The following is a 115,025-nucleotide window of genomic DNA, read 5'->3' on the forward strand; positions in this document are numbered from 1 at the left end:
GGGATGCTTGCTGCCTTTGGCTATCACGAAGCCGGCCGAATTGACCGAGGTTGCGCGGCCCGCCGGTCCTTTCGGCATCGGCGCGATATCCCATTTGAAAGCAAGCGGACTATAGTCCGGCACCGTCCAGTGACCGGAAACCCCCATCGCCGCGATCCCCGCATAGAAGCCGTCGGTTCCGTATTGCTGCAGTTGCAACTGCGTCGGCAGCGACTTGTCGGTCAGCCACATGTCGGAGAGGAACTGGAAGGCGGCCGTCGCTTCGGGAGACGAAATCAGCGTCTTGCCGGCCGACGGATCGACGGCATCGCCGCCGAAGGCCCAGACCAGCGCGCCCCAGAGCGGCTCCATGTCGTAGGCTTCTGCCCAGAAACCCCACTGGTCGGTCTTGCCGTCACCGTTCTTGTCGAGCGTCAGCTTGGCGGCGTTGGCTCGCAGGTCGTCCCAGGTCCAGCTGTCGATGGGATAAGCGACGCCGGCCGCGTCGAACATGTCCTTGTTGTAGTAGAGCACGATCGTCTGGAAGTCGCGCGGCAGCCCGAAATACCCCTCGGGCGTTTCATAGGCCTTCAGCGTGATCGGATAGACGCCGTCGAGAATGCCTTTTTCCTTGTCGAGATAGGGCTGCAGGTTGAGCAGAACGCCGCGCGATTGCCAGTCCTTGTAGAGCGGCGCATCCATGGCGAAGACATCCGGCGGCGTGCCGCCCGCCATCTTGACCTTAAGCTTTTCCCAATAGCTGTCCCAGTCGGACGCCTCGACATTGACCTTGATTCCGGGGTGTTCGGCCTCGAAGGAGCGGGCGACGGCGTTCCATGCCTCGACCTCCTGCGGGCTGCCCCAGAACTGATAGGTGATCTCTGTATCGGCCCAGCTGACTGGCGCCGACAACAGCAGGGAAAGAACGGTGCCATACAATAATTTCATTGCGTTACCCTCTTCTTTGTCCCGCGCGACGGCCCTTTTCCTCTGGGCGATGCCGGGATGTTTATCGTTCCTGTGTTCTGCCGGTTCGCCTGTTCTTGTGACTTGAACCCGCAATCTCGTGTCAGCCGATGCGGTTGCCGCTTTCCGCCTCGAACAGATGCTGCTTGTCCGCACGCGGCTTGAGGTGAATGACATCGCCCCGGACGAGGCTTGGCCGGTCCGTGAACAGCGCCGTCATGGCGATCCCGTCGCTCTCGCCCATCACGAAGGTCGCGTGACCAGTGCTTTCGACGGCGGTCACCCGAAGGTTGATGGCACCCGAAGCTTCTGCAGGAACGAGATCGAGATGTTCCGGACGCACGCCCCAGATGACCGGACCTGTGGCCGCGACCGGCGAGGACACCGAGAGGTTCGGCGACAGCCGGATCGACCCATTGGCTGCTTCCCCCTTTATCAGGTTCATTGCCGGTGAGCCGATGAAGCCAGCAACAAAGGCATTAGCGGGCCTGTCATAGAGTTCCAGCGGCGCGCCGGCCTGCTCCAGCCGTCCGAACCGCAACACGACGATCCGGTCGGCCATGGTCATGGCTTCCACCTGGTCATGCGTGACGAAAATCGAGGTCGAGCCGAGGCGGTCATGCAAAGCGCGAATTTCGGCCCGCATCTGCACCCGCAACGAGGCATCGAGGTTGGATAGCGGCTCATCGAAGAGGAAGACCGCGGGCTGGCGCACGATCGCCCGGCCCATGGCGACGCGCTGGCGCTGGCCGCCAGACAGCTGCTTCGGCATCCGGTCGAGATAATCGACAAGGCCGAGAATGCCGGCCGCCTCGCGAACGCGCGTCTCGATCTCCGCCTTCGGCGCGTTGCGCAGCTTCAGCGAGAAGCCCATATTGTCGCGCACCGTCATATGCGGATAGAGCGCGTAATTCTGGAACACCATCGCCAGATCGCGCTCCTTCGGCTCGACGTCGTTGACGACGCGGCCGGAGATGGAGATCGTACCGCCAGAGATTTCCTCCAGCCCCGCGATCATTCGCAGGAGGGTCGACTTGCCGCAGCCGGACGGACCGACCAGCGCGACGAACTCGCCGTCGGCGACATCGAAGCTGATGCCGTGCATCACTTGCACGTTGGCATAAGCCTTGACCAGATTGTCGAGTGATACCTGAGCCATGGGTTTTCCTTAGTGATAGGCCGGCAAGTAATTGCCGTGGGCGGCGATCAGCTTGTCGCAGAGGGCGCGGATTTCATCGAGCGAGAGTTCAGCGCCGGTATGCGGATCGAGGGCTGCGGCGTGATAGATGTGATCGCGACGGCCGGTGAGCGCCGCCTGCACGGTCAGTTCCTGGACGTTGAGCGACATGCGCATGATGCCGGCAAGCTGCGGCGGCACCGAACCGACGCGAACCGGCTGGATGCCGTTGCGATCGACATGGCAGGGCACCTCGACCGCCGCATTGGCCGGCAGGTTGTCGATCAGGCCGTCGTTCCGAACATTGCCGTAGATCAGGTAGTTCGTGCCGGTCACCATGCCGTGGATGATGGCGGAAGCATATTCGTTGGAGCGGCAGACCTCGAGCGGCTTGCCGGCATCCTCCAGATCCTTGCGCAGGATATGCCAGTCAGCAATCTGCTCCTCGCAGCGTGTGATGTATTCGTCGAGCGGCAGCTGGTATTTCGCCAGCAGATCCGCGCGACCACGCTTGATGAACCAGGGCGTATATTCGCTGAAATGAATCGAGCTTTCGGTGACGAAATGGCCGAAATGCTTCATCGTCTCCCAGCGCACCGCGTCGTCCCGGTCATAATCGCCGCTCTCCGCCTTGGCGCGCAGCCGGGGACAGAGATCCTCGCGGCGCCCGTCCTTGTGGCGCTTCTCGAACTTGGTGAAGAAGGCCACATGGTTGAGGCCGGCGCAGCGAAAATCGATATCGGCGATATCCTCACCGAGCGAGCGGGCGAGATAGTTCGACGTGTCCTGCACCGAATGGCAGAGGCCGACATAGCGGATATCCGGAAAGGCTTCCGCCATCGCCCAGGAATTCATCGCCATCGGGTTGACGTAGTTCATCATCAGCGCATCGGGGCAGAAGTCGCGCATGTCGCGGGCGATGTCGAATATCACCGGAATGGTGCGCAACGCCCGGAAGATGCCGCCGATGCCGAGCGTGTCGGCGATCGTCTGGCGCAGGCCGAATTCCTTCGGCACGTCGAAATCCGTCACCGTCGCCGGCTTGTAGCCTCCGACCTGCATCATCAGGATGACGAAATCGGAACCCTTCAGCGCCGCGCGGCGATCGGTGAAGGAGGCGATTTTCAAATCCTTCAATCCCAGCGTATCGCCGATTCGCCGCGCCATGATTTCCGAGGTCGACAGCCGCTCGGCGTCGATATCCATCAGGGCGATCTCGCTGTCGGCGAGATCGGGGTTCGACAGCACATCGGATAGGATGTTCTGGGCAAAAACGGTGCTGCCGGCACCAATCAGGCAGATCTTGGCCATTGCCAGTTCCTCTTACTGGAGAACGACGACTTTGTTCAGATGGCGCGGCTGGGCCGTGTCCATGTTCTTCTGGTTGGCGACGCGCTCGCCGATGATCTGCAGCGCGGGCAAAAGTTCGAGCGCGCGGGCCGGGCTGGTCTGCGACAGCGGGATCGACAGATCGCCGGGACCGCCGAGACCGATGACATGCGCGCCCAAGGCCTGCACTTCACGCGCGACCTTTGCCTCGTCCTCCAGCGTCTCCGGCGAATAGAGGATGACAACGACAGACTGGCTGTCGATCAGGCTGATCGGCCCATGGCGATATTCCAGCGGATGAAAAGCCTGGCTGAAGGTGATCGACATTTCCTGCAGCTTTAGGCAGCCCTCGGTCGCCATGCCGTAAAGCGGGCCAGCGCCGAGATAGACGTAATGGGTGCGATCCCTGATCAGCGGAACCGCGGCTTCGGCAGCAACAAGCGCTGCCTGTGCCTCGGCGACCGAGCCGAGCTTGACGCCGGCCATGCGCAGGCCGGCCAGCAGCATCAGCGAGGCCGATACCGTCATGACGATGCCTTCCTCGCCATGGGTCGGCAGGTAGACGGCGATATCGGCGGCCGTGAGAATGGTCGTGTCCGGTTCGCAGGAAATGGCGATGGTCTTCATGCCGGCCTTGCGGGATGCCGCGACCGCCTGGACGGTTTCCGTCGTTGTGCCGGAGCGGGAAATCCCGATGACGCAGACATCGGAGAGATCGACGACATAGTCACCCGGACGCACCGCCCATTCCGCACCCGGCACCGCGACGGCCGACTGGCCATTCTGGTTGAAGGCGACCGCGATCGTCTGGGCGAGATAGAAGGACGTGCCGCAGCCCGTCACGACGACGGTCTTGGCCGAGACTTCCGGCAGCGACTGGACGAGCGCCTTTTCCCAGAAGGGGAATTGTTCCTTGATGACTTTTTCGGTCAGATTCATGTCTGCAGTCCTTTATTTGCTCGCACCGGCCATCAGGCCCTGCACGAGGAAGCGATTGAGGAAGAGCACCAGCAGGGCGGGCGGTACGATCGCCACCATCCCGGCCGCGTTCATGAGGCCGTAATCCACATAGTTGCGGGTTACGAATTCGGGGATGAGCACCGTCAGCGGCTTGGTGCTCAGGGTTGGCGAGAAGACCAGCGGCACCATGAACTGGCCCCACGCCGAGAGAAATGTCAGGATCGCCGTCGCCATCAGGCCGGGGCCGGCAAGCGGCAGGACGATGTGCACCAGCGTGTAAAGCTTGGATGCCCCATCGAGCCAAGCCGCTTCTTCCAGCGACAGCGGCATGGCCTGATAGACACTGCGCATCAGCCACAGAGCCAGCGGGAGGAAGGCGGAGACATAGATGAGCGTCACGCCAAGATAGGTATCGACCAGCCCTGCCCCGATCATGATCCGGTAGAGCGGGATCATCACCGTATAGGCCGGCACGCCGAGCGTCGCGACGATCAGCACGAACATCGTGTCGCGACCGGGAAAGCGCAGGCGGACAAAGGCCCAGGCGCCGAAGGCGGCGATCACCACCGTCACCACCGTGGCCAGAAGCGAGGTCAGCACGCTGTTGAACAAAGCGCGCGAAAACTGCGGCCAGACCGACTGCACTTCATTGCCCTGGCTGGTCGATGTCGCGCCGAACAGCTTGCCGTAGTGCTCCAGCGTAATCTGCTGTGGCCAGAGATGCAGCTGATCGCTGACCAGCGCGTTCGGCGGCGTCAGCGACGTCACCAGCGACCAGTAGACCGGACCGAGCGACCAGAGGATCAGAAGAGTGCAACCGAGATAGAAACCAAGCCGCCGCATCAGTCGAACCTCGTCTCTTTGTAGACGCGCAGGACGTAGAGCGCCGAGACCGCCAGCGATGCGATCATCGCCAGGATCGACAGGGCCATGCCGAGCGAGAATTTCAGGTTCTGGAAGGCCATCATGTAGACCTGAACCATGATGCTGCGCGTATCCATCGAGCTGCCGTTGAGGATCCACGCTTCATCGAACAGATTGAAGGCGAAGACTGTGGACTGGCTGAGCGCGATGGCGAGACCGCTTGATATCAACGGCAGGGTAATCAGCGAGAACTGCCGCCAGGGTGTCGCCCCATCAAGCCTTGCGGCCTCATACAGCGTGGACGGAATGGATTGCAGCGCCGCAAGCAGAATGATCGCGGTGAGCGGCATCATGCGCCACGCATGCACGACCGAGACCAGTACAAGTCCTGTGAAGCGGTCGTTGAACCAGACCTGGTTTTCCGAGATCAGACCGACGGATTGCAACAGGCCGTTTAGCAGGCCGTAGCTTGGATTGTAGATCCACAACCAGATGATCGCGTTGACCACCGGCGGCAGGCACCAGGGTAAGATGACGATGGCGAGCAGCCAGCGGCGCGCGCTGCCGGAACGATTGAGCAGCAAGGCGGCAGCAAGACCGCCCAGCGTTTCGATGGTGACGGAAATCACCACATAGACCAGTGTGTTGGTCCAGCTCTGCAGTACGTTCGGATCGGTCATCAGGGCGATGTAGTTGCGAAGGCCGACGAACGGCGTTCCCATCTTCATCGGCTCGACGCGGAAGAAGCTGTCGATGATGGTGACGATCAGGGGCAAGATAACTAGCCCGCCCATGATCAGGATGATGGGGGCGGAAAGCCACAGCCCCAGCCGCGCCTCCCGTCCCAGGAAGGCGCGCTTCGATATGAAGCTGGATGTCATGTTACTGCTGCGCTTCTTCGGCCGCGGCAGCGATCGCCTTGACGGCGTCATCCACAGAGATCTGGCCCTTGGCCGCTGCGTTCAGATTGGTCGCGACGGCACCGGAAAATTCCGGATACCAGCCGGGCGTGCCGCCGGCAAACAGCGGCTCGACAACGCCGGCCTGCTCGATCAGCACGTCGCCCTGCTTGAGCTTGCCCTCGTCGTTCAGCTGCTTGAGAACCGACAGGCGCGTCGGTAGGTTGCCGAGCTTGGTGTAGTTGTCGATCATCGTGTCGGTATCGAGCATCCAGTTGATGAAGGCATGCGCCGTTTCCTTTTCGTCGGCCGAGACCGGAACACCGAGCGCGCCCGGCAGGCCGATGGTCCGCGACTTGCCGTTGACATTCGGAACGAGGGCTGCTGCCGCATCGGCAGAAACTTGCGACTTGGAGGCGTCCGTGTAGACAGCGAGGTTTCCGGCCCAGCCGGCAATATCGAAAGTGATCTTGCCCGACTTGAACAGTTCCTGGATTTCGACATCCTTGAGCGAGGTGGCGGCCGGATCGATCAGGCCGTCCTTGAGGGCGGCGACCTCGAAAGCCATCGCCTTGTAACCGGCGCTTTCGGGATCGACGAACAGCGGCTTCAGATCGGCATCGAACAGGTCACCGCCAAACGCCTTGGTCAGCAGGTACCAGGCGGTCGCCGACCCTTCGGTAGCCGAAAGCGGCAGGCCGATGGGATGCTCGACGACGCCCTTTTCCTTGATCGCATTGGCTGCAGCCAGCAGCTCATCCGGCGTGGTCGGTGCCGCCGCAATGCCGGCCTTGGCCAGATGGCCCTTGTTGTAGATCATCACGCGGAAATCGTTGTTGTAGGGAACGCCGATCAGCTTCCCGTCGAAGGTAAAGATCGAGGTGGTCGGCAGATCAGCCTTCATCTCGTCGGTCAGGATGCCCGAAAGATCGTCATACCAGCCGGCGCTGCCGAACTGGCCAACCCAGGACCAGTCCATTTCCGTCGCCGAGGCCGGCGCCTTGGCGGCCATCATCGAGGTGACGATCTTGGTGCGGATCTCGTCCCAGCCGAGCGTCTGGATATCGAGCGTGCCGCTAGTCTTGGCGGTGTATTTGTCGGTCATCTCCTTGGGGAGCGTGACCCATGGCGGCAGAAGCACGGGAAGCGCCTCGGCGGCAACGGCCATGACGGGGGTAAATGCGGTGGTGAGGCCGAGCGCAAGCGCGGCGGATAGCAAGGTGCGACGTTTCATTTCAGCTGTTCTCCTGTTTTTGCTTATTGATTTTCTAAGTATGCGGCGATGGATTGGATAAACCCGGCATCGACCGGCCAGTCCGCCAGTTCTGCGGCTCGCCAGAGCGCTCCCCCGACGGGTGGAAGTCTCGGCGCTACCGGTGGCCCGAGCCGTTGTTCCAGCTCCTGCCTGATCAGCCGCGAGCGAAAGACGCTGCCGGCATGGGACCAGGCGAGTGACGGCTGACCGAAGGTGCGACGGGCGGCAAATCCCAGATCCGCCAGAAAGCCGGCGGCCTCCTTGAGAATTTCGATGGCTTTTGCATCGCCCGCATCGGCCAGCGCATCGACCGCGCGCGCCAAATCGGCAAATCCGGCCCGTGCATTGTCCTGGTCATAGGCCCAGCCGATCAGCTGCGTTTCATCCACCCCGCAAGCAGCGAGAATCGCGCTCGCAAATTCGGGTGCCTCGCGACGGCAATCGAGCGCCTGCGTCGCCATGGACAGAGCCTGCCGGCCAATCCAGTAGGCCGACCCCTCGTCTCCGAAAACATCGCCCCAACCGCCGGACCGAAAACTTTTGCCGGCGACCTTGGCCCAGGCCATGCTGCCGGTACCAGCGAGTACGAGCACACCGTCTTCTCCAGCAAATGCGCCATCACAGGCAACCTCGACATCGTTCAGCACGAGCTGTGGGCAATTGAAGATCGACGCCGCCACGGCACGCTGCCGCTCGCTGATCGCGTCGACCTCGCCATGGAGAGGAAGCCCTAGAACAACCGCGGCAATCGACTGTCCTTCACCCAGAACATCCGCGACCGTTCGCAGATGGTCGACCCACTGGTCGCCGGCCATAGGATCGAAACCGGGGCCGCTCCATTGTCGCAACACACGACCGTCCCGATCCGCGATCGCGGCCAGCGTCTTGGTACCACCGGAATCGAGCCCGAGGACAACGCTCATCGCACGCCGCCTAGCTGTTCGGCCTGCCGCACCGACACACCCATCGTCTCGATCCGCTCGACCCATTCCGCCGACATCGCGTCATCGGTGACGACGGTGTGCAGGTCACTGAGCGGGGCGACACGGTAGGTCAGCCGCTGACCGAACTTGCCGCAATCGGCAAGCAGGATGCGCTGCTCGGAGCGTGCCAGCATCACCGAATTAAGCCGCGCCTCATTCTCATCAAGCGAACTGAGGTAACCATCCTCGGCAATGGCGCCCGCGCCGAGAAACAACTGACGAAACCACAGGCGCTGTAGCATTTCCTCGGCCAGCGGACCGACCATCGAGGAATTTTCCTTGCGCAACTGACCGCCGAGAACCGTCACCTTGACGCCCTCGACATCGATCAGCATCTGCGCCGCCGGTAGGCAATTGGTGAACACGTTCAACGGGATCGGATTAACACGGATGCGACGTGCAAGCTGCAGCACTGTCGTGCCGGAATCGAGGAAGATCGAGGAGCCGGGCTGCAGCATATCATAGGCGAGATCGCCGATCGCGCGCTTGGCAGCCAGCGACTGTGACTCGCGCTGCTCGAACGCCACTTCGACCTGAAATTCCTCCGCCAGCCGCGCGCCGCCATGGGTGCGCAGGATGACACCCTGCTCTTCCAGTTCAGCAAGATCGCGCCGCAAGGTCGGCACCGAAGCGCCGACTGCCTGGGCAATGTTGGCGATCGGCGAAGAGCCGTTCGAAAACAGGTATTGGCGAATGGCCTGGGCGCGATCGTTTTTCATGTCGTGCAATCTTTTCGTTCAACCTGTCACAAAGATTGCCAACAAAAGAATCATTGTCAATCATATTTTTGATCGTTATTGATCGTTTTCAGAAATCTATATCGGGAGAGCTTCATGTCCACGCAATTGCTTCGATCCCTGCCCGCGCTTCACCGAGAAGGTGCTTACGTCGGCATCACATCTGTATGTTCAGCCCATCCGGATGTGATCCGTGCGGCCCTGTCGCTGGCGCGCGCCATGGGACAGCCGGTGCTGATCGAAGCGACCTGCAATCAGGTCAATCAAGATGGCGGCTATACCGGCATGACGCCTTCCGGCTTCCGCACATTCGTTGAAACCATCGCCGACAAGACCGGCTTCGACCGATCCAATCTGATACTCGGCGGCGATCATCTCGGCCCCAACCCCTGGAAGAATCTTCCGGCCGAACAGGCCCTCGACAAGGCCCGCCAGATGGTCGCCGCCTATGCCGAAGCGGGTTTCGAGAAGATCCATCTCGATTGCTCTATGGGCTGCAAGGGTGAGCCGCTGGCACTGGACGACGAGGCCACCGCCGCCCGCGCCGCCGATCTCTGCAGCATCGCCGAAGCCCATAGTTCAACGGAACCGGTCTACATCATAGGCACGGAAGTCCCGGTCCCCGGCGGGGCGCTTGAGGAGGTGAAACACCTGCAGGTCACCTCGCCCGACGCGGCACTGACCACTGTCGACATCCACCGCCACGCCTTTGTCGCCCGCAACCTGCAGGCCGCCTTCGACCGCGTCGTCGGACTGGTCGTTCAGCCAGGCGTCGAATTCGGCAACCAGAACGTCGTCGGTTATGTGCCGGAAGGCGCCCAGGTACTGTCGGCAAGCCTCACCCGGATGCCGAACCTCGTCTTCGAAGCCCATTCCACCGACTATCAGACTTTGGAGGCACTCAGCGCTCTCGTGCGCGACGGCTTCTCCATCCTGAAAGTCGGGCCAGGACTGACCTTTGCGTTACGTGAAGCGTTCTACGGTCTGGACCTGATCGCAGCCGAACTCGACAATATGACCCAACAGTTGAAGCCGGCGATGGAAGCCCTGATGCAGGCGGAGCCGGGTTACTGGGCAAACTACTATCCGGGCTCACCGGACGAGCAGCGCATCCAGCGGCATTACAGCTATTCCGACCGCATCCGCTATTACTGGAGCCATCCAACCGCACAGAAAGCCGTGCGCGAACTCTTCGCCCGACTTGGCGACAGACCGCTACCGGAAACGCTGATCAGCCAGCATCTCGCCATCGCCTGGCCAGAAGTTATGGCAGGCCTGACGGAGCCTAATGCCTCGTCGCTTGTCTCATCATCGATATCCCGGACCCTGCGACGTTACGCGACCGCATGTGGCCGCATGGATCTGTAAATCAGGACAGCCGCAAGGCTTCCACGTTAAGTTTTATAGCTGACCTTGTCGGCGACGGTGGAATCCTTCGGATTTGAGACGAAGGATGCAGCCACCATGGCGTCGATCCACATGCCGCACTTGCCCTGCTGGAACAGCGCCAGGTTCTCGTTGAAGCCGTTGGACGAAGCGCCCTGCGGGCCGGCATCGTTCATGAGCTTGACATAGAAATCGAGCGTGTTCTTCCATTCAGGCTGATCGAACTGCGGCTTCCAGCACTCGTCGAACCAACGAGCGCAGAAAGAGTTGGACATGGCGGTCAGGAAGGCGGTGTTCTCGCCCCAGCCGGCCTTGCCGCGAAGGCAGATGCCGTTGATGTCGGCGCTACGGTCCGTCATCTTGCGGGCAGCGTCCGCGATGAAATCCCAGGTCGGGGAATCGGGCATTGTCAGCCCTGCCTTTTCCATGAGGTCCTTGCGATACATGACCATCGAGCTCTCTCCATAGAACGGAGCAGCAAAGAGCTTGCCATCCATGGAGAGACCGCCACGAATGGTGGGCAGAGGGTCGTCGACGTCGTAGTCGGCGCCGAGGTTTTCAAGCGGCACCAGCCAGCCCTGCTTAGCCCAGATCGGGACTTCATAGGTGCCGATCGTCATGACGTCGTACTGGCCGCCCTTGGTCGCGATGTCCGTAGTGACGCGTTCGCGCAGCACGTTCTCCTCGAGGGTGACCCATTCGAGCTGAATGTCAGGGTTTGCCTTGGTGAAATCGTCCGTCAGCGTCTGCATGCGGACCATGTCGCCATTGTTCACCGTGGCAATGGTGAGGGTTTCAGCCTGCGCAAAACCCGCGAGGACGACTGCCGAGCATGTGCCCAGCAAAAAAGTTTGAGGTTCATATATCTTCCTTCCAGAAGAGTTATGAGCATTTGCCTTGCTCGTGGGCAATTACTCTCAGATTTGCGTATAAAGTCAACGACATTCATCACAGCCACAGTGTCATTTGAGCGTGATCACAGAGCCTAAACGACCCCTGATTTAAAAAAAGCCGGAGCGAAGCGGTATTGCCTTGGAAGACCTCGTTTCTCTACCACCGAGCGAAACCGCCGTATCCTCGGCGGCGTGGCGTGTGAGAGTCTCACTTTAAGTGCCTGATACCGTCACAACCGACGAATTCTCACGATCAAGCCATAGGACAGCAACTCACCAGTGGCTCGATGAGCGTGGCGTTCCCGCGGCAGCACCAGGAGCCGTGCGCCAGAGGGCGACCGAACAACTGGACGGCCAACGCCGCGGCTGCGTTGCGCCTTACCCCTCAGCGATTTACCGCGGCGTAATTATCCTCCGAGAAACCTCTTCACTACAGGACGGGGCCCGCCATTAGGCGAATCCTGTCAGAATATAGCGCTCTGGCCAAAAAGCTGTCGGCTTACGTAAAAGCGTTCGTCTCGCTCTTACAGGAAGTATTCCGACACCCACACAATGGGATGTTGGTATCACTGATGCTTGAGTGCTGGACATACCGCTTAAGGAAAAAGCGAACAAGCGACACGCGTGTTGGCCGTGTGGCCGCAATGGCAAAGAAGGCGCAGCTGCAGGCGTACCGCGCGCGGTTGGAGAGACCGCTGAACTATAGCCGTAAACGTCGCCTCGAAAGCATGCACGTATTTGTCCTCCATTGTTCTTCGCGCATCGAGAAATCCACCTTACATCATAGCCTTCAAGATGTGCGGAGCCTGTGGCAACGTCTCTGTGTTTCCCGACCAGGATCCGATCAACCGCGAACGAGTTCACGTCTTCTGAGCCGGATATATCTCCTCAAAGACCGACCGAATTCACTTCCCTCTCTCTCGAGCGTCAGTGACTTGATGTTGCGAAGCTACGACTTTAGATCATGGTACGGCGACTGAGATTGCCAGTGCTAAAGAAAATCGTTCTGGAACTTGCACTTCCATGGGCCTCACCGGCTGGTATGCTTCAAACTCAGGTGCGGAAGACGCGTGGCCGATCTCAGCCAACTCCGTGGCATTGTGCGGCATTCCCTCCTTCGGACCAAATCTTTCACGGTTAGCTTGATGGGCTCGGGCGCCCAAACCGAACCTGGGAGATAGATCCACGTGGCGGTACCTGCAATTAGGCGCCGGGGTTTGCGGTGTTTTAATCGGTTTGCTGTAAATCGGTGCCTAACTACCTCATTGGTGCCGCAAGAAATGAATTTTAGCTCCTTTGTCAGATTGCTGTGCTCGTTGGTTTTTGTCCTGGGGATCGTTTTGACCCTATATGCAACGATCAGCTGGTCGGCCCACGGGTCCGACATCGCGATCGCCCGCCGTCAGACACAACTCGTAGAGCTCATTGTATCAAAGATGCAGATCAACGTTGCACATGAACAGGAAAGTGCGACAGTCTGGGACGATGCTGTCGAGGCGGTGCGCAACGGCGGTGACGAGGAGTGGCTGGACACAAACCTTGGACGTTGGATGAACACCTATTTCGGCCATGATGGCGCATTCGTCTTAAGTCCTGACGGCAAACTAATCTATGGCTTCTTGAGCAACCAAACAGATCCAGTTTCCGCTCACAAGCTTGTGGAACCTGTCGCGTTTCCTTTGGTCCTCAAGCTACAAGCACGTCTTGCGGCCGGGGATAGCTATGGGGTGACTGACAGAGTGTTGAGCATCGGTGAAAGCAAGCTGGCAGCGGTTGGTGGCAGGCCCGCCATTATAAGCGTAAAACCGATCATATCGGATACGGGCGACATTAAGCAGGATCCAGGCACAGAAGCTCTGCATGTTGCCGTCCGTTATCTGGACAGTGATTTTCTAGAGACCGTTGCGAAGGAATACTTGTTCAACCAGCTCCGGTTCTCATGGAGTGCGACAAATGGCGACGGCCGCCTCTATGCCCCGCTGACGACAGCATCCGGACAGTTCCACGGATATTTTTCTTGGATCCCCTTTCAGCCCGGCGCCGGCCTTGTGAAGACTACTACTCCCGTCCTTTGCGCTGCTGCGTTAGTTCTGCTCGCCGTCATTAGTGGCCTCGCGCAATTGATCGCGCGGCGCTCCTCAAGACTGAAGGAAACTCAGGTTCATCTTACTCATATGGCCCACCACGACGCCTTGACGGGCCTCCCTAACAGGTCATCTTTTAATGCCTGCCTCGAGGATGTACTCGGGAAAGCCGATACCGCCAAAAACACCGCTGTTCTTTACATGGATCTCGACCGGTTCAAGCAGGTGAACGATACTCTTGGGCATCCGATCGGGGACAAACTGCTGATCGCCGTTGCTGGTCGCCTTTTGGAGACTTGCGGCCCCGACACTCCGGTCACCAGACTTGGTGGCGACGAGTTTACCATCATTGTTCAAGACACCGCAATTGAAGAGGTCGAAAGACTTTCCAGTAAACTGATTGCGGCTGTCCGAAGGCCCTTTGAAATAGACGGCCAGCCGATCCTGATCGGATTGAGCATTGGCGTCGCGTCTGTGCAGGGATCAAAAGCTACGGGGTCTGAGCTGACCCGCATGGCTGATATCGCTCTTTATCATGCAAAATCGGCTGGACGAAATCGCTATGCGATCTTTGGCGCCCACATGGACGAGATGATGCAATCCAAACGCGAACTCGAAGCGGATCTTCGGCTGGCTGTTGGAAATTCCGAACTATCGGTGCACTACCAGCCCATTTACGCTGCCAAAGATGGCAGGATGACAGGCGTCGAGGCATTGCTTCGCTGGAAGCATTTGCAAAAAGGCTCGATATCACCCGATGTCTTCATTCCGCTTGCCGAAGATCTTGGACTCATCGAGCGTCTAGGCGTCTTTGTGCTGGAAGAGGCCTGCACAGCCGCCTTGGCATGGAAGCATCTTGAAGTGGCCGTCAATGCGTCGGCAGTCGAACTTCGAAGCGATGTCTATGCCTTGAGAGTCTTGCCGACTTTGAACCGTATCGGCTTTGATCCCCAGCGTCTTGAAATCGAGATTACAGAATCGGCACTGTTGGACGACAGCGGATGTTGCGAGCGCAACATCGAGCATCTTCGGTCTGCAGGTGTGCGCTTCGCCCTTGACGATTTTGGAACAGGATTCTCCTCGTTTGGAAGATTGCAGCGCCTCAACGTCGACAGGATCAAGATCGATCGCTGCTTCGTCAGCGGCTTTGGACATGCAAGTGGCAGCGAGGCCATTGTCAAAGCGATGATCGGTCTTGCACAAGCCAAAGGCCTGCAGACGACTGCAGAGGGTATCGAGACCATCGAGCAGAGCGACGAGCTTCGAAGGCTCGGATGTGATCAGCTGCAGGGCTATTTGATGTCAATACCGGTTTCGCTTGAACGACTGACGCAACTGATCGCTGAAGTAGGGCTGGCGCAAATTAAAAAGGCGCGAGTAACCAATTGCTGAAGGTGAGGGCACAGTATTGCTGCGGATCCGGTGGACCTCCGGCGCAGGATGGGAACCGGTGTCAGCGAATCATTGGTCCGGTGTGCGTCCTAGAGACCGCATGCAGGAGTTCCTCAATCTGGCTCGGGGTGCGTATTCCGCCAAGCCCGCTAGTGATTTCAATTCTATTTGGGGCAAAGTTTCGATTTGAAGTCGGCCTTTTGTGGAGCAATCCTGAGACTGAATGATGTTTGGATCGGGTTACGTTTTTAAGCGTCTGGTCGGGCTTGCAATTACCCACATTTGGGTATCGCTGGTATTTCGGCTCTAAGGCGAATGTCTGTCAGCCGGCCGAGGCTGCACCCGACAACTGTATTTCCCGGAGGTGGATACGATGTTCATTCAACGTAACCACCCCGCGAGCGCTTTGATGAGATAAGAATAGCGATCCCAGGTCGCCTGCCGGTTGCCCGTGATCCTCGTCGGGGTTTTCCGGTCACGCGATTGCTACTTATAGTTTCTGGACGGCCATCTTGTCCAAGCCCGATAGCGGAACGTCCAACCATCGGGCCAATGATTTCGTTACGATCCAATCACGCCGAAAGATTCGCGCTCCGCGCCATTTCGGCAAGCTTGACCTGCACCAGCAGCGACAGTTCGTCGTAGACGTTCCATTCGTCAACGATCTTGCCGTCCTTGTAATGGTAATGAGTCATGCCCATGACCTGCAGGCGGGCGCCGGTGGGATCGCCAAGTTCCTGCAGGATGCCGTAGCCGAGATGATGGCCTTCCATGATCCAGCGGACGGCGACCTTGACGCCACCTTCCTCGCATGGGTTGGAGCAAATGTGCTGCACCGAATAGGCGGCATCCGGGATCGAGCCGATCAGGCCGAGATGCTGGTGCGTCACGGCGGCAATGCCATAAAGCTCCTTCATCAAAGGACCGTGATACTGGCAGGTCGGCGCGTAAACGTCCTTGATCTTACCGAACATGCGGCCATTGAACATCTCGTGCAGCCAGCGCAGCGTATAGGCCTCGATGTCGCTGTGGGCGATCGAGACATCGGCTTCGGCTTCCGGCGGATACTGGCCGAGCAGGCGGCGGTTTTCGCCGATATCGAGCGACAGCAGGCCCTTGTCGAAGGATGCCTTAGCCAGCTTCTCGGCAAAGGCGTGCGGATCTAGCCCAAGCTGCTTGATGATCGCCATGACGTCGGCCACCACCCATTCGCGGTAGATCTTGTTACGATGGATCATGCAGTCGGCGATCGTGCGCGAGACGAAGGTACGGCCGGTGGGCTGACCGTAATGGCCGTACTGCGTATGGCGGCCGGTGCCGGTGACGAGATGCGAGGTGTAAAAGCCTTCGACATCGTTGCCGCGCCAGAGAACCTGGGTCGCCATGCCGCGTCGTTCGGGCATTGAAACGAGGCGCTGGATCGTGTCGCGCACGACGTCTTCGCGATTGTAGATCGTGCCGAGCGTACCGTAGAGAACGCAGTTGTGGGTATAGTGCGTGTAGATCAGGCCGATATCGCGCTCGTCCCAGATTTTGTGCGTGCAGCGCACGATATAGTCAACAATGTCGGTATAGACGGCATCGAAACCTTCCAGCGACTGGCCGCGCGGCCGGTTTGTCGGGGCGAGTTCCGGGTAATCGCGGCGCTCGACCTGCAGCACCTGCTCAACCTGTTCTTTTTTCTGTGCCACGGCCTTGCCTCCCTTGGCGTCATCTTCGCTCATGTCATATCCTTCCATTTGAATTCGAAAGCGGGTTTCAGGAAACTGTTCCCGAGCCATCTGTCAGCCAGCGTCCGAGGTGGAGCGCGACAGCGTCGGGATTTTCAAGCGGCGCAAAATGGCCGGCCTTCTCGATAAGGTGCAGAACCGCGCCTGGAATTCCGGCAGCGATCTCGTGCTGCGCATCGAGCGGACAGACCTGCTCATGGGCGCCGGCCAGCACCAGTGTAGGTTGGGTGATCGCGGAAAGGCGCGGCCGGCTGTCGGCACGATGAATTGCAACCTCCGACTGATCGGACAGCCGATCCAGGCCGCAATCGCGGGCCATGGCGACGATCGTGTCCCGCAACGCCTCATCCTCGACATTGACTGGCGCCACCAATCGCGGCCAGGCATCAAGAATATAGCTGTGCATCCCCCGTTCGCGCGCATCAGCGACGGCCTTGTGGCGCATGGCGGCATTGCCTGGTGGGTCAGGACGCGGCGTCGTGTCAATCAGGGCAAGCTTAACGATGCGATGCGGTTGCCGGGCGACCATTTCGAACGCGCAGATACCGCCGAGCGAAAAGCCGGCCAACAGAAAGACCGGCGGCGCAACCGCCAGGATCGCCTCCGCCAAATCTGGCATGGTCTGGGCGCCACCCATATCGCCACACACGATCGGATAATCGCCAAGCCGGTCGATCACAGGCGCAAAAACCCGGCGATCACAGGCGGTTCCCGGCAGAAGCAGGAGCGGCGGTCGTGGGTCGGCGGTCATTGGCGGAGCCATCATCTCAGATATTCCGAAAGATATTGCACGGCGCCATCATATCCCTCTTTGCCGGCCCAAAAGAGCGGCAAAAACAGATTGTGACGTCGCGTTGGAAAAAAGACTGGCAGATTTTGAATACGTATGCAATAGAATTTGTGCTCGATTATTCGAACGCCTCGAACACTGTTTGCCCGGCGAAACCGCGCGGTTTCGACGACGGAAAGCCGTGTCAGGCGGACTGGATCGAGACGAAACACAAGGCTAGTGGAGAGACAGGCCATGACCATCAAGGACACGCCGATGCAGGGCGTCCAATACGTGAAGGCACCCGAACGCGACCCCATCGGCGACAGCGCATCCGTTGAAGGACTGGTGGCGCAGATCATCGCGGATGTGCACAAACGCGGCGACGATGCCGTGCGCGAATATTCCGGCAAGTTCGACAAGGCCGAACTCGCAGCATTCGAAGTGACGCCGCAGGAACGCGAGGAAGCGCTCGCCGAACTCGATCCGCAGACCCGCGCCGACACCGAATTCGCTATCGGCAATGTCCGCAAATTCGCCGAAGCGCAGCTTTCCACCATCCTGCCGCTGGAAATCGAGCTGCGTCCCGGCCTCCACCTCGGCCACCGCGTCATCCCGATCGAGCGCGTCGGCTGCTACGTGCCCGGCGGACGCTATCCCCTGCTCTCGGCGCCGATCATGACGATCGTACCGGCCAAGGTCGCCGGTTGCGACGAAGTGATCGCCTGCCTGCCGCCGAACGCCCACAAGGCGATGATCGCCGGCTGCCATCTGTCGGGCGCGGACCGCATCTTCCGTATCGGCGGCGCCCAGGCGATCGCCGCCATGGCCTATGGCACAGAAACTGTTCCCGCCGTTCACAAGATCGTCGGCCCCGGCAATGCCTTTGTGAACGAAGCCAAGCGCCAGGTTTTCGGCCCGGTCGGCATCGACCAGTTGGCCGGCCCCTCGGAAATCTTTGTCGTTGCCGACAAAAGCGGCGATGCTGTGATGATCGCGACCGATCTGCTTGCACAGGCGGAGCACGACGTGCGCACCCGCGTCGGCCTGATCACCACCGATCGCAAGCTCGCCGAGGATACGCTGAAGGAAGTCGAGCGCCAGTTGCAGGACTTGTCGACCGCCGCGGTGGCCGGCCAGGCCTGGCGCGATTATGGCGAAATCACCGTCTGCGACGACGAGGAAGCGATGATCGCCTATTCCGATCATGTCGCCGCCGAACACCTGCAGGTCCACACGATCGATCCGCAGGCCATGGCGAAGAAGCTGCGCAATTACGGTTCGTTGTTCATCGGCGAGCTGGCCAGCGTCGTCTATTCCGACAAGTGCTGCGGCACCAACCACACGCTGCCGACCATGGGTGCCGGCCGTTACACCGGCGGTCTCTGGGTGGGCGCCTATGTCAAGATCGCCACGCATCAGTGGCTGGACGAGCGCGGTGTCGAGGCTGTTGCCCCACCGGCCGCCCGCCAGAGCGCCAGCGAAAGCCTCGAAGGCCATCGCCGCGCAGCGCAGCTCCGGCTCGACCGGCTGCAAAAGGCGCCGGTCTGACAAGACCGGCTGCCCGCTCAACGGGCAGCCATTTCCGTCCCAAGTGCCTGATCGGCAGATGGGTCGCGTTATAGACGCGGCGGTTTGACGGCGGCGAAATCGGTGGCCTGTTCATAGGCATGGCCGATCTGGCAAAGGGTTGCCTCGTCCCCTGCCTTGCATACAAGCTGCAGACCGAGCGGCAGGCCATCGGCAAAGCCGCAGGGAACCGAGAGGGCCGGATGGCCCGTCACATTGAAGGCGATGGTGCGCATCGGCGTCCAGCGCGCCGCTTCCCCGGTAAATTCGGCAAAGGGTATCGCTGGTGTCAACGTCGTTGCGGTCAGGATCGCGTCGAACCGCGAAAAGACGGTGCGATCGAGCAATGCCCGCAACCGGACAGCGGCCTCGCGCGCACGGCTGAGATCATCGGCTGTCAGGTAAAGGCCGGACAAGATATTCTGGAAGACCTTGCGGCTGTACTGGCTGCCCGAAGCCGCCAGCGAATGGCGATGCCCCTCGAAGGCTTCGGCGTGGATGATGACTGCGCCGACCGCCTCGAAATCCGCGGCTGCCGGTAGCGTCACTTCCTCGATCCCGGCGCCCAGAATCGACAGCGTGGACGCTGCGCCGTCGACAGCCTCCAGCAACGCCGGCAGAGTCTCTGGATCATCGGAAAACCAGTCGCGGGCATAGCCGATGCGCAGTCCAGCCAAGGGCACCCCCAGCCTGGAAGCGGCGAGCCCTCTTCCCTCCTGTCGATCAGCAACCACGTCGAACGTGACGGCGGCCTCTTCAACCGACGCGCTAACCAGCCCCACATGATCGAGGCTTGGCGACAGCGGAAAGGCACCGCGCGTGGCGATGCTGCCATAGGTGGGCTTCAGACCGACTGTGCCGCAATAGGCCGATGGGCTTCGCACCGAGCCACCGGTGTCCGAACCGATCGTCGTGCGCACCAGCCTGCCGGCCACGGCCGCCGCCGACCCGGACGAGGATCCGCCCGTAAAACGGTTGGTATCCCAAGGGTTTGCCGCAGGCGGAAACGAGCGGTCGAAGACTGGGCCAACCATGGCGAATTCATAAGTTTCAAGTTTGCCGATCAGGACGGCACCGGCCGCCTTGAGCCTTCGGACAACTTCCGCATCCTCTGTCGGCCCGTTGCCGGCATGGACGTCCGAACCATAGGTCGTCGGCATGTCCACTGTGTCGAAGAGATCCTTGATGCCGACGGGAATGCCGTGCAGCGGTCCGAGGTCCTCGCCACGTTTCAACGCCGCATCGGCGCGTGCGGCCTCTGCCAGCGCGCGTTCGGCATCGACATGCAGAAAGGCATGATAGGCGCCATCCCGCTCGGCGATACGGTCGAGATGCGCCTGCGTCAGCTCAACGGATGTCAGGGGTCCGTCACGGAGTCGTGCGCCCGCCTCGCGGATCGACAGGTCGACTGCATGTTCCATCATCGCTGGACCGGCTCCGGCCTAGCATCGTCAAGGATTGCGATCTTGTCGAGGCGCCTTGCCGCATCGTGCAGATACTGCGCGCCGGCAAGGATGGAAGCCTCGCGCTCAGCCGCAATCTCGATGCCGCATTCGGAAGCCCGCGCGCGGATCACCGTAAGCGTCGGCCCTTTGGTTTCACAGGAAGCCATTGCCTACTCCAGTCAGGTCCGGGCAGCCTCGAAGCGCGCCCAAGCTTCCTCGAACTGTGCAAGATCGAAGCCTTCCTGTCGAGCGGGCTCGAGGATCAACCTTTCGGTCGCCTGCAGCTTTTCGATCGAGGCCGCCAGTACAGGGATGATCTCCGGCGGTATGACGACGGCGCCATGCCGATCCGCATGCACGAGATCGCCCGGTGCAACCGTCATGCCAAACACCGTCACCGGCACGGCGATCGCCTCGACATGCACGAAGGCGTGGCTTGGGCCGATCGAACCGGCGATCATCGGGAAATTGGAGGGCACGTCGCCAAGGTCGCGCATGACGCCATTGGTCAGCACACCTGACAGGCCCAGCCCGCGATGTACCGTGGCGTTGATCTCGCCCCAAAAGGCACCGACGCAATGGGGGAAATCCAGATCCTCTATCACGGCGATAGATGGACCCTCACCACCCGCCATATGCCGGTAATAATCGCGGCGGCGGCTCTTGATAACGGCGGGGTCCTCGGTCGAGGCCGCTGCAGCGGCGATCTTGGCCGTGCGCGCATAACCAACAACCGACGGAGCCGTCGGCGCCGACGAAATCACCGTGCCGCGCGTGAAGGCGTTGAAGCCGCGCTTGCCCTGGGCCACCTCGATGGCGTTGCAGACGGTGGGTGTATCGACCTTGCGCAGCAAGGCCAGGAGAGCGTCGTCCAAGTCTAATCCTCCGATGCGTCAGGCTCCAGCCGAGAAATCCGGGTCGGAGCCTGTTGAAAGAATGAAAGAGCGGCGGCTTGATCGCCACCGCCTCAGGCATCTCAGCCGCGCCAGGTAAATCCGGCCTTGTCGCCGGTCGCGACGACACGGTAGAGGCTGGCCTCGCCAGTCATCGACGGCACGAGACTATGCTTCAAGCCCGGCGGCACCGCGCAGGTGTCGCCCGGCGCCAATACGGACTCGCCGCCATCCCAAGTGAGCTTCCAATGGCCGCGCATGACCATCAGCACCTCGTGGCGCTCATTGGTATATGCAGCTTCCGGGATCGATCCTCGGGTGAGCAGTTCGACCTCGAAGCCCGGCTTGTCACGCAGCAGCGCATTTTCGCCGATCACCTTAGCCGGCGCCTTGCCGGCCAGCGCCATCAGGTCCCAGTAGCGGGCGACATAGTCCCGCACGACGTCGGTCACCGGGGTTTCCGGGAAGGCCTTCAACTCCTCGTCGGTCAGGAGCGGCATCGGCTTGATGCCGTCCGGCAGGTTCTGGCCTTTCTTGCTATCATAGAGCTTGCCGTTCTCGCCGAGGATCAGGCCATGCGCCTTCGCATCCTCGATCACTTGCGGTGCCCAGATGACGCCACCACCGGCATCGTCGCCGCCAAGTATCGCCATGATTATCCCATAGTCCGTGCCGATATTCTCGAAGCCGCGGAAAATACCAGTCGGGATGTTGATGATATCGCCCTCTTCGAGCACGACCTCGCCGGCATTGCCCCAGCGGCCCCAGAAGAAGCGCCACCGACCCTTTTGGATGAAGAAGACCTCGGCTGTGCGATGCGAATGCAGCGAATTGCGGCATTTCGGCGGCTGCCCGGCCGCCCCAATGTTGAAGCCGGGTGTATCGGTTATGTGAACATGCTGGTCGGCGCTTTCGGAGACGCCGCCGCCGATGATGGTGAAGTTTTCCTTGCTATTCGAGCCCGGCGTATGGGCGTCGATGAAGGCAGTGCGGCATGGCTTCAATTCGCCGTAGCGAACGATGCGTTTTTCCAATTCCGTCTGGGAGATCTGCATTGTTCTTCCTTTCATACGTATGCAAAATTGTTACGGACAAGATTTGCCCTCGCTCCGTTACGTGCGTTCGCTATCGTGTCGCTTTTTCTTGAGTCCTCTGGGCAGTCGAGCCGCGTTGCACGAGTGCGCAGTCGAGGACAACGCGGCGCGCGGTCCCGTCGCCTTCCTTGATGCTTTGCATAAGCGACGCCACTGTTTCGACGACCATGTCGTCGACGTTCTGGCGGATAGTCGTCAGGTTATAGGCCGGCCATCGGGCTGGCGGCACGTCATCGAAGCCCACGACAGAGACATCATCCGGGATGCGCAAGCCCAACTCGAAGCGGAGCACATCCATTACAGCGAAGGCCATGTGGTCGTTGCAGACGAAGACAGCATCCGGCCGGTCTGGCCCGGAAAACATCCGCCGTGCTGCCGCCTGCGCCTCCTCATAGCGAAAATTGCCGACCTCGCGGGCGAATAGCGCGAGACCGGATGCCTGCAATCCTTCAAGAAAGCCACCCTCGCGGTCGCGCTGTGTCGAGGCTTCCTCGAAGCCGGCAATATAACCGCAGCGGGTATGGCCAAGAGACACTAACAGATCAGCCAGCGCCCGGCCACCACCACGGTTGTCGGAGGTAACGGCTGACAGGCGGATATCATCCTGCAACCGATTGAACAGCACGATCGGTACACCGGATGCGTGGCAACGCCCGGCAAGCTCTGACGACATGTTGGCGGATGCGAGCACGATACCGTCCACTTGGTAGTCGAGAATTTCCTGGGTGATCTGATCGACGTTTTCCGAGGCGATCGACGAAATGAAGACGAGCACATGATAGCCTTGGTCCTGTAGCGCCTTTGACAGGCGCTCCACCACTTCAGGATAGAAGTAGTTTTCCAGGTAAGCGACGACGAGGCCAATGATGCGGCTGCGGCCGGTGATCAGTGAGCGGGCCAGCACGTTCGGGCGGTAGCCGAGTTCGTCTGCCGCCACCTTGATCTTCTCTGCCGTCTTTTTGGAGACGGACGTGCCGGGGGTGAAATAGCGCGAGACCGCCGACTGGCTGACACCAGCCAGGCGCGCAACATCGTTCGAAGTGACCTTCTCGTTTGCCATCAGTCTGCTGTCCAACCCCCGTCGACCATCAGCGCGGTTCCCGTCACCATTGCTGCGGCATCGCCCGCAAGATAGGTGACGGCGGCCATAATGTCTTCCACATCACCGATGCGACCGAGTTTGATTTTCTCCTTTATCCACTGAACCCGTTCGGGTTTTGAGAAAGTTTGCTCGGTCAGCGGGGTGCGAATGAAGGTCGGGCAGATCGTATTGACCCGGATGCCCTTCGGACCCCATTCGATCGCCATCGATTTGGTGAAGCCCTCGACGGCATGTTTGGTGGCACTGTAGACAGCGCGATCGATGCCACCGACATGCGCCATCTGCGAGGAAATGTTGATCAGCGAGCCCCGTTGACCGGCCTCGATCAGCCCACGCGCCGCCGCGCGCGTGAGGAAATAGGCGCCACGCACGTTGAGGGAGAAGACGGCGTCGAAGTCATCCGGCGTCGTGTCGACAGCCGGGCCATGACGAGCCACGCCGGCGCTGTTGACCAGAACCTGGAACGGTCCGCCCGCCGCGACCGCAGCCTCGGTCGCCTCGACATCGGCGATATCGAGCACCAGTGCCTCAGCCGAAAAGCCTTCGGCTCGGATCGCTGCGACCGCTTCCTCAAGCTTGCCTGGCGAACGGGCAGACAGCACCACATGCGCGCCCGCTTCCGCCAAAGCAACCGCGCAGCCGAAGCCGATGCCGGAGGAAGCACCCGCCACCAGTGCGCGCTTGCCGTCGAGGCGGAAGGAGGGCGTGCGCGGGAGTTGCATTATGCAGCCGCCGCGCCATAGGGCACATTGCGGCCGCCATACCGGCGGACACGGACGTTCGCCTGTTCCGCGTGACCGACAAAGCCTTCCAGCAGGCAAAGCCGCGAGCAATAGGCGCCGATTTCGGCGGCAGCCTCATCCGTCAGGACCCTCTGATAGGAATGGGTCTTAAGGAACTTTCCGACCCACAGGCCGCCAGTATAACGCCCGGCCTTCTTCGTCGGCAGCGTATGGTTGGTGCCGATCACCTTGTCGCCATTGGCGACATTGGTGCGCGGTCCGAGGAAAAGCGCGCCGTAGGAATGCATGTTGTCCAGGAACCAGTCGTCGCGATCCGTCATCACCTGCACATGCTCGGAGGCGATATCATTGGCGACCTCCAACATTTCCTCGTAGGTATCGCAGACGATGATTTCACCATAGTCGCGCCAAGATGCGGTCGCCGTCTCCGTGGTCGGAATGATCGCAAGGATACGGTCGATCTCGGCCATGGTCTGCCGCGCCAGATTGTCCGAATTGGTCAGCAACACCGCTGGCGAATTGTAGCCGTGCTCCGCTTGGCCGATCAGGTCGGTCGCGCACATTTCGGCATCGACGGTCTCGTCGGCGATCACCATCGTTTCGGTCGGGCCAGCGAAGAGGTCGATGCCGACGCGTCCATAGAGCTGGCGCTTGGCTTCGGCGACGAACGCATTGCCGGGGCCGACCAGCATATCAACCGGCTTGATCGTCTCGGTCCCCAGCGCCATGGCGCCGACCGCCTGCATGCCGCCGAGAACATAGATTTCGTGCGCGCCGGCCTTGTGCATGGCGGCAACGATGGCCGGATGCGGCTCGCCCTTCTGCGGCGGAGCAGATGCCACGATGCGCGGCACACCGGCGACCGACGCCGTCAGCACAGACATATGGGCAGACGCCACCATCGGGAACTTGCCACCGGGAACGTAGCAGCCAACCGACTGGACCGGGATGTTTCGATGACCGAGAATGACACCGGGGAGCGTTTCGACTTCGATATCGGTCATAGAGGCGCGCTGTGCCTCCGCAAAGCGACGGATCTGCGTCTGGGCAAATTCGATATCGGCCATGTCGCGGGCAGAGACCTTTGAGACCGCGGCCTCGATTTCCGATGGGCTGAGCCGGAAGGACGGCGGGGAGAACTTGTCGAATTTTTCCGAGAGATCACGCACGGCCGCATCGCCGCGCGTCTCGATGTCCTTCAGTGTCGATTCCACGATCGCACGAACCTTTGCGTCGTCCTCGGATCGCTGTGCCTCGGGCTTGCCCCGCTTGAGATAGGTGACTGCCATGGTCTTTCTTCCCTTGGAAACTGCCGGTGCGCTGTCACGCACCGATCGTGATTTTTAGTTGGCCGGCGTCCGCGCGATCCGTACGCCAGTCTTGGCATCGAAGAGGTGGCAGATCGAAGCCGGGATCGACGCATGCACGACATCGCCGATCTGCGTCCGGTATTCCTTGCCGGACTTGATCGAGACGAGTTGATCGCCCATCCGGAAGCTCGCCATCGTCGCTTCGCCGAGCAGCTCCATCGAGTAGATGTCAGCTCCGAGTTCGCCGCCTTCCGAAACCAGCGAGGCATCCTCGGCGCGGAAGCCGAGCGTCACCGGCCCCTTTACATTGGTCTGCAGCCCCGAAATAGTAATACCAGGGCCACGGAACATGCCGTTCTGGATATCCCCGGCAACAAGGTTCATCGCCGGCGAGCCGATGAAAGAAGCGACAAAGGTGTTAGCGGGGTTATCGTAAATCTCTGTCGGTGTGCCGAGCTGCTGGATGACACCCTTGTTCATCACCACCACCCGGTCCGCCAGCGTCATCGCCTCGATCTGGTCGTGAGTGACATAGATCGTGGTGACCTTGAGGTTATGCTGCAGGTTCTTAATCTGGGCGCGCGTCGAGACACGCAATTTGGCATCGAGGTTGGACAATGGCTCGTCCATCAAAAACACGGAAGGCTGGCGGACGATGGCGCGACCGAGCGCTACGCGCTGGCGCTGGCCGCCCGAAAGCGCCGCCGGCCGGCGCTCCAGAAATTCCGTGAGCTCAACCATGCGGGCGGCTTCCATGACCTTCTCGTGATGCAATTCCTTCGCAACCTTGCGAACACGCAACGGGAACCGAATATTTTCGTAGACGGTCATGTTCGGATAAAGACCATAGCTTTGGAAGACCATCGAGATATCGCGGTCTTTCGGCTCCAGCTTGTTGACCATACGGTCGCCTAGCCAGATCTCGCCCTCGCTGATTTCCTCGAGGCCGGCGATCATGCGCATAGTCGTGGTCTTGCCGCAGCCGGAGGGGCCGAGTAGGACCAGAAATTCCTGATCAGCGATATCGAGGTTGAAATTGTCGACCCCGACGAAATTATGCCAGCGTCTCGTTACATTTTTCAGGCGGATTTCAGCCATTACGATTACCCCTTCACGGCGCCTGCGGTAAGACCGCTGACAATCTGACGTTGGAAGAACATGACCAGCACGAAGAGCGGCGCGGTCGCCGAGACAACGGCAGCGACAGCGAACATGACGTTGCCCTCCTGCTGGATCGTCCCGAGGAAGCTGGCGATCTTCGGAACCATCGTCTGGTTCGGCTGCGACAACAGCATCGCGGTCACGGCAAAGTCGTTGTATGCGAGCAGGAACGAGAACAGCCCCGTCGTAATCACTCCCGGCCACATGACGGGGATGACCACCAGGCGAAAGGCCTGGAACCGCGAGCAGCCATCGACCATCGCACTCTCGTCCAGATCCTTGGGGATCGACAGGAAGAAGGAGTGCAGCATCCACAGCGTGAACGGCTGGTTGATCGCGACCAGAACAATGATCGCGGTCGGCATATGGCCCCAGATGTTCAGTTGGAAGAACGGCAGCAGATAACCGGAAACCAGCGTGATATGCGGCATGGCACGGAACACTAGCGCCAGCATCAGCAGCCAAAAACTGTAGCGAAAGCCTGAGCGGGCCAGTGCATAGCCGCCGAGTGTACCAAATGTCAGCGAGACGACGACCACCGAAATAGTGACGATGCCCGTATTGATGACCGAGGAGAAGAAGTCGCGCAGCACCCAGGCGCCATAATAACCGTCGCCGGTAAAGGCGGAGCCGGTCTGGGCCATGGTGCGCGTGCCTTCGATGGCGAACCACCAGCTGTCGCGGGAGAAGAAGTCCTGCTCGACCTTGAAAGAGCCCCAGACCGTCCAGATGAATGGGAAGGCCGCCGTGAAGACCCACACCAGCACAAAGACTGTGGTGAGAATGGACAAGGACAAGGGCTGTTTGCGTTGTGTCACGTTCATCGCGGCGCCCTTATCGACGGTTGAATTCGCGCCAGGTGCGAACCAGCACTGGCGATAGGAGAATAATCACACCGACGATCGTCAGCATGGAGGTGGCCGCAGCGGAACCGAACAGCTGATCGACCTGACCGCGCAGGTCGTTGAAGATCGACCAGGACAGCGAGCTGGCATTGGCCTCCGCGCTGAAGCCGACGATCGGTTCGAAGACGCGGAAATTGTCCATCAGCTGAACCAGCGCCACGAAAGTGGCGAGCGGCATGAGATGCGGGATAATGACGAAACGGACACGCTCCCACCGGCTGGCGCCGTCGATCATGGCGGACTCGATCGTGTCGTGCGGCACAGTCTGCAGGCCGGCATAAAAGACGACGAAGGAGAACGGGGCGTTGTGCCAGATGCCGTAGGCGAGCAACGTGATCCAGGTTAGCATAGCAGAAGACTTCAAAGACAGGGTTGGGTCGTTGAAGATGTTTTGTAACGTAGCACCAAGAATGCCCTGCGAGGAGGCCATCCAGTACATGATCATCGCGCCCACCAGCGGCGTGACAATCATCGGCAGCAGTGAGAAGAAGATCACCGGCCCCTTGTAGAAAGGCGGGATGGCGTTAACCCCGAGCGCTATGCAGAAGCCGAGCAGCATGGCGAGCGGCGTGACCACGAACGTATAGGTCAGCGTGAAGGCGAGCGCACGGTAGAATGGCAGGTTATAGATGCGCGATAGGGCATCCTTGAACCCGGCATTGTCGGACACGATCGCGCCAATCTCGGCGACGGCCAGATGGTTGCGATCGACATATGTGCCAAAACCATTGAAGCGGCCGAGCGGCTCATCGTTGCGCAGCTTCTCGGTCGCTTCCGCATCGACGCGTGCTTCCTTTGTGCAGCCGGCAAACGGCGTACAGGTTTCCACAACGGTCACGACCCGTTCGTGCTGGACGTAGAGCGACTGTACCGCGACCGAGAAGATCGGCAGGGCGATAAAGAGCAGCATCGCGACAAGCGATGGCATGATGAAGGCAAAGAAAGCCTTGTGAGGCATGCACCCTTCTCCTTGCTCAAAATTTGATGTTGCGTTCGTCCCGCGCAAGGCCGGACATGTCGACTACAGAATCTGCAGGAGTGCTGGGCGAGCCGGCGCTCCGTTTGCAAATTACTTCAGGAAGCCGCCTTCCTTGGCAGCCGCCGTGTAGGACGCCTCGACATCCTTCAGTGCTTCCTCAGCGCTTTCGCGACCCTGCATGAACTCGGCGAGTTCCGAACCGAGCGCCGAATGCAGGAGGCCCATATAGGGCATCATCGGGTAGGGCTTGGCACCGCCATTGGCGGTCTCGAGCACGCCGACAGAGGCCGGGCCGGGCTGGTAACCCTTGGTCAGCCAAGTTGCGAGATTCGGGTTCTGTTGGCCGACTTCCGGGCGGATGCCATAGACCATGGCCCGGAAGGACGCCTCCGCATCTTCGTCGGAAATGTTCTTGGCGATAGTGAATCCGTCCCACCACAGAGCGCCGGCCGGGGTCGAGCCGCCGGCGACAACTGGTGCTGCTGACAGCACCGTGTTGTTGGCAATCTCGGCCGGCGTCTTCGCTGGATCGATCACGCCGCTTGCAAGCGAGCCCCAGCCGTTGATGATCGCGGCCTTGCCGGCGACATAGACCTTGATGATCTCGTCGGCATTATAGGTCATGTAGTCCGGGTTCATGTATTCGGTCATCGCCTTCATCGTGCCGAGCGTGGCGAGACCCTTCTCGTTGCTGATAGCCGGTGCCGCCGAGCCCGGGGCAAAGAGCTCGCCACCGTAGCCGAGATACATGTTGACGAATTCAGCCGCGAGATCCCAACCGGCCTTGTCGGAGGCTGCCAGCGGATATTCCATCAGGCCCTTTTCCTTGATCACCTTGGCAGCAGCCAGGATATCCTCATAGGACTTTGGCGGCTGCAGGCCGGCCTTTTCCAAGATGTCCTTGCGGAAGAAGAGATGCTGCGAGTTGCCCATGAACGCAATCGCCATGACCTTGCCGTCGAGCTTGATCAACTGCGTCGGCTGCAGGTCTTCGCCGTACTTGGCGACGAGTTCGTCGAGCGGACGAATAAGCCCTTCATTGAGCAGCGGTACGATCGAATTATTGGCGATGACCGCGACCGTATATTCAGCTGGATTGATCTTCAGCGCCGGAACCTGGAGATTTTTGTGCTCGGTCGTCTGGTTCGTGGTGACCTTGACGGTTGCCGAAGCGCATTTTGCGGCCTCGGCCGCGGCGAGGCGCAGAGCCTCGAAATCGTTAGAGAGAATGCGCACCGAGCCTTTCTCGATACCACAGTCCGCATTAGCAGGCAGAGCTGCCGCAAGGCTTGCGAGCGCGAGGGAAGCAGTCGATGCGAATAGAGCTGATCTTTTCATGTTCCCACTTTCTTTGTTACCGGCGCCCGCACACGGAGGCCGCTTTCTTGCTCCCGCCGTTTTTTCCCGGCTTATTTTCAAGCATCATAGTCGGACTGCATACGTATGCAAGTATTTTTGCAGGCGTATGCAAATTTATTTTGGATGGTCCCGCACCGTTGTGCAAAACGTGGATAGCGCATTGGTGCGGTATGTTTGAATGAAGGGCATTTTAACGCCATCTACGGCCGACCGGTTGAAACGACTGGCGTCTTGTGTGCTTGGGTCGATAAAGTTCAATTGTGAATCCTTCGATGGATGGGCATCCAAGGACTGTTGTCACCGCTCACCCGACCAGAAGATTATGAAATGTTTCGATTTGTTAAGACGGGCGGACTGGAGCAGATGATGACTGCGCGGGCTGTCATAGGCGCCTGTGAAGTTCCTGCCGGCCTGGGCGTAGGAAGCCGGTCACTGACGCGCAATCGGTGGGATTGTTTTGGAGTCGACTTGCTTTGAAGGAACTGGGCCTGTGCGCGCATTTTTGTAAAAGATGCGCAAAATATCATTGCTGATACGTACAGCCGTGGTGACGGTGCCAACCCATTACAAGCGGTGGCATATCCAGTCGCATGCGAGCTCCGTTTATATGACGTCGGCTGAAAACAATCCCGCCGGATGAGGGCGGGTCAATATGCATTGGCAGTGGTAATGAAGACGTTGAGGAAGCGCCTTTCCAGAGAAGGGATGCATAAGTTAGGAGTACCTGCGATTAGCGTGTAAATGAAGGCCAAATTACCCGTCCGGTACGGTCGGGAGAGAAATTTCCCGAAGCAAAAATTGGCATGCAAAAACAGAACGTCTTTTACGGATTTCAATCAAACTAAAATTCGTTTCTGCGTGCGCGAGCATTGCCATGATCCCTAAAAAAGGGATCCCGTTAACCGAAAATTTTACGTGGCACATCACTATCCACTGATACTGTTCCGCCGCTTCTGGCGTTCAAGCCGTGGAGGCATCTTTGAATACCCCTTGGCACGATCTTCTCGCCAATCTGGCCATTCTTGCTCTGCTGATTTCAGTCTGGAGCAATATTCCGTTCTCGCGCGTACAGTCGAAAATTGCCCGGGAACTGGGATTTGGCCTTCTGCTGGGAATGGGTGCCGTCACGGTGATGCTGCTACCTTTCCAGATCGAGAAGGGTATTTTTATTGACTTGCGTACCACGCTTATAGCGGTAGCCGGCTTTTTCGGCGGGCCAGTTCCGATGGTGGTCACAACGGCTCTAGCTGCAGCATTTAGAATCTATGCGGGTGGCGCGGGTACGATTGCCGGGCTGACGGGAATCACCATCGCCGCCACAGTTGGCATCATAGCTTACTTCCTGAGGAGGAAGCATCGTCCCTCAATACCCGGCATTATCGTATTTTCGGCGACCGTCGCCCTAAGTGGGTTATTAGGCTTTCTGGCCTTGCCGAGCGAAACTCTTGCGACCGTTTTATCGACAGTGCTCCTCCCTGTTACCATTGTCGTTTTCGCAGCGACCCTCATGGTTTCGCTCGCTATCGAAAACGAGATGCGCCGGCGGGAGGCGATCCTTAAAAACCACATCTACAAAGAAGTGATCGACAGTCTTCCCGATTGCTTGAACGTCAAGGATACGGACGGACGCTTCGTTCTCGCAAATCCGGCAACTGCTCAACTGATGAAGGCTGAGAATGTCGAGGCGTTGATCGGTAAGACAGACCTCGACTTCTATCCGCCTGAGATCGCTCAGAGCTTCAAGGAGGACGAGGACAAAGTCCTTAACGGTGGAACGTCTTGTGTCATTGAGCAGCATCTGACCCATCGCGACGGGTCAGAGGCATGGCTCTCGACCCTCAAGGCACCTCTCTTTAACAATGGACGGGTAACCGGCCTCATCACCCACAATCGTGACGTTACGGCAAAGAAACAGCTCGAAGAAGCGCTGGCGCTCAGTGAACACAAGTTCGCTGCTGCTCTCAAAAATATGGCCGATGGATTGGTGATGTTCGATAAGGATCTCAATCTGGTTTTCTGCAATGAGCAATACCGCGCGATGTTTCCACGAACAGCGGATCTGCGCGTCCCGGGCACGCCCGCGGCCTCTATCCTTTACGCCTCGATTGCCCGTGGCGAACTTGTCGGCATGGCGAGTGATAACGTGACGGAGTGGGTGAACGCGGCTGTCCTGAAACTGCGGCACGCCGGGACGGTACACTTTCCACTTTTCGATGGGCGGTGGATCGAATCTCGAACCCGCCCCGCGGCCGATGGTACATGTTTCGTGGTCTGTTCGGATATCACCAAGGCCAAGCAGAGTGAACGAGCTATGGGTGAGTTAAACTCTCGGCTCGCGGAACTGGCTGAAACAGACGGATTGACTGGACTTTTGAACAGGCGAGCATTCGATGCCGTCCTTGCAGAAGAGATTGAGCGTGTCGGGCGCGGCGAAGGGGCGTTGAGCCTCCTGATGCTCGATGTGGATCGCTTTAAAGCCTTCAACGATACATACGGTCACACGAATGGTGACGCCTGCCTGAGGTCCATCGCCGACTGCCTGCGTGCAACCGCTGGACGACCCACCGATCGTGTGGCGCGTTATGGCGGCGAGGAGATGGTTTTGATCCTCCCCAACACGCCGGAAGAAGGTGCGGTTACTTTGGCGCATAAGGTGCGCAACAGGATACGGGAACTCAACATCGCCCATACCGGCAGTGAGAAGGGCATCGTCACATCGAGTATCGGCGTCGCTACCCTTCCTAACAACACTTTTGGCCCAGATGCAGGTCGGCTTGTCATGCGCGCCGACGAGGCCCTTTATGTCGCCAAGGCTGCCGGCCGCGACCTCGTCCGGACATGGCAGCCCGCCAAGCCGACCCTTGTGACCGCCAAATTAAAGTAAGTTGACCGGTCGGGCCTCCCGCAGGTCAAGATAACACCAAATGCATGAATGCCCAACGTCCTTCGCCTCCGCCCCTCCGTGGAGCGGCTGCGACACCGCCATTCGCGCATTTTCCTGGCCCGTGGATCGGTGAAACATGGGAAGGCGGTCGCATGGATTTCGCTTTCAACAAGCGGGTTAAACCAGGACACCGCCCTTCTTTCGTCAATCCAGGCGCTGCGTAACGTCTAATCTTAGAATGCGCGCGCGCCGACGCCTAATCCTCACCTATAATGCCTCTGGCTCTTACCAGCTCTGCACGCGATACATGACGCGCCACCACGTAGCTTGAGTTTGTTTTGATAATGCAAATGAACAAATTCGGCCCAAGAGCGTTACTGAGCCATCAGTAATCTAAGTTGTCGTCTCCGCTATCTGGACATTTTATCCATATCTTATATCCCCGACTGCAATTGCTCTGATCCCCAAAAACTGGACCGTTCATAACTGGAGTTTTCCGCGGTATTTTCCCGGCTGGGAAAAGGAGCGGAAGTATGAAGGCATCGAAGTTTTCGGACGCCCAGAAGGCGTTTATTTTGAAGCAGGGCGATGACGGTGTGCCGGTGGCGGAGATCTGCCGGAAGGCGGGGATCAGCCAGGCGACGTATTTCAATTGGCGCAAGAAGTATGCGGGTCTGCTGCCCGACGAGATGCGTCGATTGAAGGCTCTGGAGGATGAGAATTCCAGACTGAAGAAGATCGTCGCGGACCTGACGTTGGACCGCGAGATGCTCCAGGACGTCATCCGGCGAAAGCTCTGAGGCCTGCCCGGCAGCGCAAGCTGATCGACGGGATGCTGGTGGATTGGGGCATATCGATCCGACGGGCCTGCAAGGTCCTGAGGTTCGACACCTCGACATACCACTACAAATCCCGCCGCACCGGACAGGCCCCGCTCGAACGACGCATCAAGGAGATTTGCGAGACACGCGTGCGGTATGGCTACCGCCGCGTTCATGTGCATTTGCGCCGAGATGGCTGGAAGATCAACATGAAGAAGACACGCAGGATTTACAGCGAGTTAGGCCTTCAGCTGCGCAACAAGCATCCGAAGCGCCGGGTCAAGGCAAAGCTTAGAGACGATCGCCAGGAGGCTGTCGGGCCGAACGATGTCTGGGCGATGGACTTCGTTCACGACCAGCTCGCGACCGGCAAGAAGCTGCGCATCCTGACCGTGGTCGACACCCACTCGCGTTACTGCCCGGCCGCCGATGCACGCTACACCTACAAAGGCGAGGATGTCGTCCAGACCCTGGAAGGCATCTGCCGGAAGACCGGCTATCCGAAGACGATCAGGGTGGACAATGGCAGCGAATTCATCTCCCGTGATCTCGACCTGTGGGCCTATGCCAACAACGTCACCCTGGACTTCTCACGACCTGGCAAACCGACTGACAACGGCTTCATCGAGGCCTTCAACAGCAAGCTCAGGTCCGAATGCCTGAACGCCCATTGGTTCCTGACCCTTGCGGATTCGCGCGAAAAGTTGGAGACTTGGCGCAGGTACTACAACGAGGAACGTCCTCACTCGGCGATCGGATATAACGTCCCGATCGCCCTGCATAATCCCGGTGGCGCAACCAGCCAGCCATCGTGATCAGAGCCGGAAAACTCCAGCTTCCGGCGGTCCAAAGTTTGGTCCCAGAGCAAGAAAACCGAAAACTCTCCCGAAAACTGGAGGGAAGATGGGTCTCAGGTCAAGAAGCAGCGCATCGAAACGTTAGTTTGTATGGCTGGTTGTCGCATAGCAGTCGTAGATGTACAGTGGACCGATCCCTGCAAGCGAGCACCCGATCTCGTCAAGCGTCACTTAGAACGCTTGACGATTTAGTGGCGACCGCATCTTTTAGTTTTAGCGCTACTTCACAGCCGAGTTTCCACCGTCGGCAAACAAAGCAGATCCCGCGACGAAACTAGACATTGAGCTGGCAAGGAACAGGGCAGCTTGGGCAATCTCTTCCGGTTGCGCTATTCGTTTCATAGCATGCAGACCTGCAGCCCATTCCTTCTGCGCTTCGTCGCCAGCCATCGCGGTATCAGAGCCGCCGGGCATAAGTGCGTTTGCCCTGAGGCCGCTGCTGGCATAGTCAGCGGTGATCCCCTTTACGAGCCCCATCAATCCGGCCTTGGACGCTGCGTAGACGCCCATGCCCGGAAGACCGACACTGGTGCCGACAAAACTTGACGTGAATATGATAGAGCCACCGCCTCTTTCCAGGAGAGCGGGGATTTGGCTGCGGCTTGCCACAAAGGCTGAGGTCAGGTTGGTCGCTAGTGTCTCCTGCCATTCTGAGAAAGTGACCTCTGCGAGTGGCTTTATTGGTCCGACTGTTGCTGCATTGTTGAAAGCAATATCCAAGCCACCGAAAACACGCACGGCGTCAGCAACCAGTTCATCGTGTGTGTCCGGTTGGCCCACATCGCCCACCACCAGGTGAACGCTCCCGCCCTGACCCCGGATAGCCTCAGCGACTTTTTCCAAGCCCCATTTACCACGAGCATTCAAGACCACGGCAGCACCTTCGGCGGCAAACAGCATCGCTGTGGCGCGGCCGATCCCTGATGATGCTCCAGTTATAATGGCGACTTTGTCTTGCAGCATTCCCATAATTCACTCCTTGTTGGGAGCTCAATCATAGGCAATGGACTAAACGCCCTGCCACCCGATTCCTGCTACACTGCCACGCTCCGCACCCCCACGGCACAAAACGCTTGCGGCTGGCGATGAAACTTTCGATCACGGTGTCTGCTTGAGTACAACGCTGCCTTAGCCGAGGCCGCCTCGTCAGTTTACTAGACCCGTGGTGCGAACCATTCCTTAGTTACTATCGCTATCACCCTAATTGGCAAGAAGGCCTTCGAGTTTCTAAAGGAAACGCTTATTGTGAACAGGGCCGTATGAAGGCTAGCGCGGAGTGTCGGCGCGGATCCTAGAATCGATCGCGATCAGGATAAAAGGCGATAGAACTGAACCTTCATAACTGTGTTGTTTGCAAAATATCCTGACGGTCTTGAAAGAAGATGAACTAACGACGCCTTGTCCGGATAAAATAGGCGCGCTGGCCAGAATCATGGTGCTCGCGATGCTTCCGGAGCTGCTTGCGGTAAGGGGGTGAAGAGCGCGATCAATCTCACGCGAAAGTGGCCGCCCGGTCAGAGCGGCCAGTGCCAGCGATCAAGCCGCAACCACGGTGCGGGCGTCATAGTCGGCAGTCCATTGCAGCGATGGCCGCTCGCCGCAACGCTCAATCCAGGCCTTAACCACGTCGCTGTCCGGCGTCGCTGCAGGGTACCAAGCAAAGGGCGAATGCAGCAGCAGATCGACAGCTGTGTATCGCTCTCCCATCAGATAGGGCCGATCCTTGAGCGCGGTTTCGAGGCGTGCCGCAAGTTCCGCCGGGCTGCGGAAGGTAAAATCCACAAAAGGATGGGAGATCTCGGCTGCCTGCATGATCAGCACAGGTTCGACCACGCCGGCATACCAGGCGAGCCAGCTGAGATACCGACCGCGCTGCGGATCGCCGGCAAGAGGCGCCATCTTTTTTTCCGGGAAGAGATCCGTCAGGTACTGAATGATCGCGATGCTCTCCCAGATGACGACGCCGTCGTGCTCGAGCAGCGGCACCTTGCCTTCCGGATGCGGGTTCTTCGGATCTTTGCGACCGCTGCCATCGCCGCGGGTGATGTCGACGATCTCGATCGCGACCTTGTCGATGGCGTGTAGTTCGCGAAGCAGGGTGACGATACGCGTCGAGCGCGAGCGGGGGGCGTGAAAGAGAGTCAGCATAGTCTGGATCCTCGGTTGCGTTCGGCAATGCGGATCTTGTACAGTCCGCCAACTGCCAGTTTCCGTCAGTAGGCTTCATCTATCCTCCAAAGTCATGGCTCGTAGTGATCGTCTGTTCCGCCTGCTCCAGGCGCTTCGCACTCTCCCCTCCCCGGTGACGGCCGCGCGCCTTGCCGAGGAGACCGGCGTGTCGTTGCGTTCGCTCTATAGGGACATCGAGAGCCTATGAATTCGCGCAAAAATGCCTTGCCCGCGTCTTCGCCTTGAAAGGATCCGAACCAGCGACACAAAGATGTTTGCAAAGGATAGCAACGACATATCTTTCTCAAACGCCAATGCCTTTGATACGGGTCTGATTTGCCCCAGGGTAAAGAACCAGACGTCCGCGCAGCAGACGGCTTGGCGCGAGGGGTTGCATCCTGAGGCCAACTCTCGTCGGAACCTAGAAATTGCTGTGCGGCATCTTTTCTTGCAGGAACCGTTCAACCATGGAGCCAATGTCGGGAAAAACAAACTTCAAACGAACTTTGCGCGAATTAACGTGGAGCGCTTTTGCCACTTGTGGGACTTGTCTTGCGCGGCGATCAGTTCTGCGCAACCGAAGGCTCGAATTGCAAACCCCATAGCCAAGACATGTTGCGGGTACCCATCGGCAACCTTGTGTGCAACCTGGACCAGCGACTTGAAATCCCACCCGATGGGGCGCATTTCTCGGGCACTCAGAATGCCATTCATCAATCCCGTGACAGCCCGATCATAACGGTCACTCCGGGGAGGCGTCACGCCTCGCTCGGAAAGCTCCGCCAAAAGCCGCTGCCAGTCTGCCTCACGCGAGACAGGTTCGGGCGTTTGCTGGTAGCGCGACATCCAGAATGCGATGATGCGCTTCCTCAGATCATCGTCTCGTCCGAGCGCTTGCTGAGCTTGGCCCTCAAGGAGCCTCGTCGCCTCACCATTGTAATCAAAGAACCAGGCAGTCTGTGTGTTGGGGTCGACCGTGAGATCCCGGAAGGCGACGATCTCCGACGCCCAGCGGTCCCTCAGCTCGCCAGCGACAAATTCCGGAATCCTGTAGTGGGCGCGAATCTGGAAGACACCACTCTGCTCGGAAAGTCTCGCCGTCTCCTCATCGACCACCAGAATGTTGGAGTTGTTGGAAAACAGCAGGTCATCGGTGGCCATCCTGCGATAGGTGGGTTCGAACCCGGCCATGACCCACACCAATAGTGCCCCTTCGTCGCGGTAGAAGGATCGCCTGCCGGTGACAACATCGAGAAATGTGGTGGACAGTTGGGCTTCGAAGGCAATCCGACCGAACGGTGTCACGGCCTGGACATCCGGTTGCCGGCGGCTTTCCCCATCGCGCGCCGAACGCCACTGGCGCTCGATTAGGATTTCACTATTTGCAGGATCGGATTGGAGGCTTCGAACAATGCGGTCTTTGATGCGCTGATGCGCCAGGCTCTCGCGCTGCCCGGCATATTTTAGCGCACGGATTTCGTCCCGCGACAATTCCGAGCGGGTGATCGACGGGCAGGACCCGTCCTCGCGCGAATGTCTAAAAAAGAATCGCTTCTGGTGTGATGCGACCAGATAGACTGGGATCGCACACAGACCGCAGCCGAACCTTGGCTTGCGGGAAAAGCTCTCGCGGATTGAGACACGTTCCGCGACCAGACGGTCATAGCGCCTCTCAGAAATAAACGTCGCAGCGTCCAGTAACTCGCCGCTCTCAAGATCGAGGATCTCGGCAATCGCTGGATTTTCCACCGCCACCGCGGGCGCAAGCGGATCAATCGTGACGTTACCGTGCATTGACGCTCCTCTTTTAAAGTCCTTTTCCAGACTACGCAGATTCGGTTGCTTTCCCGAACGCAAAATGCGCAACTCCTGAGCGTCAAAGTTACTTCAACAGGGGTGCAGATGAGCGCGTCCTTTTCCGAACGCCATGGATATCGGGAGCTGGAGCCAGAGATCACCATTCGCGAGGATGCACCCGACTTCCTGCGGTATCACATCGCGAAAACCGCACGTGACTGTCAGCTCAGCGCAACAGCAATCCGGACGATCGTCTGTGGTGTTCTGCTTGAAGCTCCCGATCCAAGTAACTGGAGTGAATATCCCAATATATGGGATGAAGTCCTCGGCCTCTTGCGCGAATGCGCGTGGTACAAGGTCTACGATGTGGCGGAGGCCCTCTGGCGCAGTTTCGAGACCCGGCCCGACAAACAGCAGCAATTCGAAGCCGAGCTCAATCGTGTCTTTCACGAAAAAGGTATAGGCTGGGAACTGAAGAACCCAGAAGGCATAGTGTTTCGAGGCGATGAGACCTTCGCAATTGCCACGCAGCAAGCCGTTGAGGCCTTTGCAGAGACTTTCTCCCACATCGGTCGGCCTTCGAACTGGATGTTCTCTGGGTGACCGTCTTTTCGGCAAAGAGCACGGGCTTCCATCGCGACCCCCGCCAGTTCCTGGAGGATAGCGATATCTCGGTGGCCGAATGATTTCGAACTACGATTGATCGCACAAACCGTGCCGATCGTATGGCAATCCTTCGTTGATTGCGGCGACAGCCCTGATCCAGGGGCTCGCAGTGGTCACCCGCAACGTCAAGGACTTCGAGGGGACCGGCGCAATTGTCATAGATCCCTGGCCGGGACGGATTAATCGAGCGTGCACTTCCGTTCCAAAAAATTTGGCCAAACCGCACAACCCGTCGATGCTGTTTTATGTCCGGTAACCTTCCATTACCGGACATATGATGATAGCGTCCCAAATCATGCAAAATCCCCCGGCAGACACGCCCAAAATCGACCATTTTGCCGAGCACGATCCTTCCGAGGGTGTCGATCTCGTCATCGAAAGCGGCGCTTCACCTCCTTCGGCGCGGCTGGAATCCCTCGTTGCGACCGCCACAGCCTACGCCAACGCCGCCAGTTCCGAGAATACCCGCAGCGCCTACGCCAAGGACTGGCGGCATTTCACTGCCTGGTGCCGCCAAGAAGGTTTTGACCCGCTGCCACCCTCAAGCCAGGTCATCGGCCTCTACATCGGCGCCTGCGCTTCAGGCGGTGTCTTTGACACCGCGGCCGGCAATAACAAGCGCGGGATCCCTCCCCTCTCCGTCGCGACAATCGAACGGCGTCTCTCCGGCCTGGCCTGGAGCTTTACCCAGCGTGGCCAGCCAATGGATCGTTCCGACCGGCATATTGCAACGGTCCTCGCCGGCATTCGCCGAAAGCACGGAAAGCCGCCGCGGCAGAAAGAGGCCGTGCTTGGCGACGACATCAAGGCGATGGTCGATACGCTCGGCCATGATCTGAGGGGGCTGCGCGACCGGGCTATCCTGCTGCTGGGCTTTTCCGGCGGTCTGCGGCGCTCCGAGCTCGTCGGCCTCGACATCGTTCGCGACGACAAGAGCGACGGCCAAGGCTGGATCGAGATTTTTCCCGACCAGGGCGTTCTGGTGACGCTGCGCGGCAAGACCGGATGGCGCGAGGTCGAGGTCGGTCGCGGCGCTTCCGACCAGACCTGCCCCGTTGCTGCCCTTGAAAGCTGGATTCGCTTCGGCCGAATCGCCAGAGGCGCCCTCTTCCGGCGCATCTTCAAGGACAACAAGACTGTCGACGTCGAACGGCTTTCCGACAAGCATGTCGCTCGCCTGGTCAAACAGACGGCACTCGCCGCCGGCGTCCGCTCCGATCTTCCAGAACGAGAACGGGCGCTGCTGTTTTCAGGTCATTCGCTGCGCGCCGGCCTTGCCTCATCGGCCGACATTGAGGAGCGCTACGTTCAGAAACAGTTGGGCCATGCGTCGGCCGAGATGACGCGCAAATATCAGCGGCGGCGCGATCGCTTCCGCACCAATCTTACCAAGGCGTCGGGGCTTTAAAGTCCCCTCCCCTGCCGCTGTGATGAAACCGTTAGGTCAAAAGTACGAGTTGGATTTTCAGCTTAGCGCTTCAATTGAAATCGGGAAGTAAAAGCCACAGGAGTGCCGAACAACGCGCGATGGCCGACCAAATGCGACAGATTTGTTGGCGCCGGTTTCAGGCCCTTTCCTCTTGAATGGGAAAGCGGGCTCTTTTGCAAATCGACGGCCAACTCAAGTGGATGACGATGATATGATGGGGTTTCCCGCGCGCCTAGGTTCCGAAAAGACGGCGATCCCAGTACACCGGCTGGTGCAGACTGGCGCTGATCATTGCGAACTCCGGATGGGCCGGATTGATCAATACATTATGATCGAGCCTGGCCACGACGCTCGGCACCAAGAGGATGGCGCTGCGCCGTTCGGAACACCACCGTTCACCAAATTCCTTGCTGACCGTCGCCGGCATGCTGTCCCATCCCGGTAGCGCCGGCGGAGAAAAGACCTCGTAGGACAAGCCGAGGGGAAGCGTTATCTCGACGTAGTGCTGGTTCGGTGGCAGTCGGCCGCTACCGTGCACCAGTTTCTCGAGCAACGCCGTGGAATAGTGATCACTGGTGTAGATTAAAGGACTGCCTGGCGTGTTCCACCGGCCCGGCGCTATCGTGGAGCCGGTTGCGTCAAAAATAGGATAGGCGCCACCGGGATCGCCAATCCTGAAGCTGGTCAATGTTCGGTCGAGAACCTGCGCTGTCACGCAGCACTGCCATATTTCAGACTTCCAAGAACGTCGAGAACAAGCTCCGCACCGATCTCACTCTGAATAACGACGTCGATGGGGCGTCTGTCCTCCAGCATAGGGTGGGAGCGAAACAGGAAATCCCGAGCCTCCTCTTCCGTTTGCCAGACATCCAACGCCAGGCTCCAGACGCGAGCTACCCGCGCAAGACGCGTGCCCTCGTCCGAAGACAGACGCAGCGCGGTCTTGCGCCTCTCATAGGTAGCCTTCGCAATTAATCGATATTTGAACTGCGCATCGCTCGGTGCGAGAAGGTGAGCAACTCGCTCGAGGGCGCCGATTGGCAATCCGTCCTCGATTCGGGACATCAATCCAAACGGGGAACGCGAAGCGATCTCCTTTGCCGGAAGGCCCAGCACATCGGCTACACCTGAGAATGCGAGCATCATCTCTTCCTTTTTCAGTTGAGGCGAAATATAGCCTCACATGAGGCAGATAGCAAGCAGAAATGAGCCCCCTCGGAAGACGTCTCGTTCGCAGGGACTTCGGCTGACCTTTTCCGGTTGGCACACTCTGATACGTTGGCGTGATCCCCTTCTCGCCGACGGTAAAAGAGTGGCCGGGATCGACCCGACGCCTTATCGCTATATCAAAATCGCAGGCGTTTCAGGCCTGCAAATTATCGGCCGACATCTTGCCGGACTTGCGGTCCTTCACCAATTCATAGGTGATCTTCTGTCCATCGTTCAATCCACGCATACCAGCCCGCTCCACCGCCGACACGTGGACAAACACATCAGTGCCGCCGTCGTCAGGCTGGATGAACCCAAAACCCTTCGTTGCGTTGAACCACTTTACCGTACCTGTAGCCATCTCGGCTTTCTCCCATTGTTCTCTTCAGATGAAGGGCCGCTGGCTCTTCGCAGCAAGCATAGGTAGCTAGGCCAAAAAAGCAAAGAAGCTTTCTGGCTTACATGAAATTCCCCAGGGCTCGGGTCCAAGTCGATGAGGCGCAGTTACGGATAACCCTCGCGGACGCAGAACTACAACGCGAGGCAGCACACACTAACTTCGCATGGTGAACGAAAGGTAAAAAATGTGAAGGATCGGCAGGTCGGTTGAAACTGGCGGATACGGAACCTTCTCCCCTTTTCTCCAATAGCCGGCCCCGGCATTGGTGTATTGTCTCACTGACTTCAGACAAGCGAGCCATTTCACGCAAACCGACTTTCAAATGGGGCATTGCAATAACCCGGAAGGCTCACATTCTGTGTATGCCACTGGAGCTGAGAAAGACCCATGAAACCCGTGACCGATTTCCTCATTGAGGGGCGACTGATGCACCCCTTACAATCCTGCTGGCGCATGGTGCCGGCGCCCCGATGGACTCAAAGTCCATGACTGCAGCCACGGCCGCGCTTGTTGCAATCGGCTTTCGCGTCGCCCGCTTCGAATTCGACTATATGGCGTCACGCAGAACATCCGTTTCGAGGAAGCCGCCGCCAAAGGCAGAAAAGCTGATCCCCGAGTATCGCTCTGCCATCGAGTCGCTTGACGTCCAAGGGCCACTTATCATCGGCGGTAAGTCGATGGGTGGCCGCGTGGCCAGCATGATCGCCGACGAGTTCCATGCCTCAGACAAAATCGTCGGCTTGCTTTGCCTCGGCTATCCATTCCATCCTCCTGGCTAGCCTTTGAGCCTTCGAACACAGCACCTCGAAACAATTCAGACACCCACGCTGATCTGCCAGGGCAAGAGGGACGAATTCGGAAATGGTAAGGAGATTTCAAACTACACCTTATCCGATCGGATCGACATCTTCTGGCTCGAAGACGGGGACCACGACCTCAAGCCGCGCAAAACTGTTTCGGGGTCCACGGTATCAGATCATCTCGCCTCGATGGCAACGGCGGTGAAGCGATGGACTGAGGCATTGGATGCCTGAGCGAGGTCCACAGCGCTACCCGCAGGCGGCGGACTCGCCGTGCACCGTAGGCCATGATCCTACCTAACCCGTCTGCCGTTCAGCGCTGCCATTGGCCCGAACCAGCGCCATCAGCATCGGACCGAGCGAGAACTCACGCTTCTCGGCTCGCCGTGACAGATCCCGTAAATATCCACCAGCCGAGTTGATGTGGCCTCCCCGCTCAAGGATGCAGGCGATCGCCGCCGCCGCCATTTCAGGACCCATGGTGTCGCAGGCATCCTGATACGCCGACGGGCTCACCCCCAGCATTGATCGGACCGTAATCGCCGCCGACATCAGTTCGCGCCAACTGCTGATCGTCCCGTTAGGCCCATACATAGTCACTTCCGGGCAGGCCCTCAGCACCAAGCCAAGTGGGAACGCCTTGATCGCCTCGTTCGACTGCCTGATGGCTTGACTGGATTTTCCGCCCTGCTCTTCTTCGGAGCTAGGTTCAGATTCATTGATGGATTCGGTATTTGAATTCTGTATGTGCTGACGCTCTACGTCATCATTGGTGTCGGATTTTTCTGAATTTAACTGATTTTCCAGAGCGTTGAGCGTCTCTTCGAGCAACATCGACAGTTCATCGAGAATGCCACTCAGAGCCTCAGCTGTTCGCGCTTTGGCGATTTGAGCCACAACTCCAACATAATGGGCTTCAATCTTCCCCCAGTCGCCTGATGCGCCCTCTTCCATTGCAGCGGTGAGTATCTTTCGAATATCGCGCCGGCAAAGCGAAATCTTCTCCTTGATGACTTTCAAGTGTTGCCGATCCGAAGCGGCCTGCTGAGCCAAGCGAGCGAGTTCCTCTGATCTGGCCAAGAGCGGCGCCAGGCTGAACCCAAAGGCATCTTGAAGGTCGCCTGAGCGATCCTTCCGGGCGTATCTCTTGCCGTTCGGGCTATCCTTGCGATGGATTATGCCGGCATTCACGAGAACCGCCAGGTTTTCGCGAAGCGTCGTCCCTGCTATCCCATTGGCGCGGGTGGAGAGCTGCGCATTCGATGGAAAAACCACAAGCTTGTTCCCATCGACAAGGTTCGTCTCCGGATAGAACGACAGCAGCGCGTTGAGGACTGACAAGGCACGGTCCCTCAGCCCCAGGAACGCACGTGCCTCACAGACGTCCCGATAGATCCTCCACTTATCAACTGATTTGCCTGGCTTGATGTCGGCCGATTCGATTTGGCCTTTTATCAAGGCAAGCGTCATTGGCCGCCGCCCAAAGGGCGTCGTCACACTTCCCGTCTGCATTTTTCTTCACCTTTCAGAAGGCAAAAGAAGTCCGCTCGCTCAAAAGACGCCAAAGACTCTTGACTGTGATTCGGGGAAATGCGATTCTCACGTTGCTACACGATGAGGAAGGCTTCCACGACGGCGACGTTTGGGGGCCTTTTTCTTTTGCGGTTCAGTCTCCTGTTCGCTGGGTTTCATTTCGTTGGAAGTCCTCGTAGAGATCTTCCAACCGTTCAGATAAAAAGGCACCGAAGCGCGACGCGTCCTTCGACTTGAGCGACAGCGTAAAAGCCCGGCCCGCATCCTTGGTCGAAACCACCACGGCCTTTTCCGCTAGACCCCAGGATTTCTCCAAAGGCTTGCTAGACTTTGATTGGGGTCTTTTGAATTGCTTCAAATGCGCAAGGAGCGCGTTGAAGCGTCCGTCAGCTGCAATCCCTTTGAAAGTATCGCTGGCGACATACTCGACCGCCCAATTGGCGCGGGCAGGATCCGTGACCAGTTTTTTGACATCTTCCCACCGATCACGACCGACGCCTTTTGCCGAGCCCACTGCGTCCAAAATGGCTTCGGGAATGGTGTCTGCGACGGACAACATGCGCGACAACAGGGTATCGTCGACCGTCAATGCAGTCTTGATGGTGTCTTTTTTCATGCCGCTATTGCCGAGCTTTCTGGCAAACAGTGATTTCTCAATAAACGAGAGATTGGCGCGGGCGGTATTTTCCTGTCCCTGCGCGATGACATGAGCAATGTCTTCAAGCGGTTTGACGACTGCGCGTACCTTGATGCCGAGCTCTTTCGCTGCACGAGCCCGTCGATGGCCGTACACGATCATGTATCGGTTCGGCTCATCCGGGTGAGGGCGAACCAGGATAGGTGATGACTGACCTGCCTGCTTGATCGCTTCCATCAGGCCCGCGAACTCTTCCTCGTTATCGCTTATCCTGTCGGCAAAGGCCGAGGCGTCGAGCATGTCGGGATCCAACTTGACGATCGTCTCTCCCTCGAGAACGCGCATCGAGTTCTCTGCCATCTCATCGAGAGATTGCATCATCGAACGCGAAGCACCGCGCCTTGCATAGTCGGCCCGTGCTTCCGAGGGGTTACCATCGATCGTTTTTTGGGTCGGCGAAGAGCTAACGCTCGTCAGCAAATGCTTCCTAGCCATTATCACCTCTCAACTTCCGCTCATCATCCTGATTTCTATGTGAAAATTGCCATTCTGCACGGCTGTCAAGAAAATCGATCATTTTCGGCCCCACGCTTTATGCACAAGAGCGGTGATTTCCTTGTTCACGCCGTTCAAACACTCCATCGCACGATCGTAGGTAGACCGGGTGAATTGGCTCCGTTCAACTTCGTAGAGGGTTTGCTTGGTGATGCCTGCGTCGGAAACCGCCGTCGACTTCACCATCTGGTTCTGAAGCATCCGCTTGTTGAACATGGCTTGCATGAATCCGACCATCTGGGCCTGCGGCCCATCGGTCGGCTCATAGCGGGTGACGAGGTAGCGGAACCACTTCAGCCGAACAATCGCTCCAGCGCTTTTGATGGATTGCAGAATCCCGCCGAGCATCAGCAGAAACTGGCTCATCGACATGATATCGAGCATCTGCGGATGGACAGTGATCAGTACCGAGGTCGATGCAGTCAGCGCGGTCAGGGTGAGATAGCCGAGCTGTGGTGGGCAGTCGATCACGACGATGTCGTAGCGGTCATCAACCTCCCTGAGAGCCATAGAGATGCGGGTGAAGAACATCCGGCCTTCAGGCGAACTCTTGTCCGAGGCAGCGAGCGGCGTCTCATATTCATATTCCTGGAGCTCAAGGTTCGCTGGAATAATGTCTAGGCCTGGGAAATTCGTGGGCTGAATAACCTCCTTGATTGACTTGCGCTGATCGTCATAGCGCAACGCCTCGAAGAGAGATGGGTTCTTGTCGAGCTCCGGCTGTATCCCATGCAAGGCTGTTAGTGACGCCTGGGGATCGAGGTCGATGGCTAGAACGCGATGTCCTGTCAGGGCAAGGTACTGCGCCAGGTGCGCCGCTGTGGTCGTCTTACCGCTTCCGCCCTTGAAGTTCACAACGGATATGACTTGCAGCGCTTCACCCGGCCGCCGGTGCGGAACGTATCGCTTGAAATCCGATCTCCCATGCTTGTCGAGAAACTGCCTCAGCTCAAGCATTTGCTCCGCGGTATACGAGCGGCGGCCTGACCCCGTCACCTCAGGCACAGGGCCTTTCCCTTCAAGGTGAAGCTTCTTGATGTGATTCTGTGATACACCGATATAGTCGGCAACTTCGACAGACGAGAACAGGCGCAGGCCCTTCTCCGCGTTGGGCGGATATTGCTCAAGGCGGAGCATGTTGAGCTTGTCGGAAATGAGCTCACCCTGCTCAAGGATCTCCTCGTCGAAGTCCTTGTCATCGCTGATGTTCAAGTTCGCCATCACGTCCAATTTCGCCGCCACCTTAAGAATAACGCTTTTCCGAGGCACTTCACCTCTAAAGCGTGATTACTATGGGCGATTCTCTCGACCCGGCAAGGGCTTTTTGGTTAATGGTTGGTTAACAGCTTCAAAGAATCAATGGCCGCGTGCCCACACCAATTCGCATATTATTCTGTCTTTTCAGGTAGATGAAGTGGGTGAACGCTTAACTTCCCACTGCAGTTTCACTCCCAAATTTGGGAGCCCTCTCCACATGAATCATCGTCGAGGCTCCCCGTCCGAGATGGGGAAACCGCTGGGAACCCCGAATCGTAGTCCTAAATTTGGGACTATTCCTCGTTCGCACCGGCATGCAGTTCTGCTTCACCTGACACCAGTGGAGTTGTCACATGAAGGTCATTGCACTTAGCAACCCTGCATCTTGCGAAGACGTTTTGCTGCTGAACGACATGCACAGGCTCCGGTCCGAGATTTTCGGATCCCGCCTTTCCTGGAATGTCACGGTGCGAGATGGTCGTGAATATGACGAGTTCGATAATCTTCAACCGACCTACATTCTGACTGTCGCCGGAAGCTCTCGCGTCGTTGGCTGCGCACGGCTGCTCCCGGCAATCGGGCCTACCATGCTGGAGCGTACCTTCCCCCAGCTTCTCGCGTCTGGAACCCTCAACGCTCATCCAGCAATGGTCGAGAGCTCTCGCTTCTGTGTCGACACGACGTTACGCGAGAGGAGAGGGGAGGGGTCACTTCACGACATTACCTTGATGATGTTCGCCGGCATCATCGAGTGGTGCTTACTCTACGGCTATCGCGAGATCGCGACAGCGACCGACGTCCGATTTGAGCGACTGCTCCTCCGTGCCGGATGGCCCATGTCCCGTCTTGGTGAGCCAAAAATGATCAACGAGACGAACAGCGTCGCCGGCCTCCTGGCGGCCGACCAGGCGAGTTTCGACCGCGTCAAGCCGCCGAGCTATCGCTCCGATTTCCACCTGTCCAAGGTAAGTGCAGCTTAGGAGAAGCCCATGCCCCATTTACTCTCACTTCCGCGGCTGGTTCGTAAACTCCAGGACGCCCTCGGGGAGAGGCTGTGCGTTGCGCTCGATGATCCAACGGTCGTTGAGATCATGCTCAATCCTGATGGCAGGCTCTACATCGAGCGACTGGGGCACGGTATGGCCCCCGCGGGCGAGATGAGCAGAGGTGCTGCCGAGATCGTCATTGGGAGCGTGGCGCATGTCCTCAATTCCGTGGTCGATGATGACAGGCCGATCGTTTCTGGAGAAATCCCGATTGGAGGGCACCGCTTCGAGGGGCTTCTTCCGCCTATCGTTTCCGCCCCATCCTTCACCATCCGACGCCGGGCGTCCCGGCTCATACCGCTCGATGACTACGTCAGCAAAAAGGTGATGACGCCCCATCAAGCCTCCGTCATTCGAAATGCGATCACCTCACGGCTCAATATCGTCGTGTCCGGCGGAACCGGTTCGGGAAAGACGACGCTTGCGAATGCGGTGATTGCCCAAATCGTGGAATCAGCCCCTGAAGACCGGCTTGTCATCCTCGAAGACACAGCCGAGATCCAATGCGCTGCAGATAACGCCGTGGCGCTGCGTACCAGCGATACCGTTGATATGGCCAAGCTGCTCAAGAGCACGATGCGGTTGAGACCGGATCGCATCATCGTTGGCGAGGTGCGGGATGGCGCGGCCTTGACCCTCCTGAAAGCGTGGAACACCGGCCATCCAGGTGGGGTGACCACCATTCATTCCAACTCCGCGCGATCAGCGTTGCAGCGCCTCGAGCAGCTGACGGCCGAAGTCAGCCAACAGCCGATGCAGGCCGTGATCGGCGACGCAGTGGATCTAATCATCTCGATCGAGCGAACGGGGAAGGGACGGCGGGTAACCGACATCCTTCATGTCGAGCGATTCAGTGCTGGCCAATACCAGATCCAATCCTACGCCCAGGAGGCAGAACAAAATGCAGCATAACACGGCACCCAAGATCGTTGGCATCGTGCTCCTGTGGATTGTGGCGTCGGTATCACCGGCATTGGCAAGTTCGGGGGGCGGCCTTCCGTGGGAGGGACCGCTCCAGCAGATCCAGGAGTCGATCACGGGACCGGTGGCTGGCTTCATCGCTCTGGCGGCCGTCGCGATCGCCGGCGGAATGTTGATCTTCGGCGGCGAGCTCAATGATTTCGCGCGACGTCTCATGTACGTCGTCCTCGTCGCCGGCATCCTGCTCGGTGCAACGCAGATCGTCGGCCTGTTCGGAGCAACGGGCGCGTCCATCGGATCTGTCACGGAACCCGCGCCAAATTTTTTCTCGGAGAGGGGAGGGGAGGGGAGGTAGAACATGGCTGACACAGTTCCCCGCCTGCAGCGCAATCGCATCCACCGGGCGCTGTCGCGACCCAACCTGTTGATGGGCGCAGATCGTGAACTGGTGCTGATCACCGGGCTTGCGGCCATCATCCTGATCTTCGTGGTGCTCACCGTCTCCTCGGCGCTGTTTGGCATTACCGTGTGGATCGTTGTCGTGGCTGCTTTGCGGATGATGGCCAAGGCCGACCCGATGTTGCGCCGGGTCTACATCCGGCACATCTCCTACAAGCCCACCTATCGGGCGACCTCCACCCCATGGCGCAGATATTGAGGAGACTTTGATGGTCGCACTTCGCGCCTTCAGGCAATCTGGGCCATCCTTTGCGGATCTGGTGCCCTATGCCGGGCTTGTTGACAATGGCATCATCCTTCTCAAGGATGGCTCGCTGATGGCCGGCTGGTACTTCGCCGGCCCTGACTCCGAAAGTTCGACCGATCTCGAACGCAACGAGGTTTCACGCCAGATCAACACCATCCTCTCCCGGTTGGGATCGGGATGGATGATCCAGGTCGAGGCGGTGCGGGTATCAACGGTCGATTATACGTCGGCCAGCGCATCGCATTTCCCAGATCCAGTGACCCGCGCCATCGATCTTGAGCGACGGACCCACTTCGAACGTGAGCAGGGCCACTTCGAAAGTCGCCATGCCATTATCCTGACCTACCGTCCGACCGAGCAACGCCGCTCCAGCCTCAGCAAATACATCTATTCCGATGAGACGAGCCGGACGCAGTCCTATGCGGATACGGTGCTGTTTGTCTTCAGGAACGCAATCCGGGAAGTCGAGCAATATCTCGCCAACACGATCTCCATCCGGCGCATGGCCACGCGAGAGACGCGAGAGCGGGGCGGCACGAGGGTTGCGCGCTATGATGAACTCATGCAGTTCATCCGCTTCTGCATCACCAGTGACAACCATCCAATCCGACTGCCGGATATTCCGATGTACCTTGACTGGGTCGCAACCGCCGAGCTGCAGCACGGCGTGACGCCGACGATCGATAACAAGTTCCTTGCCGTTGTCGCCATCGATGGCCTGCCGGCAGAAAGCTGGCCTGGCATTCTGGGCAGTCTCGATCTGATGCCGATGACCTACCGCTGGTCATCCCGGTTCATCTTCCTCGACGCCGAGGAAGCGAAGGCACGCCTCGAGCGCACGCGCAAGAAGTGGCAGCAGAAGGTCCGGCCGTTCTTCGATCAGCTCTTCCAGACGCAGAGCCGGTCGATCGACCAGGATGCCATGACGATGGTTGCCGAAACCGAGGACGCGATCGCAGAGGCGTCCTCTCAACTCGTCGCCTATGGCTACTACACACCGGTCGTGGTGCTGTTCGACGAGGACAGCGAACGTCTGAAAGAGAAGACCGAGGCAATCCGTCGTCTGATCCAGGCGGAAGGTTTCGGCGCACGCATCGAGACCCTCAATGCCACGGACGCCTATCTCGGTAGCCTGCCCGGCAATTGGTACTGCAATGTCCGTGAGCCATTGATCAACACCCGCAACCTGTCCGACCTCGTGCCGCTGAACTCGGTCTGGTCGGGAAGCCCAAACGCGCCATGTCCGTTCTATCCGCCGGCATCTCCGCCGCTGATGCAGGTCGCTTCCGGCTCCACACCCTTCAGGTTGAACCTGCATGTCGACGACGTCGGTCACACGCTGGTGTTCGGCCCGACGGGGTCCGGCAAGTCGACCCTGCTGGCGCTGATCGCGGCACAATTTCGCCGTTACGAAAACGCACAGATCTTTGCCTTCGACAAGGGACAGTCGATGCTGCCGCTGACACTTGCAGCCGGCGGCGATCACTATGACGTCGGCGCCGGGGACGGTGAGGGGAGGGACTTGGCATTCTGCCCGCTCTCGGAGCTCGCGACGGACGGAGACCGGGCCTGGGCATCGGAATGGATAGAGACCCTCGTGGCTTTACAGGGCGTCACCATCACCCCGGACCAACGCAATGCAATCTCCCGGCAAATCGGCCTGATGGCAAGCGCGCCCGGCCGCTCGATGTCCGATTTCGTCAGTGGCGTGCAGCTTCGCGAGATCAAGGACGCACTGCACCATTACACAATTGATGGACCGATGGGCCAATTGCTCGATGCAGAGACGGACGGGCTGTCGCTCGGGTTGTTCCAGACATTCGAGATCGAGCAACTGATGAACATGGGCGAGCGCAATCTCGTCCCCGTCCTCACCTATCTCTTCCGGAGGATCGAAAAACGGCTCACCGGCGCGCCGAGCCTGATCATCCTCGACGAGGCCTGGCTGATGCTTGGCCATCCAGTGTTTCGCGACAAGATCAGGGAATGGTTGAAAGTGCTGCGCAAGGCCAATTGCGCAGTGCTGTTGGCAACGCAGTCCATCTCCGACGCCGAGCGTTCCGGCATCATCGACGTGCTGAAGGAAAGCTGCCCGACGAGAATCTGCTTGCCGAATGGCGCCGCACGAGAGCCGGGCACGCGGGAATTCTATGAGCGGATCGGCTTCAACGAGCGCCAAATCGAGATCATCGCAACCGCCATCCCAAAGCGGGAATATTACGTCGCCTCGCCGGAAGGCCGGCGCCTGTTCGACATGGCACTCGGTCCGCTGACGCTCTCCTTCGTTGGAGCAACCGGCAAAGAGGATCTCAAGCGCATTCGCACCCTTCAATCCGAACACGGTCCTGAATGGCCCATCCATTGGCTCCAGACGAGAGGAATTGACGATGCCGCATCCCTTCTCACACAAGACTAAACTGGTCGCAGCGGCACTGCTGGCGGCCTTGCTCCCCGGCATATCCGTGGCAGGCAGCGCGACCGGCGAAGCGACGGAGTTCACACAGCTCGCCAACAATGCCGAGTTGATCAATCTCCTGGAAAAGTCCGGTGTTCAGGTCGAAAACCAGCTCACCCAGATCAGTCAACTGGCCGAGCAAATCCAGAACCAGCTGAAAATCTACGACAACATGCTGCAGAACACCGCGCAGCTTCCAAACCAAATCTGGGGTCAGGTTGAGGGTGATCTGAAGAAGCTGCAGAGCGTTGTGTCGCAAGGGGAGGGGATCGCCTTCTCCATGGGCAACGCCGACGACGTGTTGAATCAGCGCTTCCAGAGCTTTGCCGACCTGAAATCGAACCTGCCAAACGGCGAAACCTTCTCGTCAAGCTACCAGAGCTGGTCCGACACCAATCGCGATACTATTGCCGGAACATTGAGGGCGGCCAACCTCACCGCCGATCAGTTTTCAAGCGAGGAAGCCACCATGGGTTCGCTCCGATCGATGTCCGAGACATCCGACGGCCAGATGAAGGCGTTGCAGGTCGGCCATCAGATTGCCGCCCAGCAGGTCGCCCAGATGCAGAAGCTCCGCGGTCTCGTCTCCCAGCAAATGACAATGATGGGGACCTGGTACCAGTCAGAACAGACGGACAAGGATCTGGCGCAAGCGCGGCGTGAGAAGTTTTTCGCCGCTGACGTCAAAGCCATTCCCGAAGGCCAGAAGATGGAGCCGCGCTGGTGAGCCGCTTGACGACCATCATTCTGGTCATCGGCGCCATCAGCCTCACGTCCGCGGCGACCTATTGGTTTGTGACGCCCCCCAGCGACGCTGCCGCCGATGCTTTGAGGGAAGACCAGCGCCACCATCGGGAAAAGTTCTTCAAAGCCCCCGAGGAGAAACCGCTTGTGGGGCAGGAGATGCGGCCGCGATGGTAATCAACTTCCACCTCTTGTACCGCTCGACATTGCTAGCGGCGCTACTGATATTTGTCGCGTCGACGGCGCTTGCGCAGCAGGGGCAGGTCCTGACCGAACTGGAAAACCAGGTCGTCACCGCCGCGCGTGGTTGGGAAACGACCGTGATGGAAGCGGCACGATCGCTGTTTTGGATCCTGGCTGGGATTGAAATCGGCATCGCGGCCGTTTGGCTCGCAATTCAAGCTGCCTCTTTAGACAGCTGGTTTGCCGAATTGGTTCGCCGGATCATGTTCGTCGGCCTCTTTGCTTTCATCCTCGATCGCGGACCGGCCTTTGCAAAGGCGGTGGTGGACAGTCTTTTCCAGATTGGAGCTGGTGGTGGAACCGCGTCCCCTTCTGCTGTCTTCGATGCCGGTATTCGTGTGGCTGCCCAGATGTCGAAACAAGCCCAATTCGGATTGTTTGAAGACAATGCTTTAGCCATCGCGGCGGTCTTCGCAATGGTGGTAGTCGTCATCGCATTTTCTCTCGTCGCGGCGATTTTCGTTGCCGTCATGGTCGAGATGTATGTTGGGCTTCTGGCTGGTATGATCATGCTTGGTCTTGGCGGCTCATCTTTCACGAAGGACTTTGCCGTTCGATATCTCGTCTACGCGTTTTCGGTCGGCATGAAACTCATGGCGTTGGTGATGATCGCCCGGATCGGTTCGGACGTCCTTCTGGGACTGGCGACAGCTCCGACGGCAGATGAGGAACAGTTCATCACCTCACTCGCAATCGCTGGCATCTCCGTCGTGGTGTTCATTGTCGCCATGTATGTGCCAAACATTATGCAAGGTGTCGTCCAGGGCGCCTCCGTTAGCGGCGGCATGGAGGCAATCCGCCACGGCGGGCAGGCTGCCTCGTTTGCGGCCGGCGTAGGCTTCCTGGCTGCCGGTGGAGCGGCGGCAGGCATGGTCGCTGCCAGCACCGCGCGTGCGGCCGGCTCCTCGGCGGTTGGTTCCGCGTTGAAGGGTGTGACATCCGGCGGCTGGGCAACCGGTAAGGCAGCTGGATCTGCCGCCAAGGAAAAGGCGATCGGCTCTCCTGGCGCCTATGCGGGATCGATCATGGGCCTTGCGAACGCAAAGTTGGATCAGGCCTCCGGTGCCGGCTCAAGAAAAGCACCTTCGCCGCATCGCGACGACAACAAATGACATAGAGGGATTTGACGAATGGCAGTGCGACATCCGCCTGACAATCCGTACCTTGCCGCCCGGCAGGAATGGAACGAACGATACGGCTCCTATGTGAAGGCCGCGGCAGCCTGGCGGATCATGGGCATGACCAGCCTCATCATGGCGGTCATCGGTTTTTCCTACGCACTTTTTCAGAGCTCGCAAGTGAAGCTCGTCCCCTACATCGTCGAGGTCGACAAGCTGGGCACCTCGGTCAGTTCGGGTTTTCCTCAACAGATCGAGTATGCCGACCCGCGCGTCGTGCGTGCCACGCTTGGCAGTTTCGTGACGAGCTTCCGGTCTGTCAGCCCGGATGCCGTGGTGCAGAAGCAATATATCGATCGGACCTATGCGCTTTTGCGCACGTCGGATCCCTCGACCGAAAAGGTGAACGCCTGGTTCCGCGGAAACTCGCCGTTCGAGAAGGCAAAAAACGCGACGATCGCAATCGAGGTCAACAACATCGTCGCCCTGTCGAACCAGTCCTATCAGATCGACTGGACCGAGTTCGAACGTGACCGCAAAGGCAAAGAGACGGGTCTGCGGCGATTCCGCGGGATCGCGACTGTCACACTGACGGCACCGCAGGACGAAAGCGTCATCCGCCTCAATCCAATCGGTCTTTACCTTCGAGACTTTGACTGGACGGCACAGCTTTGAGGAGCCCGAAGCACCACATGAAGAATACATTTAATTTGGTTTGGGCAGGTGGTGGCCGCGCCCCATGCGCCCTACTCATCGCAGCCGCTTTATTGTCGAGCGGAACGGTTTTCGCGCAAAACATGACGTCCAACGAAGCCAAGGGCACTGGTATTTCCGGCAAATGGCGCGGCAGCGCCGGCCTTGTGACCAAAGGGGCGGACGGAAAAGTGATCTTTCTGTTTGGAGAAATCCAGCCATCGGTGGTGTGCTCGCCTTTGCAGGTCTGCGACATCGAGCTGCAGGGTGGCGAGGTTGTCCGCGACGTCCTTGTCGGCGACACGGTTCGATGGAAGGTGGAACCGGCCACATCGGGTGCCGCAGGCGGCCAGGCGATCCACCTGATCGTCAAGCCGTCCGAACCGGGTCTCGTCACGTCGATGGTCGTCACGACCTCCCGACGCACCTATCATATCCAGCTCAAGTCGCATCCCAGCCAGTATATGGCCCGCGTTGGCTTCGAGTATCCGGAGGATGTCTCGGCGAAGCTGGCCGACGTCAATGCCCGGCTGGAGGCAAGCACGATACCGGGTGCCGGCGTTCCGGCAGAGGGGTTGAATTTCTCGTATTCGGTCAGTGGTCGCGCATCGTGGCGGCCGACCCGGGTCTATTCCGACGGTCAAAAAACCTACATCCAATTTCCACGCTCGATTTCCGGACAGGATGCGCCGGTACTTTTCGTCGTCTCCGGGGGTCAGAACCGGGTCGTCAACTATCGCATGAAGAACAACATGATGGTGGTCGACTACAATGTGGACCGCGCGGTTCTTGTCTCCGGTGTCGGCTGGCGAAAAGAAAAAATCAGCATTCGCAGGGGAGGGTGATCATGCGAAGGCCGTTCATGATTGCCCTAATCGCGACGGCGCTGTCCGCTTGCCAGACTGGCGCTGACGGCCTGCCGGCGAGCGTCGCCCCACCCGAGCTCACAGCTGCTGCATCGAGCGCCATTGCCGGAGACATGGTCAGCCGGTTTACGGAACAGGTGGGACCCGGAACAGGCACAATTGTTCTGAAGGAAGACGCGTCACCATCAGGGCAGGCGCTGGCAGCAGCTCTCAAGGGCTGGGGTTATGCCGTTGCCACGGATCAAAAGACCGATGACAAAAAGTCGTCGATCGAGCTGGCCTACGTGGTCGACGACTTCGAGGGACAAACCCTCGCACGGCTTTCGACCGGGAAGGTCGAACTCGCGCGGGCTTATAGCACGACAGCGGCCGGCGCCGTGCCTGCCAGTCCACTGTCGGTCATGCAGCGCAACTAGGGGAGGGCGGACACCATGGTGCAATCCTTGCAGCTGGGCGGAACATCCTCCCAGGACGAGCAACAGCGGAGCATTCGGCGGATCAACCGCCTGCCGATCATCATCGTCATCATCCTCGTCGTCCTCTTCTTCGCGGTGATCATCTACGGGCTGTCGTCACGCGGCCTGTACTTCCGTGGCGACCCGGGCGTCGATGCCGCGTCGAACACGCCCGCCTCGACCTATGCCGACCAGCTGAAACGCGGCGTCTCCGACGCGATCATCGGGGAGCCTGCGCAAACGCAGGTCTTCCAGCCGGCACCTGTCGTGCAAACGCGCACGGATCGGGACGAGATCCAGCCGACTGTCGCAAGATCGGATCAACGTATCGAGAAAGAGAGCCGCCTTGAGCCGGAAGAAGAATGGCTGGCCCGCCTCGAGCGCGGGCAGAAGGAACAGTATCTGCGGGAGCAGCACCGTCAGCAGATGGCAAGATTGCAGGCGAGAAGCGCCGCATTGGATTCGCCTCTCACAGTCGACGTCCGAGATGCCGATGCCGGGAGCGCCGGTTCCGACACGCTAGCCACTGCCAATGCGGGGCAGGGACCGGCGTCTCGGAGTGCCGCCGATCTCTATTCTGCGGCAATGCAGGCTGGATTCGGGGGACAGAACATGGATCCCAATGGTCAGATAAAGAAAGCCGATTTTTTCAACAAGGACATCAAGGACCTGGGCTATCTTCCCAATAGCGTCGTCCCTCAAGTATCCCCTTTTGAGCTGAAGCGCGGTTCGGTCATCCCAGCTACCCTCATCACTGGGATCAATTCCGATCTACCCGGACGCATCACGGCCCAAGTGAGCCAGAATGTCTTCGACAGCGCCACCGGTCACAGGCTCCTCATCCCACAGGGAACGAAACTGTTCGGCCGCTACGACTCGGACGTTTCTTTCGGTCAGTCGCGTGTCCTTGTCGTCTGGACTGACATCATTTTCCCGAACGGGTCGACGCTGCAGATCGGTGGCATGGCCGGGACCGACGCACAAGGCTATGGGGGTTTCGCGGACAAGGTCAATCGGCATTATCTGCGAACCTTCGGTTCAGCGGCCCTTCTTGCCATCATCGGAACCGGCATCGATATGTCCGTTCCCGATAGCTCTACGCTGGCGATGCAGGATACAGCGTCTGATGCTGCGCGGCGCAATTTCGCCGAGACATTCGGGCGGGCGGTCGAACGCACGATCAACAGGAACCTCGACGTTCAGCCCACTCTGGAGATTCGCCCCGGATACAAATTCAATGTTCTTGTCGACCAGGACATCGTCTTCCCGCCTTACAAGGCAGGGTAAAAGGCGGCCCTGATGGCATGGCAAAGCCAGATCACAAAAAAGTTAGGTGGAAAAGGAGATGGCATATTAGAAGTTGCACTTTTTCGCAGATGTAGACTTCTCACGCAAAATCAAATTGATAGTTTTGAACGCCCATTCATTGGGGATTGATATCAATTACAGCTTCGAATGGTTCTAAATCATAGGGGGTTGCACGACAGATTTGTGACAGCTATCGATTGCTGCGCACAGCGATACATCTGACCGTCTCATTGTCTCTCCATCAAAGTCCAATGATCGTGAGATGACTTCTGAGGGAGATTTTCGCGAAAGCCTATCGCGGACGGAAACGGCATCGAAAGGAGCTCGGAATTGGATCGGTGGTTCGAAAAGCTGATTGACGCGTGTGTGATTGCGTCGAATGAACTCTCTCTCAAGGCCGCCCTTCAAACCCTCACCAATGAGCTCGGTTTCGACTGTTACGCCTATCTGAACCTTCGCCCTAATGAGACCTATGCGATTTCGAACTACCCGCCCGAATGGCAGGAGCGTTATCTGTCGCGACTTTATGCGACGGTCGATCCGGTGGTGACAACGGCAAAGCGAAAGATGCGGGCTTTCAGTTGGACGGAAAACCAAAGCCGGAACCTCTCGAAAGAGACCCGACAATTCTATTCTGAAGCCCGCGATTTTGGAATTCGGTCCGGGGTCTCGATCCCGGTTTTGTCCGGCTTTGGAAATGTCGCGATGTTGACCTTGGCCTCCAACAAACTGGAGCGCTATTCGGAAGAAGGCTTCGACCCTGTCCTCGCTGCCGCCTCCGTTGCCCAGGTCCACGCGAAATTCAGCCAGCAATCCGCAACACCGACGATTGGACACCGTCTCATCGTCTTGAAACCCGAGGAAAGGATTTGTCTGAAATGGTCGGCAGAGGGCAAGACCCTGGAAGACATCGCGGTCCTGGAGGGCATGAAATACAACAATGTGTGCTTTCACATCAAACAGGCTCGCAAGAAACTCGATGTCCTCAGCATTCAACAGGCGACAGCGGTTGCGACGAAACTGAACCTAATTTGAAAGCTGTCGAGTGGGAACCTCGGGAATGTAGCCGAGAACATCCAGCAAAGTGGAAAGTGCTGTCTGGTGGGCATGGACTGCAATCATCGCAGCAATATAGCCCCGTTCGGCGAAACTCACTTCCTGCGGCCGCGCCTGCGCGCTTTCGAGTTTCTGCAGCTCCAAAAACAACGCACACGCCTCGTCACGAAGGATCCGGTGCTTGAGGATCGCATCAATCGTGATCTCTTTGAGTTGAGACGGATCAAGGCCTTCCACGAGACCGATCACCGGCCGCAACATGATTTTACTGGAGCTCGTGCCGCCGGCTGCGTTCTTGTCAGTCATGGGTGCCCACGTGAGTGTCTATGGCCCGTTCCATGCAATATTTTCCGCGGAGGGTCAACAAAAGAGCGCTTGAAAGGGATTTCCTGGCATTGCCGGCGGCTGAAATCGCCGACGTCGGAAATAGTCCATCTGGCATCGTTTGCCGACATGAACGAGCCGAGAACGGTCCCTCTGCCAGGTTGATGGCAGCCGCATTGGAACCATCGCAGCAGGAATTTGTAAAAAATGCCCGTCGACCCCTGGAAAAATCTCGATCGTTTCATCGATGCTGTCAGCCTCGTCACGCAGGAAAAGCACTTCAAGCGTTCGTTACAAACCCTGACTCATAGTCTTGGGTACGACCTGTATGCCTATATTAACATCAGCTTCAAGAGCAGCTTCGCCCTGTCGAACTATCCAAAGGAATGGCAGGATCGGTACCTCCAGAAATCCTATCAAAGCGTCGACCCTGTCATCGAGATCGCCAGGCGAACAATGGCTCCATACACGTGGTCCCTGGAAGATCGGCAATTTCGCCTAAAGCAACGGCGCGGGCTTGCGCGCGAGGCCAATGAGTTCGGAATATGCTCGGGGACGACCATAGCCATTCCCGCAGGGTTCGGCCACGTGTCGTTCCTCACCTTCGCATCCAAAGACCCGAGCCTGGGGTCTCACGTGCGGTTGGATCATGTGTCGGCAATAACGGCCGCAACCTTCACCCACGCATTCGTAACGTTGCGACGACCGCGTTCCAGTGCTTCGAACATCGTCAGGCTGGCACCGCAAGAAGCCATCTGCCTTCGATGGGCTGCAGAAGGGAAGTCGATGCGCGACGCTGCGACGCTCCTTGGCATCAAATACAGTTCTGCACGCTCATATCTTGACAATGCGCGTGACAAACTGGGCGCCGTCAGCCTCATCCAGGCCGTTGCAATCGCAACGCGGCTTAATCTGATCTAGCCCTCGGTGACGAGAAGCGACCGGGGCTCCGACCGGACGAAAGACCGAACAGGTGTTACGTGGGGCCTTCAACATCCACCGCACAATTGCGATCCGCTTCGCCCCGCATCCGCTTGATCCCATGAGGACGCGTCCTATACCGTCGGGACTTGCCTAGGTTGCGCGGCGGCCTGAATAAAGATCATCGAAATTCAAGCCCGCGAAAACCCATCAGCATTTCGGTCGTAGCTGCGAGGACGACTATCGTGCGACCACTGATCCTTATCGGTTCGGCAGATTCGGACTACTTTCTGCTTCTGGAACATATCCTGGAGGCCGACGGGTTCGATACGGTTTTCGGCAAAGGCCTCGAGGAGATCGTCCACCTCGGTGCTGAATGCGACCCCTTTGCCATCCTGCTTGACGCCTGGAGCGGTTCGTTTTCGGCCGCATCGGCGTGTGCCCGGTTAAAGAACGATCCACGTACGGCGAGGATCTGCACGATTGCCTTGATAAGGCCAGAGGCTCAAAGCCAGTATGTCGATTTGCTGAAAGCCGGTATCGACGAGAGTTTCATCCGGCCGATCGCTCCGTCCAGGCTGCTTGAATTTCTGCGCACCCGCGCACGACGCAGCGGCCACTATTTCAAGACAATGAAAAGCGAAACATCGCTTTTCTTTGCCGGAATCGTGATGAATCTTGAGACGCACCGCGTCGACCGAAATGGCCTGGACATTCACCTCGGACCAATCGAATTCAAGCTTCTGCAGCACCTCATGCGCAATTGCGGGCAGGTATGCGGGCGAAGAGACCTGATCGCCAACGCCTGGCCGCGAAATATTCACGTGGAGCCGCGTACCGTCAATGTCCACATCGGGCGGCTGCGCAAGGCGTTGAGTTCGAACGGGTCTCCGGATCTGATCCGAACGGTGCGGTCAATTGGCTACGCCCTGGAGGACAATGTGCTTGCAGAGAATCTCGGAGATTCAAATGGGACCTCGACGTAACCGGTCGTCGAAACATAGCCAATCGGAGAGAACAATATGGACATCTTGCTTCAGGACGGTTGTGTCATCACAGGCGACGGAACGACGGTGTTTCCGCGAGCCGACGTGCTTGTGAGCGGCGGCGAGATACGGGACATCGACCTGTCTTGTCGTCTCCACCGGCGTCTGGACGGCGGCGCCGATTTCATCGACGCTTCGGGATGCACGATCATTCCGGGGATCATCAACGCCCACGCCCATGGCTGCATCTGTGGACCCTCCATGCCGAGCGGCTCTGCTGCATTGGATGACAGCGCGGTCGCCTACAATCGCAACCGGCACCTCCTCCAGGGCACCACCACCCTTCTCAATGTCTGTGGCCTCGCTTTCCCCGACGAGATCGACCATGAGGCTGCAGTGGCGCATCCGATGGACATTCACGTGTCCACGGCACACACAGAAAACAACATACAGGCAGCCCTTGCCGTTGATGGCGCCGGGCTGTCCTCACGCCACCTCCAGGCAACGACTGATCAATTGCTGTCGCAGGGGGCAAAGGCTCTCGGCGAAGTCGGCGGTGGCCAGACACTTGGCGGCGGCGCGCAGGAGTACAGGTTTATCCCCGAAGCGATCAAGCGCCAGACCGGCATCACAGTCCTTCCGGCCGTGGCGCGGCGATTGAAGAATGCGATCCTTGGCCGTTATCTCGAACCTGCAGACGGGGTATCGGACGAAGAACTCGAAGCCGAGTTGAACAACTGCGGCTTGGCAGGGATGGTGCAAGCGGAGGAGATCCGGGCCATCGTTTTCAACAGCGTGATGCCGTCTGTCTCGACAGCACTGGCTGGATTCGAGGAAATCGCCCGCGAGTCTGCCCGGGTCGGATATCCGGCGGTATTTCACAATGCCGCGCCGACGGCGCGCACTCTTATAGACTTGGCCGAAAGGTACCCCAATGCCCGGATCGTTGCCGGACACTCCAACCATCCAAGTTTCCTGCCGGGTGAGGCCGTCGAAGTCGCGGGGAAGCTCAGGGATCGGGGTGCCGTGATCGACGTTTCGACGCTTGATTGCATCACAACGCGGTGGCGAAACGATGTGACCAATTTCGATGCACTGATTGAATCGGGTCTCGTGGATACAATATCGACCGACTTCGCCGGCGGGCATTGGGATGGGATTTTAGAGGCCATTCACCGGATCGTTCGCAAGAAACAACTCAACGCGCCGGCGGCGGTCGCGCTTGCGACAGGAAATGTGGCGCGGATTTTCCCGCAACTGGCTGGGGATCGAGGGCTCATCGAGATAGGAAAGAGGGCCGACATCGTTGTCGCCGATAGTGCTAACCTGAGCAGGGTAAGGGACGTGTTTATTGCTGGCCGACCGGTCGTACTTAATGGGCGAATTCTGTGACGTCGTCTCCGGTGACGAGACATCAGAATAATCACTATGCCAGCGGCTGAGCCAACCTTGCCAGCAGCAGGGCGGGATCGCCATGCCTGAACTGCTCGAATCCGTCCAGCAGCATGCCTTGCCTCTTTTCCGATATTTTCGTCGCGGTGATTTCGAGGAACTTGTCGCGAATATCGGTCCAGTGCATCGGTCGTCCCACGTCCCCACGAGGCATGGTGACCGGAGACACAAAGCATTCGCCTGTTTTGCTGACCATGGTCACTCGCGCGAGCGTCTCGGCGGGAAACCGACGGTCAATCTCGCCATCGACCGACAAGCGTACCTTGCGGGCAAAATCGGCAAGATCCGGGCGATCCAGAAGGTTCACACTGATCGGGGCCAGCGCCTGGCTGCCCTCGATCGCTGCGATCGCCAGACAGTATGGCAGGCTGTATTGGATATCGGTTAGGTTTTCCGGATCGACGCGGTTGCCCAACTGGAGCGCCCAGGCAAATATCTCGACGTCGATCATCGCGATCTCGTGATGGGTCACGCGGTGGCGTGTTTTAAGATCGCAAAACGCATCGATTGCAGGATGGATGTAGCGGCAGCACGAATACGGCTTGAAATATGCTCCCTCTATTTTCCCCGGCTTGCCCAGGTCACCGACGATGCTCGACGTGTCGAAATGCGAAGCATGATCGAGGATGTCTTCAGGTCCGGTAAATCCGCATTCGGCAAGGTGGAGCGCCGTCAATCCCGTGGCGACACTCCACGGAATACCTTCCTTCACATCGTTGCCGGTGAGTTTCGAATAGCCTGAACTGCCATTTGCGTCCTGGTTCGGAGCAAGGACGCCTGCGATCGCCAATGCCTGTGAAAGGCGGACAGGCGTTGCACCGGAAAGCCGGCCGGCCGCGGCCGCAGCGCCATACCCGACCCACCGACCGGATTGCCGGCTCCTGATGACGTTCGGATTTTGAGCGGCAGCGATACGCACGCCGACTTCATATCCAAGAGCGATCGCCAGGATGATTTCGTCGCGCGAGCAGGCCATGTCGCCAGCGACCGCCAACGCGGAAGGAATGACTGCGGCGCCGGGATGTCCGCGCGCGGCGCGATGACCGTCGTCCAGATCAAGAGCAGAAGCGGCAGCCGCATTGCAGAGAGCGGCGCCCGTGCGGTTCAACGTTTGTCCAGAAAACCATACGGGCGACGGCCCGGCCCCGAACAGCTGTCCTGCAACACGGCGAACCGCCACAGCACTCGGTGTGTCATATCCGGCGACCGCCGCCGTCACGAGATCGAGCATGCAGCACAGCGTCTTTTCCTTGACGCTCCCCGTTAGATGTTCGGGGCCGCAGTCGCTAACGTAAGCTGCTAGAGTTCGGGTCGCATACATGTCTCGTCTCCACCGGCAACTGTGTGCCACGTTGAACTGACCCATGCGGTCTTACGCAAAGGACGGGTTGCGCCCATAGCGAAGCTAGACGTTCGGTTCGATCTTCAGAAAGGTTTCGTAGACATATTTGGCGACGTAGAGATCCAGCATCGGCAGTCCAACGCATGTGATGTGAAGCGGCTCATCTTCGCGCTTTTGAACGTCGTCGCCCAGGTCCGAAAAATTAGTAACGCCCAGAAGCGGGCCGAGCGTCTCCAGAGTGGATTGCCCTTTCGAAAAATATAGAGCCAGGCTCTGCGAGTTGCGGCGGGACACCATTGTGATGTCGTCACACACGAGCCGTCCTGTTTTCAGAACCCGCTGAATATATTGAGGGGGTGTTTCATCGCCGCCGAGGTGCAGAGTTACGGCGTGCGGGTTGGCTTGCGCGTCGTCGAAGACAGGCCTTTTGGCATTGGATGCGGTAATCACCAGATCGCAGCCACCAAGTTCATCATTGTCATCCACGACCACCAGGGGGAATGCGACGCGAGCCGTCAACTTCGCCGCAAGATGGACCGCCGAGTCCACCGAACGGCTTCGAATGAACACTTTCGAAAAGGCCTCATGAGCGAAGATGCCAAGGCCCAGGATAACCCGTTCAGCGATCGGTCCGGCGCCAAAGATAAACACCGATAGATCGTGGCGATCCGAGAGGAAGCGATCAACTATCGTCGTCGCGTAGGTCGCGGTTCTGGCGGCAGAAATCTCGGTTCCATCCAACAGGCAGATCGGTGCGAGCGTGACCTTGTCGAAGAGGGCGATCGTGGACATCGACCTGGGGCGTCCCAGATAACGATTGAGTGCGTTGGCACCGACGATCTTGACGGCTGCGTAGTCCGGCCCAACGCTCGAGAGCGTGGACAGCTTCCACCCGAGCCGCTCTCCTTCGAACCTTTTCCGGTAGTGGTCCAATTCCGGACGAGCCCAGAGTTCGCTTTCGAGCGGCAGCAGAACGGATTTCAATCCGTATGCGCGGCCCTCGCGAATATCAGCCCACGCCTCGTGGGCGACCGCATGCAGAGCGCGAGCCTCAAGCATGACGCCGCGCCGTTCCATGTCCTTCAGGGAGAAGAACCGCAGGCCTCCCTCCGGCCTTTCCTCCGTTACAGTCGCCATGTTCCACCCTCCGAATATCCACCTATGATGGTATTTTCTCGTGGGAGAAGCGGAAATGAAAGCCAATTTCAGATGAATATTCGGCGACGAAGTGACCGCTAAGGCTGTCATTTGAGGTTGGATGGGGCAAACGACAACGTTCAGATCAAAGCGCCAGCGCCCTTCTCAGATCATCGTGTTCGAAAGCGCTGGCCATGCGTGTGATCTCGGCGGAGCGGGCGCCGGCTTCCTTAGCGGTTTCGCGCCATGTCGCGGTAACACTTGCCACCTCCTTGATGATCGCGCGGGCCTGCTGCAGCGTGAGGGCGAAGAACCCCGAAGCCGCCTCAAGCAGGTCGAGCGAGCAGGTACCTTCATCGAGGTCGATGTTGGTCGTCAGCACACGCGCCTTGAGGTCGGTGGGCACGGGATTGAGATCATAGGCAGGAGAGAGCGACCATCCTGCCTTGCCGAGCCAAAGGAAGCCATGGTTGCGCAGGTGATCGTCGACATTGGAGATCAGCACGCTGAAGACGACGCGCCGATAAAGGCTATGGGCATCGGTCTTCCCTTGTGCTCCATGTTGCGCAAGGGTGTCGACCATCTCCGGGTAGCTGCCGCGCTCGCCGTCCCTGGCGCCCATCATCGCCATCGCAGACAGGAAGGGAATGCGGGTTGGGCCGGTACGATCAAAACGTCGCGACAGCATCACCGCCTTGCCGGCCACCTCAATCAGCTCATGATACGGAGTGACGATGCCGGCCTTCTCGGCCAGCCGCAGCGCGATCTCCTCCCAGGTCTCCATGCTGTAGTCATCGGTCTCCTTCGGGAATTTGGCGATGGAGAGATGTCCATGTTGATCGATGATCGACGCTTTCGGCCGCGCGCCGCCGAGGGAAGAGCCGGGGGCGAAGATGAGTTGAAGGTCCTCGTCCGTCTCCTCGTCCCGCAGAATCCGTTCGGTGATTTCGAGCAGCCGCCCCAATTCGATGAGGGCGGGAACGCCGGCGCGGATCGGTGCCTGGAACGTCTCTTCTCCCGCCCAGCGAAATCTGAGTGCGCCCAGGCGGGTCTCGTCGGCGACGCCAAGCAGATAATCGCTTTCCGCAAGGGTGCGAACGGCACGGCGTTCGCGTTCGGCAAGACGGCGCTCAGCACGCTGCATCAGACGACGGCCCCATGTGTCGGGCGCGGAGTCTCCGATCGAACCGAACGTCGCCAGTCCGGCGGGCGGGGCAAAGGTGCCGCGGGTCAGAGCAAGGGCAGGCTCCAGCGAGAACCGGTCCGGATCGACGAGCCACGCGCCATCGTACTCGAACAGTATGGTTTCCGTGCCTCGAACGCGATTGCTCCTCGCCATTCCAATGGCGCGCGTGCGGCCGTCCAGGTCGATATGCACCTCGAAGTCAGCCATCGCGTGACGATCCCGTTGTCCGCTTGAGGTGGACGTGCTTGGGCAGGTCGGCGCTGGCCAGTGCCTGCCCGACAGGGTCGTTGCCGATGTCGGCGATCTGGCTCAGACCGTCGAGCAAGCCGAGCGCCTGAAGGACGCCCGCATAGATGCCGATGCTGACATTGGTATCCCCGGCCTCTACCTTTTGGAGCGTCGAGCGGGAAGTGAAGGCGCGCTCCGCCACGACCGCCATCGGCAAGCGTCGACGCCGGCGTGCATCGTGGATGTCCGCGCCGAGTTTGCGAAGAGCGCGTCGCACAGCAGCAGGAGGATTGTGTGGGGTTGGCATTTGATACCTTCGCACTACCGATTTTGAGAATATGTAGCACGAAGCTTACAATTTTGATAGCCCTTTGTAAGGTTCCTGCAGGAAGTAGAACTGTGTGATTGGAAATAAAAGCGATTTTTGCTCGGGAGCACGGGATCGCGATGGCTCGACCGCGATCCCGCAAGGCTCATTCTATCGGCTGGCGCTCGACCGTAGGGCTGGAGACGGCCACGATATCGTCCCCCCATCGGCAAGATACGGGCAACCGTCGAGAAGCTCATCTGATCCAGCGGCCCTTCGCCTTTCCAGGGCTTGGACAGTCTTTCGGTGATGGCACTGACGCTGTTCATCGGCACGATGTCATCGCAGTCGTGCATCGCTTTGAAGACGAGACTGATCGGGATGATCCGCCCCTTAGTGACGATCGGTTCGGTAAGTTCCGTTTCCCATTCTCAGAAGGCATAGAGCGCTTCGCGGAACAATTCCTGAAGGGTGATCGGCGCATGTCCGTTGTGAAGTGGCGGCAAGGCATTCGTCATGTCTGTCTCCCTCTTGTGGATCAAGCCAGTTCCTCCTCATCGGACCGGGATCGAAGCAGAAAACGCGACTCAGGGTTTCCCTCCGGACCGAATACACGTTATTTGTTATAGTGTAACACTCCCGTGATAAAGCGATATAGGTCCGCCGGGTAGTTGCCCGTGCCCATATGCAGACAGCCATTGATTTCGCGAAGAAACACCAACCCTGGCCGCCGGATTGCAGGATTGTGGCGGTTCGACCCGATAATTCCCGCCGTCCTAATGCTAGACGATACTCGATCAGCAATGGCGCGTCGGACACCGGTTGAGGCACCTCCATCATTCGCCGTGATCGGATTTTCTACGGGGAGGGTCAGTCGCCCGTGAAATCGGCGGTCCGGCCCCGAACGGTTGCTGCCCTTGATCCTCATCGCCACTCTGCAAGAGGCGACAGCGATGGACGGGTTTGACGCAAGGCGGCATTGGCATTGCAGATTGGAAGCAATCGATTTCGTGACAAAAGTGAAGGCTAGGACGCGATCGAATTCCAGACAACCCAAACCGACCCCAGGAGCATCGCGATAATGAGTGTACGGGCTGCCCATTTTGCCGCCGCAATCCTGCGCGAGCGGGCACCCTCCCAATCGTACGACATCGACCCATTCCTTTCGTCGGCGGCAACCGCTATCGAACTGCCTTGTGAAACTGCAGCCGATCTACCGTTGAATCCTTTTGCGCAGACTTTGGATTTATACCCTTTGAGACGTTCGCCTTCAGCGGAGAACCGCGGGTGATGGCGGGCTCAACTGCCTTGACGCGACGCGATACGCGCTTGCGGATACCGCAGGCAGTAGCAGTACCGCAGGGTGGACGCTGCTGCGACACAAACCACCCTGCACCCGCATGGTTACCAAAAGGTTAATTGCGTATTCGTTCCGAAAGAGGAAGTTCGATGGGGATCGCCTAACGAAGGGCCGTCGTTCCCCCGCGCCGGCACTCGATCATTGCCAATGGCACCAAGTTTCCGTTGCTCTTGCCGAAAGCCATTTGGCCGCATTTTCTACCGAATGGCGGGAAAGATTTCGCACGACCATTCGCCAACTCCGGCTGGATTCAGAATTTCCGGCACGCCTCGGCGAACAAGGGTTCGAGATTGGCCGTGTTGCCTATGCTCGAAATAGTCTTCAACAGGGCGAGTGAACGATCGTGTCCGAGCCTTCTCCTAGCCAGCTTGATAAACTTCTCTTCCAAAAAAGATCTGGGCAGCGGATTTGCGGCTTCGCCGAGGGCGATCTTGACTTCGGCATGGAAAATACGACCGTCCTTCAGGGACAATTGGGCACGTGCGACGTGATGAGAGTCGGCCGGCTTTCCCATGTCGGGCCGCAATTCGATCCGCGCCATAAGGCGCATAGCCGCGTCACCACGGACTTGCTCCTCCGAAAACCAATCCGGACCGGGCTCAATGCCAAGCAACGCCATTGCGACAGCGTAGGGAGCACTAAATTGGGCGGGCCAAATATCCGCCGGCGCGGGATTGTTGAACGGTGGCTCGCAGACAATCGGTGGGGCGGTGATCACCAGCCGTTCGTGGGCATGATCCTTTGGATCGACGCCGGCAGTCGCGAACGCCTTTAGCGACGCCTGAATGCTGCTCTGCAGGATCCGGCAGCAGCTGTACGGCTTAAAGCCGACTTCGCGAATTTCGTAGACCCGGCCAAGACCCGCCGTCAGCCATTCGACATCGCAGGCATCGGCGCCGGCCATGCGCCAGAATCCAGTATCCCCTTCGAAGATGTCCAGCGGACCTTCAAAGCCGTTTTTCGCGAGAAGTGCTGCGTTGACGCCGGTCTGCGCCGCAGAACCGAAATTATTCTTCGCCATGGTCGGTTCGGTCCCGTAGACCGTCTTCATGACGGAGGCAACGGGCGCATTGGCAGCGGCTATCGCAAGCGCATGGCCCGATTGTCGGGCATCGAGCTTCAGGAGCTTTCCGGCAGCGGCGGCCGCACCAAAGACCTGCCATGTTCCGTGCCCATGCACCGTCTTGCGCGGATGCGTGTGCGACAAGGACATCGCGACCCGGCCGGCCACTTCATAGCCGACCACCATCGCTTCCAGGATGTCCGTCCCACAACTCTTGACATGCGCGGCGACACTCAACGCGGCCGCGACCACCGTCGCGCCGGGATGACCCTTGCGATAGATGTCGTCGAAGTCGAGAGCGTTGATCAGGCAAGCCTGGACGAAGGCGGCGGTTCCCGGATCGGTCGTGCGATTGGTGCCGATGATCGGGACGTCTCCACGAGACCCAACATCGCCGAGAAAGCCATCCAAGGCGCCGGCGATCGGCAGGGAATAGCCACCAAGCAGGCAGCCAAGCGAATCCAGAAGGCAATCGTTTGCTATCCCGATAACGTCTGGTGGCAGATCGGAAAAAGTTTCGCGGGCGATGTAGTTTCCCAGGACCGTTGTTGCAGGTTTTTGCATGGGGTTCTCGTTTTGCGTTGCATTTGAAACAGGTGGCGCCGTGGATTGCCCATTGCCACAGCTCCGGCGGCCTTTGCCGCTCCTCGGGATCCGCCCGGGGACGAAGAGATGCGGCCTTAGAAAGCGCCCCGACTAAGGGCCGACCGTCAGGACATTGATGTCGCCGAACTCCACCCGATGCGCATCCATAGGGATAAGATTGCGAACCGCCCTGACACGGTCAATGTCCAGATGTGCGGTGAAAAATCCGACCGTATCGGAAGCCCGACTGATGACCTGACCCCAGGGATCGCAGACAAGCGAGTTGCCATAGGTCTGCCGGACTTCGCCTCCGGCCGCCGGGTAGGGACCCCATTGGCCACACGCAACGAAATACACCTGGAACTCGATAGCGCGCGCCCGGCAGAGAACGTCCCAGTGGTCCTTGCCCGTCTGAAGCGTGAAGGCCGCCGGCAGGATGATGACATCGACGCCGGCGGTCGCCAGGCGGTCGAACAGACGCGAAAAGCGGAGGTCGTAACAGATGGCACAGCCGATCCGCAGGCCATTGATTTCGTAGACCAGCAATTCGTTGCCGGGCTCGACCGTCTCGGACTCGCGGTAGGCTTTGCCGTCCGGTGCGACGATATCGAAGAGGTGTATTTTGCGGTACCGCCCGACTTCGATCCCATCGCGGTCGAACACGACCGAGGTATTGTGGATGCGGGTGCTTCCATCAATCCGTTCCAGAATACTGCCGGCATGCAGCCAGACCCGATGTGAGGCTGCGAAGTTCTGCAGCACGTCATAGGCCCTCCCGCCTGGAATGGTGTCGGCCGCCGCCTGTTTCTGCTGCGCGGTCCCGCCTGACCAGTCGAAGTGCTCCGGCAGGACGATTAAATCCGGACTATCCCTGTCGACCGCATCCTGCATCAGGCGAAGCGCCTGACGAAGATTGTGGTCACGATCCGGTTGCGAGTTCATCTGGATAAGCGAGATCTTCATGATTCCTCCGCTGGGTGATAGTCAAAGATCGATTTGCCGGCCTCCAGATGGGGCCGCAGATGCCGCGAGCGCCTTTGCCGCTCGAGCGCCACGGCCCCGAGACGTCGCATATGATCCGGATCAGTAACGAAGACGCCATCATCGTCGGCGAGAACCGCGTATCCTGGCAGGACCGCCGCACCGCCGCAGGCAATCGGCACGTTGATCGATCCGCCGATCCGGTAGGCGCGATTGGTGGTTTTCGACGAGACGCCGCGGCACCAGACGGGGACACCGCTTTGCGCGATCTCCAGCGCGTCGGTGCAGGGGCCATCGACGATGATACCGACAGCACCCCGGGCCTTGGCGGCGGCGACAACGCCGCCGCCGACGCAGGCGATATCGTCATGGTCGACACGAGAAATCACCAGGATGTCACCGGGGATAAGCAGATCGATCGCCTTGTAGATGACCACACCGTCGCGGCCGGGTGCCGCGACGGTGACTGCGTTGCCGATCGCCTTTGAGGGAAAGACCGGACGGATCTGGGATCCGAGAAAGCCCAGATGTTCAAAATGACCGATCGTGGCGGTTTCCACGTCAACCAGAAGGTCGCGCAGATCGTCAGCCCAGGCAGGAGGCCTGGCGTCTATTCGGTATTCTACTGTCATGAATTTCACCTCAAGGCAGGGCGCGGGCGATATCAGACCGGCCGTTCGCCGGCAGTTGTCGTGCGATGCATGATGCGGATCAGGGACGGGTCGAAGCCATCGCGCCGGTGCATGGTGCAGCGGTTGTCCCACATCATGATGTCGCCTTCATCCCACTTTTGGACGAACACTTCCTGCTTCCCGGTCGTATGGTCCCAAAGATCCGCAAGCAGGGCTGCGCTTTCGTCGAGCGGCAGGCCGACGATCCAGGCGCCTTCGGTCGTGCCGCCGAGATAAAGCGCCTTGCGGCCAGTCTCGCCATGGATGCGAACCAGCGGGTGAACCACACCGGTCCACTCGCGGAAATCCTGGCTGCCGGGCTCGCTCTTGCCAAGACGCAATTTGCCGGTCTTGTCATAGACGTTCTGGAAGAAGATCTGTCGGCCGTCTGTTCCCTTTCTTAATGCGTCCGGCAGGGTCTCGAAGGCGCTGTAGGTCGACAAGAAATAGGTGTCACCTCCTGAAGCAGGCACGGTTACGCCACGCAGGATGGCACCAGCTGGCGGCCGCTCGTAGAACCAGGTGTCGGTGTGCCAGGTCGCCTCGCTATTGCCCATCGCACCGCTTGGTTTGCCATCCTTCATGGCATTGCTGATGACGAGGATCTCCGGATGGGTCGGATGGCCGCCTTCCTGCTTCTGTTTGGGATGGATGACGAACTCCCCGAAATGGCGGGAAAATTCCACCTGCTGCGCATCGGTGATACCGGTCTTCTTGAAGCGTAGCACACCATATTGCAGCCAGAAGCGGCGCAGTTCCTCGATGTCATGGGCGTCGTAGGCGTTGAAATCGAACCCCTCGATATCGGCGCAGACATTGCTGTCGTTTTGCACCGCACGCAGTCTTTGTTTCGTCAGCATTTTCATCTCCTTTTGCGGGCCTTCCTCTTAAGGCCACCACCATCCTAGAAGGGGGCGTGACGGGCGTTCCAATACCGATCGTCACGCATTGATAGGGGCAGGCTATGGATTGCGGGTCAGTCCGAAAGCACCTGAACGTCCTGCGGATTGATGCCGAGCGTGACGGTGCTTGCCAGCGCGGGAACCAGGGACGACCGGCTTGAGGGAACAAGAACCGTTAGACTTAGACCGTTGGCGACCTCGACCAGAAGTTCGACATGGGCGCCGAGATTGACGATCCTGCGCACCACACCGTCGAGACGGTTTTGCGGTCCGGTTCCAGCATCGGAACCGTTTAAGAGGGCAATGCTCTCCGGGCGAATACAGCAGGATTGCACAACACCATTTCCAGTGCAGTCCGAGCGCAGCACGATCGGAGTTCCGTCGATGCACAATTCGAGATACGCTGGTCCAGAAATACTCCTCCTGACGGACAGGATATTGGATCGCCCCACGAAGTCGGCGACGAAGCGTGTCGCAGGATTTCGATAGATCGAACCCGGCTCGCCCTGCTGCGCGATGGCGCCTTGCCACATGACGACGATCCGGTCGGACATCGCCATCGCCTCTTCCTGATCGTGGGTGACGTAGACGAACGTCATATCCAACTGTTCCTGAATTTCCTTGAGCTCGATCCGCATGGCCTCGCGCAGCTTCAGATCGAGATTGGACAGAGGCTCATCGAGAAGCAGCACCGAGGGACGGGGCGCAATGGCGCGCGCCAGCGCCACCCTCTGCTGCTGGCCCCCCGAAAGGGCCTTTGGATAGCGCGAGCCGAAACCCTCGAGGCGGACGCTGCGCAGGGCGGCATCGACGGCCTTTCCGATCTCCGCCTTCGGCGTGCCGCGCATGCGAAGGCCGAAGCCGACATTTTCAGCAACGGTCATGTGCGGGAACAGCGCATAATTCTGAAACACCAGCCCGAGATTGCGCCGCTCCGGCGGGATGCGGTTCTGACTTTTGCCGCGGACCCGGACATCGCCGGCACTCGGTGTATTGAAACCGGCGATCATGTTCAGCGTCGTCGTCTTGCCGCAGCCAGAGGGTCCAAGAATGCTGACGAACTCGCCGCGTGGGATCTGAAGGTTCAGGTCCTGGACCACCGGAATGCCGGCAAAGGACTTGCTGACCGAGACGAGTTCAATGTCGAAAGTGTTCATTTGCTACCACCATGAAGTTGGGCCGAGAAACCACCGATTTTCTCGAACAGGAAAATGACCGCCAGAATGAAGACCATCGATGCGACGTTGACGGCCGCCATCACCGGATCGAGGCTGTATTCCAGGTAGTTGATCACCGCGATCGGCAGCGTCGTGTCGCCGGGGCGAACAAGAAAGACGGACAAGGGGATGTTGTTGAAGGAGATAATGAAGGCGAAGGTGACGCCCGACAGCACACCCGGCTTGATCATCGGCAGCACAATGTGCTGCAACCTTTGGCGCTTGGTGGCGCCCAGGCTCTGGGCCGCGCGATCCAGATTGCCGTCGAAGTTGGCAAGGGAGGTCGCAGCCATCCGGGTGACGAAAGGCAGGGCAAGCACCACATGGGCGGCAATCAAAGCCGGCGTGCCGAGGACGCCCTGCAGGCCGATGATCGACAGGAACAGCACGATCGCCACCCCCTTGACGATCTGCGGCACCGACAGTGGCGACAGCAGACCCGCCATGATGGCCGTGCTGCCGGGGATGCGCTCATAAACGACAGCGTAGGCCGCGAGAACACCAAGCACGCCACTGATACCAGCGACAACGGTGGCGATCTTCACGCTCAGCAAAAATGGCTGCAGCCACCGATCGGCCAACAGATCGCCGTACCAGACAGTCGTCCACTCCCACGGCAGAAACGTAACCGCCGATGACGGGCTGAGCGAGGCTGCAACCACCACCGCCAGCGGCAGGGTGATGAAGGTCAGCACCAGCGCAATCGCCAGCCAGAAAGCACATGTCAGGGCGCGGTTCATGACGCACCTCCTTCCCGGTTGCTTCTTCGGGAGCTTCGGCATGCCTCGTAGCGAATGCCAAGGAACGAGATCATGAGCATCATGATCAGCAGCGCAATGGCCATGACGGCGGCGAAACCCCAGTCGATATAGAAGAGCACTTGCTCGTAGATCATCGTGGCGAGCACCTTGAAACGTGCGCCGCCTAATAGCGCTGGCGTGGCGTAGGCACTGGCAGCCATCGTGAACGAGATCAGCAACGAACTGACGATTCCCGGAACAGACAGCGGCAGGATGATGTGGCGGACGACCGAGAGCCGGGAGGCGCCGAGCATCTGGGCTGCCCGTTCCAGGTTGGGATCGATCCCTTGGATGCTCGTTGTCAGAGACAAAATACCGAACGGCAGAACGACGTGAGTTAGGCCGACGACGACGGCAAACAGGTTCTTCGACAAGGGGAGGGGCGAGGCGATGACACCGAGATGCATCAGCATGTCGTTGATGAAGCCACGGTCCTCCAGAATAATGAGCCAGCCATAGGTCCGCAGCACGACACCGGCCAGTTCGGGTGCCAGTGCCAATGCGAAGACCAGCGCTCGCCAGCGCGAACGCGAGCGCGCCAGATAGTAGGCAACGGGATAGCCAAGAACCGTCACGCAGATCGCAACGAGGAGGGACATCAGCGCTGTCCGATAAAGACCGGCAAGCGACAGCCCGTCGGTGAAGAAGCGCTGATAGTGGAAGAGGGTTGGCGAATGGGTCTGCGCGTCCAGAAAACTCATCCCGATCATCGTACCCATGGGTAACGCAAAAAAGATGACCAGCACCAGACAGGAGGGTGCGAGCACAAGATATCCGGACGTGCGCGCGGGCACGCCCGGCGTGAACGCCGGCGCGGCGATTGCGATGGTCGACATGAAGCTGTTCCCCTCAATTCGCCTGGGAAACGACGTCGCGTTCCCAGCGTTCGCCCCATTCGCCGAGCTTGTCGGCGATGCGCGAGAGGTCGGGAAGTTTCAGGCTGTTCAAATCGGCCTGCGTGGTGATCTGACGCTTGGCGATATCCTCGGGGATATCGATATCGGTCCGTGCGCTGCCGACCTTGTATCCGGTCACCCATGCTTCCTGGCTGGACTTCTCCAGAAAGAAGTCGATGAAGGCTTTGGCCGCTTGCTTGTTCTCTGCTCCGACTGGGATGCTCAGAGTCGCGATTAGCGGGATCGTGCCTTCCTTCGGACGGACATAATCGACGGGAACACCCTGGTCGACAAGTAGCTGAGCCCGTCCATTCCAGAACGGCATCGCCCAGACGGTGCCGTCCTTGATGTAACTTTCCAGAATTGCCGAGGACTGCTCGAAGCCGACGGACTGGCGCGCAAGCTCGGCCATCGCCGCAAATCCCGGATCGACATTGTCGATCATATCGCCGCCGCGGGAGACGGACATGATTTCCATCAGGAAGGCGGCCATGATGTTCTGGAACGTCGGCAGGATGATCTTGCCCTTGAGTTCCGGATCAAGCAGCGAGGACCAGGAGGTCGGCGGCAAAGCCAGCTTGTCGGTGCGGTAAAGCAGCGACATATACTGCACCTCGTGGACGGCACCGCAGGGGCCAGCGACCGCAGCAAGGCTGGGCACTAGTTTTCCAAGGTTTGGAACCGCCGCGGCATCGAGTTTCTCTAGAAGGCCGTCTTTACAGCCCTGAAGAGACTGCGAGGCGGTCATGACCACGACGTCGAAGCCGGGCTGGCCCCGGGTGGCCTTGATTTTCGCGTAGTCTTGAGAGGCCGAACCGACAGCGTCATAAACGACATCGATACCGGTTTTCTCCTCGAACGGCTTGATGATCCGTTCTTCGATGATCGCCTCGTAAGGCCCGCCATAGCTGTTGACGACGAGGGTTTCGGCAAAGGCCAAGCCGGGCGCGCCACCAAGCATCAGCGTCAGGCAGAGAGGAAGGTATCGGTTTGCATTCACGGCAGGGTCTCCCGGTTTGTTGTTCCCGGGAGGATGGTGATGGGCGCGGGGAGCCGGGTCTAATAGGGATTGGCGGCCATTGTTAAAGTTGGCCTATCAATGCGCCCGGTGAGAAATCATTTCGACTTCTTGAGTAGGTCGGCAGCCTCCACACCAAGAACCGTCGAAAGCCGGTCAACTACGTCTATGCTCGGGCTATATATCGAACGCTCAAGAGAGCTTATGTAGGTGCGGTCAAGGTCAGCGCGATGAGCAAGCTCTTCTTGCGACAGCCCTTTCGATTGGCGAAGGCGCCTCAAATTTTTTGCAAATGTTTCGCGTATTTCCATACACGCCAGAGAAAGGGGTTGTAGAGTATTCAACCACGGAGTATTCTCTACATTCGCCATCCGAGCATCGGTATCGGCGTCTATGGACCCCACGGAATTTCATTCTAGACAGGCGGATCACAGCCGTATGGAACTTCGCCAACTCCACTATTTCGTAGCAGTTGCCGAAGAACTTCACTTCGCTCGCGCAGCGTCGAGAGTTCACATCGCACAACCAGCGCTGAGTACGCAGATTCAGTCTCTGGAGCGCGAGCTTGGTGTCCAACTGCTGGTTCGCACGACACGTCGGGTTGAACTGACGAGGGCAGGCGCCACTTTCTACGAGCGGTGTGTACGCATCCTCAGCGACATCGATCTGAGCACCGAGATAACGCGGTCAGTCGCGGGCAAGACGGTGACGAGAATCCGAATCGGAACCATATATCCGGCTACTGTGGGCGTGCTGCCGGCATTCCTCGCCCGCATCGCCAGAAAATATCCGGAAATCCAGCTGCATATTTCAAGCGGCACGACCGACGAAATCATCCGCGGTCTTGAGAGCGGTCAGATCAATCTCGGCTTTATCCGACCGGTGGAGAATATTGGCTCTTTACGTTTTCACTCCATAGCTCATGAGCGCTATTTGCTGGCGGTCGAGAAGAGCAGCGCGCTTGCCACCCGAGACGATATTGGGATCGATGATCTGCGCGACCAGAAGATCATTTCCTTCTCGCGGCAAAACCTTTCCTACACGGAGAGATATTTCGCCGAAAAGTTCGCCGAGCATGATCTGACACGGAACATCGCTTACACCTGCGACGACACTTTTTCCTTGGTTTCGCTGGTCTCCGCCGGGCTTGGGATCGGCTTTGCTCCGGAATGGACTGGCGATCTTCCAAACCGCAACCTTGCACTCCGTAAGGTGAGGGGCGTTGACTTCCGGATTGGGCTGGGTATTGCTTGGAACGCTGAGGATCCTACGACGTCACGCAATGACATTGTCGATATTGCGCGATCACTCGCCCGGCAGGTGCGCTAGACCCAATGATTTGGCAACTATAAGCCATTGATAAACCTATATTATTGGACGTTTTATGTCGACGACAGGCCGTGCGGTTTCGGTCGACGCGCGCCCTCCGCTCCAACTCCCCCGCCTGGTCATCCCGCCTGCCTGGCTGGGCGCTGCCCCGGGGTCGCGACAGAGCGCGGTTCGATGACGACTTCGTCCGTCGCGCCTTTGGCCAGCAACAGATCAAGCGCCGCCCAGACGGTGACCTCGATCTGATATTCGTAGCCGGCATAGCCAGAATTACCGGAACTGACCTCGATCGCGCCGGAACACCTCCGCCAGTAGCCGTGCGACGCTTGCGGCGCGGGCTGGCCTTGCCGTTCTTCGGTCTGTTCGTCTTCTTATCCGCCACGGCCGGTCCCCTTTAGAACCATCCGCACGAACCCAAACATGCGGATGAATAGGTAGTCAACTTGGTCTGGAGAGTTCAGGGCCTCCTGCGTGATTTCTGAATGGCGGATCCGGAAGCTATTACCAATATTCGTCAGTTCGAGCGCTTCGCGCGCCAGCATTTGACGGAACGCCGAGTTAGGCGCAGCGACCCTGTCTAACAGCGCGTCTGCCTGGACGCGTTTGTTCGCCCCCGGCTCCAAGGTCTTCAGCCGTTCAAACGCGTCCCAGAGTTTCTCGAGAGAATCCTGCCGATCTTCCGCCTTTGGTGACAAGATCTGTCGCCGTGCGGCCTCGAGCAGGCGATCCGTTTCGCCGTCCCCTGTATGAAAAAGCGCCCATCCAATCGCCTCCGTTAGCGGCGCCGGTAGCCGACGCTGAGCCTGCCCTGCGGGCGTAAGTTCAAACGCGACCGCATTGCGGCTGAACAGCATGTTCACATCTGCAACGAACAACTCAAGCCCGGCTGCGCGATCCCAATTGAGGTGGTAGTGCCCAAAGTACGAGTGGAAGGACTTTTGGATGGGTTTGCCTACAGCGCCAGCACAGAATTCTAGGAGGTCGAGGATGACGGGGGTGGCCGGGACTTCGCTTGGTGAAAGGCGTCCTTCTGGCCAGGGTACTTCGGCTGCGAGAACTCTGCGGAAAGATTGCTCATCGCAACCGAATGGGCCATTCCCATCCGAGCATTGCTCGGGAAAACGCAACCCGAACGAGCCGTCCCCGGTCCGGGTTTCAATCAAGCTGTAAAGCCCGGCCCACAGACGCTCGTCGATGACATCGATCATCGGTGGCCGTGCTCCGTATTCCCGGTCGGTAAAATAATCAAACATCGCGTGCTTGCCTCGCAAATCTCTTGGCCTCAAGTCAATCAACTTAGTCAGAGCCAAAAATTTCGCAACACATAGAATGAATCTTGTCAGCATCTATTGAAATCTCCGAGATTTATGTTAGTTCAATGGAGATACCCAGATTGGCGAAAGAGATTAATGTGATTGCAGAAGATGACAACGGTGCCAAAGAACGCGAAGTCCGTGATTATTTTGCCCGGCACTTGGGCCGAGCGCGTCCGCAGGAGCATCTAGCAAAGAAAGAGCAGGGATATGTTCTCTCACGTCTGAGAGCCGACATGCGGACGATTGACCTCCACGACACGATCCGCGAGTGGGAATTCAAACTTCACGCAGACTATCGCGCCATCGGCCAGATTCTCACTTACGTCGCCCTTGCCCGAAGGGAACTTGGCTTTCGGGCCGTCCGTGGTGTCGTCGCTGCATTTTCTTTTGCTGATGAAGTCTCGTTGGCAAACGAGGTGATGAACCTGAACCTTGAACTCGTCACGCTTCCCGATTGGATGCGCGGCGCCGGCAACGTCACAGGACGGCCAACCATATTAATGCTTCCTAAAATACCGAATATTCAAACCAAAGCGAGGAACGACAATGAAAATTCCTAATCTCACACCCCAGGTCATTCACACGGATTCTATTCCCAAGGATCCAGCCTACGGCGGCTTGAGGATCCTCAGGGTTCAGGACGATCCGCAGGCGCTGCAGGCCATGCAGACTGGCGCTTACGAATTCCAGTCGCCAGCGGCGGGATACAGCAACGTCAATGGTATCCTTTCAAGGAAAGGATTTATTGCAAAAGCCGGTCAGTCACGGGTAGCGGTAACACTGAACATTTCGCTTCAGACGTTTGTCGATCTCGTCAAGTACGACCCGTCGAACCCGCCGCCACAGGATTACAATGCGCTTGGCATGAAAGACATGCACGATCGCACCCAGAGCGACTTCAAGGGCCAGAAGGCTGCGAACAAGAACGATTTCAAGGACTATCTGCTTGAGGGCATCCGCGGCGACCGCACGTTGTTCTTGCCGACCATATCTGGATGGCAGTCGTCGAAGGTGTTTGATAGAACGGTATTCGTCGTTCTGGACGAAACCAATCCGCATGGGCTCTACGGGATGGCCTATCTTCCCAAAGCACCAATCATGCAGGCAGACGGACAGACACAGACTGCGGCACTTTTTGCCGTGGCAAATTCCAAGGATGCGATCGATGCCGGCGCCCTGGACGACATGATCATTACGCTGGAAGTCGAACTCAACGTCGACGAACGCAAGGCCGGCCAGAGTTTCGCTGATCGCAACGGCAGGGGATCGAAGAAAAACAAGAATCTGGTCATCAGCCTGGATACCTCGTCTGCCCTGAGCGAACTGCGCTTTGCCGCTCAGCAAGGCACGGTTTTCGAGGAAAGGCTTGCGACGGGTCGCAACACCAGCACGAGCGAAACCGCCACGAAATATATCGTCGATCTCAGCACCATGGAGCAGATGCTGCTGAACGTTATAAGCCAGGGACGCATCAAGCCGGAACATTTCAAGCGGTTCCACGTGCCCTATTTTGAACCCTTCGCCAGCGATTTTCTCACGATGCTTGGTGAGCAATTCTCGGCTCAGTGGCTGGAAAACACCCCGGCAAGCAGTGATCCATTCCGTCGCATCTACGTCCATGGCTGGCCCTTCGCCTTGAAGGCAATCGCATTGGCGTATCACCGGGCTCGTATTGACGAGATTGGTCCACTGGCTGCGGCAATCGGTGTTCCGGACGCCAGCAAAACCGTTGATGAAGCATTCAAGGCGGAAGTCGAAAAGCAAAAGAGCAACTGGGAGCAAAAGCCCGTCATATCGCTCGAAGAGTTGCGCGATCGTCTCACAAAAATTCGGTGGGAACGATATCGCAAGCACTGGACCGATCTGACCGGAACAAAGATCAAAGATGGCAAGATACGTCGCCTTCCCCTGAAAAGCACTGGTGGTAAAGATATGGCCGTAGGGCAGGCACAGAACACGGCATATATTATCAACGCTGTTGTCGATAAGATCCTGTCTGACAAGTGGGCGGACCTGACCCAGACCATTGATGCCTAGTCGAACAGTTGACTGAAAAAAATAGGCGCGATTTCGCGCCTATTTTGCGTTTTCACGCGCGTTGAGTATCCATGCTCGAACGTCGTCGAGCGAGTATAATCCGACCTGGCTTTTCCCCGTTTGCCGATCGGCGATATCCCAGTAGGTGTGAAAAGGACCCCTGGTATAACTGCGGCCAGGTTTTCGCGCGATCTGGAACCGGCCATCGTCAGCCTGGTAGCCGTCGGTTGTACGTTTCAGAGTGACGTTCGGTGTTGTTCTGCTCATCTTAGGTACCCATCATATCGTGTACATGATATGATGGGTGTATCATGTACACGATATATCGTCAATAACATGTACATGATTTAAGGCGATCTTGACTCGAAATATTTCGCATGCGATCCCCGCAAGCCATGGGCCGTAAAAAGAAATTTTCGGAGAACATCAACCTTACTTTGCCGGACGGTGCGAAGGCACGCATGGACGCGCATCTCAAGCAGGGGGAAGATCGGCTGGCCTTTATTAGGGCGGCGATTGACGCCGAGATCTCCCGCAGAGAGAGTGATACTCCAGACGACGTCAAGCCGTCGATATAGGGCAAAATGGCCCCTCTTCAGGCGCTGGCGAGGACAGTGTTTGCTGCAGTTTCGAACGTAGCCGCTTTATGGGAAATTGAAGCGTCGGAGCCAATTTCCCATATCGGTCTAAATTTGCCCTCGACGTGGATCGCCTTAATGCCGGCTGCTGTAGCGGGGATAATATCGCGGGTGACCTGATCGCCGATCATGAATACCTGTACCGCAGGACCGAAAAGCCGTTTCAGGCGGACAAACAACTCTTTGCGCTTCGGAGCATCGATGACGCGATCGATGTACCCCTCAATATTGTTTGCCCGAAGCACATTTTGGATTCGCTGCCGTCCGCCCTCGGTGACGATAACAAGTGTCGCTCCGGCACGGTGCATCTTTTCCAGCCCCTCGAGGACACCGGGCAAAAGCTTAGGCGTGCTGCGAAGATTTGAAAAGTACCGGCTTTCGATCACTTCAACGGCACCATCCGACAGCGGTATCGCGGTCGGATCACTCCATGCTGTTCGCGCGGCTGTGGCTGGGTCGCTTCCGTCGAGCCTGTGGCATAAGGCAGCGATCAGGAGACGAGGTGGGTAACGAAGGCCGAGATGATGACGGGATGCCAGTTCCTGGTCCACATCTCGCACATAAGCGAGCTGGTTAGCTGCGCCGACTTTTTTCTGCAGTGCCTTGGCGATACCCGTGAGCAATTGAAGTTGAGCAACTGCGAAGACCCCGTCCGTATCCCAAAGGGTATTGTCCGCGTCCAGACATACCACCGGCGTCGATACAGTGCCCTCTCTTCTATTGGCAGTTGCGACTAGCATTGAGTGCGGCATCTTTTTGGCTTGTGGCACAGTCGTTGGTGACCGCGCTTCGAATCACAGCATTAGAATCCTTTTGTGGCGGGCTTACAAAGACAAACGTTGCACTGAACGCGATTAGCCAAAAAAGCAGGGCTTTGATCGCCCATGATTGCAGCTGTTGGGCGGGCTCCAGGTATCTTAACTTGTCGGCTACTTTCGTTGCCACCAGATAGGCCTCAGTAATGTAGTTTTTAAGGTATGCGAGCTGCAAGTCGCCCTTAAGCTTACTGGGGTCTTCGGACAGGAAGGCCTTGCTCCAGTCTTCCGGCGAGACCTCGGCGATCGGCTTGAAGAACACATAGGATTTTGGTTTTCCGTTCTCGCTGGCGACCTTGGGATAGCGGAACCTGGCGCGGATCGCATGGAACGTGACCAGAGCGCCGGATACCGCCAGTAGCCCAAATACAATGAAGAGAAGGTAGGACAAAGGCACAAGCGCATCGCGGTAGGTCGCAGAGTTGCCGATGGAAAGACCGTCCAAGAAGGTCCGTAAAGGGTAGGTGTCGGCAAACCGGCCGAACAGCACGCCCGAAAAGGCGCTCAGAAATGTGATGATAGTCAGCAACCGCGTCGCCTTGCCGTCCTGATAGTCGGTCAACGCTTTGACTTCGTCCAATGACTGCCGGGCGAGCTTCAAGGGGGCTTCGAGACTTCCATCAGAGGGGAGCGTCAAGTGTGCGAGCTCGCGGCTGGCGCGCTCAAGCACCAGGTTGGTCTTGAGATGTTTGACCTCACCGTCTTGAGCCACCTGTGGATAGTGTTCGAAGCGGTGGCCCCACAACGCGTGCCAAATCGCTTGAAACGGGCCGACGGGCTCTTCTGCATTGGTAAGGTTTTTGGTCATGCCGGGTAGAGCCCCAATTTGCGATCGCGATTGCGAAGCAGGAGCAGGAACGGAAGGCTCGCTGCGACCATGATGGCCTTTCCAAGAACCTGACCTGCGAGAAAATCAAACGATCCGAAAGCCAGCCACAGAAACATGGCACTGTCGACGATCAACCCGACGACGCTGCTGCTGAGGGCAGCAACGACTAAGCCGCGACGCTGCAAGGGCGTGAAGACGAAAAGATCGGCAATTTCGGAGGCCAAAAAGGCCGAAGCCGAGGCAAGGGCAAGGGACGGGGCGGTGAACGTGGTTGACAAGATCGCGCCGACCACGATCGCCGCCACCGACCAAAGCAGTCCGAGGCGCCTTTGAACCAGGTCACGAAGCACAAGCGCCAGACCAACAAGCAAGACGCCGCTCGGCGCCGTCAGACCAAAACCCACCGGGATCAGACATGGCCCATTGGGGACACAAACCGTTCCAACGTGACCAATCATATAATTGGCTGCCGGCACGCAAGCGGCGAAGGCAAGTAGAAATACAATGCCCTCGACGCGACGAATACGATCTGCTTCAACCATGAACCGTCTCCACCGTGTGGGTTTCCTCCGCAACAAACTTGTTGTAACCCTTGGCACGCAGGTCGCATGCCGGGCACACTCCACATCCAAAGCCCCAGTTATGCCGGTTGCCGCGATCACCGAGATAGCAGGTGTGGGTATCCTCGACGATAACATCTATCAGTCGGCTTCCGCCCAGGCTGCTCGCAAGCTCCCATGTCGCCGCTTTGTCGATCCACATGAGCGGTGTATCGAGCACGAATCGTTTTTCCATCCCCAGATTGAGGGCGACCTGGAGCGCCTTGATCGTGTCATCCCTGCAGTCCGGATAACCTGAATAATCGGTTTCGCACATGCCGCCGACCACATGCTTCAGACCGCGGCGGTAGGCAAGTGCTGCGGCAAACGTCAAGAAAATCAGATTACGGCCCGGTACAAAAGTATTGGGGAGCCCAGTGCTCTCCATTTCGATCCCGATGTCTTGAGTCAGCGCCGTTTCGGAAATCTCGCCCAGCGCAGAGAGCGAGATCGTGTGATCCTCGCCAAGGCGGTCAGCCCACGTCGGATTGATTGCGGAGAGTTCGTGGCGCAGTTTTGAGCGGCAATCCAACTCCACCCTGTGCCGCTGACCATAGTCAAACCCTACCGTCTCCACGCGTGGGAAACGATCGAGCGCCCAGGCAAGGCAAGTGGTGGAATCCTGCCCACCGGAGAAAAGCACTAGCGCACCTTGGATTTCAGTCGCCATCATATTCCGCCCAGCAAAAAGGAGTTTCGAAGACCTTGACCGACGACAACTGATCAAGGCGTGGTTTGGCTCTTTCCCAGATCCAGACGGCGATATTTTCCGCAGTCGGATTGGAGAGACCTTCAAGATCGTTCAACGTGTGATGGTCCAACTGCTCCAGTAATGGCTTGAACGCGCTTTCGACATCAAAGAAATCGATCACGAAGCCAGTATAGGGATCGACCGTGCCAGACAACTGCACTTCAACGCGGTAGGAATGCCCGTGCATCCGGTGGCATTTGTGGGTGCTGGGGACATTCGGCAGGCGATGGGCCGCCTCAAAGGTAAAGGCTTGCGTGATCTTCATGGGATACCAATCAACTTGTGCGTCTGGAGGCTCAGCCGCCATGGTGGGTGTTCGAGACAATAGGCGGCAATTGCAGCGGTATTCTCAAGGCGTCGGGGGCCGTCCATCGGCTGAAGCCAATGGTGATCAAACGACAAATCCGCGAATCGATCGGGACCGGCGTCGACCTGAGGGTAGACAAGCTTCAGTTCGTTTCCCTGCACCTGTTTTAATTCAGAGCCCGCTTTCGGACTGACACAAATCCAGTCTATCCCGGCCGGCGCTTCAATTGTTCCGTTGGTTTCGACGGCGATCAGAAAGCCGGCAGCATGGACGGCTTCGATCAAAGGCGTGTCCAGTTGCAACAGCGGTTCGCCCCCGGTGAAGACCACGAAACGGCCTCGACTTCCCGATCCCCACGTCGACGCGATAGCCTGGGCGAGAACCGCGGCATTTGCAAACTTGCCGCCGCCAATACCATTCGTCCCAACAAAATCGGTGTCGCAGAACTGGCAGATCGATTTCTCACGATCTTCTTCCCGTCCTGACCAAAGATTACATCCTGTAAATCGGCAAAAAACTGCAGCGCGGCCCGCCTGCGCGCCCTCGCCCTGAAGTGTTTTGAACAATTCTTTGACGGCGTAGGTCATGAGTCCTCCGGCAAACCGCTTGGCGGTTCAATGAGGGCCGCCCGGCGGGCTTTTGCGTCGGCTCGCACGATTGTAATCAGATATTGCGCAAGGCTGACAATGTCACGATTGACGTTTTGCACCGATTTCCAATGGCGCTGGTCATCAGACGCGAATTCCCAATGGCCCGAGGTCCACGCTGTTTTGCCAACGAGTGATGAAAGGCCCTTTGAGAAATCCTGCCATGTGCGTGCGCCGTCCAGTAACGCGAGCACTTCCATGACATAGCCAAGTGCCATTATACCTGCGCCGTGGACGAGTCGGGACGTCTTTGGCGTATGATCCTTCCAGTCGTCCTTGAACACGTATTTGACGGCGGCATAGAACTGATTGATCACCTCGAAGCAGAGCTCCTCACCATTAGGTTCGCGGATCATTTCCCGCATGACACCGTCTGTCGCTGAATTCATCACTACCCGCTGGATGGCGGTATCGCGGATGATGCCGGCAGGGTTGGTGTGCTGATGGATCATTCCCTTGAGCGACGACTTGGCATCAAAATTGAGCCGGGCCGCGAGTTCAGCGGCAAATGCGCGATCGCCGAGACGTCTTGGTAGTCCTCCGACTGTCGGCAGCAGTTCATAGATCAGCGACTTCGGCAATGGTCGTGTGTTGTTGATGAGGACGAACTGGCGGCGAAGTTCGGCTTCGTCTTCACAGACGACGCCCGATATAAACACCTGGAAATCTTTGTCAGGTAGTTGTGAGAGTGCGGTAAACCGCTGTTGTCCATCAACGACGAAGCCGACAGGACCATCATCAGACGTTATCTTGACCACGCAGCGTCCGAGGTCATCAAGATCTTCGATCTCCATGCCCGATGTGAATGCCACAACGATCGGATTGGGCAGGATCGCCTCCGACTTTTCCAGATAATCCCGGATTTCGCGAATATGGCCAGCGATCTGCGGCCGCTGAAAACCACTGAGCTTGCCGCTACTGTCGCGCGCGACGCGCTCGATAAAAGCAAACTGCTGCAGTTCAGAGGCAAGGGCTGCAAACGAGACTACTATGTGCTGATCGCTCTGCCGCGCCTTGATTGCCGGGAATTTGAATGTCGTCATTTACTTCACTTCTGCATGGTAGCTTGCGGACGAGGGCCTCATAGACCCCGAGATTATGAATGCCGCGTCGTTTGTTTCGATTGCTGGCTCGGAAAATCACGACTTCAATGGAGAGTGATTTGCAGATCGGGCATCCGCACATCTTCCACGGCCTGTCAGTGAGCGTGCGCTTATAACGGCTTCGCAATTCGTCTATTGCCTTCACCCCGGGGAGATCGCCAATAGGCGCGCCCATCAGCGCCGGCGCCGCGTAGGCGATCACGGCTTCAAGGGTATCTTCCAGGCCCAGATCGCCACGGTCATAGCAGCGAAGCGCGTTTAACGCATCGGCTTCCATTAAGACTAGCTTCTCTTGGTTCAGGGCGCCCTGCTTAGCCAAGCGTTGGAGCTTTGGATTTTCGAGCGCCTGGGGCACGCGTATGGCGGTGTAGTAAGCCAGAGCGCCGCTTGGCGTCGGTAGATAATAGTTCGCTTTTGCATCCTTAAACGCACGTATCAGCGGCGAGGTAGTATCAAAGCTAGTTATGTTGAAAGACTGAAAGGTTTCGATTTCATCAGCTTTTGCAAATCCTAATATATGGAGGCGGACGTTCTGTGGGATGACATCACGAATCGCGCGCAAGCAAGCTTTGATTTGAGGCGCTTTCAATGGCACAGTGCCGCCGAGGGCGAGATATGTATAGCCCATCGCCACAAGCCTGCGAGCCGCTTCTGCCATGCTTCCCGGTGACCATCCCTGGATAACGCCGAGGGGAATGAAGCGACCGGACATGTGTGATGTCGCCCTGAGGAACTCTGCCGCGTTTTCCAATGTGATGTCGAAGCGCCTGCGGGCATCTGCCGTACCGCCATCGAAGCCGGTCAGGCTTTCATCAAAGTCGAAGATGATATGATCGACCGAACAGCCATGCGTGAAGCGACCGTCGTCATAGAATTCGGCGGTATCCTCCGGCGTATAAGGAGGCCGCTCGTCCTTGTGATAAGTAAAGGCGCCGCAGTCACCAAAAATCGGAAGCCTATCGAACGGCGGCTTATCAAGCCTCAAAAACTCTCTCGCGCCAACGCGCCGAAAGCGCATTGCTTGAGCCTCAGTGTATTTGCCTCCGACCGCCGCGCCTCCAACAATGCCACGCGATACGAGCATGCCGTCGTAAGGAGCATATCCCATGATTTCGTGCGGATAGGCATCATTCCAGTAAGGAACTCGCCCCTCCGCATATCGATCGCGGAGAAAATCATACCCGGGGTCCACGTGATCGAGACTATCGGCGAAAATGAACTTCATCGGCTTGGCCTCGACAGCCTGCGATCCAGTTGCATCAGATGGTCGGCTAGTTTGGTGATATGTTGCGGCGTGCCCTGAATTTCGTTCCAAGCCCAGCCGAGGTCGGCCCAGACTCCCTCCGTCCAAGCGCAATGAGGTACTAGTCGCCGAAGCGCTTCACGGATTTCCAAGTCTGGATTCTCCGAACTATCTGCTCGAAGCATAATCTGATCCATCAGTGCGCCCATCGCCTTGATACCGGCCGAATGCATCAGACGGCTTTCTGTGGGAGCCAAGCCCCAGGCAGTTGGGAACGTATCGCGCACCGCTGACCAATAGAGTGACAGCGTCTCAAACATGGCGTCCGGGTTTGCCGTTTCCGGGGAATGCTTATACTGGCTAAGTGCCCCGAGCGGCGGGCGCAGATTCTGTTTGATCGCTGCTATCAAAGCGGTATCGCTGATGATACTGGCGTCGTCAGGATTGTCCGAGGCACGTTTGATCAGTTTATAAAACGGAGACTTCGGCTGTCTGTTGAGGAGATTGCAGAGTTCGCTCGGCAGTCGGTTGACCGCCAAATCTCTTGGAAGAAGGGTTCCCACCTCTGGCAACAACTCATTGATAAGCCGCACATCCAGAGCTTTGACCTTGTTCACGAGGATAAATTGTTCCCGATGAACCGCGAGATCCCGTGACACGAACCCAATAACGGGCACGGGAAATCTGCTGTTTTTCGCTTTGGCAAGAGCAAGTGAACGCTGCTGCCCATCGACGATCCAGGCAGCCCGGTCGCCCGCCGTGCGAAAGGGGATGGTGAGGGTGCCGGAAACACCGACCTCGGCCAGACCATTGGGTTTTGGCCCGCGCGACGGCTCAAAGTGGATTTCTGGTGAAAACGCCAGCGTTATCGCATTCGGAAAAAGAACAGGACCACTGTCGAGGAACTCGACGATTGAATTTACGTGACTGCGGATTTCCTTTCTTTGGAAACCCTTCAGGTCCTTTTCATCCCTGTGGATGCGGCTGATATCGGCAACGCGCGTCAGATCGGATCCATAAAGGAAAAACGCATAGACATCGATCGCGTCGCCCTGCTGCGTCCTGACCGCCCGTACAACGAGGCTTTCAGTCTCGGAGTTCATGCAAGACTCCCTTCACTTCGTACTTCCCCAGCTAACCGGGAAAATCGCTTTTGCTCACAGGCAACGGCAAGTTCATCGCGCAGCACCCGTAGAAGCCTTCCGGTCGATCCGCCGGTTCGATCCCAGTGTTGGCGAAGCAGAGTTTTGATATCCGCGTCAGATCGGCGAACGCCCGATGAAACGCTTGGGCGGCTCCAGGCCATCAAAATACTCTCGACCTGTTTGGCGTGACTGGCGACGCTGCCGTGCGGTTGTTCGGTCACAACCGTCGTTGCGAAATGGTGAAGCGCCCTGGAAGCAAAATCGATCATTGTCCCGCGGATGGGACTTTGCGGACCATCTAGCCTCGCGTCGTATGGTAGAATTTGACCCGCGAGACGTCCAGAAAGCGTCGAGGTTGCGGATCCCGCGAATATTCTAAGGCGCTCGACCGTTTCGTCCGGGAGACCCAGCAGAACCGGCTCAAGCATTTTGAGATAGGCTGCGCCGACGGCGATAAGGATCAGGCCGCCAGTGGATCGCAGAGTTGCGCGTAATTCGTCCGGATCTATGAGCGTTTGCCACCATTCTGCCGCTGACGCACTTGGCTTAATGTGATTGAGGACACAGTCTACGGAGCCTGCGGACACTGTGAGATCGTAGGCCGGGACCGACTGCTCCGACGTTAGAAAGCCCAGCCCGGCTGAAACAATATAAAGTTTGGCTTTGGCGCAGGCAGCCGCAGAGACAGCCAAGGAAAAGGAGCGACCACCGTACAAATCCCGCGCAACAGAAACGTCTGGGGCAACGGAAAGGCGGCTCTTCCACTCGGCGCTCACATCAGAGAGGCTACCGTAGGGCAGGTTGCGTCCGGTTGTGCCGAAATCGGCGTTGTGGTGCTTACGATTGGCACAAGCTGTGATGATTGCATGCATATCAATTCCAGCCGACATCACGGCGCAATTAGAGCGTGGTAAATCCTTAACCGGAGATAACTGCGGTATGGTTACTAGGTCAACCCAGAAACTGCGACCAGATTTTTTGATCCCCGAAAAACTGCGGACACGTGTCATGCCGGCCACGTCATACTGTATGATAGTTGCAAAAACCGGTAGCTTTTTTAAGTGCTGGGTTGTAGCCTCGGATGCATCTGCACCGCATATTGATGGCTCATGATCGAATTCATTGACGACTCCGAACCTTGGCGCCCAACCACCTCGGGCGAACGCCTGCTGTTTCTGCTCCTCAAGAACCATAAGGAAGCTCGCTACCTGTCCGACGCTCTCACCGAATCTGGACTTCGGTTTGCGAGGCGATATGGAGACTGGTCGAATTTCCTGATTGGCGCTTCGCTGCTGCATCTCCAGCAGCGTTTGATAAAACTTGGCAACGACGTCAGAGAGAGTGCGGCAAATCGCCTTGATCAAATTCGCGAATTGAGAGCGCGCACGTGCGATATCGTGCAGTTGACGCCGATAGAATATGGAGCAGATTTCGGCGAACTGATCCAGGAGGTGCTCGTCAGCGCCGAGCAGATGCGAAGGAACATCCCCGACGGCTTAAGGAAGGCCGTCCTGCGGACGGGTGGGCAACGCTGCTATAGTTGCGGCAGGTTGTTCGGCGCGGTCCATGATATGGAGGAGGGAGAATTGAAGCCAACTGTGGACCATGTTTGGCCGCGTGCTCTTGGTGGCGACTCTGGCGAAGAAAACTTGCTCCTGGCCTGCCAATCCTGCAACAGCACGAAAGGCCATATAGCGACGTGGCACATGGCGTGGATCCAACCGATCGTGTTCTCCGATATCGACGAAGTCGATGGACCTCCGCCTGTGCCGCGCGAAGTGCAGATGGCACTTCACATGCGCGCTGCAACAACCTATGCCCGCGCCAATGGCACCACGCTTCGAGACGCTTTTCTAACGATCGGTCCACGGGATCGCCCGGCCAAGATCGATCTCGAACAGGGCTATGATTTCTTCAACATGCGTGTCCACGACGAGACGCGTACAATGGTAAAGTGGATCCCGGGTTGATGCAGTACGAATATGACGCCTTCGTTTTTCGCCAGCGCGCCGACGGCGGCGGTCCGCTCCTCGCTCTCTTCCAGGCTCCGGCGGGAGAGGTCGATGCTTGGACGGATGTCGATCGATTGGCACCCGACAACAAACTCGGTCCACAGCGCGAACCGAAGAAGAGCAGGATTTCCAGCATCAAGCGGTTTTTTGCCGACGATCCGGACAACACAATCCCAACCGCGATCGTCGTTGGCCTGAAGGAGGTCGATGTCGCGGCACAAGGCAACATCTCAAAGATCAGGTTTGAGGCGGTGCCCGGTCAACCAAAACCGGGGCTGATCATTGATGGGCAGCACCGCTTGCGCGGTTTGCAGGCCGTCAACGACGCCACGCTTGTACCGATCGTTGCTATCCTTGAAGCAACCGATCTGGAAATGGCGTTCCAGTTCCTCGTTATCAATAACAAGTCCGCCAAAGTACCTCCGGATCACATCCGCGCGCTCGCGCTCAATTATTCACAGGAGCAACTCGCAATCCGGTTGCGGACGGCGCGCCTTTCACAGGATCCAAATCTCGGATCCGTGGGGGTTTTGGACGAAGATGACGAAAGCCCCTTCCGGGGGATCGTCGATTGGCCGAACAACTCCGTTGACGCTCGGATAGTGGCTCCATCGGCAATCGAGTCAATGGCAGCGGAGGTCAGATCACTTGGTTTCGGGGAACTCGAAGACCTCGATAGCGTGAACGCGTTTCTGATCGCGATGTGGTCTGTCATCAAGGAGGAATGGCCCGACCTTTTTGTGAAAGGAAGCAAGCTCATGTCGAAGGTGGGCCTGATTTGCATCACGCAGTTCGTATGCACCACGATGAAGACGTGGGCGCGCAATCCCCATCTGCGTAACCAAGTCGACCCGGGCGACCCTGAGAAGGTCAAAAATATCACCCGTGATGTCCTGAACACTCTCAGCCCGCGCTTCTTTAAGGCAGATTGGTCAAGCACCAGTTACGACACCCGCGCCGGACGCGACCAGATCATGAACGATCTCGAGGCGCTGTCGTTCAACGTCACGAATTCGGAGCCCTGGTACGAGGGGTTGAAAGTCGTCGATCGAAACTGGCTCCAGGTGCATCTTGCCGAACAGGGTGGTGCTGCAGCCGCTCCTGCCGACGCTGTGTGACCGCGGACGCGTTAACACAGTCTTGTCACCTGCCTGCATTCATAACGTCCAAATCTGTAATGCAGAGCAGGTCAGGATTGCCGATATGTGTGTAACGGATGCTGTCGCCCTCGGCGACAGTTCTGGAAATGAGCTTTTTCAACGTTTCTTCATCGCAACCGATTGCCGCACGAAGCTTTAGTTTGGCCTGCGGCCACCAGTCGGGGTCCCTTGTATGCACGAGCATGTTAACTGAAGTTCTAGTTGCAAACGCTTGATCAGCGTCGACGAGGTTCTTCTTTTCGAGAACTCCCATCAGGTCTGACAAGAAATCGAGCCGAAGCATGCCACCAACGACCTCACTCCAGAGGATTGGCCGCTTTGCCCCGCCAACGACAGCCTGGGTATACCAGGCGGCTCTGAGTGCAAGGCGTGCTGCGAACAACGCGGCGCTCTTCGAACGCACCGGAAGAAATGTCCCGACCACTGACGTCGCGCCGCAGGTCAAAAAGCCGGCTCCCGCTGTCGCATGCGTCCGGTCGGGGGACTGCGTGTCACAGGCACTTAAAACGACAACCGGCGGAGGACGCATTCGACCTCGCAATTCCCATATGTCGACTGCTTCTGACCCAATGTGCAACGCGCCAACGCCGGAATTCTTGTCGTGCGACCCATGACCGTCAAAAATCATCATCGCCCCATGAAAATCGTTGACGGCGGCCACGAACTCATCGCTCGTGCTTACCGACACCTGCCGAAATTTTAGGCTCTGCTTGGAGTTGCCCGCAAACACGTCCATGGCTTGGCGCACATCATTTCGAATAGGATCGGTCTGTGCAAAAGATGATACTACCAGCACTTCTTCAAAGGCCTTGGGTGGCAGGTAGAGTGTTTGCGTCCTCGCCAACTGCATCATCATCAAGTTTCCTGGCGTTGCCGGAATGCGAGAGACGTCCAACGCGATACTCATCGGCAGATCACCAATCGGCAGCCATTCCAATGGAGCATCTGCAATCAGCTTAACGCCGGTATGACTGCTGCTGATGATCTCGACTAAAGGCGCCGGGGTATGTCGCGCCAGCGATTCCTGCACCGAGCGAAAAACGCGCTCTGCTTTATTAGTTCCGCCACTGCTCCCTCCACCACTTGCATACCCGGTAAAATCCCGCAGTTCTGACGTCTTGTTAACGCCGTTGGGCAATCGGATCGATGACGCAAGCGTCGAAGCGGCTCGCAGACTGACGGCAAGGGTTTGAGCAGTTAACTCTTTCGCCCGTACGCCAATAATATAGTGACCTGCCGGCGACAGCATTGCGACCATTTCCGATCCCGGCCCTTCAAAAAGATAGCCGGTTTGTCAGGCGAGTTGGACGACCATTCTTTCGGGGTGATTGGAAAGACGACTTGGCTTTCGTAGCGGCACTGGTATGTGAGAGTGCCTCAAAGACAGCGAGCACGTTCGAAGCATCTGGACGTTTGACCTCGAAGGTCACGACGTCAAATTCGTGTCCGATGGTGAACGGAAATTTCTTGTGAGAGACCAAAGTGAAATCGGGGCGGGTCCACGGGCCGACGATTTTCGCATTTCGGCGAGCGGTATTCTCGATAATGAATTCAGAGGCGCTGTAGTTGTTGGCGAGCCAAAGTGTCTTGAGTTGCTTCTCGATCTCCGGGTAGTAGCGCTTTCCTCGCCAATGACGGCGTCGGACACACCCACGCCTTTGGCCAAGCCGATGTAACCCTGCCTTTTTTGGACGAGTAACTTTTTATCTATGCCATGTTTGAGCGTCGCGTCAGTTGTCCGGTCATCGTTTAAAAAAACATAGCGTTTCAACCAGGTTCGGGTGAGGTCGCCGTTTTCCTCGACCAGTTTTTCTACGACGATGATCAACAATTCCAATGTGCGCAGTGATGGCGGGGTGTGCAGTTCTTCCAATTTCTCGCTCGCTTTATCGTTTCATCTTATAGTTGTCTTTAGACGATAATTATCAGAGCTTCGGGTCGCGAATGGAAGTTGGCATAGTTTTCAGCCCATTAAGTATCAGAACTCGCCTAAATCGCTGCGTTTCGTAAAAGGCGATCAATTCGCCGGAAGAGGACGTCCGACGCATCCATCCAAAGGATCGGTCAAACAGTCTAGAGCGGTCGTCACTTGGCGTCGCCGAAGACGGTTGTCCCATACGGACGGGGCACCCCTTTCTCCTTCACGGATGAGTTGCCCGGAGATGGAGGCGAAACACCAGTTATCGCTCCCTGAACCAATCGGGCAGCCTCTCATCGAGAGCCAGGTCGAGTTCAAGCCTGATACCGTTGATCATCGTCTCGACGCCGAGGGTGAAGCCCCCCATCGCATAACATCTGAATTTCGCCTTCCGGCCCTTCCACGCTACCAATTCCAAGGAGGGATTGAACGTCGGATGCAGATGGAGCCTCACCGGACCTGTCGGCTTCGGCGCGCTGTCGGGAGCCGTGATGCCTATCTTGAGGGAGAGGTATTCGGGATCGTTGGACGAGCCCCAGTCGACGAGCTCCACCTTGATCCCCTCAGCCTCGGTTCTTCCGCCGAATCGGCCCTTGTGGGGATCGGATGTGAAGACATCGTCCAGCACGCGTTCAACGGAGCCCGAAGCCGCCGTCACCTCCAGCATCGCCTTCTCGATCTGCTGCGCGACTTCCGCGGGCGGAGCCTTGAGATAGGAAATCATGTCGTTCACAAGTCTGGACGGGCCACCGTCGGGCGCGTCGGCCATTTTCGTCAGCAACGTCGATGCAAGCTGGCGCGTCGACGGGGAGAGCAGGCTCATATCGAAGGAGGGCACTTCAAACGCCTTGCCACGAATGCTCCTTTTCGAGGTCGTGGGAGCCGCCAACGAAGTCAGAACTTCGCTGAAAACCCGGGTCACCTTCTCCGCATGCGAAATGGTGTCGATTATATGCGCGCCCGACTCCCGTTTGGCAGCGCTTCTCCATGCAAGCCAAGGCGAGGCGTTTACCCGGGCGTTGGACGCAGCGACAAGCTCGGCGGACAACTTCCGTTGCCCCGGATTTGTCGAGCTCCACCTTGTCGCCCAGTCCCAAGACAGTTCGAGCATCGGAGGTGCGGGAAGGTCGCTGAACCCCAGATCGGTTGAAACACTGCCGTTCAGCGACCGCTGCCACATCGCGCAAAGCGTATCTGCGGACGACCAGGCGTCCACGACTTGTCCTGAAGGGATCTCCGCAGGTTCCGCGTCGAGATCAATGGCAGGGGTTGCGTCGACATCATCGTTTGGATCACCCGAAAGACCGAGCGAAAGCGACGTTTCGTACATTCTGAGATAGGGATCTGCAAACTGCGAAGCCTGTTCCCACAGCCGCGGATCCGGTCCAAAGTATCCTCTCGCCAACCGATCAAGCAAACATCCGGTTACACGAAGTCTGCTTGCCAGATTTTCCATAGGCGCGCCGCTCGGCAGCGAGATTATTCGCGTCGCCGCAAGATTGATACCCTCGCGAGTACGGAACCTCACTTCGTTGCGGGCTCGCTCGGGCTGTGAAATCCTCGCCGACGCCATGACGACGACGGTCTGTCTGGTCGGGTGGACATGGACGCACTGGTCGATCAATATCCGTTCCGGGTTCCTGTAGGTTAGCAGGTATGGTCCTGGGGCCAGATCAAACACCAGCGCCTGATGGGCGTCCCATCGGGTCCCTTCGACGGCCTTCCGGCCTTTGTCATTGAGCGAACTCACCCGGAAATCACGAAGCAGCGAGGTCTTGCCTCCGTCATCCGGACTTATGACGACGATCACGAGGCCGGAGCCCTTCGGTCGCGAGTTGGAGAGCGAGACGACCGTGGCGATCGCTTCGGCCTCCCTTCTGTCAGCCGATTCATCGTATCCGAGCGCCAGCGGCGCGTCCTTCAGCTTGATTATCTGCTGGCTGATTTTGCCTGCGCATTCCCACCGGACGGTGTAGATTCCGTGGGGGAGACTAAGTTCCAGCCTGTCGAAACCTCGTGCGATCTCGTCGAAAGCGCCGGACCTTATCATTATTTCGACGCCGAAAGGCGCCTTCACGGTTATGGTCTGGGATGCCCGGCCTGTCTCGCTAGATGACGACATCGGTTTCTCCCGGTCCGAGGTGGTGGAAAACGTTGAGGGTTGCACCGTCCGCCGTGTCAATCGAGTAGCTTCCGATCGGCAGGGCATATGTCTGTCTCGCAGCGCTGACTGTTCCCACTTGAACGAGAGCGTCGAACTGGTCCCGGATCTCGAACTGCGTCCCCTCCGCGATATTTACGAAGTTCAAATTCAGGGAGACCGTTGCCGACAACGGCGGTCCGACGCTAAGGATTATGGCAGGCGGCCTCGGTTTTTCGAGGAAGTCTGGATACTGCACTTTAGGGCTGACGAGTCCGTTTATCCCCGCACTGACGTACTCCTCCAGGTCCCGGAGTGTCAGACGGCCATCGACGCGGTGTTCTCTCAGCCCCCCTACCAGTAATTTCGAGAACGCTCCCCTTATAGCGTTCGCCGCGCCGGGAAGGGTCTCGTAAGCCACGCAGGCGTCCTGCGCCGCTCGTCCCACTCCCAGTCGTCGGTGATGGCCTCTTGGCGAAATTCGGTTATAGGGACACGGGGGTTTGCCCACCTTCAAGGGCATCGCGTTCCGGCAGCAGTCGAAGAACAGGATCAGCTCCGCGGGGCCAGCCTTGATCAGATAGCGGCGGAGGTCGTCGCATGCCACCAGCCCGACCGCAGGCATATCCACCGCGAAGTCGGCGGCGATGAAACAGTTCTGGGGGTCCTCGTCGACGTCGTCCGCCCTCGTCTGACCTCCGTGACCCGCAAGGAAAACGTATATCCTGTCAGCCTCCGCCGCTACAGACTTGTCGGCCAGCCACGGTACAGTTCTGACGATCTCCATCGCCTGCGGTGCCCGCGAGAAGTCCGGCCCGACGTAGGGCCAGCGGGTCGGAGCAGTCATATAGGCGGCGAGATGCGGTCCGGGAGCGACGGGAGGAGGATAGGTCCAGAAAAAGAGGTTTTCGGGAGCGACATTGCCGCCCGCGGGATTCAGCGCCCAGTCGGCGAAATCCGCTGCGTCCGCGACTGCTCCCTGTAGCTTCGCCATCTTGGTGTTTTCGGGATAGACGTCGATACCGACTATCAGCGCCAACGCGTTCATTGGGCTTTCTCGAGCCAATGGGTGGCGATGCTCTTCAACGTTTGGACGTCGTCGTCGAAACCGCCGTGGGAACGTGAGCGGGATCCGAAGCGGTCACCGTCTGCGGTTTCCGAGTAGACGACGCGATCGGGGTGCTCGGCAAGGAAGGCCCTGACCTTGCGCACGGCCGCCGCCTCGTCTTCTTCGGGAAGCCAGTCGGGATCTGCGGAGATGAACCTGGCCATACCGAGAATCGGCGCATCGGAATAAGGCTCCGAGCCTTCGTTTTCAAAAAGTCCCGACACCAGGTAGAGCAGCGATGACGGGTAGACAAAACCAAACCCTGTTCCAAGAAGAACGTCCGCTCGCTCCAGTTCGTCCTTCATCGCAAACATCCTGAACCGGGCGATACTCGATCCGCACGCGTCAAGCATCGAAGCAAACTTCTTGATTCGCACGGCGGGTGCTAGAAGCACCAGAGAGAGCGGGGTTTCGTCTCCCATCCGCTTGCGTGCGTTCAGGAATTCAGTCGCCCAGATCGATCCGGCACTATGACCTACGACAAGAAGGTCCGCGTCTTTGTTGGAAGACAGCGCCGCGACCAGATCCCGGCCGAGTCTTCCCTGCGAGAAGTGATCGGCGGCGTCCTTGGTCATCATCGCCCATATCGCCGAGCCGATCAGATCGCCGTAGAGTTGGCGCGCCACTTCTTCGACAATCGTCGCGTATAGACCGTGATCACGCCTTCCCTTGAAGCGGCGGAGGACGCGTCGGCCTATCTTGAAACCGTGACCGACAATAGCGCCGAGGACGCCAAGGCCGCCAAACGCCCGGGCCCGCCCGGTGCCGGGGTCCTCATCCCCCCATTCCTTTTGTATGGCCTCGTCCAGATGTTCGAACTGCTTCCTGCCCCTCGCGGCGTCAGCTTCGTAGGATCCGCGCGTCACATCATCGGATACTTCGGCGATATGGGCCTCGATCTCCCGCGACGAGACGATAATGTCGTCGTCGAGTTCAAGGACTGTCCTAAGTTCCAGCTCCATTTCATCATCACTGATATCATCAAGCGGGAGGGTGTCGCCAAAACCGCCTCTAGTTGCGATTTTACCATCTATTTTTGCGAATGGAACGTCGGAACCGGACCGGATTTGCTCCTCGATCGCCACGTCCGTCAGTCTGGGTGCCTCCACGCCACCCCGGCCCGCGGCAGCGCTCTCGGTCTTTTCGGCGAAGTAAGAGATGAGCCTTTTGACGAGGGCGTTGTACAGACGATCGTTCTCGAGAAGATCAATCCAGTTGTTCTTCAATGTTTCTTTCAATCCCGTCCGCCACACGATATAAACTTGCTCCCAATCTTCAGGGATATTTAAAGCCGATGGACCGTTTCCAGACAATTTTCCTGCGATATTCTCGGCTGATTGCTGGTCGACAAGACCGCCGTGCAGATAGAGAAGTACTTTCTTCTTTCCTGACGACAGCCTTTTCGAAAGTTTTTTCAATGCATCGGCATCACTACTATCCAAGGAGCCATCGGCAGTTCGCAACACAGTAACTGGCATCGCACTTCCCCATATCCGACATTTCCCTTGAAGATATTCATGCAATGTGTTTTTTGCAACATGAAGTTGTTATGTGCCTTTTAGTTAAGTTTTAACCGCGGGGGGGGCGTCTGGGAATTCCTACGCAGTAGGGTGTCCGGCCGCAGCCTGTCCAGGATCCACTCGTTAGGATGGAAAGCGGGGCGGACGATTCACGGCGTCCGACCAGACATCGCGGCTGGACAATTCAATGTGCTCCGGAGGAATAGATGGGGATTGTACTGAAAGCCTTAACTGTCGTGCTTGGGGCTGTGCAGCTTTCAGCGTGCTCGATACATCCTAGACCTGAAGACTACATCAACGTTTCGACCTACGACATCGTGAACCGGATCCGCTGCGAGAGCAGGGCTGCAGTAATCAATTCGGTAGAGACCTATCTAGGCACCCGCGAAGACGAGGCGACAACGCGCATTTGGAAGGCGCACCAGCAAGCGGGCGGCGGGGCGACTACCGTCAGGGCGTCTGATTATCCCGGTGATGTCGGACGCCTCCTAGCATTGTTCTGGCGGACGGGGATCGTTTACAATTTCAGCCTCGACATGACCGAAATCAATAACGTCGGAGCAGAGGCCCATTTCCTGAGACCATTGGTCCGAACCGGATTTAATCTCGAGCTCAAGTCGGCACTTGACCGCCAACGGCAGAACGTGCGGACCTTCACGATAGCGGACGACTTCGCCGGACTTCTCGAGGTTCCCGCCAAGTCCTGCAAGGGGCAGATCGTCGGCGAGAATTTCATCTATCCAATCACGGGCAAGATCGGGGTCGAAAAAATGATCCACGCGTTCATCTATCTAACGCTTTTTCAGAATCTGGCGGGGAAGGCCGATAATCTGAGCGGCCCGCCCACTATGGGCGATTCTCTGGAATTCACGACGACCGTAACCGGTTCGGCCACGCCCAAAGTCACATTTGCCGAGGTTGGAAAACACTTCCAAATCGTTGACGGACAACTCTCGGGCACCGTAACCCGAACCGACGTACACAAGGTCGTCGTCGGGCTTGCGCTCGACCCTTCTGCAAGCGGCCAGGTTATCGACGCCCGCAACGACGTCGGTCGGCGCTTGATCTCGGTCGCTCCGCGCACGCGCGCCCAGTTGGCGGCCGCTATCGTGGTCGATCAGATCGTCGAACAGCAGGCATTATCTCGAACGATCGTCATAGAAAGGTAGGATGCAACGATGGCACTCAAATCGACTACGGGTCAGAAACCCGTTTTCATGACTGGCACTGATCCGGTCGAGCTTAGGCTGAAGGATTTGTTCGACATACTCGACGCCGTCCGCGACGCGCAACACGGAAAAGACTTGGAACAACTCGTTCAAAGCGGCGATCTCAGAGTTCTTGTCCCGGCGGAGACGGTAAACGCGTTCAAGAACTTTGTCGCGGCTCGATCCGAGCTTCGCGATACCGAGGTCGGAGCTAAAATCCTGTTTCCCTCGGCCGAGCCCATGGGGCGGTCTTCCGGCCGCGCTCGGTGCTGTGGTTTCGACAGTTCGGGTTGATGCCGACTACAGTGTCGTCGTGCTCATTCATGCCGTTTTCAACCTGTTGACTGCTTTCATTTCGCCTGCGGTCCGGTGTGGCCAGTGGCTGCGGAACCATGGAGCAAACGCCACCGATCCCGCGAGCGGACCTACACGTTCATCGGGTAGAGAAAATGACGCTTTCACTCATGTGGCGTCGACGCGGCTTTCCCATTTCTGTCGTGCAAATCACAGGGTCGTACATCCTCGTCCCCGCGCTGCGGATCGCGGGCCCGCGGAACCTTGCCGAGTTCCGCGGGTTGGTTACGGTAACAAAGGGGAAAATGGGAATGACACGCACAAGCGACGACACCCACGCGCGCTTACGACTTGCCGCCGCCAGTAAGAAGGCGGTTCCACTCCAGGTCCAAGAACCACCGTTATCCCATCCGAAGTAAATAACGGGTCGTCAACAGACGTTTGACAAAAAGGCCCAGTCGTAGATTTCGCAGAAACGATGAATCCCAGGCCAAGTCGGATGCGGAATACAACTTCGGGGGCAGTCGGTCCCGATTTCCGCCGGGGTGGCGGCGCTACGCTAAATCTCCTGCGGCTACCCCGAGAACCGAAGTTGCATGCGCGAATTCCCGAACCGTGGCTATGCTACCGCTATGCTCGGTTCTCCGATATGCTCTTCTTGCGCTGTTCGGCGGCATGGGCAGGCTTAGCCGACGAATAATACATTTTCCGCGTCGGTTGACGTCAAAACCGCAGGTGCGACGTGTGTGAATCCTTGGCCCGTGCTGGCAAATATGGCCAAAGACCGAACGGCAGATCGCTCAGCGTCACGGGGAGATCGCACGATAATGCTTGCGCTCATCCACATCCGCCGGAACCCGCACCCTTCGGTGAACTCGTCCGAGACGAAGTCCAGCGAACATCACCTGGCATCTGGTTCGGCGTCAGTGCTGATGTTCGCACCCTTGCATCGGCAAGATGCTCGTCAGCCTTGCTGTGCATCGGGCACGAACTTTCCTTCATATCGGACGCGAAAATTGCGGCGTTCGGTCTCTACCCGGAAGCACAGGAAAATCAGCTCGAGATCGTTTTTATTGTCGATGCGTCCGAGCAGGCAGAGAGTGACGACAGCTGTTTCCAGATAGCTGCCGCTCAACCTGATAGCCGCGTTTCTGATTTCGTTGATGCCGAGGTCGTTGCGGTTGTCGCTACGCTGGTAGACCAGCCAAAAACGTGTCGTCTGCCAGATCGACCGAAAGGCATCCGTCACGTGCTCTCTAAACTCTGCGGAGCTCATGGCCGGAGTCCTGGAGACAGTAAGCTCCTCGTCCAAGCCGTACACATTGAAGTACCCGTCGAAATCGTTTCCGCTCGACAGCCGTTCCTCAATCATTTGGAATGCTGTGGCGTCGGTGATGGAATTTCTGAAAAATACGGCCATGGACGCCAGAAAAACGGGACGGTCGATAGGGCTCGTGACGCTCCGTTCCATGAACGTCGTCGTCACGTCCGGAGAAAACGCGGATCATCGCTAAAGTGTACAGCTTATAAAGCCGGTTTCTTCTTTGGAGCCGGCAGGAGACCGTCCCGCTGGAGTTGCTTGCGAGCAAGCTTGCGCTGGCGGCTGATGCCCTCGGACTTCTGGCGCGCCTTCTTCACCGACGGCTTCTCAAAGGCTTCCCGCAGTCGCATTTCCCGGAAGACGCCTTCACGCTGGAGCTTTTTCTTCAAGACGCGAAGCGCCTGATCAACATTGTTGTCGCGAACCAATACCTGCATTTGAAACCTTTCGACGCTTGCAATTCTGCAAGGGACCGGCGGCAATTTAACGTTTTGCCCGGACTTTACTAGCGGGCAGCCCACGATTTTTCGGCGATCAACGTGCAAAATTATCCGGAACCAGGAAGATTTAATTTTCCGGAGTTCGCCCACCCTCATCCATCAACCGATTGATCTCCGTTTCAAGGTCGAGGGGCTGTCCGGTTGCAGGTTCGTCCGTGTTCGGAATATGTTCTGCTGCTATTGCTGCAGCGGCGGTGACGCGATGCGCGGCGGATCGTTCGCGGACGAGGGAGCGGTAACGCCGGGCAACCTCCGGCATGTCGAGATGCCCGGCAATCCATTCTTCGATCCATGCGTGGAAACGGTCGTCCTGTTCAACGGCGTGGCCTGCATCCCGCGCTCGCTGAAACGCATTCTCCGCAGCTCTTCGTCTGACCTCAGCTGACATCTGACCCTCATGCTATGCTTGGTTTGCCCGAACACAGGTGTGGCGTCTGGAATGTCCTTGCGCCCCAGCGGTCCCAGCACCCTGTGGTATTCTTGACGCTGCGTGCGGTTAAAGTGTGACCGGCGGGCCGTCGCGCTTTGGGGTGGCCGAGACTTCGTCTAAGGGGTAGCGGCGGATACACGCAAACCAATAGCGCGAATAATTGGCGAAGAGACACATCAGGAGGTTCTGTTTGGGAAAAATGCAAAGGCAATCCGTTCACGATGACGGTAACGCATCCTAAAGCTGCATGCCCTACAACCTGAATATGGGGGCATTGATGACCAAAATATTGAAGTTTCAGCCAGCGAAAAAGTCGAGGTGGGACGTAAAACCCGCCGAAATGGCAGCGGTGGGGCTCGCGTTGATGTGTGGCCTCGGTTTTGGCGCCTATAGCCCTATGCCTGCCAGCGCGAGTGGCGAGTATATCTCCAAGCAGTTCAGCATATGCAGTGGCCCCGTACGCGTGACCTGCGTCGTGGACGGCGACACGTTCTGGCTCGATGGCACAAAGATCAGAGTGGCCGATATCGATGCCCCGGAAATCGGCGAACCCAAATGTGCTTCCGAAAAAGCTCTTGGCGAAAGGACGAAACTGCGGTTGCGCGAGATGCTCAACGCCGGCGCCTTCGATCTCGCCGCGTTTGAGAACCGGGACGAAGACAAATATGGCCGAAAACTTCGCGTGATCATGCGGGGCGGACGGTCGTTGGGAAACCAGCTGGTGACGGAGGGTTTGGCACGAACCTGGACCGGCAGGCGCGAACCATGGTGCTGACAGCACGAAACGGAATGCAAATCGTCCACCGCCATTTTGCTATCCGGGCAAGGTGGCTGCCGGCGATATTTGCAGTTATGTTGATCCTCGCACCGCTCTCCGCTCACGGCGCGAACACGCCCTGCAGCGGTCGCAAAGGTGGCGTCGATCGCTGCCAGGGAGAGACGTTCATCTGCAGAGATGGGTCCGTCAGCGCCAGCAAGAAGTCCTGCGCAGCCATCATGGGTGGAGCGGGTCTGATGAGTTCACCTTCACAAGAGATGACGCCGGCGTTATCCGCCGACTGCTCGTGCCGCTCGGGACGGTTTTGCGTTGGACCGAGGGGTGGGCACTACTGCCTGTCAGATAGCGGCAAGAAAAGCTATCTGAAGAAGTAATCGCTCAGACTGAAGCCGAACGCATCTCGGCATCGAAGGCAACCGGACGTCGGAGTCCCGCCATAGCTCGCGCCCTTCGCGGGCTCATCACATCACCAACCCGTCGAATATCTCAAGCATCGCTGACCGCGTTTCCTGGTTCCGGACCGAGATCTATCCCATCCCCGGATGCCGACCCGCAAACCACACGCGTGACAGCATTCGATCGTTTCAGAGCTTGAGCTGCATCCATTTTAAGTGAAGCCCTGAACCTCTGCATCAAACGCACGGCTTGGGAACTTTGCGTATGCGGCGATCATCGCCGCATTTCTTTTGCCCTGTAAACATCCCTGACGCGACCAACAATCGGATGCGTCTAGCAACACCCAGCGTAGCTCCAAGCAACAAGCCGGCGACGGCAACTCCACCCGTTATTGCATCCGGACAGGTAAGGCGCCCGATCAGGGAAGCGGGTCATGCAGATCAGCTCAAAAACAGCCGCACTCCACCTTTGGCATTTCCAACCCCGCTCTTTTGTCTGGCATCCCTAATCCAGTCCCGTCCTTGGACGGTCAACCCGCAAGGGGTTCGCAGTTCCTGCGACCTCTCGGCTGCGCCTTCGAGGTGACCGCGGCCGAGCCCGGACAAACGGGCGCCATCGAGCGGGGATTGGCCCCGCCAACGGATGGAGCCACATATGTCGCACGATCTCAGCATCGCACAGAAACACGCACTCGATCTTGCCCGGACCCTGATGGTTCCGGTCACCCTCTTTAAGGTGGAGGGAGAGATCGGCGTCATGCCTTCCGCCGAATATGATGGCGATGAAGACGCCATCATCCACGAATACGACCCCTTCGCATACGGACCGGCTCATTGAGCCGGTTCCCCGTTCGGAGATGCCGCTTGCGCTCCGCGCGCGCAAGGGATGCTTCGCCGCGAGCTTTACTCGCATTTTTGGGAGTTGTGAACCGCGCCCTTGCGCGCTTGGGTCTTCGCGCCGGTGAGACGCTTGGTCAGGAAACGCAATGAAGGAGAAGGGTAGTCAACATGGAGAAGGCTGAAATCGAAGCCCTTCGGGTGCGGGTCGGCTGTGCCGCCGTGCTGGAACACGAAGGCTTCGCGATTGATCTCAAGGAGAGCACGCGCCGCGCCGTCAAGTTCCGGCGAGACGACGACATCATTATCGTCATTCACGACGACAAAGGCTGGTTCGACGCACGCTCAGACGCCAAGGGCGATGTCTTCGCGCTTGCGATCTATCTCATTGGCGGCGGGTTTTCCGAAGCGCTCGCGGCGGTTGGTGGACTTGTCGCCTATCAGCCCACGCTGCCGGCTTGGGAGCGGCCATCGCGCGTTCTGACCGGTAACGCGACGATCACGCAACGATGGGAACAGCGCAAGCGCCCGTGGCGCGCTTCTGCCACTTGGTCTTATCTGACCCAAAGCCGTGCCATTCCCTGGCATATCGTCTGCAAGGCAATTGATGCTGATCTCATCCGTGAAGGCCCGTATGGCAGCATGTGGGCAAAACACGCCGATGGCGCAGACCAGGTCGTCGGATGGGAAGAACGCGGACCCGATTGGCGGGGTTTTGCGACCGGGGGCGCCAAGCAGCTTTTCCGGTTCGGTGTGACAACGGCGCGGCGCATCTGCGTGACGGAGGCGGCGATCGACGCGATGAGCTTGGCAGCAATCGAGGAGGCAAGAGGTGACACGCTCTATGTGAGCACCGGCGGCGGCTGGTCGCCGCTGACCGCTCAGGCGCTAGAGACGCTCGCATCCCAGCGAAACACACAGCTTATCGCAGCGACGGACAATAACGAGCAAGGCGCGGTCTTTGCAGACCGTATCCGGAAGATGGCGGAGGTCGCCGGATGCGTCTTCTCTCGGCTGAGGCCACGCGCCGAGGATTGGAATGAGGAATTGAAGGAAAGGACGGAGAAGGGAAAGCTGCCGCATACGCCGTCAGCGCATCAAGAGTGAAGCTTCGCCCGCTCGATGAGCGGCCCTTGACCCGCCGCCCGCGAGGCGCCGGCCGAGGAGAGGTGATCAAAGGACTGAAGATGAGGTCGAGCGGACTTCTTGCTTCAGCCGAAACCTTTCAAGGAGCCGCAGATGTTCAATCCTCCAGCCATCCGAAAAGTGTTCGAAGGCGTTGCCAGCCGCCACGAGATGTACGCGCTGTTCAACCGCCACAGCCAGTCGCCGTTTGACGATGACCGGCTATCGGGCCGCCGCTACGCCGGCGAATGGTTCGAAATCACCGAGGCCGACCACGACCACATGTTCGAGATCCTACCGCCGCTGTTCATCCGTGGCGACATCTTCGCCATGAGCGAGTTTCAGGCGGCAAGCGTTACCAGCTTGTTCTTCGCGCTGAAGATCGACGACCGTTTCCGCTGGTTTCACGGCTATTGCGACCTGGTCGATCACGGCTCGCCCAGCCGCATGCGCGCCGAGATTGTCGCCCGGGAATCACGGCCGGTCCGAGCGATGAGCGCCCAAGAGAAGCTCGATCATATCTGGAGCACCACGGGGGCTGACTTCCGTGCCTACGCCGATTCACGCTTCCCCGCCAATCTGCGCAACCGCCAGATCGTGCTCGTCTATCCCGCGGCCCAAGGCAAGATCTGGAAACTGCTCGACGATCTGACCGACGAGGAGATCACCGCCAAGCTGCCGGTTCAGTTCCGGCTTCTGCCGGAAACCATCGCTGCCTGACGGGCAGCCAGCACCTCTTTCAATCCCCTTCATCCCGCCTTTGCCACCTTGCCTCCGGGCGAGTGTGCTCAGGCGCGCCTTTTCCAGGGAGTTTTCCATGGCGCATGACGATCCCTTCACGCTCGACCTGTTCGGGAACACCGCTCTGACATCCAGCTTGAACCTTGGCGTCACGGCCTTTGCCCCAGCATTTGGCGATGGCACCGACGACGACCCGCCGCCAGCAACACCAGCGCCGGCACTGCCGGCGCCTGCAACGCCTAAATCTAAAACCTCGATGGCGGCGAAGATCGACTTTCGCCTGGAAGGATCGCGCACTCTCTCCCGCACATGGCGCGAGCGGGCGCGCGACAATATAGCGGCGATCCAGATGGCGGCCGAGATTGAGCGCCAGAATCGGCCGGCGCGTCCACAGGAGCAGGATAAGCTGATCCGCTTCACCGGCTTCGGCGCATCGGATCTTGCCAACGGCATGTTCCGTCGGCCCGGCGTCCAAGAGTTTCGCGAGGGCTGGGACGGACTAGCCGACGAATTGGAGTCTTTAGTCAGTGCGGCGGACTACGCGTCGCTCGCCCGCTGCACCCAATATGCCCATTTCACGCCGGAATTCATTGTCCGCGCCATGTGGTCGGCGCTGGTGCGATTTGGATTTACCGGCGGCCGAGTCCTCGAGCCGGGGATCGGGACCGGCATGTTTCCGGCGCTGATGCCGAACACGCTCTCCCGCACCAGCCATATCACCGGCATCGAACTCGATCCGGTGACCGCTCGCATCGTTCGCTTGCTGCAGCCGCGGGCCAAGATCATCACCGGAGATTTCGCAAGGACCGAACTGCCTGATCACTTCGATCTGGCGATCGGCAACCCGCCGTTCTCCGATCGCACCGTCCGCAGCGATCCAGCGTTTCGGACGCATGGCTTCCGTCTCCACGACTATTTCATCGCCAAGGCGGTCGACCGGCTGAAACCTGGCGGGCTTGCAGCCTTCGTGACGTCCGCGGGCACGATGGACAAGGCCGACGCCCGGGCGCGTCAGCACATCGCCAGCATGTCAAATCTAGTCGGTGCCATCCGGTTGCCAGAGAAAAGCTTTCGAGCGGATGCCGGAACGGATGTCGTCGTCGATATCCTGTTCTTCCGCAAGCGTCGGGAAGACGAGCCCGTCGGTGATGATGCGTGGCTTAACCTGGCCGAGGTTCGGCCAGCCGTCGATGGCGAGCCGGCAATCCGGATCAATCAGTGGTTCTCCAACTACCCGGACATGGTGCTCGGAAAGCACGCGATCGTTTCTGGGCAATACGGCGAAACCTACACCTGCCTGCCGCTGGGCTGCGATCTGGAAACCGCACTGTCCGAGGCCATCGAGCGGCTTCCGGCCGCTATCTACGGTGGCGAGCCCGAGTCCGTCGATTTTGAGATGGAGGATGAAGTTGCCGACGCCATGGCTGAGCGGCCCGACGATCCGAGGGTCCGAGAGGGCAGCTACTTCATCGGCAAGGGCACGGCCCTCATGCAAGTCGTCGATGGTCTCGCCGTTCCCGTCGATGTTAAAAAGGGGAGGGCGGGCGACGGTGTCTTTGCCAAACATGCGCGCATCATCCGCAAGCTGATCCCGATCCGCGATGCGGTTCGAAGTGTCCTGAAGCTTCAGGAGCGTGACTTGCCTTGGAAACCGGCGCAGGTCAGTCTTCGCATCGCCTGGTCGAGCTTCGTGCGTGAGTTCGGCCCAATCAATTTCACCACCGTGTCGACATCGGAAGATCCGGAAACCGGAGAAATCCGCGAAACCCATCGGCGCCCGAACCTGCTGCCCTTTCTCGATGATCCGGATTGCTGGCTGGTCGCCTCGATCGAGGACTATGACCTCGAGACCAACACCGCAAAACCCGGTCCGATTTTTTCCGAGCGGGTAATTTCACCACCGCCGGCGCCGGTGATCAGTTCGGCGCTCGACGCGCTCGCCGTCGTTCTCAACGAGCGCGGCCATGTTGATCCCGATCATATCGCCGAACTTCTACATCGGGACGTTGCCGAAGTCACAGAGGAACTGGGGACGCGATCTTTCAGGATCCGGCGACAGGCGCTTGGGCCATGGCCGACGCCTATTTGTCCGGTGCGGTCCGATCGAAGCTGGCAAAAGCTGAGGCAGCCGCGGCGCTCGATCCTGCATTCCAGCGAAACGTCACTGCTCTGGAGCGGGTCCAGCCGGCCGATCTGCGGCCATCAAATATTACCGCAAGGCTAGGCGCCCCTTGGATCCCGGCCGACGATGTCGTTGCCTTCGTCAGAGAGACCATGGAGGCCGATATCTCCATCCATCACCTGCCGGAACTGGCGACCTGGACCGTCAATGCCCGGCAGCTGGAGTGGTCGGCCGCCGGCCCCACCGAATGGGGCACCCATCGCCGGCACGCCGGCGAGCTCTTGTCCGATGCCTTGAACTCATCGGTCCCTCAGATCTTCGATACCATCCGCGATGGCGAGACCGAACGCCGGATCCTCAATACGGTGGAGACGGAAGCGGCCAAGGAAAAGCTCACCAAGATCAAGGCCGCTTTCCAGTCGTGGATCTGGTCGGACCCCGACCGCACCGACCGGCTGGCGCGGGTCTATAACGACACCTTCAACAACATCGCGCCGCGGCACTTCAGCGGCGATCATCTCCAACTTCCCGGCGCCTCAGGCGCCTTTTCTCTCTATGGGCATCAGAAGCGCGGCATTTGGCGGATCATCTCGGCAGGAACCACCTACCTTGCCCATGCCGTCGGCGCCGGCAAGACGCTGACGATGGCTGCCGCCGTCATGGAGCAGCGCCGGCTCGGGCTGATCAACAAGGCGATGCTCGTCGTACCCGGGCATTGCCTGGCGCAAGCGGCACGGGAGTTTCTGGCGCTTTACCCGAATGCCCGCATCCTCGTCGCCGACGAGACCAACTTCGTCAAGGGAAAGCGGCACCGCTTCCTCTCGCGCGCGGCGACGGCCAACTGGGATGCGGTGATCATCACCCACTCAGCCTTCCGGTTCATCTCGGTGCCATCCGCCTTCGAGGCACAGATGATCCAGGACGAACTGGAGCTCTACGAGGACCTGCTCACCAAGGTCCATAGCCAGGACCGGCTCTCACGCAAGCGCATCGAACGCATGAAGGAGGGTCATAAGGAAAGGCTTGAGGCTCTCTCGACCCGCAAGGACGACCTGCTGACGATCTCTGAGATCGGCATCGACCAGATCATCGTCGATGAGGCGCAGGAGTTCCGCAAGCTATCCTTCGCCACCAACATGTCGACGCTGCGCGGCGTCGATCCGAACGGCTCGCAGCGCGCCTGGGATCTGTTCGTCAAATCCCGCTTTGTCGAGACGAAGAACCCGGGCCGGGCGCTGGTGCTGGCGTCCGGCACACCGATTACCAATACGCTCGGAGAGATGTTCTCCGTCCAGCGAATGATGGATAATGCGGCGTTGTCCGAGCGAGGTCTGCACGAATTCGACGCCTGGGCTTCGACGTTCGGCGACACCTCAACTGAACTCGAACTGCAACCCTCCGGCAAATACAAGCCGGTCACGCGCTTCAGCCAGTTCGTCAACGTGCCGGAACTGATCGCAATGTTCCGCTCCTTTGCCGACGTTGTGCTGCCGGCCGATCTCAGGACTTACGTGAAGGTGCCGGAGATTTCTGGCGGCAAACGCAAGATTGTCACCGCTGAACCGACCGTCGCCTTCAAGGCCTATCAGAAACAGCTCGATGCACGCATCAAGACGATCGAGATGCGCGACGGGCCGGCCAAACCCGGCGACGACATTCTCCTCTCCGTCATCACCGATGGCCGCCATGCCGCGATCGATCTGCGGTTGGTGGATCCTGCCAACGACAATGAAGAGGGCAACAAGCTCAACGCGCTCGTCCGCAATGCCTTTCGCATCTGGAAGGAGACGGGCGAGGCCGAATATCGCCGCAAGGACGGAAGGCCTTTCGAACGGCTGGGCGCCGGACAGTTGATCTTCTCGGATCTCGGTACAATCTCGGTTGAGGGGTCGCGCGGCTTTTCCGCCTATCGCTGGATCCGCGACCAACTCGTTCATATGGGCGTGCCGGCGGCGGAAATCGCCTATATGCAGGACTTCAAGAAATCCGAGGCAAAGCAGCGGCTTTTCAACGATTTCAACGCCGGCAAGATCCGCTTCATCATCGGCTCGTCCGAGACCATGGGCACCGGCGTCAATGTGCAGGCACGGCTGAAGGCGCTGCACCATCTCGACGTGCCGTGGCTGCCCTCGCAGATCGAGCAACGCGAAGGTCGCATCATCCGCCAGGGTAATCAGCACGACGAGGTCGACGTCTTTGCCTATGCGACCCTTGGTTCCCTCGATGCCACCATGTGGCAGAACAACGAGCGCAAGGCTCGCTTCATTGCAGCCGCTCTTTCCGGGGACATCAGTGTTCGCCGGCTGGAGGACATGGGTGAGAGGCAGGCCAACCAGTTCGCTATGGCCAAGGCAATTGCTTCCGGCGATCCCCGGTTGATGCAGAAGGCAGGGATCGAATCCGAGATCGCTCGCCTGGACCGGCTGCGTGCTGCCCATATCGACGATCAGCACGCCATTCGCAGGCAGATTCGCGATGCCGAGCGCGACATCGAGAACTCGGCCCGTCGCATCGGGGACATCGGCAGCGACATGGAACGGCTTATTCCGACATCTGGTGATGCCTTCGCAATGGACGTCGGCGGCATGGTGTTCGATCAGCGTAAGCTGGCGGGCAGGGCATTGATGAAAGAGATTCTGACCCTGGTTCAGCTCCAGCACGAAGGTGATATTGTCGTCGCTTCGATCGGCGGTTTCGATCTGGAATTTTCCGGCGAGCGCTTCGGCAGGGACGGATATCGCTACGCGGCCATGCTCCTGCGCACAGGCCCCGGCTATGAGATCGAGTTGCCGGTGACAGTCACGCCGCTTGGTGCGGTTTCGCGACTGGAGCATGGACTTTCGAACTTCGATAGCGAGCGGGACAGCTATCGGCATCGGTTGGCGGACGCGCATCGACGCCTGGCATCATATCGGCCTCGCTTGGGCGAGGGTTTTGCCTTGGAGCCGGAACTTGAACTGAAGCTGCTGGAAATTGCGGAGATCGAGAAGGATCTGGCGGCGACCGATGACGGAGACGGCGATGGCCAGGTGGCAGACATTGGCCGCGTGGCGGCTTAGACACAGGTTGCTGATATGGCCTCTTGAAACAACGGCCGCTCCATCCTATCTCCCGGTCATCACCCGTTTCGATAACCTCCTGCAGTGGCGATCGCCGCGCGTTCGAAGTTGTCCGGGTCTGAAAAGGCGCTCCCCGAAAGGGTCGAGCGCCTTTTCGTTTTAGACGGCCCAATATGGCACGTAGCGCGCGTTTCTTTTTCCCTGGTCGGGGTCTGCAGGAGCAATCCGGCCGAGCTTGATGGACTCGGCAATTATTGCGGAAACCGCCTGATAGTCTTCTGCAGCCAGTGAGAATCGGTCCCGCAGTGTCGCGTTGCTCATATAGTCATGGGTCAACCAACGAAGGACGCAATGGAAGAAACAAGCTCGCATCTTCTCGGCTTTTGACATCTGGTTAAACGGCCGTGGCGCGAACAGAACCACGCGCATCGAATTTTCCGATGAAATGAAATCCGGGGGCGGCAGGTGATCTGCTTCTATTTCGATCAGGGTCTTGTCGAGACCACCGCCTCGTTCCTCGCAGAGGCCGAAGGCGCGCATGGTGGATGCGAGCTTTTCGTTTCGCGATCGTCTTTCGTCGAGAATCCGATCTGTGGCGATGAGCGAGTTTCCTGGATTGGTTACCTCAATACGGTTTTCGTAAATCTCCACGACAGGCCCGACGCCACCAATGGTGAAATCCTGATGGATCATCGCATTGGCAATCACCTCGCGAATCGCGGTTTCCGGGAAGTGTGGCACCATGCGCCTTACGCCATTGATATATCGTTCTTCCTTCGGCAGACGATCCATCAGGAATTTCATCATCCCGGTAAAACCGACAGCGTAGCCCTTCTTTCCTTCATGTTCGAAATCTGACTTGGACTTGTCGCGTCCGATATATTTTATAATCCGAACCGCCTTCCCGGCGATGGAAGGAAAAAGAGTGACATCGCGCGCGAGCAGAATCGCGCCAAGATTTGTGATGTCAAAGCGCCCTTCCAGGTTATCGAGCAGGAAGCCATACTCAATCATCTTGCGAATGATTTCATCCGGGTTTTTCGGGCGGGGATCCCCGGTCAACTCAAACAGGGGATCAGGATCAAGCTTGTTAAATATGTCATCCGCGTTGGCGTTTGAAACTGCGACCGCACTTTCGAAGCGCCTGCGGCCAGTGGCGATCCACAGCGCTCTCTCGTGTTCAGGAAAATCGGAGAGTTTCTTCTTGTTTTCGCCAATGCGGATGAATTCCGAGCCGCTGAACTTCACCGGCCGCTCGTAGGAAGGTTCAATTGCGATAATGGAGAACGCCAGTCCGTCACAATCGACATCCAGAACGTCCAGCATGATCCGCGGTTCGATCATGCGGCTCAGCCAATTGGTAAAGTCTTCGTTGCCGTGTTTGAGTTGCTGCAGGCGCAGGTCTGTACCGACCCGTTCCCTGGTTTTGTCCTGAATGCCATAGACCAGGAACGCACGGTCCCTGCCGGCGAGCATTGCAGCGTTTGCTAGCGCTGAAACATATTCGCCGATCTCACGGGGGTCCTTGTTGTTGACCTTGAATTCGAGCCATGTGCTTTCGTTCGGCTCCTGTATTAGGCGATCAAGTAGCGCACAGGGATTATGGATCGGCATTCGAGAACTCCTTTTATCCCCCTTATATCAGATTCGGCGCTTTTGTCTGGCTGTTTACGCATAGATTCTTGAAAATACTAAGTAAAAACAATGCAATATGATCTTGGAAGAGGGCATACGTTATATCGTGCTTTTGTCGCAAGCCGTTTTGAAGTGTCGGGTCAGAGCCATTTCCCGCCTGATCGTTTATATCCCCCTTTTATCGACATTCAGGTGCGTAATACCAATCCTATAAAAATAACATTTGAAAACAAAGATTTAGGAAAGGCAGAGGAGAGGGGGTTATATCGGAAAAAATGGAGACCTTGAAAAACCTTTCGCAGCTCGGCGCAACGGCTGACGGTTCCCTCAAGCGCCCCGGTCGCCAGGCCGGGCCGGCGTCCTTCGCAAGGCAAGTTGTGCCTCGCTTGTCCGCACGCCAGGCCCGCTCCGGCGCAATTGCAGCCGCCGGTCCGTCCCGCGGTTCGGGAAATGTCTTCGAGAAGAAGATGAGAAGGCAAGGACAGCCTGTCCGCCCAAACCGAAAGGTGATTCCCATGCAGTTGATTACAGCCGATCCGCGCAGCCTGAAGGACAATCCCAACAGGTCCCGCCAGTCGAAATCCTCACCGCAGTCCGACGCGCTACTTTGCGCATCGATCAAGGCGATCGGCGTCGTGCAGCCACCCATCGTCAAACTCGATCCGGACGGCGGCAACAGCTACATCATCGTCTTTGGCCATCGCCGAACGTCACAGGCTATCGCCGCAGATTTGGCCGAGATTCCATTACTCCTTGCCGAGCCCTCAGACGATCTCGGCGCCATGCAGTCCTTCGCTGAAAACATCGCCCGCGAGCCGCTCAACCCCGTCGATCAATGGCGGGCCATCGAACGCCTGGTCGCACTGGGATGGACCGAGGAATCAATCGCTCTGGCACTCGCGCTGCCGGTTCGCCAGATCCGCAAGCTGCGGCTGCTGGCCAATATCCTGCCTGGAATGCTCGACCAGATGGCACGTGGGGATATGCCGAACGAGCAGCAGCTGCGCACCATTGCCGCGGCGTCCCAGGATGAACAGGTTGAAGTCTGGAAGAAATACAAGCCGAAGAAACAAGACCCCCAAGTTTCGTGGTGGGAAGTCGCCCGGGCGCTGACCGAAACCCGCATGCTGGCAAAACATGCCAGCTTCGGCGCGGATCTGGCGCAAGCATACGGCATCACCTGGACCGAGGATCTGTTTGCGCCGGCCGACGAGGACAGTCGCTACACGACCGATATCGAAGCCTTCATCGGCGCGCAGCAGGAGTGGCTCGCCAACAATCTGCCCAAGCGTGGCTCGATCATCGAAGCCAATGAATATGGGCAGGGCAAGCTGCCGCCCAAGGCCCAACAGGTCCATGGAAAGCCCGGCAAAGGCGATCTGACCGGTTGGTATGTCAATCAGCGCGATGGCTCCGTTCAGTCGATCGTCTACCACATGCCGGAAACCAAGAAGTCCGCAACTGTCGCCGGCGCCACGGCTCCGGCCGAGGAGGTTGCGGAAACAACGCAGCGTCCTGCCGTCACGCAGAAGGATCTCGATATGATCGGTGACCTACGTACCGATGCGCTGCATGAGGCACTGGCGCGCGCTCCGATCGAGGAGGACACGCTGATGGCGCTGCTCATTCTCGCCTTTGCAGGCACGAATGTGAGCGTCGCCAGCGGTTCCTCGGACAATCCCTACGGCCCCGCCAAATGCGCAGCAAATATTGCACGGCTCATCGGCGAGGACGGCAAGCTGGCGCTTGATCGCGGTACACTGATCCAAGTCGCACGATCGGTCCTGATCGAGGTGATGTCTTTGCGGCGCAACCGCTCCGACAGCGGCCTCGTTGCCCGCATTGCCGGCGTTGCGATCGGCGCCGATGGCTTCCTCCCCAATATGGCCACAGAGGACTTCCTTTCATGCCTGTCTCGCAATGCCCTGGAAGCAACCGCGGACGCAGCGGGTGTTCCAAGTCGCATCAAGGTCAAGGATACAAGGGCGGCACTCGTGGA

General features: G+C 58.3%; 101 protein-coding genes and 5 pseudogenes (2 of these 106 running past the window's edge). 39 read left to right on the forward strand and 67 right to left on the reverse strand.

What is annotated here, in order from left to right:
• The 9 genes from ACP7E0_RS21890 to ACP7E0_RS21930 all read right to left on the reverse strand — a co-directional run.
• Positions 1–927: the 5' portion of an ABC transporter substrate-binding protein gene (locus ACP7E0_RS21890; RefSeq protein ID WP_426127772.1), read on the reverse strand. 321 nt of this gene lie to the left of the window's left edge; 927 of the gene's 1,248 nt are visible here — the first part of the coding sequence; the start codon lies at positions 925–927; its stop codon lies beyond the left edge, outside the window.
• A 121-nt stretch (positions 928–1,048) separates the two neighbouring features.
• Positions 1,049–2,104, reverse strand: coding sequence for an ABC transporter ATP-binding protein (locus ACP7E0_RS21895; protein WP_426127774.1), 1,056 nt, complete (start codon positions 2,102–2,104; stop codon positions 1,049–1,051).
• A 9-nt stretch (positions 2,105–2,113) separates the two neighbouring features.
• Positions 2,114–3,433 (reverse strand): alpha-glucosidase/alpha-galactosidase, encoded by a 1,320-nt coding sequence (locus ACP7E0_RS21900; protein WP_426127775.1) that lies wholly within the window; start codon positions 3,431–3,433, stop codon positions 2,114–2,116.
• 12 nt (positions 3,434–3,445) lie between these two features.
• A complete protein-coding gene (locus ACP7E0_RS21905; protein WP_426127777.1) occupies positions 3,446–4,390 on the reverse strand; it encodes an SIS domain-containing protein in 945 nt (314 codons plus the stop codon).
• A 12-nt stretch (positions 4,391–4,402) separates the two neighbouring features.
• Positions 4,403–5,254: a carbohydrate ABC transporter permease gene (locus tag ACP7E0_RS21910; RefSeq protein WP_426127779.1), complete on the reverse strand. Its 852-nt coding sequence runs from the start codon at positions 5,252–5,254 to the stop codon at positions 4,403–4,405.
• The gene (locus ACP7E0_RS21915; protein WP_426127781.1) at positions 5,254–6,156 is read right to left on the reverse strand and encodes a carbohydrate ABC transporter permease; all 903 of its coding nucleotides are present in this window, start codon (positions 6,154–6,156) and stop codon (positions 5,254–5,256) included. The genes ACP7E0_RS21910 and ACP7E0_RS21915 overlap by 1 nt, the downstream gene beginning before the upstream one ends.
• A gap of 1 nt (position 6,157) precedes the next feature.
• The gene (locus tag ACP7E0_RS21920; RefSeq protein ID WP_426127783.1) at positions 6,158–7,408 is read right to left on the reverse strand and encodes an ABC transporter substrate-binding protein; all 1,251 of its coding nucleotides are present in this window, start codon (positions 7,406–7,408) and stop codon (positions 6,158–6,160) included.
• 23 nt (positions 7,409–7,431) lie between these two features.
• Positions 7,432–8,352: an N-acetylglucosamine kinase gene (locus ACP7E0_RS21925; RefSeq protein WP_426127785.1), complete on the reverse strand. Its 921-nt coding sequence runs from the start codon at positions 8,350–8,352 to the stop codon at positions 7,432–7,434.
• Complete coding sequence (locus ACP7E0_RS21930) at positions 8,349–9,131, reverse strand: DeoR/GlpR family DNA-binding transcription regulator (protein ID WP_426127787.1); 783 nt, start codon at positions 9,129–9,131, stop codon at positions 8,349–8,351. Before ACP7E0_RS21930 ends, ACP7E0_RS21925 begins: the two co-directional genes overlap by 4 nt.
• A 114-nt stretch (positions 9,132–9,245) precedes the next feature.
• On the opposite strand from ACP7E0_RS21930, the gene ACP7E0_RS21935 reads away from it, so the two are divergent.
• A complete protein-coding gene (locus tag ACP7E0_RS21935) occupies positions 9,246–10,517 on the forward strand; it encodes a D-tagatose-bisphosphate aldolase, class II, non-catalytic subunit (protein ID WP_426127788.1) in 1,272 nt (423 codons plus the stop codon).
• A 35-nt stretch (positions 10,518–10,552) separates the two neighbouring features.
• On the opposite strand, the pseudogene ACP7E0_RS21940 reads toward ACP7E0_RS21935, so the two are convergent.
• Positions 10,553–11,401, reverse strand: a pseudogene (locus ACP7E0_RS21940) (ABC transporter substrate-binding protein); the annotation flags it as partial.
• A 1,367-nt stretch (positions 11,402–12,768) separates the two neighbouring features.
• On the opposite strand from ACP7E0_RS21940, the gene ACP7E0_RS21945 reads away from it, so the two are divergent.
• Complete coding sequence (locus ACP7E0_RS21945) at positions 12,769–14,904, forward strand: putative bifunctional diguanylate cyclase/phosphodiesterase (RefSeq protein ID WP_426127790.1); 2,136 nt, start codon at positions 12,769–12,771, stop codon at positions 14,902–14,904.
• 572 nt (positions 14,905–15,476) lie between these two features.
• Here the strand turns inward: ACP7E0_RS21945 and ACP7E0_RS21950 are convergent.
• Positions 15,477–16,628 (reverse strand): ester cyclase, encoded by a 1,152-nt coding sequence (locus ACP7E0_RS21950; RefSeq protein WP_426127792.1) that lies wholly within the window; start codon positions 16,626–16,628, stop codon positions 15,477–15,479.
• Positions 16,629–16,662: 34 nt separating this feature from the next.
• The gene (locus ACP7E0_RS21955) at positions 16,663–17,400 is read right to left on the reverse strand and encodes an alpha/beta fold hydrolase (RefSeq protein WP_426127794.1); all 738 of its coding nucleotides are present in this window, start codon (positions 17,398–17,400) and stop codon (positions 16,663–16,665) included.
• A gap of 258 nt (positions 17,401–17,658) precedes the next feature.
• On the opposite strand from ACP7E0_RS21955, the gene hisD (ACP7E0_RS21960) reads away from it, so the two are divergent.
• Entirely contained in the window at positions 17,659–18,954 is a 1,296-nt protein-coding gene (gene hisD, locus ACP7E0_RS21960) for a histidinol dehydrogenase (protein WP_426127796.1), read from the forward strand.
• Between the two features lie 68 nt (positions 18,955–19,022).
• Here hisD (ACP7E0_RS21960) and ACP7E0_RS21965 read toward each other — a convergent pair whose 3' ends face one another.
• The 11 genes from ACP7E0_RS21965 to ACP7E0_RS22015 all read right to left on the reverse strand — a co-directional run bounded on the left by ACP7E0_RS21965 (position 19,023) and on the right by ACP7E0_RS22015 (position 29,942).
• Positions 19,023–20,396, reverse strand: a complete 1,374-nt coding sequence (locus ACP7E0_RS21965; protein ID WP_426127798.1) for an amidase — start codon at positions 20,394–20,396, stop codon at positions 19,023–19,025.
• Entirely contained in the window at positions 20,393–20,584 is a 192-nt protein-coding gene (locus tag ACP7E0_RS21970; RefSeq protein WP_426127800.1) for a hypothetical protein, read from the reverse strand. The genes ACP7E0_RS21965 and ACP7E0_RS21970 overlap by 4 nt, the downstream gene beginning before the upstream one ends.
• A 12-nt stretch (positions 20,585–20,596) precedes the next feature.
• Entirely contained in the window at positions 20,597–21,292 is a 696-nt protein-coding gene (locus ACP7E0_RS21975) for an RraA family protein (RefSeq protein ID WP_426127802.1), read from the reverse strand.
• A 101-nt stretch (positions 21,293–21,393) separates the two neighbouring features.
• The gene (locus ACP7E0_RS21980; RefSeq protein WP_426127804.1) at positions 21,394–22,365 is read right to left on the reverse strand and encodes a cupin; all 972 of its coding nucleotides are present in this window, start codon (positions 22,363–22,365) and stop codon (positions 21,394–21,396) included.
• Positions 22,366–22,435: 70 nt separating this feature from the next.
• Complete coding sequence (locus ACP7E0_RS21985) at positions 22,436–23,464, reverse strand: LacI family DNA-binding transcriptional regulator (protein ID WP_426127806.1); 1,029 nt, start codon at positions 23,462–23,464, stop codon at positions 22,436–22,438.
• A complete protein-coding gene (locus ACP7E0_RS21990; protein ID WP_426127808.1) occupies positions 23,464–24,228 on the reverse strand; it encodes an SDR family NAD(P)-dependent oxidoreductase in 765 nt (254 codons plus the stop codon). Before ACP7E0_RS21990 ends, ACP7E0_RS21985 begins: the two co-directional genes overlap by 1 nt.
• The gene (gene hisD, locus ACP7E0_RS21995; protein WP_426127810.1) at positions 24,228–25,538 is read right to left on the reverse strand and encodes a histidinol dehydrogenase; all 1,311 of its coding nucleotides are present in this window, start codon (positions 25,536–25,538) and stop codon (positions 24,228–24,230) included. Before hisD (ACP7E0_RS21995) ends, ACP7E0_RS21990 begins: the two co-directional genes overlap by 1 nt.
• Positions 25,539–25,592: 54 nt before the next feature.
• Positions 25,593–26,657, reverse strand: coding sequence for an ABC transporter ATP-binding protein (locus ACP7E0_RS22000; protein WP_426127811.1), 1,065 nt, complete (start codon positions 26,655–26,657; stop codon positions 25,593–25,595).
• A gap of 5 nt (positions 26,658–26,662) precedes the next feature.
• Positions 26,663–27,544: a carbohydrate ABC transporter permease gene (locus ACP7E0_RS22005; RefSeq protein WP_426127813.1), complete on the reverse strand. Its 882-nt coding sequence runs from the start codon at positions 27,542–27,544 to the stop codon at positions 26,663–26,665.
• 10 nt (positions 27,545–27,554) lie between these two features.
• On the reverse strand, positions 27,555–28,583 hold the full coding sequence (locus ACP7E0_RS22010; RefSeq protein WP_426127815.1) for a carbohydrate ABC transporter permease: 1,029 nt from the start codon (positions 28,581–28,583) through the stop codon (positions 27,555–27,557).
• A gap of 111 nt (positions 28,584–28,694) precedes the next feature.
• Complete coding sequence (locus ACP7E0_RS22015) at positions 28,695–29,942, reverse strand: ABC transporter substrate-binding protein (RefSeq protein WP_426127817.1); 1,248 nt, start codon at positions 29,940–29,942, stop codon at positions 28,695–28,697.
• Between the two features lie 1,000 nt (positions 29,943–30,942).
• Here ACP7E0_RS22015 and ACP7E0_RS22020 point away from each other — a divergent pair.
• Positions 30,943–32,847, forward strand: a complete 1,905-nt coding sequence (locus ACP7E0_RS22020; protein WP_426127819.1) for a diguanylate cyclase — start codon at positions 30,943–30,945, stop codon at positions 32,845–32,847.
• Between the two features lie 533 nt (positions 32,848–33,380).
• Positions 33,381–34,483, forward strand: a protein-coding gene (locus ACP7E0_RS22025) for an IS3 family transposase (protein WP_426127820.1) whose coding sequence is annotated in 2 segments (ribosomal slippage) — positions 33,381–33,642 and positions 33,642–34,483 — 1,104 coding nt in all. Because the reading frame shifts where the segments join, the coding sequence is not laid out codon by codon here.
• 261 nt (positions 34,484–34,744) lie between these two features.
• On the opposite strand, the gene ACP7E0_RS22030 is transcribed toward ACP7E0_RS22025, so the two are convergent.
• Together ACP7E0_RS22030 and ACP7E0_RS22035 are read right to left on the reverse strand one after the other, a co-directional pair.
• Positions 34,745–35,494: an SDR family oxidoreductase gene (locus ACP7E0_RS22030; RefSeq protein WP_426127822.1), complete on the reverse strand. Its 750-nt coding sequence runs from the start codon at positions 35,492–35,494 to the stop codon at positions 34,745–34,747.
• 567 nt (positions 35,495–36,061) lie between these two features.
• Entirely contained in the window at positions 36,062–36,673 is a 612-nt protein-coding gene (locus ACP7E0_RS22035) for a glutathione S-transferase family protein (protein ID WP_426127824.1), read from the reverse strand.
• A gap of 94 nt (positions 36,674–36,767) precedes the next feature.
• On the opposite strand from ACP7E0_RS22035, the pseudogene ACP7E0_RS22040 reads away from it, so the two are divergent.
• Positions 36,768–36,899 (forward strand): annotated as a pseudogene (locus ACP7E0_RS22040) (HTH domain-containing protein); the annotation flags it as partial.
• A 290-nt stretch (positions 36,900–37,189) separates the two neighbouring features.
• Here ACP7E0_RS22040 and ACP7E0_RS22045 read toward each other — a convergent pair.
• A complete protein-coding gene (locus ACP7E0_RS22045) occupies positions 37,190–38,551 on the reverse strand; it encodes a DUF6035 family protein (protein WP_426127826.1) in 1,362 nt (453 codons plus the stop codon).
• 45 nt (positions 38,552–38,596) lie between these two features.
• On the opposite strand from ACP7E0_RS22045, the gene ACP7E0_RS22050 reads away from it, so the two are divergent.
• Together ACP7E0_RS22050 and ACP7E0_RS22055 are read left to right on the forward strand one after the other, a co-directional pair.
• A complete protein-coding gene (locus ACP7E0_RS22050) occupies positions 38,597–39,094 on the forward strand; it encodes an AbiJ-NTD4 domain-containing protein (RefSeq protein WP_426127828.1) in 498 nt (165 codons plus the stop codon).
• A gap of 358 nt (positions 39,095–39,452) precedes the next feature.
• Complete coding sequence (locus ACP7E0_RS22055; RefSeq protein ID WP_426127830.1) at positions 39,453–40,565, forward strand: tyrosine-type recombinase/integrase; 1,113 nt, start codon at positions 39,453–39,455, stop codon at positions 40,563–40,565.
• A 253-nt stretch (positions 40,566–40,818) separates the two neighbouring features.
• Here ACP7E0_RS22055 and ACP7E0_RS22060 read toward each other — a convergent pair whose 3' ends face one another.
• The 3 genes from ACP7E0_RS22060 to ACP7E0_RS22070 form a co-directional block, all read right to left on the reverse strand.
• On the reverse strand, positions 40,819–41,301 hold the full coding sequence (locus ACP7E0_RS22060) for an RES family NAD+ phosphorylase (RefSeq protein ID WP_426127832.1): 483 nt from the start codon (positions 41,299–41,301) through the stop codon (positions 40,819–40,821).
• Positions 41,298–41,729, reverse strand: a complete 432-nt coding sequence (locus ACP7E0_RS22065) for an antitoxin Xre-like helix-turn-helix domain-containing protein (protein ID WP_426127982.1) — start codon at positions 41,727–41,729, stop codon at positions 41,298–41,300. Before ACP7E0_RS22065 ends, ACP7E0_RS22060 begins: the two co-directional genes overlap by 4 nt.
• Positions 41,730–41,949: 220 nt before the next feature.
• On the reverse strand, positions 41,950–42,156 hold the full coding sequence (locus ACP7E0_RS22070) for a cold-shock protein (protein WP_062603015.1): 207 nt from the start codon (positions 42,154–42,156) through the stop codon (positions 41,950–41,952).
• A 479-nt stretch (positions 42,157–42,635) separates the two neighbouring features.
• On the opposite strand from ACP7E0_RS22070, the pseudogene ACP7E0_RS22075 reads away from it, so the two are divergent.
• Positions 42,636–43,229 (forward strand): annotated as a pseudogene (locus ACP7E0_RS22075) (alpha/beta family hydrolase).
• A 63-nt stretch (positions 43,230–43,292) separates the two neighbouring features.
• On the opposite strand, the gene repC reads toward ACP7E0_RS22075, so the two are convergent.
• The 3 genes from repC to repA form a co-directional block, all read right to left on the reverse strand.
• Positions 43,293–44,507, reverse strand: a complete 1,215-nt coding sequence (repC, locus tag ACP7E0_RS22080; protein ID WP_426127834.1) for a plasmid replication protein RepC — start codon at positions 44,505–44,507, stop codon at positions 43,293–43,295.
• A gap of 154 nt (positions 44,508–44,661) precedes the next feature.
• A complete protein-coding gene (gene repB / locus ACP7E0_RS22085) occupies positions 44,662–45,660 on the reverse strand; it encodes a plasmid partitioning protein RepB (protein WP_426127836.1) in 999 nt (332 codons plus the stop codon).
• Positions 45,661–45,738: 78 nt separating this feature from the next.
• The gene (gene repA, locus ACP7E0_RS22090; RefSeq protein ID WP_426127984.1) at positions 45,739–46,941 is read right to left on the reverse strand and encodes a plasmid partitioning protein RepA; all 1,203 of its coding nucleotides are present in this window, start codon (positions 46,939–46,941) and stop codon (positions 45,739–45,741) included.
• A gap of 389 nt (positions 46,942–47,330) precedes the next feature.
• On the opposite strand from repA, the gene traI reads away from it, so the two are divergent.
• From traI to ACP7E0_RS22155, 13 genes are all read left to right on the forward strand, one after another.
• Positions 47,331–47,957, forward strand: coding sequence for an acyl-homoserine-lactone synthase TraI (traI, locus tag ACP7E0_RS22095; RefSeq protein WP_426127838.1), 627 nt, complete (start codon positions 47,331–47,333; stop codon positions 47,955–47,957).
• Positions 47,958–47,966: 9 nt separating this feature from the next.
• Positions 47,967–48,935 (forward strand): P-type conjugative transfer ATPase TrbB, encoded by a 969-nt coding sequence (gene trbB, locus ACP7E0_RS22100; RefSeq protein ID WP_426127840.1) that lies wholly within the window; start codon positions 47,967–47,969, stop codon positions 48,933–48,935.
• Positions 48,925–49,299, forward strand: coding sequence for a TrbC/VirB2 family protein (locus ACP7E0_RS22105; protein WP_426127842.1), 375 nt, complete (start codon positions 48,925–48,927; stop codon positions 49,297–49,299). Before trbB ends, ACP7E0_RS22105 begins: the two co-directional genes overlap by 11 nt.
• Positions 49,300–49,302: 3 nt before the next feature.
• Complete coding sequence (locus ACP7E0_RS22110) at positions 49,303–49,602, forward strand: conjugal transfer protein TrbD (protein ID WP_426127844.1); 300 nt, start codon at positions 49,303–49,305, stop codon at positions 49,600–49,602.
• 10 nt (positions 49,603–49,612) lie between these two features.
• Positions 49,613–52,066 (forward strand): conjugal transfer protein TrbE, encoded by a 2,454-nt coding sequence (locus ACP7E0_RS22115; RefSeq protein ID WP_426127845.1) that lies wholly within the window; start codon positions 49,613–49,615, stop codon positions 52,064–52,066.
• Positions 52,038–52,832: a P-type conjugative transfer protein TrbJ gene (trbJ, locus tag ACP7E0_RS22120; RefSeq protein ID WP_426127847.1), complete on the forward strand. Its 795-nt coding sequence runs from the start codon at positions 52,038–52,040 to the stop codon at positions 52,830–52,832. Before ACP7E0_RS22115 ends, trbJ begins: the two co-directional genes overlap by 29 nt.
• Before the next feature lie 5 nt (positions 52,833–52,837).
• Positions 52,838–53,026, forward strand: a complete 189-nt coding sequence (gene trbK / locus ACP7E0_RS22125) for an entry exclusion protein TrbK (RefSeq protein ID WP_426127849.1) — start codon at positions 52,838–52,840, stop codon at positions 53,024–53,026.
• Positions 53,020–54,204 (forward strand): P-type conjugative transfer protein TrbL, encoded by a 1,185-nt coding sequence (gene trbL / locus ACP7E0_RS22130; protein ID WP_426127851.1) that lies wholly within the window; start codon positions 53,020–53,022, stop codon positions 54,202–54,204. The genes trbK and trbL overlap by 7 nt, the downstream gene beginning before the upstream one ends.
• Positions 54,205–54,222: 18 nt before the next feature.
• Positions 54,223–54,885 carry a conjugal transfer protein TrbF gene (locus ACP7E0_RS22135; protein WP_426127853.1) on the forward strand — a complete coding sequence of 221 codons (663 nt, stop codon included), beginning with the start codon at positions 54,223–54,225 and terminating at the stop codon, positions 54,883–54,885.
• Between the two features lie 17 nt (positions 54,886–54,902).
• A complete protein-coding gene (trbG, locus tag ACP7E0_RS22140; RefSeq protein ID WP_426127855.1) occupies positions 54,903–55,748 on the forward strand; it encodes a P-type conjugative transfer protein TrbG in 846 nt (281 codons plus the stop codon).
• Between the two features lie 2 nt (positions 55,749–55,750).
• Positions 55,751–56,185, forward strand: coding sequence for a conjugal transfer protein TrbH (trbH, locus tag ACP7E0_RS22145; protein ID WP_426127856.1), 435 nt, complete (start codon positions 55,751–55,753; stop codon positions 56,183–56,185).
• Positions 56,186–56,200: 15 nt separating this feature from the next.
• Entirely contained in the window at positions 56,201–57,511 is a 1,311-nt protein-coding gene (trbI, locus tag ACP7E0_RS22150; RefSeq protein ID WP_426127858.1) for an IncP-type conjugal transfer protein TrbI, read from the forward strand.
• Between the two features lie 351 nt (positions 57,512–57,862).
• Complete coding sequence (locus ACP7E0_RS22155; protein WP_426127860.1) at positions 57,863–58,567, forward strand: autoinducer binding domain-containing protein; 705 nt, start codon at positions 57,863–57,865, stop codon at positions 58,565–58,567.
• On the opposite strand, the gene ACP7E0_RS22160 is transcribed toward ACP7E0_RS22155, so the two are convergent.
• A complete protein-coding gene (locus ACP7E0_RS22160; RefSeq protein ID WP_426127861.1) occupies positions 58,559–58,894 on the reverse strand; it encodes a transcriptional repressor TraM in 336 nt (111 codons plus the stop codon). The two genes, ACP7E0_RS22155 and ACP7E0_RS22160, sit on opposite strands and share 9 nt — an antisense overlap.
• Before the next feature lie 225 nt (positions 58,895–59,119).
• On the opposite strand from ACP7E0_RS22160, the gene ACP7E0_RS22165 reads away from it, so the two are divergent.
• From ACP7E0_RS22165 to ACP7E0_RS22175, 3 genes are all read left to right on the forward strand, one after another.
• Complete coding sequence (locus tag ACP7E0_RS22165) at positions 59,120–59,833, forward strand: autoinducer binding domain-containing protein (protein ID WP_426127862.1); 714 nt, start codon at positions 59,120–59,122, stop codon at positions 59,831–59,833.
• Between the two features lie 158 nt (positions 59,834–59,991).
• Entirely contained in the window at positions 59,992–60,819 is an 828-nt protein-coding gene (locus ACP7E0_RS22170) for a winged helix-turn-helix transcriptional regulator (protein WP_426127864.1), read from the forward strand.
• 36 nt (positions 60,820–60,855) lie between these two features.
• Positions 60,856–62,211, forward strand: a complete 1,356-nt coding sequence (locus tag ACP7E0_RS22175; RefSeq protein WP_426127866.1) for an amidohydrolase family protein — start codon at positions 60,856–60,858, stop codon at positions 62,209–62,211.
• Positions 62,212–62,245: 34 nt separating this feature from the next.
• Here the strand turns inward: ACP7E0_RS22175 and ACP7E0_RS22180 are convergent, their stop codons facing one another.
• From ACP7E0_RS22180 to ACP7E0_RS22245, 14 genes and pseudogenes are all read right to left on the reverse strand, one after another.
• Positions 62,246–63,592, reverse strand: a complete 1,347-nt coding sequence (locus ACP7E0_RS22180; protein WP_426127868.1) for an MmgE/PrpD family protein — start codon at positions 63,590–63,592, stop codon at positions 62,246–62,248.
• A gap of 84 nt (positions 63,593–63,676) precedes the next feature.
• Positions 63,677–64,690, reverse strand: a complete 1,014-nt coding sequence (locus tag ACP7E0_RS22185; protein WP_426127869.1) for an ornithine cyclodeaminase — start codon at positions 64,688–64,690, stop codon at positions 63,677–63,679.
• A 205-nt stretch (positions 64,691–64,895) separates the two neighbouring features.
• On the reverse strand, positions 64,896–66,143 hold the full coding sequence (locus ACP7E0_RS22190) for a type II toxin-antitoxin system HipA family toxin (protein WP_426127870.1): 1,248 nt from the start codon (positions 66,141–66,143) through the stop codon (positions 64,896–64,898).
• Positions 66,136–66,471 (reverse strand): helix-turn-helix domain-containing protein, encoded by a 336-nt coding sequence (locus tag ACP7E0_RS22195; protein WP_113313112.1) that lies wholly within the window; start codon positions 66,469–66,471, stop codon positions 66,136–66,138. Before ACP7E0_RS22195 ends, ACP7E0_RS22190 begins: the two co-directional genes overlap by 8 nt.
• Positions 66,472–66,706: 235 nt before the next feature.
• Positions 66,707–66,989 (reverse strand): annotated as a pseudogene (locus ACP7E0_RS22200) (hypothetical protein); the annotation flags it as partial.
• 1,092 nt (positions 66,990–68,081) lie between these two features.
• A complete protein-coding gene (locus ACP7E0_RS22205) occupies positions 68,082–69,458 on the reverse strand; it encodes an MmgE/PrpD family protein (protein WP_426127873.1) in 1,377 nt (458 codons plus the stop codon).
• A 132-nt stretch (positions 69,459–69,590) separates the two neighbouring features.
• Positions 69,591–70,442: a carbon-nitrogen hydrolase family protein gene (locus ACP7E0_RS22210; RefSeq protein ID WP_426127875.1), complete on the reverse strand. Its 852-nt coding sequence runs from the start codon at positions 70,440–70,442 to the stop codon at positions 69,591–69,593.
• Positions 70,439–71,092 (reverse strand): RraA family protein, encoded by a 654-nt coding sequence (locus ACP7E0_RS22215; protein WP_426127877.1) that lies wholly within the window; start codon positions 71,090–71,092, stop codon positions 70,439–70,441. Before ACP7E0_RS22215 ends, ACP7E0_RS22210 begins: the two co-directional genes overlap by 4 nt.
• Positions 71,093–71,124: 32 nt before the next feature.
• Complete coding sequence (locus tag ACP7E0_RS22220) at positions 71,125–71,991, reverse strand: TauD/TfdA dioxygenase family protein (protein WP_426127878.1); 867 nt, start codon at positions 71,989–71,991, stop codon at positions 71,125–71,127.
• A gap of 116 nt (positions 71,992–72,107) precedes the next feature.
• Complete coding sequence (locus ACP7E0_RS22225) at positions 72,108–73,190, reverse strand: ABC transporter ATP-binding protein (RefSeq protein ID WP_426127880.1); 1,083 nt, start codon at positions 73,188–73,190, stop codon at positions 72,108–72,110.
• A complete protein-coding gene (locus ACP7E0_RS22230; protein ID WP_426127882.1) occupies positions 73,187–73,990 on the reverse strand; it encodes an ABC transporter permease in 804 nt (267 codons plus the stop codon). Before ACP7E0_RS22230 ends, ACP7E0_RS22225 begins: the two co-directional genes overlap by 4 nt.
• Positions 73,987–74,886: an ABC transporter permease gene (locus ACP7E0_RS22235; RefSeq protein ID WP_426127884.1), complete on the reverse strand. Its 900-nt coding sequence runs from the start codon at positions 74,884–74,886 to the stop codon at positions 73,987–73,989. Before ACP7E0_RS22235 ends, ACP7E0_RS22230 begins: the two co-directional genes overlap by 4 nt.
• Before the next feature lie 13 nt (positions 74,887–74,899).
• Complete coding sequence (locus tag ACP7E0_RS22240) at positions 74,900–75,907, reverse strand: ABC transporter substrate-binding protein (protein ID WP_426127986.1); 1,008 nt, start codon at positions 75,905–75,907, stop codon at positions 74,900–74,902.
• Positions 75,908–76,062: 155 nt separating this feature from the next.
• Entirely contained in the window at positions 76,063–76,275 is a 213-nt protein-coding gene (locus ACP7E0_RS22245; protein ID WP_113313103.1) for a helix-turn-helix domain-containing protein, read from the reverse strand.
• A 127-nt stretch (positions 76,276–76,402) separates the two neighbouring features.
• On the opposite strand from ACP7E0_RS22245, the gene ACP7E0_RS22250 reads away from it, so the two are divergent.
• Positions 76,403–77,293: a LysR family transcriptional regulator gene (locus tag ACP7E0_RS22250; protein ID WP_426127886.1), complete on the forward strand. Its 891-nt coding sequence runs from the start codon at positions 76,403–76,405 to the stop codon at positions 77,291–77,293.
• Positions 77,294–77,664: 371 nt separating this feature from the next.
• Here the strand turns inward: ACP7E0_RS22250 and ACP7E0_RS22255 are convergent, their stop codons facing one another.
• Positions 77,665–78,546 (reverse strand): hypothetical protein, encoded by an 882-nt coding sequence (locus tag ACP7E0_RS22255; protein ID WP_426127987.1) that lies wholly within the window; start codon positions 78,544–78,546, stop codon positions 77,665–77,667.
• A 140-nt stretch (positions 78,547–78,686) separates the two neighbouring features.
• On the opposite strand from ACP7E0_RS22255, the gene ACP7E0_RS22260 reads away from it, so the two are divergent.
• A complete protein-coding gene (locus ACP7E0_RS22260; RefSeq protein ID WP_426127888.1) occupies positions 78,687–79,169 on the forward strand; it encodes a hypothetical protein in 483 nt (160 codons plus the stop codon).
• Positions 79,156–80,646, forward strand: a complete 1,491-nt coding sequence (locus ACP7E0_RS22265) for a hypothetical protein (RefSeq protein ID WP_426127890.1) — start codon at positions 79,156–79,158, stop codon at positions 80,644–80,646. The genes ACP7E0_RS22260 and ACP7E0_RS22265 overlap by 14 nt, the downstream gene beginning before the upstream one ends.
• A 595-nt stretch (positions 80,647–81,241) precedes the next feature.
• On the opposite strand, the gene ACP7E0_RS22270 is transcribed toward ACP7E0_RS22265, so the two are convergent.
• Genes ACP7E0_RS22270 through ACP7E0_RS22315 form a run of 10 tightly spaced genes read right to left on the reverse strand, consistent with a single transcriptional unit; the run spans position 81,242 to position 89,733 of the window.
• Positions 81,242–82,024, reverse strand: coding sequence for an HAD family hydrolase (locus ACP7E0_RS22270; RefSeq protein ID WP_426127892.1), 783 nt, complete (start codon positions 82,022–82,024; stop codon positions 81,242–81,244).
• Complete coding sequence (locus ACP7E0_RS22275; RefSeq protein ID WP_426127894.1) at positions 82,002–82,907, reverse strand: hypothetical protein; 906 nt, start codon at positions 82,905–82,907, stop codon at positions 82,002–82,004. Before ACP7E0_RS22275 ends, ACP7E0_RS22270 begins: the two co-directional genes overlap by 23 nt.
• Positions 82,904–83,470 carry a VUT family protein gene (locus ACP7E0_RS22280; protein WP_426127896.1) on the reverse strand — a complete coding sequence of 189 codons (567 nt, stop codon included), beginning with the start codon at positions 83,468–83,470 and terminating at the stop codon, positions 82,904–82,906. The genes ACP7E0_RS22275 and ACP7E0_RS22280 overlap by 4 nt, the downstream gene beginning before the upstream one ends.
• Positions 83,463–84,200, reverse strand: coding sequence for a 7-cyano-7-deazaguanine synthase QueC (queC, locus tag ACP7E0_RS22285; RefSeq protein WP_426127897.1), 738 nt, complete (start codon positions 84,198–84,200; stop codon positions 83,463–83,465). The genes ACP7E0_RS22280 and queC overlap by 8 nt, the downstream gene beginning before the upstream one ends.
• On the reverse strand, positions 84,187–84,543 hold the full coding sequence (gene queD / locus ACP7E0_RS22290) for a 6-carboxytetrahydropterin synthase QueD (RefSeq protein ID WP_426127989.1): 357 nt from the start codon (positions 84,541–84,543) through the stop codon (positions 84,187–84,189). Before queD ends, queC begins: the two co-directional genes overlap by 14 nt.
• Positions 84,540–85,172, reverse strand: a complete 633-nt coding sequence (gene queE / locus ACP7E0_RS22295; RefSeq protein ID WP_426127899.1) for a 7-carboxy-7-deazaguanine synthase — start codon at positions 85,170–85,172, stop codon at positions 84,540–84,542. The genes queD and queE overlap by 4 nt, the downstream gene beginning before the upstream one ends.
• On the reverse strand, positions 85,169–86,275 hold the full coding sequence (dbpB, locus tag ACP7E0_RS22300; RefSeq protein ID WP_426127901.1) for a DGQHR domain-containing protein DpdB: 1,107 nt from the start codon (positions 86,273–86,275) through the stop codon (positions 85,169–85,171). The genes queE and dbpB (ACP7E0_RS22300) overlap by 4 nt, the downstream gene beginning before the upstream one ends.
• On the reverse strand, positions 86,193–87,560 hold the full coding sequence (dpdA, locus tag ACP7E0_RS22305; RefSeq protein ID WP_426127903.1) for a tRNA-guanine transglycosylase DpdA: 1,368 nt from the start codon (positions 87,558–87,560) through the stop codon (positions 86,193–86,195). Before dpdA ends, dbpB (ACP7E0_RS22300) begins: the two co-directional genes overlap by 83 nt.
• On the reverse strand, positions 87,557–88,681 hold the full coding sequence (gene dbpB / locus ACP7E0_RS22310; protein WP_426127905.1) for a DGQHR domain-containing protein DpdB: 1,125 nt from the start codon (positions 88,679–88,681) through the stop codon (positions 87,557–87,559). Before dbpB (ACP7E0_RS22310) ends, dpdA begins: the two co-directional genes overlap by 4 nt.
• The gene (locus ACP7E0_RS22315; protein WP_426127907.1) at positions 88,678–89,733 is read right to left on the reverse strand and encodes a hypothetical protein; all 1,056 of its coding nucleotides are present in this window, start codon (positions 89,731–89,733) and stop codon (positions 88,678–88,680) included. The genes dbpB (ACP7E0_RS22310) and ACP7E0_RS22315 overlap by 4 nt, the downstream gene beginning before the upstream one ends.
• Positions 89,734–89,832: 99 nt before the next feature.
• Here ACP7E0_RS22315 and ACP7E0_RS22320 point away from each other — a divergent pair, with 99 nt between their 5' ends.
• Together ACP7E0_RS22320 and ACP7E0_RS22325 are read left to right on the forward strand one after the other, a co-directional pair.
• Positions 89,833–90,693: an HNH endonuclease gene (locus ACP7E0_RS22320; protein WP_426127909.1), complete on the forward strand. Its 861-nt coding sequence runs from the start codon at positions 89,833–89,835 to the stop codon at positions 90,691–90,693.
• Positions 90,693–91,853, forward strand: coding sequence for a DGQHR domain-containing protein (locus ACP7E0_RS22325; protein ID WP_426127911.1), 1,161 nt, complete (start codon positions 90,693–90,695; stop codon positions 91,851–91,853). Before ACP7E0_RS22320 ends, ACP7E0_RS22325 begins: the two co-directional genes overlap by 1 nt.
• Positions 91,854–91,878: 25 nt before the next feature.
• Here the strand turns inward: ACP7E0_RS22325 and ACP7E0_RS22330 are convergent, their stop codons facing one another.
• From ACP7E0_RS22330 to ACP7E0_RS22350, 5 genes are all read right to left on the reverse strand, one after another.
• Positions 91,879–93,153, reverse strand: a complete 1,275-nt coding sequence (locus ACP7E0_RS22330) for a CHAT domain-containing protein (RefSeq protein ID WP_426127913.1) — start codon at positions 93,151–93,153, stop codon at positions 91,879–91,881.
• Between the two features lie 168 nt (positions 93,154–93,321).
• Complete coding sequence (locus tag ACP7E0_RS22335; RefSeq protein WP_426127915.1) at positions 93,322–93,768, reverse strand: hypothetical protein; 447 nt, start codon at positions 93,766–93,768, stop codon at positions 93,322–93,324.
• 307 nt (positions 93,769–94,075) lie between these two features.
• Positions 94,076–95,935 carry a hypothetical protein gene (locus tag ACP7E0_RS22340; RefSeq protein WP_426127917.1) on the reverse strand — a complete coding sequence of 620 codons (1,860 nt, stop codon included), beginning with the start codon at positions 95,933–95,935 and terminating at the stop codon, positions 94,076–94,078.
• Positions 95,922–97,001 carry a caspase family protein gene (locus ACP7E0_RS22345; RefSeq protein ID WP_426127919.1) on the reverse strand — a complete coding sequence of 360 codons (1,080 nt, stop codon included), beginning with the start codon at positions 96,999–97,001 and terminating at the stop codon, positions 95,922–95,924. The genes ACP7E0_RS22340 and ACP7E0_RS22345 overlap by 14 nt, the downstream gene beginning before the upstream one ends.
• Complete coding sequence (locus ACP7E0_RS22350; protein ID WP_426127921.1) at positions 96,998–98,539, reverse strand: hypothetical protein; 1,542 nt, start codon at positions 98,537–98,539, stop codon at positions 96,998–97,000. The genes ACP7E0_RS22345 and ACP7E0_RS22350 overlap by 4 nt, the downstream gene beginning before the upstream one ends.
• Before the next feature lie 248 nt (positions 98,540–98,787).
• Here ACP7E0_RS22350 and ACP7E0_RS22355 point away from each other — a divergent pair, with 248 nt between their 5' ends.
• Complete coding sequence (locus ACP7E0_RS22355; protein WP_426127923.1) at positions 98,788–99,750, forward strand: hypothetical protein; 963 nt, start codon at positions 98,788–98,790, stop codon at positions 99,748–99,750.
• Positions 99,751–99,759: 9 nt separating this feature from the next.
• On the forward strand, positions 99,760–100,083 hold the full coding sequence (locus ACP7E0_RS22360) for a hypothetical protein (protein ID WP_426127925.1): 324 nt from the start codon (positions 99,760–99,762) through the stop codon (positions 100,081–100,083).
• Positions 100,084–101,047: 964 nt separating this feature from the next.
• On the opposite strand, the gene ACP7E0_RS22365 is transcribed toward ACP7E0_RS22360, so the two are convergent.
• From ACP7E0_RS22365 to ACP7E0_RS22375, 3 genes are all read right to left on the reverse strand, one after another.
• Complete coding sequence (locus tag ACP7E0_RS22365) at positions 101,048–101,554, reverse strand: hypothetical protein (RefSeq protein WP_426127927.1); 507 nt, start codon at positions 101,552–101,554, stop codon at positions 101,048–101,050.
• Positions 101,555–101,607: 53 nt separating this feature from the next.
• Positions 101,608–101,841, reverse strand: a complete 234-nt coding sequence (gene rpsU / locus ACP7E0_RS22370) for a 30S ribosomal protein S21 (RefSeq protein WP_209855959.1) — start codon at positions 101,839–101,841, stop codon at positions 101,608–101,610.
• A 130-nt stretch (positions 101,842–101,971) separates the two neighbouring features.
• Positions 101,972–102,292, reverse strand: coding sequence for a hypothetical protein (locus ACP7E0_RS22375; RefSeq protein WP_426127929.1), 321 nt, complete (start codon positions 102,290–102,292; stop codon positions 101,972–101,974).
• Positions 102,293–102,611: 319 nt separating this feature from the next.
• On the opposite strand from ACP7E0_RS22375, the gene ACP7E0_RS22380 reads away from it, so the two are divergent.
• The 5 genes and pseudogenes from ACP7E0_RS22380 (at position 102,612) to ACP7E0_RS22400 (ending at position 111,391) form a co-directional block, all read left to right on the forward strand.
• Positions 102,612–103,109 carry a thermonuclease family protein gene (locus tag ACP7E0_RS22380; protein WP_426127931.1) on the forward strand — a complete coding sequence of 166 codons (498 nt, stop codon included), beginning with the start codon at positions 102,612–102,614 and terminating at the stop codon, positions 103,107–103,109.
• Positions 103,110–104,162: 1,053 nt separating this feature from the next.
• On the forward strand, positions 104,163–104,345 hold the full coding sequence (locus ACP7E0_RS22385) for a hypothetical protein (protein WP_426127933.1): 183 nt from the start codon (positions 104,163–104,165) through the stop codon (positions 104,343–104,345).
• A gap of 170 nt (positions 104,346–104,515) precedes the next feature.
• Complete coding sequence (locus tag ACP7E0_RS22390; RefSeq protein ID WP_426127935.1) at positions 104,516–105,451, forward strand: DUF3991 and toprim domain-containing protein; 936 nt, start codon at positions 104,516–104,518, stop codon at positions 105,449–105,451.
• Positions 105,452–105,583: 132 nt separating this feature from the next.
• Positions 105,584–106,189 (forward strand): DUF1419 domain-containing protein, encoded by a 606-nt coding sequence (locus ACP7E0_RS22395; RefSeq protein WP_426127937.1) that lies wholly within the window; start codon positions 105,584–105,586, stop codon positions 106,187–106,189.
• Positions 106,190–106,286: 97 nt separating this feature from the next.
• Positions 106,287–111,391: pseudogene (locus ACP7E0_RS22400) on the forward strand (helicase-related protein).
• Positions 111,392–111,550: 159 nt separating this feature from the next.
• On the opposite strand, the gene ACP7E0_RS22405 reads toward ACP7E0_RS22400, so the two are convergent.
• Positions 111,551–113,005: an ATP-binding protein gene (locus ACP7E0_RS22405; protein WP_426127939.1), complete on the reverse strand. Its 1,455-nt coding sequence runs from the start codon at positions 113,003–113,005 to the stop codon at positions 111,551–111,553.
• Positions 113,006–113,095: 90 nt separating this feature from the next.
• Between ACP7E0_RS22405 and ACP7E0_RS22410 the strand changes: the two genes are divergently transcribed.
• Both ACP7E0_RS22410 and ACP7E0_RS22415 read left to right on the forward strand, forming a co-directional pair.
• Entirely contained in the window at positions 113,096–113,314 is a 219-nt protein-coding gene (locus ACP7E0_RS22410; RefSeq protein ID WP_426127941.1) for a hypothetical protein, read from the forward strand.
• Between the two features lie 227 nt (positions 113,315–113,541).
• Positions 113,542–115,025: the 5' portion of a ParB N-terminal domain-containing protein gene (locus tag ACP7E0_RS22415; protein WP_426127943.1), read on the forward strand. 223 nt of this gene lie beyond the right edge of the window; only the first 1,484 of its 1,707 coding nucleotides appear in the window; it begins with the start codon at positions 113,542–113,544; the stop codon falls past the right edge of the window.

Source organism: Pararhizobium sp. PWRC1-1, assembly GCF_049897905.1.
In the GTDB taxonomy this organism is placed as follows: Bacteria; Pseudomonadota; Alphaproteobacteria; order Rhizobiales; family Rhizobiaceae; genus Pararhizobium.

What these genes read in the sequence shown, in the direction of transcription:
- ACP7E0_RS22270 (WP_426127892.1), bottom strand. Translation starts at nt 82,024, where the DNA reads ATGCTAGTCGCAACTGCCAATAGAAGAGAGGGCACTGTATCGACGCCG.
- ACP7E0_RS22030 (WP_426127822.1), bottom strand. Translation starts at nt 35,494, where the DNA reads ATGGGAATGCTGCAAGACAAAGTCGCCATTATAACTGGAGCATCATCA.
- ACP7E0_RS21935 (WP_426127788.1), top strand. Translation starts at nt 9,246, where the DNA reads ATGTCCACGCAATTGCTTCGATCCCTGCCCGCGCTTCACCGAGAAGGT.
- ACP7E0_RS22235 (WP_426127884.1), bottom strand. Translation starts at nt 74,886, where the DNA reads ATGTCGACCATCGCAATCGCCGCGCCGGCGTTCACGCCGGGCGTGCCC.
- repA (WP_426127984.1), bottom strand. Translation starts at nt 46,941, where the DNA reads ATGGCGAACTTGAACATCAGCGATGACAAGGACTTCGACGAGGAGATC.
- ACP7E0_RS22250 (WP_426127886.1), top strand. Translation starts at nt 76,403, where the DNA reads ATGGAACTTCGCCAACTCCACTATTTCGTAGCAGTTGCCGAAGAACTT.
- ACP7E0_RS22105 (WP_426127842.1), top strand. Translation starts at nt 48,925, where the DNA reads ATGCAGCATAACACGGCACCCAAGATCGTTGGCATCGTGCTCCTGTGG.
- ACP7E0_RS22115 (WP_426127845.1), top strand. Translation starts at nt 49,613, where the DNA reads ATGGTCGCACTTCGCGCCTTCAGGCAATCTGGGCCATCCTTTGCGGAT.
- trbJ (WP_426127847.1), top strand. Translation starts at nt 52,038, where the DNA reads ATGCCGCATCCCTTCTCACACAAGACTAAACTGGTCGCAGCGGCACTG.
- ACP7E0_RS21930 (WP_426127787.1), bottom strand. Translation starts at nt 9,131, where the DNA reads ATGAAAAACGATCGCGCCCAGGCCATTCGCCAATACCTGTTTTCGAAC.
- ACP7E0_RS21970 (WP_426127800.1), bottom strand. Translation starts at nt 20,584, where the DNA reads ATGGCTTCCTGTGAAACCAAAGGGCCGACGCTTACGGTGATCCGCGCG.
- ACP7E0_RS22350 (WP_426127921.1), bottom strand. Translation starts at nt 98,539, where the DNA reads ATGCCAGTTACTGTGTTGCGAACTGCCGATGGCTCCTTGGATAGTAGT.
- ACP7E0_RS22015 (WP_426127817.1), bottom strand. Translation starts at nt 29,942, where the DNA reads ATGAAAAGATCAGCTCTATTCGCATCGACTGCTTCCCTCGCGCTCGCA.
- ACP7E0_RS21900 (WP_426127775.1), bottom strand. Translation starts at nt 3,433, where the DNA reads ATGGCCAAGATCTGCCTGATTGGTGCCGGCAGCACCGTTTTTGCCCAG.
- dpdA (WP_426127903.1), bottom strand. Translation starts at nt 87,560, where the DNA reads ATGAAGTTCATTTTCGCCGATAGTCTCGATCACGTGGACCCCGGGTAT.
- ACP7E0_RS22135 (WP_426127853.1), top strand. Translation starts at nt 54,223, where the DNA reads ATGGCAGTGCGACATCCGCCTGACAATCCGTACCTTGCCGCCCGGCAG.
- ACP7E0_RS22110 (WP_426127844.1), top strand. Translation starts at nt 49,303, where the DNA reads ATGGCTGACACAGTTCCCCGCCTGCAGCGCAATCGCATCCACCGGGCG.
- queE (WP_426127899.1), bottom strand. Translation starts at nt 85,172, where the DNA reads ATGACCTACGCCGTCAAAGAATTGTTCAAAACACTTCAGGGCGAGGGC.
- ACP7E0_RS21980 (WP_426127804.1), bottom strand. Translation starts at nt 22,365, where the DNA reads ATGCAGATCTCCCAGACGGAATTGGAAAAACGCATCGTTCGCTACGGC.
- trbI (WP_426127858.1), top strand. Translation starts at nt 56,201, where the DNA reads ATGGTGCAATCCTTGCAGCTGGGCGGAACATCCTCCCAGGACGAGCAA.
- ACP7E0_RS21920 (WP_426127783.1), bottom strand. Translation starts at nt 7,408, where the DNA reads ATGAAACGTCGCACCTTGCTATCCGCCGCGCTTGCGCTCGGCCTCACC.
- ACP7E0_RS22010 (WP_426127815.1), bottom strand. Translation starts at nt 28,583, where the DNA reads ATGCCTCACAAGGCTTTCTTTGCCTTCATCATGCCATCGCTTGTCGCG.
- ACP7E0_RS22380 (WP_426127931.1), top strand. Translation starts at nt 102,612, where the DNA reads ATGACCAAAATATTGAAGTTTCAGCCAGCGAAAAAGTCGAGGTGGGAC.
- ACP7E0_RS22005 (WP_426127813.1), bottom strand. Translation starts at nt 27,544, where the DNA reads ATGAACGTGACACAACGCAAACAGCCCTTGTCCTTGTCCATTCTCACC.
- ACP7E0_RS21905 (WP_426127777.1), bottom strand. Translation starts at nt 4,390, where the DNA reads ATGAATCTGACCGAAAAAGTCATCAAGGAACAATTCCCCTTCTGGGAA.
- ACP7E0_RS22405 (WP_426127939.1), bottom strand. Translation starts at nt 113,005, where the DNA reads ATGCCGATCCATAATCCCTGTGCGCTACTTGATCGCCTAATACAGGAG.
- ACP7E0_RS22185 (WP_426127869.1), bottom strand. Translation starts at nt 64,690, where the DNA reads ATGGAACGGCGCGGCGTCATGCTTGAGGCTCGCGCTCTGCATGCGGTC.
- ACP7E0_RS22220 (WP_426127878.1), bottom strand. Translation starts at nt 71,991, where the DNA reads ATGCTGACGAAACAAAGACTGCGTGCGGTGCAAAACGACAGCAATGTC.
- ACP7E0_RS22325 (WP_426127911.1), top strand. Translation starts at nt 90,693, where the DNA reads ATGCAGTACGAATATGACGCCTTCGTTTTTCGCCAGCGCGCCGACGGC.
- trbB (WP_426127840.1), top strand. Translation starts at nt 47,967, where the DNA reads ATGCCCCATTTACTCTCACTTCCGCGGCTGGTTCGTAAACTCCAGGAC.
- ACP7E0_RS21985 (WP_426127806.1), bottom strand. Translation starts at nt 23,464, where the DNA reads ATGGCAAACGAGAAGGTCACTTCGAACGATGTTGCGCGCCTGGCTGGT.
- traI (WP_426127838.1), top strand. Translation starts at nt 47,331, where the DNA reads ATGAAGGTCATTGCACTTAGCAACCCTGCATCTTGCGAAGACGTTTTG.
- ACP7E0_RS22195 (WP_113313112.1), bottom strand. Translation starts at nt 66,471, where the DNA reads ATGCCAACCCCACACAATCCTCCTGCTGCTGTGCGACGCGCTCTTCGC.
- ACP7E0_RS22180 (WP_426127868.1), bottom strand. Translation starts at nt 63,592, where the DNA reads ATGTATGCGACCCGAACTCTAGCAGCTTACGTTAGCGACTGCGGCCCC.
- trbH (WP_426127856.1), top strand. Translation starts at nt 55,751, where the DNA reads ATGCGAAGGCCGTTCATGATTGCCCTAATCGCGACGGCGCTGTCCGCT.
- ACP7E0_RS22330 (WP_426127913.1), bottom strand. Translation starts at nt 93,153, where the DNA reads ATGGTCGCAATGCTGTCGCCGGCAGGTCACTATATTATTGGCGTACGG.
- ACP7E0_RS22210 (WP_426127875.1), bottom strand. Translation starts at nt 70,442, where the DNA reads ATGAAGATCTCGCTTATCCAGATGAACTCGCAACCGGATCGTGACCAC.
- ACP7E0_RS22385 (WP_426127933.1), top strand. Translation starts at nt 104,163, where the DNA reads ATGTCGCACGATCTCAGCATCGCACAGAAACACGCACTCGATCTTGCC.
- ACP7E0_RS22255 (WP_426127987.1), bottom strand. Translation starts at nt 78,546, where the DNA reads ATGTTTGATTATTTTACCGACCGGGAATACGGAGCACGGCCACCGATG.
- ACP7E0_RS22410 (WP_426127941.1), top strand. Translation starts at nt 113,096, where the DNA reads ATGCAATATGATCTTGGAAGAGGGCATACGTTATATCGTGCTTTTGTC.
- ACP7E0_RS21910 (WP_426127779.1), bottom strand. Translation starts at nt 5,254, where the DNA reads ATGCGGCGGCTTGGTTTCTATCTCGGTTGCACTCTTCTGATCCTCTGG.
- ACP7E0_RS22340 (WP_426127917.1), bottom strand. Translation starts at nt 95,935, where the DNA reads ATGTCGTCATCTAGCGAGACAGGCCGGGCATCCCAGACCATAACCGTG.
- ACP7E0_RS22265 (WP_426127890.1), top strand. Translation starts at nt 79,156, where the DNA reads ATGAAAATTCCTAATCTCACACCCCAGGTCATTCACACGGATTCTATT.
- ACP7E0_RS21915 (WP_426127781.1), bottom strand. Translation starts at nt 6,156, where the DNA reads ATGACATCCAGCTTCATATCGAAGCGCGCCTTCCTGGGACGGGAGGCG.
- repB (WP_426127836.1), bottom strand. Translation starts at nt 45,660, where the DNA reads ATGGCTAGGAAGCATTTGCTGACGAGCGTTAGCTCTTCGCCGACCCAA.
- ACP7E0_RS21950 (WP_426127792.1), bottom strand. Translation starts at nt 16,628, where the DNA reads ATGAGCGAAGATGACGCCAAGGGAGGCAAGGCCGTGGCACAGAAAAAA.
- ACP7E0_RS22395 (WP_426127937.1), top strand. Translation starts at nt 105,584, where the DNA reads ATGTTCAATCCTCCAGCCATCCGAAAAGTGTTCGAAGGCGTTGCCAGC.
- ACP7E0_RS22315 (WP_426127907.1), bottom strand. Translation starts at nt 89,733, where the DNA reads ATGACACGTGTCCGCAGTTTTTCGGGGATCAAAAAATCTGGTCGCAGT.
- ACP7E0_RS21925 (WP_426127785.1), bottom strand. Translation starts at nt 8,352, where the DNA reads ATGAGCGTTGTCCTCGGGCTCGATTCCGGTGGTACCAAGACGCTGGCC.
- hisD (WP_426127810.1), bottom strand. Translation starts at nt 25,538, where the DNA reads ATGGCAGTCACCTATCTCAAGCGGGGCAAGCCCGAGGCACAGCGATCC.
- ACP7E0_RS22225 (WP_426127880.1), bottom strand. Translation starts at nt 73,190, where the DNA reads ATGAACACTTTCGACATTGAACTCGTCTCGGTCAGCAAGTCCTTTGCC.
- rpsU (WP_209855959.1), bottom strand. Translation starts at nt 101,841, where the DNA reads ATGCAGGTATTGGTTCGCGACAACAATGTTGATCAGGCGCTTCGCGTC.
- ACP7E0_RS22215 (WP_426127877.1), bottom strand. Translation starts at nt 71,092, where the DNA reads ATGACAGTAGAATACCGAATAGACGCCAGGCCTCCTGCCTGGGCTGAC.
- ACP7E0_RS21965 (WP_426127798.1), bottom strand. Translation starts at nt 20,396, where the DNA reads ATGATGGAACATGCAGTCGACCTGTCGATCCGCGAGGCGGGCGCACGA.
- ACP7E0_RS21895 (WP_426127774.1), bottom strand. Translation starts at nt 2,104, where the DNA reads ATGGCTCAGGTATCACTCGACAATCTGGTCAAGGCTTATGCCAACGTG.
- ACP7E0_RS22070 (WP_062603015.1), bottom strand. Translation starts at nt 42,156, where the DNA reads ATGGCTACAGGTACGGTAAAGTGGTTCAACGCAACGAAGGGTTTTGGG.
- ACP7E0_RS22055 (WP_426127830.1), top strand. Translation starts at nt 39,453, where the DNA reads ATGCAAAATCCCCCGGCAGACACGCCCAAAATCGACCATTTTGCCGAG.
- ACP7E0_RS22035 (WP_426127824.1), bottom strand. Translation starts at nt 36,673, where the DNA reads ATGCTGACTCTCTTTCACGCCCCCCGCTCGCGCTCGACGCGTATCGTC.
- trbL (WP_426127851.1), top strand. Translation starts at nt 53,020, where the DNA reads ATGGTAATCAACTTCCACCTCTTGTACCGCTCGACATTGCTAGCGGCG.
- ACP7E0_RS22205 (WP_426127873.1), bottom strand. Translation starts at nt 69,458, where the DNA reads ATGCAAAAACCTGCAACAACGGTCCTGGGAAACTACATCGCCCGCGAA.
- ACP7E0_RS22165 (WP_426127862.1), top strand. Translation starts at nt 59,120, where the DNA reads ATGCCCGTCGACCCCTGGAAAAATCTCGATCGTTTCATCGATGCTGTC.
- ACP7E0_RS22390 (WP_426127935.1), top strand. Translation starts at nt 104,516, where the DNA reads ATGGAGAAGGCTGAAATCGAAGCCCTTCGGGTGCGGGTCGGCTGTGCC.
- ACP7E0_RS22360 (WP_426127925.1), top strand. Translation starts at nt 99,760, where the DNA reads ATGGCACTCAAATCGACTACGGGTCAGAAACCCGTTTTCATGACTGGC.
- hisD (WP_426127796.1), top strand. Translation starts at nt 17,659, where the DNA reads ATGACCATCAAGGACACGCCGATGCAGGGCGTCCAATACGTGAAGGCA.
- ACP7E0_RS22230 (WP_426127882.1), bottom strand. Translation starts at nt 73,990, where the DNA reads ATGAACCGCGCCCTGACATGTGCTTTCTGGCTGGCGATTGCGCTGGTG.
- ACP7E0_RS22065 (WP_426127982.1), bottom strand. Translation starts at nt 41,729, where the DNA reads ATGCTCGCATTCTCAGGTGTAGCCGATGTGCTGGGCCTTCCGGCAAAG.
- ACP7E0_RS22355 (WP_426127923.1), top strand. Translation starts at nt 98,788, where the DNA reads ATGGGGATTGTACTGAAAGCCTTAACTGTCGTGCTTGGGGCTGTGCAG.
- ACP7E0_RS22275 (WP_426127894.1), bottom strand. Translation starts at nt 82,907, where the DNA reads ATGACCAAAAACCTTACCAATGCAGAAGAGCCCGTCGGCCCGTTTCAA.
- repC (WP_426127834.1), bottom strand. Translation starts at nt 44,507, where the DNA reads ATGCAGACGGGAAGTGTGACGACGCCCTTTGGGCGGCGGCCAATGACG.
- ACP7E0_RS22175 (WP_426127866.1), top strand. Translation starts at nt 60,856, where the DNA reads ATGGACATCTTGCTTCAGGACGGTTGTGTCATCACAGGCGACGGAACG.
- dbpB (WP_426127905.1), bottom strand. Translation starts at nt 88,681, where the DNA reads ATGAACTCCGAGACTGAAAGCCTCGTTGTACGGGCGGTCAGGACGCAG.
- ACP7E0_RS22190 (WP_426127870.1), bottom strand. Translation starts at nt 66,143, where the DNA reads ATGGCTGACTTCGAGGTGCATATCGACCTGGACGGCCGCACGCGCGCC.
- ACP7E0_RS22160 (WP_426127861.1), bottom strand. Translation starts at nt 58,894, where the DNA reads ATGACTGACAAGAACGCAGCCGGCGGCACGAGCTCCAGTAAAATCATG.
- queD (WP_426127989.1), bottom strand. Translation starts at nt 84,543, where the DNA reads ATGAAGATCACGCAAGCCTTTACCTTTGAGGCGGCCCATCGCCTGCCG.
- ACP7E0_RS21990 (WP_426127808.1), bottom strand. Translation starts at nt 24,228, where the DNA reads ATGCAACTCCCGCGCACGCCCTCCTTCCGCCTCGACGGCAAGCGCGCA.
- ACP7E0_RS22345 (WP_426127919.1), bottom strand. Translation starts at nt 97,001, where the DNA reads ATGAACGCGTTGGCGCTGATAGTCGGTATCGACGTCTATCCCGAAAAC.
- trbG (WP_426127855.1), top strand. Translation starts at nt 54,903, where the DNA reads ATGAAGAATACATTTAATTTGGTTTGGGCAGGTGGTGGCCGCGCCCCA.
- ACP7E0_RS21955 (WP_426127794.1), bottom strand. Translation starts at nt 17,400, where the DNA reads ATGATGGCTCCGCCAATGACCGCCGACCCACGACCGCCGCTCCTGCTT.
- ACP7E0_RS22000 (WP_426127811.1), bottom strand. Translation starts at nt 26,657, where the DNA reads ATGGCTGAAATCCGCCTGAAAAATGTAACGAGACGCTGGCATAATTTC.
- ACP7E0_RS22050 (WP_426127828.1), top strand. Translation starts at nt 38,597, where the DNA reads ATGAGCGCGTCCTTTTCCGAACGCCATGGATATCGGGAGCTGGAGCCA.
- queC (WP_426127897.1), bottom strand. Translation starts at nt 84,200, where the DNA reads ATGATGGCGACTGAAATCCAAGGTGCGCTAGTGCTTTTCTCCGGTGGG.
- ACP7E0_RS22280 (WP_426127896.1), bottom strand. Translation starts at nt 83,470, where the DNA reads ATGGTTGAAGCAGATCGTATTCGTCGCGTCGAGGGCATTGTATTTCTA.
- ACP7E0_RS22365 (WP_426127927.1), bottom strand. Translation starts at nt 101,554, where the DNA reads ATGGAACGGAGCGTCACGAGCCCTATCGACCGTCCCGTTTTTCTGGCG.
- ACP7E0_RS22240 (WP_426127986.1), bottom strand. Translation starts at nt 75,907, where the DNA reads ATGCTTGGTGGCGCGCCCGGCTTGGCCTTTGCCGAAACCCTCGTCGTC.
- dbpB (WP_426127901.1), bottom strand. Translation starts at nt 86,275, where the DNA reads ATGACGACATTCAAATTCCCGGCAATCAAGGCGCGGCAGAGCGATCAG.
- ACP7E0_RS22375 (WP_426127929.1), bottom strand. Translation starts at nt 102,292, where the DNA reads ATGTCAGCTGAGGTCAGACGAAGAGCTGCGGAGAATGCGTTTCAGCGA.
- ACP7E0_RS22245 (WP_113313103.1), bottom strand. Translation starts at nt 76,275, where the DNA reads ATGGAAATACGCGAAACATTTGCAAAAAATTTGAGGCGCCTTCGCCAA.
- ACP7E0_RS22320 (WP_426127909.1), top strand. Translation starts at nt 89,833, where the DNA reads ATGATCGAATTCATTGACGACTCCGAACCTTGGCGCCCAACCACCTCG.